This is a genomic window from Parabacteroides sp. AF21-43, assembly GCF_003635435.1.
Taxonomy (GTDB): Bacteria; Bacteroidota; Bacteroidia; order Bacteroidales; family Tannerellaceae; genus Parabacteroides; species Parabacteroides distasonis.
In genome coordinates, this window is the sequence record NZ_QTMG01000010.1 from 71,914 (window position 1) to 158,868 (window position 86,955).

Below are 86,955 nucleotides of genomic sequence, written 5' to 3' on the forward strand. Positions count from 1 at the left end.
GAAAAAAAGTCAAGTATAAAAAACCCATCTTATGCTCATATACAGGAGCGGATAATCCTTCTGCCAAGCAGTTGTCAATAATACGTTGTGTTCCCCGTCCCCAACTCTCGATAAAGCCAGCTTTGTAAAAAACATCCGCTATCAACTTATTATGAGGTCTAGAGGGGTGAGGACGAGACAAGTCCTCAACCGTAATATCGTGCAAACGAGCTTCATTCCCTATCACCAGCTTGTCCTCGTAAACACGTACCTGAATTTCGGAAGAAACAAAATATTCTCGATGGATAATCGAATTCAATAAGGCTTCCCGCAGAGCCTCGTAGGGATAAACCAGTTTCTCACGCCTATGAATCCCCTCATACGATATATAACTTAATAAATATTTCGTTCGCAATATATCCAAAGCCCGATCAACCTGCTGAATCAGGTTCCCCTCGACAATATCGGTTGTCAGTACCTCCGTATCGGTAAGGAACTTTCCTATTTTAATACGAGCTTGTAACACATATCTCTGCACATTCTTTCCAAACAAGACTACAGCGGCTCTCTTGAAACGGCCTCCTACGACCAAATTCAACCGCTCCATCAAAGCCAGCAGATCCGTTTCCTGCTCGATGGAAGGAACCCGGTCTTTAGCCAATAGCTTAAAACGTTCTACCGTATCGGTATCTATGTCCTCCAATGAGAAATCCTCCTCGATCACACTTTCCCATGTCAAACCCATTTTCGCAGCCAAAAACATATTTAGCCGATTCCCTTGTAGCTCGGAAGTAACGCTTCCACTCCGGGTATAATACCGTCCATGCACGGAAATCGGCATGGCAGAAGGTTGGACTTCTATTTCCAAATATTCTTTACCGGCCTTCTCCCTCAAATGGATAAGAGGCATAATACCCGTTTTCTGAGCGATAAAGTTCGGCAGTTTCTCAATCAACTTCTTTGGCTGCTCTATCCCTACAACTTCTCCTTTATCATCGATACCGATATATAATACACCACCCTCCGTATTACAGAAAGCTGATATATAACGGGTATATTCGTCATGCCATGACTCTTTGAATTCGGTATGTTGGTTTTCTTCCATAATCTAAAATTATATCAAACTTTTTTTCTAAATATCCTCCGAACACAAGTATTTAATTTAACTAACAAGGAATATGGTAAACAATTTAAAAACAAATGATAGTTACAATCCAAATTCAATAATCCCCAAGGCAATAAACGTATATACTCCAAAAATGCACTTTTCTTATCATTATCAAAAACAAAGATTACAAATCTTATCTTGTACCAAAGATAAACATAATTATCTAAGTCTTTTATCTGATAAGAGCAGTTTAGCCTCCAAAGCTCTATACCAACATAGTCTTCTTTTATTGCTGGCTGCATATTTTTCTTAACACTCAAATAGCAACTGCTATCTCTTCTATACAATGCTAGGTTTGATTTCGAATAAGCTATTTTATACAAGCAAGCTAATTTAGCCCAAACGATTACATCTTCACCTAAAGAAATGCCCTCAGGGAAACAACCAATAGATAAAATAGCCTTTTTTCGAACAGCCACAGCTGAAGTCCAAATAGGTCCTCTCGCTTTTGAGGCCATCGTAAAATAATTATCTAAAATACCCTCATTCTCTTTAAAAGAATAATAATCAATTGATGCGGGAGTTATCATATTATTCATCTTAAATGAATAAGCTGTACCAAAAATATCACATTCCGGATATTTTTCAACCAAGAAAGCGATAGTTTTTAAATAATCAGGTAACCACTCGTCATCAGCATCAAGAAAGGCAATAATCTCACCTCTAGCTTCTTTAATACCTTGGTTCCTCGCTGCAGAAACACCTTTGTTCTCCTGTTCAATCAATCGAACTGAATTTTTAAACACAGCTTCATTTTCTGAAAGAAAATCCATCAAAACAGATAAACTGTCATCTGTCGAACCATCATTGACTATTAGAATTTCAAAATCAGAAAAGATCTGCTGTTTAACAGACTCCATGGTTCGACAAATCACTGCAGCTTTGTTATAAAGAGGAATCACTATGCTTATCATATTTACATAACGCCTTTATTAGCATAATTAATAGCTTGAGATATTTCCATTATCTTCATATGGTACATCTCATACAATTTACCCCGGTTCTTGATTTCCTGAAATCCCATCAACCCCTTATTCCAAATACGCATTCCTCCAGCTATCATTGACTTAAAACCAGCATTATACCATCCAACTTTCAAGCCACACAACCATGCACGTAAACACAACTCACAATCATCACATTGGAAGGGGGCTAAAGAGAAATCAATATGTCCTAAATGCTCAATGAATAATTTCTTGTTTAACAACATGGGGGCCCGATTTACAGCATGCACAAAATAAAAATCTTTATCTCGTAGTCTATCATCCTTATATAAATCCACATATCCCCACTTTTCCTTATCATCGGTAACGAACTCCAATCCATTCAGACCACCTAGAATAGCCATATCCGGATATTTCTTAAAATAAGATATACCTTTGTCCACCCAGTCCAAATCGGTTATCTCATCATCATCCTGCATTAAGACTATATATTCACCATTTGCGAAACGAATAGTCTTGTCATACATCACGTTCTCATACAAGTCGTTGGCACGCACCAAAAACTCATTACCACGAGTAAGAAACCTCATAAGAGACTTAGTATGTTTGTATTCAGAGCCATCATCTATTACTACGATTTCCGCGTTCGGGTACTCACGTAATTTACTAACAATACGTTTGACTCCCACGCTTTTATTATGAGATTCTATAATAAAGCTAACAAGCGGTTGATTAGTATATCCTTTCGCCAACCAATCCTCATAAGTTTTCTGCTTTCTTTTAAAGGCACGTTTCGCCAATGCCCAATAAACTTTCTCCCAATATAAACGAATATCCATTCTTCCTTAATTTATTATAGAATTTAACTGATTGAATAAAGATGTTATATACTGATCATAACTATGATACATATTATTCTCTTTAAGCAAGACATCCTTAACTCCCTCACAATGCCTTATGCTAAACAAGAGTTTTTCCCCTAACTCAGTATTTGAGTCAGGATCAAACAAGTCACCGTTCCTATGGGGCTTTATCAAACAAGCCGATCCTGCCGCAGAAGAACATAACGTATAGCAACCTGCCAACAAAGCCTCATTAATAACAGTCCCAAAAGGCTCATAGATACTAGGTAACACGAATATCTGAGCTATATTGTAATAAGCGAACAGATCCAGCCCTTCTTGTTTCCCGACAAATTGAACAGAATGCATATATATATATCCCCGTATCTGCCGTTTTAATTCGGCTTGCAACTCACCATCCCCAACTATAAACAACCGAGCTTCCGGACTTTTTCCTATTACATCATGAAATGCTTTTAATAAGAGAGATACATTTTTCACTTCTACCAAACGTCCAACATACAATATAACCTTTTTCCCTATCAGATCATACTTCTTTGTTAAAGATACAGATAAAGGAAGAGCTTGCTTCAAACGCTCACGAAAAATGGCATCAGATTGAATTATAGGGAAATAACAGTATTTCGCCTTGTATTTCAAAGAAGTACCATACCATTCCATGGATTTCGGATCCGCCAAAATTACCGCTGATAGAATATGCAACATCACATAACGCATAATTCGTTTCACCCAACTAGCATTTTGAGCCATTTTCACATTATCATCACAGACCGTAACAATCTTCAGGCGCCAATTAACCAATATCTTAAACAAACATACCAACAACCCAAGCAAGTTATACTCAGAAATGAAAACAACATCAGCCTTATTTTTCCACAATATAGATAAAACATCAAATCGCAAGTTCTTAATACCCAGAAAGCCTGGGCTCAGGTACTTTGGAATAAAAGATAAATATTCTTGAAGTCGCTTTTGATCGAACGTTTGTTCCAACGCGTTGTCAAACTCAAAATAGAACTTTGCATCAAATATCTCATCTATCGAGTTAAAAAAATCAACTCGGTAAGGAGCGATCGCCGGATGGAAAACGATAAGTTTCTTTTTCATATCAAAAAATGTTTTATCTTCGTTGAATGCCAGACCTCCCTATTTGTTTCCAACTTCATCCTCCAATAAGAACGTCTTTCCTTATTGCTTAACAAAAGGAATTGAAAAAGACGAATATAACTTTTCAGCTGGGTAATAGCAAAGATCAATCGGCAGCCAAAAATACCATAAACCTTTCGAAAATAGATGTATTGCCCCTCATATAAAAAATAAAGACGAGATTGCTTTATATAAGAAGCACGTCCCTCCAAGTGCGTAATTTGAGCAGAGGGAACAGAATAAATAGAAAAACCAGCCCGGGTAATACGGTTGCATAATTCCGTCTCTTCATAATTCATGAAAAATTCAGGAGAGAAACCACCGACCTTCAACAATACCGATTTTCGAACCATCAAATCAGCTCCTATAATAGACGCAACAGGAATGGGCTTACCTTCCTTATTGAAATACACTGACCGAGGAAAGGACAAACAAATCGGAGAGATATATAAAATAGATAGAAACTCCCATATAAAAGAGGGGAAACTCCTGCTAAAAGAAGTCGTAGGAAGCCCTCGCTCATCATATAGATTTCCACCACAAGCCCCAACATCAGGGTGCTCTATCAAATACGCATACAATTTATCGATCGCATCATTTCTCAATATGGTATCCGGGTTCAAAAACAAGATACAATCACCTGACGCATATGTCATGCCCAAATTATTCGCACGTCCAAATCCCATGTTTTCATCAGCTTGTACACATATCACTTCCGGATATTGTTTTTGTATTAACTCCAATGAACCATCACCAGAGGCGTTATCTACAACGATAATCTCATAATCAACATCTTCCGTTTTTTCTTTCACCGACTTAATACTATCCAATATTAATCGCGCAGTCTTATAATTCACATAGACGATAGAAATATTCATTTTAACATAGAATTACCATTACAACTTTCGCAAATATTTTCGTATGCGCAAGTGCTTCTTACACAAATAGTACATATAATAAAAAAATCCCAAGCCATTTAGAATCAATCGACCTCTATCTCTTAACATCACTATATCATGTTCTTTAGAGCTAAGGCCATCCATTCTGAAAACAGATACAATATCTTTCAAATATACAAATTTGAATCGTTTAGCAAACAAATTAATATTATATGCATAGTCTGAGAAGAGCCTATATTTCAAGTCATAAGAATAATTTTTATAAGCGGCCTTAGGATAAAAAATAGATTGATGGCAGATATTAGTACTACAAATCGTATAAGCAGAATATGGACCACCATAAATATACGATCGCCTTTGCGTCGGATCAACAAATAAAGCATCGCCATAATAAACAGCCTTCGGATCTCGTACACTCCTCATAGCATTCTCCACCGTAAACTCAGCCACAAATTTATCTCCCGCATTCATGAATATCAAAAAATCTCCCGTAGCCATGGACAATGCTTTATTCATCGCATCATAAACGCCATGGTCTTTCTCTACTAATAGCTTGGATATACGTTCTTTATAAGTTTTGACAATATCAATTGTCCCATCAGTGCTATCACCATCAATCAATATATACTCTATCAAAGGATAAGTTTGTGACAATACACTCTCAATCGTACCTTGAATCTCTTTCTTTGCGTTTAAAGAAACAGTGACAATACTTACTTTGAACATTCTATTTATTTTTTTATCAAATCAAAAATAGCACAGCCGAAATGACAACCACAGTTTGCCTCTATTAACTCTTGCGTCAACTTCACTTCTTTATGGAAAGAATTACTATCATCCACATATGAGAAAGTACGAATGTCGAAAAATGGGGTAATCATTTCCAATAAAAACTTCAATGAAAACACACGATGCGCATGAAACTCTATGCGCTGTTCTCCCATAGGTACCGAAAAATAGAACCGTCCCCCCGTATCTAGCAAGTTTGTGATATTCTTAAAACCGATAAAATAACCATCATAACAAATTGGATCTCCATAGCGTCCTAAACCAAAATGTTCCAACGCATGTAAGCAAGATACAGAATCAACGGGTCCAAGCTGCAGACCACCTGCCCGCATTAAATCTGCTTGGTGGAAAACTACATTTGGAATATTATCCTGCATTGGCCTTATATCAAGGACCTCTATTTCCCGAAATGATGCAACATGAGCAACAAAACCATCTATACGACTTCCAATATCCACATGACGATTAGGGTTATTATTCTTTACACAATTCGCCACATACAAGTCTTGAAAAAAATAATGGAAACTTAGAGAGCCGGCATTTTCTTCTTGATCGCTATAGCAAGGATACAAACATGTAACCGGGAACAATTCAGAAATATCCGAATATTGAGATTTTAATACCTTTAAATCTGCTTTTAATCTTTTGTATTTATTAAAAGACATTCGCCCTGACATCAAGGTAACCCCTAAATACAAATAAGAATAAAAATTAATCTTATTCTTACAAACACTTAATATCTTTCTCACGTTCATACTTTTCATATTCTAAAAACAAAATTTCTAAGACTCTTTATTCCTCAAAAAGGACAAGCTTTCTTTCAATATAGCGCAATTAGCCAACCACAATAGCGTTATATATATACTCCCCATCAACAAGACCCTCCCGATAAACAATAAATAAACAGAATGGATAGCAGCAGTCAACAACCAAGCACTCCCCAAGGACAAAGCCGTGATTACCGCATATGGAAACACATCAAACACAATGTCTTTCAGGCTAATTCCAATAAGCTTATAGGCTTGATAATGCCAATAGAACAGGCTTACAACATAAGTCGAAATATAAGCCTTTATCATGGTCTCAATTCCTAAGGGGGATGTAAAATAAAGAAGTAACAATTGAATAACTCCTTGGCTAACATTCCCTAGCAGATAAATATTTGATTTACCATATGAGATCAACAATTGTGTATATAATAGCCAAATGGGCAAAATCGTTCCTAGTAAACAAAACAATTGTAAGAAAGAGACACTTGGCATCCATTTTTCCCCAATTGTGATTAAAATAAACTCTTTAGCGACAAACGCCAAACCGATCATACAAGGAAAAGACAAAAAAACCGCAAACCGAACCATTTTCCGGAAAATATAGCATTGTCTCTGTCTCTCCTCTCGTACCTGCACCAATACTGGCTGAGCTACTGAATTGACCATACCACAAAGAATAGTATTTCCCATCAACATCCATTTATAGCCTTGAGAATAATATCCAACCCAAGTTGCGTTAAACAGCCTTCCTAATAAAACAGAGAAAAAATTATTATTGATTTGTTGGAAAATATTCGTAAGAAATATTTTTACACTAAAAGAGAACATATCTCTTAATGGACGAAAATCGAACTCTAAGGAAGGACGCCAAGGCGCTATCACACATTTTAACACAGAGCTGACACTAACATACACGACGCTTTGAAAGACCAAAGCCCAATAAGCCCACCCTTTTAAGGCAAAAACAATACCAATCAAACCAGATAGAACGAGTGCCGTAATATCAATCTTAGCTTGTTCCTTGACCATCAACTTTTTAAACATCACAGTAAAAGCGACAGTCCCGATCCCAGAGAAAAAGAAACCAACGAACAATACCCTTGACAAAGAAATCAGTTCCGAACGATTGTAAAAACGAGCAATTAAAGGAGCACTGAAGAATAAAACCACATACAAGAGGAGGCCAACAAAACAAGAAAACCAAAATACAGCATTATAATCTTTATGTGTGACATCCTGTTTATTAGTTAAAGCCACCGTAAACCCACTATTTATAATCGTATTAGCAATTCCTGTAAATATCGCCAACATCCCTACCAACCCATAATCCTCCGCATTAAGAATCCGAGCCAGATAAATACCAAACAACATCCCCAGCAACTGCTGCACCCCATTGCTGACCCCTCCCCAGAAGAGCCCTTTCGCTGTCTTATCTTTTAGTGATTGTTCTGCCATTTGATATTTACGGTAAAAGTGCCACAAAGATAAACATTTACTCTTGGGTAACGGGCAAAACCCGGAAGCTTTTCATACTTTATGTATAAAATAACAAATAGTACGTATGGAAATATGAATTAGTATCAATAGAAAACACCAATTAGTATCAATAGAAATCCGGATTTCTATTGATACTAATTAAAAAGTCTCGCACCTACTAGATATAATAAACTAATAATCAGAAATATACAAAACAGGCCCATTCTAATATAGCTTATTGTACATTTTTACATTTTACTAGTCTTGCGAACTAAAGGATGCGAAACAGGCACTCGTAGACTAATAGGCACATACACGGACATTGACAGACATAAACCGACACTGGCCGATTTGCCTCATACGGCTTACGATACCTTTGTCATGTTTTAGAAAACAAGGTAATTCATTTAATCATCTTTTAAAATTTAGAAATTATGGCAGTAAAGTACAGATTGATCGAGAGAAAGAACTTGGGTAACGACAAGACAGAAACACCCAAGAAACAGTATGCGCAAGTGGTCTATGGGGATCTCGTAGAGTTCGAGACTTTCCTTGAGGAAGTGGCAGATGGAAGTGGAGTAGGCTCCGCCCAAGTCAAGGCGGTACTCGACCGTATCAATATCGTGTTGAAACGAAATCTCTCGCAAGGGCGCAGGGTGAATGTAGGCGAATTGGGTAATTTCCGTTTTGGGGTAGGCTCTACGGGAGCCCCTACCACCGAGGAATTTACCACCAGTTTGATCAAAGAACCTAAAGTTGTCTTTAGCCCCGGAAAGGCCTTGAGAATAGCTAAGAAACTCACTAATTTCGAGAAAAAGGAACTCTCCGAACCGCAAAGCGGGGGTAGCCAAGACAGCGAAAGCCCTGACGAGATCTAAAATCTCAATCTCTATTCGCGGTGGATTTATGCTTTCAATACGTAAATCCACCGTATTGTTTCCAATATAAAACAAAAAGCAAGCGGATGCGTTCCTACATCTTAAACGTATGATGATTATCACCCGAGACGAGAAACGAACCATCCAAGTCCAAGAGAGAACGATCGAGGTAGTCCCTATCTGGGAATGGATTCTCAAGCCTTCCCCGCATAAATCCTCCGTATAATATCCACCACCTTCATACCTTCCAAGACGTTGGTCGTTATGATCTCGCCGGGGGCGCCGGAAAGGACATTGACCACGTTACGGATCACGAAGTTGTGGTTTTGGGCGGAGCCTTTGTAAGGGCCATAATCATTGCCGGGGTTGGTAGGGGCCAATTCCGGCATTTCATACCCCTTGATATGGCAATATTCTACCTCATTCATATATTGACCGCCGATTTTCACGCTGCCATTCTCAGCCACGATCAGCATGCTGCTTTCCAGATTCTTGTCCCATACCGCCGTAGAGTAGCTCAAACTACCCATTCCACCGTTCACGAAATTAAAATTCACGAAACCGGAATCCTCAAAGGCGGTCAGTTTCTCGTGGTTGAAGTCGGCGAAACGGGTCTGGATATTACAGATATCCCCGAATAACCAGTACATAATGTCGATGAAATGGGAGAATTGGGTGAATAAGGTACCACCATCCAAGGCAGCGTCGCCATGCCATCCTCCGGGTTTATAGTAGCGTTCGTCACGGTTCCAGTAGCAATTCAGCTGCACCATATAAATCTGGCCTAATTTTCCGGACTCAACCATCTCCTTGATCCAGACCGAAGGCGGGGAATATCGGTTTTGCATCACGCAAAATACCTGCTTACGGAATCTCAGCGAGGTATAAACCACTTTCTCGGCATCCGCCAAGGTCAAGGCCATAGGCTTTTCTATGACCACATGATGTCCGCTTTCTATCGCTTGGATCGCCATCTCGGCATGTAAACCGTTGGGTGTACAAATATTCACCACATCTATATCCAATCCCAAACGGAATAGTTCATCTATATTCCGGGCGAAAGGGACTGCGTAAGCCTCGATCCCCAGCTCCTCTTTCGGACGGATATCACACAAAGCGACCAACTCTGCCCCTTCATCCCGGGTAATCATCTCGGCATGACGCTTACCTATATGACCACAGCCGATCACGGCGAAACGTATCTTCTTATTCATAAAACACTCTTTATAGATTCTATAATATAAGCCTGCTCCTCTTCTGTCATCTCCGTATGAATCGGCAAGGATAATACGGATCGGCTCAAGCGAGAAGCGACATTCAAATCCCCGGAAATCCGGCATCGACCCCTCATCACCTCCTGCTCCTGCAAAGGCAATGGATAATAAATCATAGAAGGAATACCTCGTTCTTTTAACGCTGCTTGTACTTGATCCCTCTTTTCTACAGCTAGCTGTACCGTATATTGATGATAGACATGCGATGAAAAGACTGATTTTAGCGGTTTGCGTACAGTTTTCAATCCGGAAAAGGCAGCATCGTATCTAGCAGCCACTTTACAACGAGCGGCGGCAAATTCATCCAAATACCGAAGCTTAACATCTAAGACAGCGGCCTGCAAGGTATCCAAACGGGAGTTGCAGCCCACCAAAGAATGATGATATTTCATCTTTTGCCCATGATTGGCGATCATTCGCAGGCGTTCGGCCAATCGCACGTCGGAAGTAAACATCGCCCCACCATCTCCATAACAAGCCAACGGTTTCGAGGGGAAGAAAGAGGTCGTACCTATAGAGGCGATCGTACCGGCTTTCTTTACCGTTCCATCCGAGAAGGTATAATTAGCACCGATGGATTGGGCATTATCCTCGATCACATATAAATTATGGCGGCCAGCGATACTCAAGATCGATTCCATATCACAACACTGGCCAAAAAGATGAACCGCGATAATAGCTCTCGTCTTTTCAGACAGGGCATCTTCTATCTTTTCCGGGTCTATATTGAATGTACCGGGATCTACATCCACTAATACCGGCACTAGGCCAAGAGCCAAAGCGACCTCAGCCGCAGCGATATACGTAAAAGCAGGAACGATCACCTCATCGCCCGGATGTAAGTCGAATGCCATCAAGGAGATTTGCAAAGCATCCGTACCGTTGCCGCACGGGATCGCATAAGGAATACCTAAATAATCTGATAAATGGTTACAAAATCCCTTCACCTGAGGGCCATTGATAAAGGCGCAAGCATTTATCACCGTTTGCATGGCAGGATCGATCTCACTACGCAAACGTTCATACTGCTTCCGCAGATCTACCATCTGTATCTGTTTCTCAAGCATCTTATCCATTCAAAAAATAGGGCTATCCCGTCGTTAAAACGGAATAGCCCCCTCATTATTGCGTTTATCTTATTATTTCACCTCGCTACCCGGTTTCACCTCTTTCTCCGGGGTGATAACGGCCAGCTTTCCATCGAAATTCTCGGCGGAGAGAATCATACCCTCGGAAACAATACCTTTCAGCTTACGGGGAGCTAAGTTAGCGATGAAGCAAACTTGCTTGCCTACCAATTCCTCGGGTTTATAATGCTGGGCGATGCCCGATACGATCGTGCGTTTCTCCAGACCATCGTCTATACGGAACTGAAGCAGCTTATCCGCTTTCGGAACTTTCGTGCATTCCAGCACCGTACCCACACGGATATCCAGTTTCATGAAATCATCGAACTCAATATTCTCACGGATCGGTTTCGCCTTATAATTCGCTTCCTCATTCGCTTTCTTCGTATCCAATAATTTCTGCACTTGGGCCTCGATCACACTATCCTCTATCTTCTCGAACAACAACTCTGCCTTGCCCAATTGATGACCGGCCTCCAATAGATCCGTAGCACCTAGGCGATTCCATCCCAACGGCTCTACATTCAGCATCTTATTCAGTTTCTCCATGCTAAACGGCAAGAACGGCTCAAAAGCGATCGCCAGATTAGCCGTAATCTGCAAAGCGATATTCATGATCGTAGCGACACGAGGCATATCCGTCTTCGCCAACTTCCAAGGCTCCATATCAGCGAGATACTTATTTCCGATACGGGCTAGGTTCATCGCCTCTTTCTGAGCGTCACGGAAGTGGTAGGTATCCAACAGGCGTTCCACGTTCTCTTTCACATCCGCAAAATCCTTCAAGGTCTGACGATCATAATCCGTCAACTCACCTGCCGCCGGCACCTTACCCTCGAAATACTTATCCGTAAGGACTAATGCACGGTTCACGAAATTCCCTAAGATAGCGACCAACTCGTTATTATTACGAGCCTGAAAATCTTTCCATGTGAAATCATTATCCTTTGTCTCCGGTGCGTTGGCCGTCAAGACATAGCGCAACACGTCTTGCTTGCCCGGCATATCCACCAGATACTCGTTCAACCAAACCGCCCAGTTGCGGGAAGTAGAGATCTTGTCGCCCTCCAAGTTCAAGAACTCGTTGGCGGGGACATTCTCCGGCAAGTTATAAGAACCTTCCGCTTTCAGCATGGAAGGGAACACGATACAATGGAACACGATATTATCTTTACCGATGAAATGGACCATTTTAGTCTCCGGATCCTTCCACCAAGTCTCCCAGCTATCCGGCAGTAACTCCTTCGTATTAGAGATATAACCAATCGGAGCGTCGAACCATACATACAGCACCTTTCCTTCCGCCCCTTCTACGGGAACAGGGATACCCCAATCCAAATCACGACTCACCGCACGGGGTTGCAGACCCATATCCAGCCAACTCTTACACTGCCCGTAGACGTTCGGCTTCCATTCCTTATGATCCTCCAAGATCCATTTACGCAAGAATGGCTCCCACTTATCCAAAGGCAGATACCAATGCTTCGTCTCACGCATCACCGGCTTGCTGCCACTGATAGCGGATTTCGGATCGATCAAATCCGTCGGGCTAAGGGAAGTACCGCAAGCCTCACACTGATCGCCATACGCTTTCTCGTTTCCGCAATGCGGACAAGTACCCGTAATATAGCGGTCGGCCAAGAATTGCTTCGCCTCCTCATCGTAGTATTGCTCGCTTGTTTTCTCGATGAATTCGCCTTTATCATACAATGTACGGAAAAAATCCGAGGCCATCTGATGATGCGTAGCGGAAGTAGTACGTGAATAGATATCAAACGTGATACCGAACTCCTCGAACGATTTCTTGATAATACCGTGGTAACGATCCACCACATCCTGCGGTGTGATCCCCTCTTTCTTCGCTCTCAACGTAATGGGTACCCCATGCTCGTCCGAACCACCAATCATCAACACTTCCTCTCCCTTCAAACGAAGGTAACGGGCATAAATATCAGCAGGCACATACACCCCGGCCAAGTGTCCGATATGCACCGGTCCGTTCGCATACGGCAACGCCGTAGTAATCAGCGTTCTCTTAAAATGTTTTTCCATACCTTGTGTTCTCTTTTTGAGGGGCAAAGGTACGGAATAATTTGGTTAGACGAAAAAGAATAATTTCCTTTGTGAGTGAGTTTCCTCTTAATGAGGCTAGGAACTTTACCTCTAATAATAAATATATGGGAAGAAGACATAAAAACAAGGTATAAAAAAAGAGCTTACCGCTATTGGACATAAGGCGGAAGCTCTTGACATCATCGAAAAAGGTAATTTCTTCGACAAAAAGAAGATTATTATAATAAAGATCGAAGATAAGATTTACACGGCGGCTATTACGACTTCCGAGAAAGGGACTTTAATCTCATTTATTTAAATTTAAATTGAGAATATACATTTAAGCATTGAAAGATTGCACCCATCCTTCAATGCCCAAACATTCCGATTAGTCATAAGGATTGATAATCTCCGTGGAAGTCTTTTCATCGACTAGCGTACCATCCACCATAATTCCGATCGAGATTTTTGACTTGGATTCATCATCCAGTTTCACCGTAAGATGATAGCTATGCGAAGGCTCCAAAGTCAAAACGTTCGAATAGGTATGAGGTTCCTTCTCGCCGGGCAAGGTGAGACTGATGGTATATTGCAAGGCCCTCCCCGCCGCACCTACGTTGAAATAGGCGGTCTTGTAGCTATAGTTGTTCTTGTTGAAGGTAAAGCTACGGCTCGACGCGTCGGCGGCGTACAGGGTGATAGCGTAATCCGAGAGGTTTTTCTTGATAAAATCGCTGAACTCGACATTTACCGAGGAGTTTGCCAAGGCACATTTCAGCGTTACTTCCGTTGGCTCCACGGGTTTGACAGTAAACGAGGTATCTTTTGCCAGACGAGCTTGCCCCCAACCGCTATTGGTACGCTCTGCCTCACTCTCCGTGCAACTCTCTGCCGTAAGGAGATAGCCGGAGCCAGCGCTACAAGTGATTGGAGCACCGGCGATATCGCCATATTTACGGGAGGAGAAAACCACCGTCTCGCCACGGGAAAGGCTCACGTTGAAATCCTTTACATCAAAGCCGGACAAGGCACGGGTAACAATCTCGATTTTCGAGGTATCGACTACGGATAGCCAAATTTCGCCCTGCTCTTCAGTGAGTACCGTTTCCTCCTCGCTCGTGCAAGCGGAGAACGAGAAAAAGCATAGGACAGATAATAGGTATAGGATTCGCTTATTCATAATCATAATTCAATGTTACATTATCTATTTTAAGGACACTACCGACTACACGATCTTGATTGTAAGGACTAGTGGAGTATCCTCCTTCAACTTGCCGCATATTACCAATATCTGTATTTGTGCCAGATTGGAAAAAGATTCCAATATAAGCAGCCTTTGTAGTTGACTGTGTATAGGTAAAATTTAACGTTTCTTTCTTATAAACATCTTGAGTCATAGAATTAAATTCCTGAGTAGTCGCTATTTCCACATTATTGCTATCATATATTTTCGCATAAGCGATACACTGATCAGTAGAAGGTAGAGGAGCATATTTGTAATCAAAAGAAATACTCTTTGGACGTGCGGTATGCGCAATTCCTAACGAATAGGAATCACTATTTTTATCAAATGTCCCCGTAAATAAATACCCAACATACGCCGTTCCATTATCACGAGTATAAGAATAAACACTTGCTCGCTTCCAGCTACCACTTACATTACTATTATAAAAAGCCAATGTTGAAATCTCTGCCGCTTTTTCGCCATCTTTTTTATCTGTTGTAGACCAAGTTCCCGAACACCAGCGCCATCTTACACCATAACCTGATCCTTTATTCGAACCGAAAAGACCTCCTGAGTTAGCATTCTCAGCCCCATTCGTTGTCTTTTCATTACGGGTATTCCAGTTTGTACAATAATCGCAATACATATCCGCATCCCAAGTTCCATTACCACTATGCAATTTCGTGCTACTCCACGCTTCCATATCCCCATTCGCTATCACTTGTGCGCTCTCCGTCGTCACCGTTTGAGTATTGCTGCTTAATACGCCTCCGAAGCGGGAGCGGATCGTATAGTTTTTGGATGGCTCCAAACCTTTGATTACATAGCGGCCATCAGAGGTCTTGTCCGAGGGGATCCAAGTCTCTCCATTATCGGCAGAAGCCTCGTACACAACATTGGCGATCACCTTATCGGCCATGTCAGCCTTATGAGCAGTCATGTTATCGGCTGTCATAGGCGTGATGTAGATGAACTTGCTCCATACATCGCCATCGCTTTGCGCAGGAAGGGTGAAGGCTGGAAGATCCGGATCGCATTGAACGATATAGCGTGTACGTCTCACTAAATCACTATAACTCCATGTATGCGTAACCGTCTCGCCTAATTTATTCTGGCCGGCAAGGATCAAGTTATAGGTCTTACCCTTACCCCCTGAGACGAAGAAGTCCTCACCGTTTGTCAATGTCTGTGAAGGCGTAACTCCCGAGCCGCCAGTCTCAGAGACAGTCAAGGTATAGAAATTATATTGTTCCACCAATTGATCCGCCATCTGAGGACGAATAACAGCACTCGCCAAAAAAGCCGTAAGGGAAACCGATTTCACCTCGCCCTCCACGATCGTTACCTTATCACTCTCGCCATAGAAATAAGGGACAGCGGACATGCCCGCCTCCCCGCCATAAGCCGCTTTTACTCGGTACTCGCCCACAGGCAGGAAACAGCCCGCCTCCACGCCCGGCGGCAGGGTCTTCACGGTCTCACCCGTAGCGGCACAGACGATCGTTATCGTAAAATCTGAGACGGTGGGAATCACGCCTTCCGCCAGCGAAGCCTTCGTCTGTACGTCGCTGACAGCAGATTCCACCTCGATCCCCGTGAGGAGCAAACGTCCCTCCCCCTTGCCACCATTACGGTCGATAACCTCATCGGCGCAACCCGCCACCATCCAGCAAAGGGTGGCCAAGGTCATTATCTGTCGTATCATCTTTCTCATATCCTATATCAATGCTTTTTATTCATAAACCAATTCCATCTCGTCTATCCAAAGGGTACTGCCTTCCCCCCCGATGAAGTAATCACCGTACTTGCTAGCCGCCGCCACGATGACGATATATTTGGGCGTACGATTCGTCGCACGATATTCCAAGGGTATCTCAACCTGCTTATAGCTCGTGGTAGACTGTCCGCTGATGAACTCGCCATAGGCGATGATATTACGGTCGTTCTTGTCGAAGACCTGCCGGACAGAGGGCTTGGTACGGATCTCGTAAGGTTCCGGCTTATCCGAGAGGGCGATATATATCTGGCAAGAGTCCGGACGGCCCCGAAGGTTTTCCAGACTGCCCACATCCTGCCCGATACGATTGATCGTGGTAGAGGTATATTTATATTGGAACTTGAGGGAGGTAGGGAATGAGGTGAACGGACGGCCCAATTGCAGCACGCCATTCGTGCCGTCCAACGCGAAATCGCCCGTGAAGATATTCCCGGCCCCCAGCTTGATCACGGCGTCCTTGGATTCCAGCAAGGCAGCTTTCCCTGACACGCTCTCGGTCGTAGGCGTCGTCAGATTACCGATGAAAGCCGCCGCACCCGGGTTGCCGGTTCCCCAGAAGGAGGTTCCACCCGAAGGCCACGGATTCCATTGCTTGCCGTCTTGCGACCAATCCTCGAAACCGCCATTTGTCAAAGCGATCTCACCGGCAGTGGTAAACGAGCCGCTGCCCGTTTGCGCATTGTCTACGCTGATGCGATAATCATAGGCTGTACCGCCCCGCAGCCCGCCGATCGTAGCGCTGAAAGAGGCACCCGAGGTCTTCACGTCTGCCGCCGTGCTCCACGCGGAAGCCGTCTGTTCCTTATATTCCACCACCGGGGTCTTGCCGCTTTGCACAGAGCCGGTAAGCGTGGCTTTCGTCACCATGGGGAAGACGCTCGACGAGGTAGAGGCACCGCCCTCGCTTTGCTCTATCACCACTTTCCATTCCTGCCATACCTCCTCGCCGGCACGAGCCGCATAAAAAGTCTGCGGATAGGTAAAGTCGCGCACGGTAGTAGGATCGGGCGTGACACGTCCATAGGCCCCACCAAGGTTAAGCGTACGAATTTTGATGTTGGAAAGATCCTGATCCGCACTCACGTAGATCACGGCGACACGGCTGACAGGATCTACCAAATGATCCACCATGCCGTCTACGTCTACCGTACGATCCACGATCTGGCGTACGGTAAGTGTCCATGGATTATCTTGGTAGGTACGGACGTTCAGCTCAAGCGGCGTGGAGAGGTCGAGCCGCGTATTGGCCGACAACGAGAGGCTATCAAGCGAGGCAAAATCATGAAAAGGGAATTTCTCCTTATCGTCGCATCGTGCGGAGTCCAGCTCGATCGTCGCGTCGCGCGGATCGAGGATGAGGCGCGTCAGTCTCAGCCGTGACACATCCACGGAGTCGTTCACATAGAGTGTCACGGTGCGAGCCGAGCGATCTATATCCACGCCGGAGGCTACCGTCCCGTCTTCCGAGGCACGCAGGCCCTCAGTCACGATCTCACTGATCGTTCCCTCCACCAGTGGGTAAGGAATATCGTTATCAATAGCGCACGAGGCCAGTCCCAACAAAGTTACCAGACCGGCCGCACGTAAATTCTCTTTAAACATCAATCGTTGAATCTTCATTAAATTATATTTTCTCCATTAAAGATAGAAGGTCATGCCTATGTTGATCGAGAAGAGGTTGATCTTGAAATTGCCGGAGGAGACACGCTGATGCCCCTCCTCTATCTGGTTCGTCTTTTGGTCGATCCACTTGAAATCGAAACCCATCACGCCAACCGATACCTCTACGGCCGACCAGTCGGTGATAAAAGCCGTCATCCCGGGAGCGATACCGATCTGCAGGTTCTGCGCCGTTTGGTAGGAGCCGTCGTAGGTGGCACCCGTACCGGTGGAATTCTTGCCCGTACCGTATCCATAGGTGAGGCGCGCCTCGTTGAACAGGCCGAATATCTTGCTGCGTCCGATAGGCATATAGGTGCGCAAGAAACCGGATACCTCGTACTTATGCTCCAGATAATAGAGGTTGTCGAGGCTGATGTTGAAATCCTCGCCGAGATTCAACTCGAAGTTCTTCAAGTCGAGGTAGTCGCGGTGATAGGCGAAACGCATGCCCGCGGAGATGTTGTTGCGGAAGAAGTAACCCACGTAGGGACTGACACCGAAGTTGTAGCCTTTTCCCTCCACGTTCTTCAAGACGAGGAAGTTCAGATTCCCCTCATCGTGCTCGGAGTAGGAAACAGTTCCTCCCGCCATCCACGTACCTTTCGGGATGAAGACGGTCTCTTGCACTTCTCGGTCGATACGATTCATGGCTCTCTTGCCACGTTGGGCCCAAGTCTCCCCTACGCAAAGGGCGCAGAGGAGGGCCAGACAGATTAGTTTATTTATTCTCATTTTTCCTATTCTAGTCATATTTCATCGGGAGATTCGGAATCCCCTCCCCCACCGGGCTCCGGCGTGCCGGGTTCGGCGGGTCCAGAGGGCGTGCCCTTGGAACGTTGCTTGTAGGCGGTTCGTACCTGGGCGAAAAGATGAGTCGCGTCACGAACAAATACGCGCGCCTCTTCCGAGGGTTGCAACAGGCTGGAGGCATTGGCCAGTGCGCACATATCGTCCAGCAGGTCTTGCGCCTCGGAGGACAGCTCCTTGGAGGTCACATTCTCTGTGCGTACCGATCTCGATTTGTCGCGTAGGGCGGCCAGCTCGGCATAGCGATCGTTGAGCCGTCGTAGCTCGGCGATGTAAGGTGCCAGTTGCAGAGTGACTACCGAGTCGGCGAACTCGGGCTTCGCTAGGTCGATAAGCAGGCCATTGATCACCTCCGTCTCCTGCGCTGTGGGCAGGTTGGCGAAGTCGCGGTAACCGCGCAAGGCGGGTTCCATCCGTTGGGCGGCGGTACGCTCGGCGGCAAGGGGCAGCTTGGCGTAATCGAGCACGCGGCGGACTATGTAGTTACCCGCCGTATCCCGATCGGCCTCCACTTGCTGCATTTCCGGGGTCTCCTCCGAGGAGGAGGCTTGCATCGTCAGTTCGGTCAGCTCATCGATAATGCCATTCATACGTGTCACCTGTCCGGCGGAAATGTTTAGCGCGGGCACTCCGCTATCGGCTAGCAACGAGATCTCGTCCGGCGATTCGGAATCGGAGCCGCTCGGCATCAGTTTCATGTAGCGTTTCAACAGACTTAGCTTCTCGGCCTTGTTCAAGTTACCTAACGACATCGGAGGAATCAATGTGAATGTACCCATAATTCGATTTTTTTTGAAGGTTATTATTCGTTTGTACCCGTTCGAAGGGTCGAAAAGCCCATTCCGGTTTCCAAAAATGGATTTTGAGGAGTCGAGAGCCGTTTTCCCGCTTCAGGAGGTGGATCTCGAGACCTCGAAATGTATTTTCTTGTCCCGGGAAAGCATCTCGAGCCCCCGAAAGGCATTTACCGGTCTTAGGAAATGGATTTCGAGGGGTCGAAACGGGTTTCGCGAATATAGGGAATTATTCCCAGATAGTAGGCGTTCCGTCATAAATGAGGGAAAGATCGTCTACATATAGGGTGCTTCCCGCACCTCCGGTCATGTAATCGCCGTATTTACTGGATGAGCAAACCACGATGATATGGGTGGGCTGATCCGTCAGGTTCTTATATTTCAACGGGATGTTGAACTCTACGTAGCCATCGCCCTCCGTAGCCGCCCCGGAAGGGAGCTCGCCGTAGGCGATGATGTTTTCATCATTCTTAAAATCGATGAAAGTACTTTGATTGCCATTATCAATCGTATAGGTCTTTTTCGCCAAAGCGATATAAATAGCGCACTGGTCGAGTGTCTGATCTTTTACAATAGTTACGCCTGCTGGAACATTCTTTACTAGATTTATCACATTAGACGTATATTTATAAAAACCTTTCAGCGCAATAGGCCGAGCGGTAAAGGATTGACCAAAATTGACGGTCGCAGTCTGAGTCCATATATTTGTTGAACCAAATGATCCCGTGTACAAACTGGCTGCGGCAAATATTCCCCCCATCAAATCCACCTTACCAGACTCCAGTTTAGCAGCCTTACCTCCTTGCGTATGAACAAAATCCGTGACGGCTTGTGTCGGGGTCAAACCACCCATCTTCGCGCCCTCGTTACTTGTATCCCAAAATTTGGAATCCGTGGCAGCATTAGGTGAGCTACCATCCCAGCCATCCAGGGATCCATTTTGTAAAGCAATCTCCGCCGCCGTAGTAAATTCTCCCGTAGCGACACTAATCTCTCCGTCTGTCAACCGATATTCGTAAGCCGTGGTGGAAGTCAATCCCGTCAAGGTAGCCGAGGCGGAAGAGGCCACCGTATTAACCGTGGTCGCCACATCCATCCAAGTATCCGTATTCTTTGGACGATACTGGAACTTCAAGGATGAAAGCTCACCGGAATCAAGCGTTATGTCAGTAGCCGTCAGATAAGCGAGCTGGCTCCACGGGTTCGCGGACAAGGTAGCGCCGCTCTTTGCGTTCGGATCGATCGTGAAGTCGTATGTGTACTGGTTCATCGTAGGATCTATCGTTACGGTTACATTTCCTGTGCCGGTAGCCTGATTCTTAAAGTTCAAGATATAATGATCTTTCGCACTGACCTCCGAGATTTTTTGCTCCTTGGAGTTCGTTTTTCCGGCAGCGGTAGTGACCGTATAGGCCACCGTTAAGTCGGAAACCGGGAAATAGGCCACACTCGTACCTTTCGGGGCGAAATCCACCGGAGTGATCGAAGCGGTAGCGCTCTTCACCTGCACCTTGATAGAACCGTTGCCCAGTTTGTCCAAGAAAGCCTGCTCGAAAGCCACCGTCACCTTCACGTTCGCCAAGGAGCAAACCAAATTGGCTGTCGCTGTCTTGCCTTTCTCGATCGTCACCGTCGTCTTGCCCGTGTAATAGGCACGATCCGCTCCGGCATTGCCGTCCCATCCGTTGGAAACGGCCTCGATGGTATATTCTCCCTGTTTCAAGGAAATCTCTTTGCCGGACAACTCCGTATGGTCGTTCGTCTCATACTTGGTCACACCGGCGGCGTTCTTTATCACCACACGCATCTGCTTGGAATTGTACGTAGCGTCAGCCTTCGTGTTCACCTCCGCGCTTTGCTCCAAGGTCACACGCAAGTAGCCTTCGCTTCCCTGTGTGCTCAATTCATCACCTTGACAAGAATAGAAGAAAATACCGGTTAAAAGCAATAATATAAATTGATATGTTTGTCTCATACTTCTATTCCTCCTTTTACTTTACTATGATAGATAAAACGGTCTCGTCATTAACATTTCCATCATTATCTTCTAGACGGATCTTAAAGACATGGCCATTAGCAGAAGTTGTCGTTTGATAAATACTTACCGCTTGAAAGAATTCGCCTAAGGGGAATTGGTAAGAAGTAGCGCCAGCAGCAGGAGCTTTCAGATTAGGAGCGATCATCTTTATTAATGTCATTACCGGACTGCTATCAGTCGCACCGACAAACTCTACTCCCTTGCTAAAATCACAACCTTTCTCTATTAATTGTGGATCACTGATTACCGAGTCAAAGCCTGAATTACCTGCTTCTATAACCACTTTCATACTTTTCAGTCCGCTCTCACTCGTAATAGTGGCTATTGCCTCCGCTTTTTTATCCGTATCATCCGGTAGCGTATAAGTAGTTAGAGGTATTGAAACTTTTATAGCGGAAGGATCACTCGGATCCACCGGACCCTCCGGCTCATCGCCGCCATCGTCCACCACCGGCACATCTACGGAATCCGTCAGCCCATTCCACGTCACCTCAGCAGAGATCTCGATACCCTGCAAACCATTCGGATTTTCCGGATCATAAGTGCCCGGCTTCATCGTGATGGCCAACGCGTCGCCACCCAGCCAGTCGGAGCTCTCGGCCGAGGCGGGCTTCGTGATCACACGGCTCTCGCGTATATCCTTATTATCCTTATTCTTTCCCACGAAAGAGACTGTTATCTCCTTTACGCCCTCATCTAGCATCCAATAGAAAGCGGAGGGTTGCGCAAAAGCCTCCGTTCCAGAGTAGGTAAGCACCTTGCTCCGCGTACCGGCCTTCACCGTGATCGACCAGCTAGTAAAGGAAGTCTGCATTTCCGTGGAATAAACAAGCTGTATCTTCGTATTTTCCATCTTACAAGTAACGGTGACATCGGTAGCCTCACCTTTCTTCACGGCGAAAGAGGTGCTTCCACCATAGTAAGGATCTGTCTCTGTCGGACCGCCCGGCTTATGGGCATACATCGTGTAGCTGTCTACCGGAAGTTCCACGGAGGCATTCGTAGGATCGTAAGTAAGGGTTTTGTAAACGCCCGTGCTGTTACTGATCTCCACGATATATCCCGTGGCGCTCACCGATGGGATAGACTCTGGAGTTCCGGGGTTAGCATCGGCCTTGGTCTGCACGTCGTTGTTCTTCGCGTCTACAGCTACCCCAAGATTCAGCAAGCCCATCTCGGAGGAGCCATCCTCTTTCCCGAGGATCTCGTTCTTCATCTCGCAGGAAGCCAGCCCCATTACTAGAAGGCAACCTGCCATTATCGTATATTTTATATTCATCATTAAATTCGTTCTACTGGTTTTACATCCTAATAACTATTAGAGCCAATCGGAAGGGATCTCGATATCGATAGGCTTATCGTTCGTGGAATCATCGAAAGTAATCGTGATGCCTACCTTGCCGGTGGTATCCTCTACTTTCGGGTTGACAGTGATTGTCCACATGCTGCCCCACTTCATCTCGCGGGTCAAGGTATTGACCTCGGCCTTCGTTCCATCTGCCTTCTTGGTAAACTGGAAAGTCGCCGTCACGTTCTCCCCGGCCTCGGCCAGCTTCACGTAAAGAGGATCCGTATCTCCCTTCGGCCAGATGATCGGACCGTTCTCACCTGCCGCTTGGGTAGAGAAATGAACGGCGTAATCAGAGAAATAAGTAGCCATCGTATCGCCAAATTTCACGACCAGCTTTCCGCAGGCCGGCTTACAAGCCACATTTACAGCCGCTACCTTATCGCTATTCACGTCGAATCGGCTAGAGCCATACATATAGATACCGTTACGGGTGGAGGCATTCACGTTAAACTCTTCCCCATCAGAAGCTACTACCGTGTAAGAGCCGTTGCTCAACTCGATCAAACCTGTGGGCCTTTCCGAGTATTTCCACTCACAGCCCGATACCACATGGCCTTGCGCATCCAAGATTTTCACCTTGTAATCCGCAAGGGGACGATCCGTCAGGTATGTACTCTCATCGACAGCTTTTGTCTTCGTATCAAAGACCGTCTCGGCGGCAAGGTCTAGTATTACCGCACCTTTTCCGCCCATAGCCTGCGAGCCTCCCTCCTCGGAGGAGCAAGCGCTCAACATTAGGCCTCCCGCCAAGGCACAGACCATTTTTACTAATAAAGTCCTCAATTTTCTCATGCAAAAATTTATTGATTTCTGTTTTTTTAATTTACCTAATAAAAAGTGTACAAAAGAACGACTTCGTTAGGAATCTCACAAGGTCAATTTTTATTATTACCTATTCTTTTTTTTAGATTCCATTTTATACAACAACAAGAACAGAGCGTCTTACGATTATCTTCTGTCCTGTTTTTATTCTTCATTATTCTATTTATTAGATTGAGTCCAAATAAAAATATCCTCAAAAAAACGTATATTTGCCATCAAAATTACGTAAGAATATGGAAAATGACATCCCTAAAATAGACCTGCCACAAGATTGGGTAATAGGAAAACTCTCGGAGAAAGACATTGGATTGCTGAATTTATACGCTAATTATCCTTGTCGACTAAAAGCGGGAATATTCGTGTTATGCCTAAGGGGAGAAGTGGAAGCATCTATAAATCTGACGCAATTTAAAGTAGAGGCCGGGAGTTTTATTACGATTCTGCCGGGTACGATTTTCCAGATTCATAGAATGGATAGAGATCTGCAAATTTATTTCATGGGATTCTCGTCTGATTTCATCAATCAAGCGAATATCAATAAATCGGTCATGGATATGCACTATGCCATAAAAGATAGTCCTGTTTTCAAACTAAAAGAAGAAGCCCAATCATTATTGAGAGATTATTTCGAATTGTTGATCAAGACATATCAGTTTTGTGTCTCGCAATTAAACAGGAGTCTCATCAACCACCTGTTTTCCGGAATATTAATGGGAGTCAGCATCATGTATAAAGATAAGACAACAGACACGTCCAATCTCTCTAAAGCCGAAATTATCAGCAAGAACTTCACTCAATTAGTCATGCAAAACTATACCATGCAACGATCCGTTGCATGGTATGCCAAGCGGCTTGGCATCACACAAGCGCATCTAAGCAGCATTATCAAACAAACTACCGGAAAAACTTGCATAGAGATCATAACCTCCATGGTAATCATGGACGCTAAAGCTCAACTGAAATCAACGAACCTTTCCATCCACGACATAGCCTATACGCTAAATTTCACGAATATGTCTTTTTTTGGAAAGTATTTCAAGCGGTATGTGGGCATGAGCCCACAGGAGTATAGAAATAGTTAGTCGATACTCACATTCCCCAATTCTCCCTATCCAAACTCCTATACTGTATCGCCTCCGCCAAATGCCGGACTTCGATATGTTCCGAATTATCCAAGTCGGCTATCGTGCGGGAGACTTTCAGGATACGGTCATAGGCACGGGCGGAGAGGCAGAGACGTTGCATGGCGGTTTTGAGGATGGAGAGGCCGGAAGCGTCGGGAACGGCGTACTGATGGAGTAGCTTGGAGTTCATCTGGGCATTACAATAAATACCCTCATAAGCGGCAAAACGCCTTTCCTGGATCGCACGGGCTTTTATGACCCGCTCACGGATAGCGATACTAGGCTCTGAGGGCTGTTGCTCGGATATCTTCTCGAAAGGGACAGGGACAATCTCTATCTGGATATCGATACGGTCCAATAAAGGGCCGGAAATGCGGTTCATATATTTCTGGACGGCTCCGGGAGAACAGAGGCAAGGACGGTCCGGATGGTTGTAGTAGCCGCAGGGACAAGGATTCATGGAGGCCACAAGCATAAAGCCGGCCGGATATTCCACCGTGAAACGGGCACGGGAGATATTGATCACTCGATCTTCCAATGGCTGCCGCATGACTTCCAAGACACTCCTGTTAAATTCCGGCAACTCATCCAAAAAAAGGACACCATTATGAGCCAAGCTGATCTCTCCCGGCTGCGGGAAAGTGCCCCCTCCTACCATGGCGACATTAGAGATCGTATGATGGGGAGAGCGAAAAGGACGTTGTACCATCAAGGAGGTGCCACCTCCTATCTTACCGGCTACGGAATGGATTTTAGTTGTTTCCAAGGACTCATGCAAGGTAAAAGGGGGCAAGATCGTGGGGAGACGCTTCGCCAACATGGACTTGCCACTTCCGGGAGGGCCTACCATGATCAGATTATGCCCGCCGGCGGCGGCCACCTCCATCGCACGCTTCACGTTCTCTTGTCCCCGGACATCGGAGAAATCGCAATCAAACAATTGCTGGCGGTCGTAAAACTCCTTACGGGTATCAATAACCGTAGGTCGCAATGTAGGTTTCCCCTCCATAAACTCCAGCACCTCTTTGATATTCGAAGCTCCATACACTTCCAGATCGTTCACCACCGCAGCCTCACAAGCGTTTTGCTTGGGTAAGATAAAGCCCTTAAAGCCTTCTTCCCTAGCCTTGATAGCGATAGGCAATGCCCCTTTTATCGATTGGAGGCTCCCATCCATAGAAAGCTCGCCCATCAATACGAATTTGGATAAGTTGGATGAATCTATCTGCTCTGCCGCCGCCAGAATACCGATCGCCAAAGGCAGATCATAAGAAGACCCTTCCTTACGGATATCTGCGGGGGCCATATTAATAACGATACGATTGCGGGGGAATTTATAACCACATACTTGAAGAGCCGAGATAATGCGTTCATGGCTCTCACGAACAGCCACGTCCGGAAGACCGACTAAAAAGAATTGGATACCTTTGGAACAGTTCACTTCTACGGTAACGACCGTAGCGGAAATCCCCTGCACGGCAGCGGCATAAGATTTTACTAACATAGTTAAGAATTTTGAGTTACTAATTACAAATTAAAACCGGAACCTCCTGTTTTCAATCGCTCAGTCTTCGAACAAGTTCTCCAGTGTTTGCTTGATCTCGATTCCATTCTCTGTTTTCATCAAGATCTTATGATCCTCATCTATCAAGAAACAGCGTGGCAATACGCTTACGTTATACAGATCTATCAACATAGCCGCTTGTCCGGCCGAATCTGTTACCAGATTCCACGCTATACTATCTTTCTTCAGTACATCCCGGACATTATCCGGATTATCGTCCAAGCTAACCAAAAGAATATCCAACTGATCTTTCGGATATTTCATCGCTACCTTATCCAGATATAGATCCTCTGTCTGGCACATATCACACCAAGGAGCGGTAAATGTCAGCAATAAATATTTCTGCGGGAAAGAATCCAAACTTACCGTATTCCCATAAATATTCCTTACGGAGAAATCTGGGGCTTCCGCACCCAAAGCCGTACGTTTCGCACGGGCGCTATATTGCTCCAGCTCCTTCACCAGATAAAAGTCTTTCAACCTTGGATTCAACAACGCCAACAACTCATCAATTTTACGAGTATCATCGGGATCTGAGAAAAAAGATTGAATCAAGACAACGGATGCCTCTTCATTCGGGTTCTCTTTCACATACCGGATCGCTTCCTCGCTCAATTGCATATTAACATTCGCCAAACGAGCGGCGATATCCGTCTCCTCGATCGTATCGTTCAAATCCTTGCTATTTAAAGAATTTGATAAATTTGTCAATTCCGTCAATAAAGGAGCGATTTTTTTCTTAAAAGCGGTCAACTTATCATTTGTCCGTCCCCCCTTTACCTGCAATAGCAATGGAGAGTTAGCGTCACCCGTGATTTTTACGGTTTCTCCCGGTTCCAGATAAGCCGTAACCCAATGCTCTTTATCCGCAAAGAAGATAGTCACACAATGGAAACCCGCTTCATTTTGATCGATCTGGAACTGCCCGGGTTTCGTACAAGCCACTGTATCAACCACTTTATAATTATCCTTCTCAAATACAGCATATACGGTTTGATCTTCCAGATTAGAAAGTTCCCCTTCAATCCGATAGACATAATCCTTGCCACAAGATGACAAACAAATTATAAAGCCAATAATAAGTGTCAGTTTTTTTATCATTACTCCTTTTTAAGCTCTTCTTATAACAGATAATCCGGTCTAAAGATAGGAATATTTTTTAAAACTACTTCACATTTATAATAAAATTAACGCAGTTATCATAAAAAAAGCGCAGAATTAGTAATTCCACGCTTTTTTATAAAGATATTTTTAAACCTTGACCTTTTTTGATCAAGGTTTTTTAAGCAATTATAACTGAGGACCAGCAGCAACCAATGCCTTACCAGCTTCGTTGCCTGTGAACTTAGCGAAGTTCTTCTGGAAGCGAGCAGCCAAATCCTTCGCTTTCTCATCCCATTGAGCAGGATCAGCATAGGTATCGCGAGGATCTAAGATCTTCGGATCTACGCCCGGTAATGCAGTCGGAACCTCGAAGTCGAAATACGGGATCTTCTTTGTCGGAGCCTCGTTGATAGAACCATCAAGGATAGCGTCGATGATACCTCTTGTATCTTTGATAGAGATACGTTTGCCGCTACCGTTCCAACCTGTGTTCACCAAGTAAGCCTTAGCGCCAGTCATTTCCATCTTCTTAACCAACTCTTCGCCGTATTTTGTCGGGTGCAATGACAAGAAAGCAGCACCGAAACAAGCGGAGAATGTAGGAGTCGGTTCCGTGATACCACGCTCTGTACCTGCTAATTTAGCGGTAAATCCAGACAAGAAGTAGTATTGAGTTTGCTCCGGAGTCAAGATAGATACTGGAGGCAATACACCGAATGCGTCAGCAGACAAGAAGATAACTTGTTTTGCGTGCGGGCCTTTAGAAACCGGCTTAACGATGTTCTCGATGTGATAGATCGGATAAGAAACACGAGTGTTCTCTGTAACTGACTTATCAGCGAAATCGATCTTACCATCAGCGGCAACTGTTACGTTCTCAAGAAGAGCGTCACGTTTGATAGCGTTGTAGATATCCGGCTCGCTCTCTTTATCCAAGTTGATAACCTTAGCGTAGCAACCACCCTCGTAGTTGAATACACCTTCGTTATCCCATCCGTGCTCATCGTCACCGATCAACAAACGTTTCGGGTCCGTAGACAAAGTAGTCTTACCAGTACCAGACAAACCGAAGAAGATAGCTGAGCTCTTGCCCTCTTTATCCGTGTTAGCGGAGCAGTGCATAGAAGCGATACCACGCAACGGGTTCAAGTAGTTCATGATAGAGAAGATACCCTTCTTCATCTCACCACCGTACCAAGTATTCAAGATAACTTGCTCTTTAGTCTTCAAGTTGAAAACAGTAGCGGTCTCAGAGTTCAAGCCTAATTCTTTGTAGTTGTCAACTTTAGCCTTAGCAGCGTTGAAAGAAACGAAATCAGGTTCGCCGTAGTTAGCCAATTCCTCAGCTGTCGGACGGATGAACATATTAGTTACGAAGTGAGCTTGCCAAGCAACCTCCATGATGAAACGTACTTTCAAACGAGTAGCCTCGTTAGCGCCACAGAATGTATCGACAACGAACAAACGTTTGCCAGACAATTCTTTTACGGCTTTAGCCTTCAAGTCTGCCCAAGCAGCCTCAGAACAAGGCTTGTTATCATTCTTATATTCATCAGAAGTCCACCATACAGAATCTTCGCTGGCTTCATTCTTTACGAAAAATTTATCTTTAGGAGAACGACCTGTATAAATACCAGTCATCACGTTTACAGCACCTAGCTCAGTTACCTGGCCTTTCTCGAAGCCTTCCAAACTCGGTTTAGTTTCTTCTGCGAACAGAACATCATAAGACGGATTGTGAACGATTTCTTTCACATCAACAATTCCGTACTTGCTTAAATCTAAATTAGCCATCTTGAATTTAATTTAAATGATTGACTTTATATAACTTTTCTCTCTACTCTAGTTCGATACGGTGAGGCTTTCCGACCTTTTGGAGCTTGCTGCGACTCCACCTTGTTAACCGCGGTACAAAAGTAATATTTTTTTTTATCGTACACAGCTTATTAAGGAAATTTTTCAGTAATAATTACTCTTTTCCATGCAATTAACAAAACCCTTAGTCTATTTGTAATATGGAGTTTACAAATCATATACTTTTAGCTAGCATCTCAACTATTTCCGAAGTCGTCATCATAGGTATTCGCTTTTATTGTGACTGAAACAAAGATATATACTTTTTTCCACACAAACAAATCCAGCGTATAAATATAAGAAAGGCGCAGGATAAATATCTTGCGCCTTCTCTTATATCCGATCAGAAATATATTACTTTACCTCCCAAATCTCACCTTTCATCAAAAGGTCGTGTAATTTACGTGTAGGATTCTTCGCTTGTACCTCCTCGATTTGCTGGTGGACAGCCTCATCATAGGTCGGTCCCTCCACATCTCGTATTACGCCTAATGCGATTGGCATATCACCGCTCATCATGGCAAGCATCATATGCAAGGTGTTATCCTTCTCATGGGCGTCGTGTACCAATACGTCATCCATCGTATAACCATCTTGTCCGATCGTTACGGATTTCAGTTTTAGGCCGTCTAGCACAAGGCCTTTATCCATGTTAGCGCCGTAAACCATTTTCTCGCCATGGCGAAGGAAAATCGTACGATCCGCACGGTATGCCTTATCAACGATCCCCTTATGGATACCATCATTAAAGATCACGCAGTTTACCAACACTTCCGTAACGGAAGCGCCTTTATGACGGGCGGAAGCCGTCAATACCTCGGTCGTATTCTTCAAATCCACATCGATCGAGCGGGCGAAGAAATTACCACGGGCACCCAATGCCAACTCAGCCGGCACAAACGGATCTTCCACCGTTCCATACGGAGAGCTCTTGGATACGAAACCACGGTCGGATGTCGGGGAATACTGCCCCTTCGTCAAACCATAGATCTTATTGTTGAAAAGAACGATATTCAAGTCGATATTACGACGGACAGCGTGGATAAAATGATTACCGCCGATAGCCAAGCAGTCGCCATCACCCGTAATCAACCATACGCTCAAGTCCGGGCGAGCCGTCTTTACGCCGGTAGCGATAGCCGCTCCACGACCATGGATCGTATGGAAGCCATACGTATTCATATAATAAGGTAAGCGGGAAGAACAGCCGATACCTGAGATAACTGCCATATTGTGAGGAGCCACTCCTACCTCGGCCATAGCCTTATGCAGGCAATTCAGTACCGCATGGTCGCCACAACCCGGGCACCAACGTACGTACTGGTCGCTTTTATAATCTTTCGGTTGAAATTTAGTTTCTTCTGTTGTCATCTTTTAAGCCTCCAATATTTTAGTGAATTCCTCAACTAATCTCGCAACGACAAAAGGTTGTCCCTTTACACGATTGAAGCGATACGGGTTAAATCCGGGTACCTTTCCACGTAAATAGTTAGCGAACTGGCCGTTATTTTGCTCAGCCACCACCACTTTCTTATACTTAGAAAGAACCTCAGCCGTATTCTTAGGCAGCGGGTTGATAAACTTGAAGTGAGCGAAAGCCACCTTCTTGCCATTCTCCTGCATCGTCTCCATCGCCTCGTAAAGGTGTCCGTAGGTTCCACCCCAACCAACGATCAATAAATCAGCGTCCTCATCTCCGATCACTTCCAGTTCGGGGATATAGTCGGCGATCTTATCGATCTTAGCCTGACGGGTCGTCACCATCTTCTGGTGGTTAGCCGGATCGGTAGAGATAGCGCTCGTCTCGTAGTCTTTCTCCAGACCGCCCAGACGATGAGCGAAACCTTCCGTTCCCGGAATCGCCCAGTAACGAACCAAGCTTTCCTTGTTACGACGATACGCCTTCCAAACTTTCTCGTCTTGATAATTAGCTACGTAATTCGGCTTAATCTCCGGATATTTATCCATTTCCGGAATTCTCCAAGCGGAAGAACCGTTAGCGATAAAGGCATCGGTCAACAAGATAACCGGAGTCATATGCTCCACGGCCAACTTACCCGCCCAAAATGCGGCATCAAAACAATCAGTCGGCGTAGAGGCCGCTATTACCACGGCAGGGCTCTCACCATTACGGCCATACAGAGCCTGCATCAAGTCCGTTTGCTCGCTCTTCGTCGGCAAGCCCGTAGAAGGACCGCCACGCTGAACATCGATAATCACCAAAGGCAACTCGGCGATTACAGCCAAACCGATCGCCTCGCTCTTCAAGGCAAGACCCGGTCCGGAAGTAGACGTAGCCGCCAAGCAACCGGCGAAACTAGCTCCGATAGAAGTACAGATACCGGCGATCTCATCCTCGGCCTGAACCGTGATAACGCCTAAATCCTTACGTTTAGATAATTCATGTAAAATATCAGTAGCCGGAGTGATCGGGTAACTACCCAAGAACAACTGCAAACCAGCTTTCTCGGCAGCGGCTATCAAACCATAGGAAGTAGCCTTATTACCATTCACGTCCGTATAGAATCCGGGCTCGGCTTTCTTACTCTCGATACGATACGTAGAAACCGAGGCATGGATATTATTACCATAATTATAACCGTCCGTCAAAGCCTTGATATTAGCTTGGGCGATAACCGGTTTCTTAGCGAACTTATTCTGCAACATGTGCATAGCCTCCTCCAGCGGACGCTCGAACAACCAGCAAACAAGTCCTAAGGCGAACATATTCTTACAGCGAAGAGCCGATTTATTGTCCAAGCCAAACTCAACCAATCCGTCTTTTACCATCGTAGAGATCGGAGCGGCAACAACCTGCACGCCAGTCAATCCCAGCTCAGTAAACGGATCATCGGTCGTAAACAAGGCCTTATCCAAATCACTTTTCTTGAAAGAGTCCGTGTCGATTAAAACAATCGCATTGGGTTTTAGGTGTTTTACGTTCACCTTTAGTGCGGCGGGATTCATGGCCACCAATACGTCGGCCTTATCACCGGGTGTGAAGATTTTGCGCGATCCCAAGTGCACTTGGAATCCAGATACACCACTTAGTGTTCCTTGTGGAGCACGTACTTCTGCCGGATAGTCTGGGAATGTAGAAATCTCGTTCCCGAAAACCGCGGACAGGTTTGAAAAGATTGTACCGGTTAACTGCATGCCATCTCCCGAGTCTCCCGAGAAACGAATTACAACCTTCTCCAGCGTCTTAACTTTTGTCTGTTCTGCCATAATATACTTTATTAGCTTTATCGCTTATTGGTATTTAGATCGTCCGCAAAGTAAAGCATAAACTTTGCGAGTTCAAAACTTTTCCGCATCAAAAAGCAGAGAGGTATAGATCAAGATTATTAGATGATAGATTAAAATGATTAGACACATAACTATTCACTGTCTTCCCGTAATACATATATACTCCCGCCCTAAAGCCCTTATCCGATTTGATCATTCCTTGCACGGAACCGGCGTCGCCCAACGACAATAATAAAGGCACGAATATATTACTATAAGCCATCGAGGTAGTACGAGCCACCCGGTTGCTGATATTCAGTTTACAATAATGTAATACCCCATATTGCTCGAACACCGCGGGATCTTCCCTCGACAAGCAACAAGTCGTCTCAAAGCAACCGCCTTGGCTTACCCTCAGATCGATCACCAAAGCTCCCTTTTTCATCGTACGCACCAAGTCCGTAGCGATAATATAGCGATGTCTCGTATTAATATAACGCATCGCCCCGATCACCACGTCAGCGCTACGAAACGCGTTATGCAGCACATTCGGATGGAACGTGGAAGTAAAAAGCCCTTGCCCCAAGACCTGTTGTATTATACGCAATTTATTGATATCATCATCGAATACTTTCACGGATGCTCCCAAGGCCAATGCGGCACGCGCGGCCACGGTCCCGGCGTTTCCGGCCCCGATGATCACCACTTCCGTAGGGGATACGCCCGGGATACCGCCTAATAAGATCCCTTTACCTCCTTGGGTATTGCTCAACAGCTCGGAAGCGATCGTTATGGAAGCCGCCCCCTCGATCTCGGAAGTGACATTCAGCACCGGGAAACGATTATATTCATCCGCCATCAACTCATAAGAGATAGCGGTAATCCGTTTCGCCATCATCAACTCGAAAGCCTCTTGAGCGAATAAATTAAACTGCACCAATGAGAAAACGGTCGTGCGAGGTCTCATAAGTGCGATTTCCACCGGCAACGGAGGCAATATCTTCAAGATCAGATCCGCTTGGAAAACTTCTGCGGGCGTATCGACGATCTCCGCCCCCGCCTCCGAGAAATGATTATCGGAATAGTTGATACCTAATCCGGCGCCACTTTCCACCAGCACCCGGTGACCGCAATCGGTCAGCATATCCACCGCCTCCGGAGTTAACGGCAAACGTTTTTCCGCCTCGCATCGTTCACGAGGAATACCGATGAGCAAACGGTTATTCACCTTGCTGATCTCTTTCAATAATTCCTGCGGGATATAGGCCCCCTGTGCCTGCCGGCCGTCGTTCGCTTCCATATGCTATAGGATTTTCATTAACGCGTTCGATATGTCATGTACATCAGATTCTGTTAACATCTTCTCGGCATCAAACGTTATGGACGCCTTCGTATAAAACGGATTCCTTTTCTCCAGACTCTCGGCGATAAACGCCCTCAGTTCCTCCCCGGAACGTCCTTTCAACACCGGACGGGTATGTTTGCACAACTCCAGACGCTTCGCCAGCTCCTCGACTGACACCTTCAAGTAAACCGTCGTGCCAGAAGCGTTCATAAACTCCATGTTATCGAAAAAGCAAGGAGCGCCTCCTCCCGTGGAGATCAGCACGTCCTCAAACTCAGCGACCTCGTGAAGCATATTCCGTTCTATCTCTCGGAAAGCCTCCTCCCCTCTCTCGGCGAATATCTGCGAAACGGCCTTATGATAACGCCCTTCGATATAGTAATCAAGATCTATGAACGAAAGACCGGCGAGCTTGGCAAGCTCTTTTCCCACCGTTGTCTTGCCCGCTCCCATATATCCGACCAAAAAAACACGTTTCATACGTTATTATAATAGTTTTCGCAAATGTAAACTTTTTCCGGGAACTCCATCTTCTTTATTCCTAAGAATCAATAAAAAAATCATAGGCCAATGGCTTTTACTGCCTGGGTCGCACGATCCACTACCAATAAAGTATGACGAGCACCGGCTATTTTCTCGGGATAGACCATCGAATCTGTAAAGTCCTGCAATAATTTTCCGTTCTTAGGGCTGATCTCCCATAGCTCCGACCGTTTATCATCGACACGAAGCGTAACAAACAAACGATCCCCTACAAACGCTATCGACTGGGGAGACTTTTCAAATCCCAATGTCACCAGATACGGCGCAAAGCCCGTGTCCCCTGCCCGAATGTCCGCAGGATCGAATAAATAGATTATATTTTTATTCTGGGCCGTCACATATAAAAAGCCATCATTTCGTGCCGCTACTGCATAAGTACCCATTGCCTCTTGTAAATTTACGCTACGGCTATATATAGGTACCCGAGCAGCGGAACCGGGCTGTACATCTTGCTCCAAGACAACTACCAGTTTCCGTTTATCCCGGATAAAGACAGCCCCTTGACTAGCCGTCACATCAAACGCATGAACGGTCTGATAACCACCCTCACCCCAAGTACCCGTACCGATACAAGTAATGAACTCATACGTTTCCGCATCAAACACATCCGTACGGCTTCCCGTATTCGTGACATATATTTTCCCATACGAGCGAGTCACGCCGTTTGGCTCCCCCGCAAAGGTCTCTTTCTTATCTCCGTTCATCCACTCAACCATACTTTTCACATGACGCACATTACCGGAAGATACATCAAAGACCTCCAAACTATAATGTCCCGGAGCGTCATTTGCTACATATAGCGTATTCCCATAAAGATGGACCGCTTTCGGATGAAAAGTTTCCACAGTGGCACCGGGAATATCCAAGACAGAAAGTGTAAATGAGAGAGGAGAACCCTCATCACCAGCCCTATCCGTCTCCATCGGAGCAAGCCCAAGCCCGCCATCTATGGCATCCAATTCCGGATCATCGATAATGTATTTCGAGGAAGTATACACGTTTTTATTCTCTACCAGATTCTTATTCCTCCGGGTATGCAAGAAACGGCGGGAATAAACCGGTAAATTCTTGCTCACGGAAAGCTGTGAGTAAACCTTCATACAAATTGTAGGGAAACCGCCTTCCGCCGGATAGTACGTCATATTCCCACTATGCCCATACCCCAAGCAGTGTGCCAGCTCATGATACGGCGTGTCAGAACCATTGGCATCGTCGGCATAATGGGTCAGATAGACATATTCACCTAGCCCAAAGGTATTTCCTCCACCCAGACCGACAACATTCACCACGCGTCCATAACACAACCCGCCATGATTCGTGATCTGTTTCTTCAACACATCTATATCCACGATTTGCTCGTTATTTATCAGCTTGCCACGCCACTTCTCCAGTTCCTCATCAAAAAGCGAGGAAGAAAACATCGCGGCCATATTCAAGGAAAGGGCAACCGCCTCACGAGCCAGATGTGGCCTAAAGTTGCCCCAGTTCGAACCGGAATATTTACCAAACCAAATATCCCACTTAGGTTTCACGTTTATCATTCCTTGATAGACCGGATCTCCACATTCAACCCGCAAACTTATATTCTCGGCCACGATATCCGGATGGGCATCTATGGTAACCTCCTCGCCGGAACGTGTATAATAAACCTTCGCCCGTTCTAGAAAAGGCAACTTCATTTTAAACTCCTGAAAAGGTAAAACCGTAGTAAACTCCGCAAACCGTACCTCATCCTCATAACCCTCAACCGTAGCCCAGACAATCACATTATGGATAGCTCTAGGAGAATAGAAACGAAGCATCAACTCCTTCTGCCCGGTAACTGACACCTGCAAAGGCTCATTCACCTTGAATTTTCGCTTTGACGAATCGAAAAGAACCTCGTCCGGTTCCTCATCCTGAAAGATGTAAGAAGTATTCGACGAATCATAATCCTCCTCCGCCATCCGTATCAAACCATATTTACTCGTTCCTCCACTATTACCCACATCATCTTCATCCGAACATCCGAGAACAAGAAAGCCTCCCATTACAAACAGAATGACACGAATGATCGTGTATCTCAACATTTCATTCATAAATAATCTCTTACCAGTTTTGGACGCAAAAATAGTATTTTTATTTAACTCGCATAAAAGTCACCGTTTTTATGTAATTTTGCCCCGTAGACAGATGTAGATTCGATGATGAAATTTATAGATAAGTTCAATACAATCATCCATAAGCCATTTTTCAGCAAATATAGTACCTTAATGGGGCTATGGGCATTGCTGGGGGTTATCGCATGGATTACCAAGTATTTCCCCGGGAAATATAACAACTTCTCCATCTTCAGGCAATCCTTTTGGCATACGTTGAATGAGTTACCGCTCTATGCCGCCTATCCGGAAGAATACAACGATATTTTTCACTACGGGCCGGTATTTAGCTTGGTAGTGGCTCCGTTCGCCATTACACCGTTATGGTTAGGACTGCTTACTTGGTCAGTGGCGCAAAGCCTTTTCTTATTCTGGGCGGTCAAGATGCTACCGGGGATCAAGCGGGAACGTATCTTTATCTATTGGTTCTGTGCCCACGAGTTGCTTACCTCGCTTTTCATGTCGCAATTTAATATCAGTATCGCCGCTATCATTGTCCTCGCCTACGCATTGATAGAGAAAGAGAAAGACGTATGGGCCGCTTTCGTGATCATGTTGGGTACCTTTACTAAATTGTATGGGATCACGGGATTGGCGTTCTTCTTTTTCTCTCGCCATAAGATGAAGTTCAGCCTATCTTGCGTAGGATGGGCGGTCGTCATGGTCGTAGCCCCGATGATATTGTCCGGGCCGGATTATATAATGTCCCAATATACCGGTTGGTTCGAGGACTTATCCGGAAAAAATTCGGAGAACTTATTCGCGCTCATGCAGAACATTTCCTTCTTGGGAATGGTTCGTAAGATATCGGGATCGGTCAGTTACTCGGACATTTATCTGATAATAGGGGGATTAATAGTATTCGGCCTGCCTTATCTACGCATCAGTCAATATAAATATGAGGCTTTCCGGAAAACGTTATTGGCCTCGGTGTTGATGTTTGTCGTACTGTTCAGCACGGGTAGCGAGTCCAGTACCTATATCATAGCGTTTATCGGAGTCGCTATTTGGTATACGGCTGTACCGTGGAAACGTTCGACATTGGATATTGTCTTGATGGTCTTCGCCTTTATATTGACCAGCATGTCTCCGTCCGATCTTTTCCCGAAATACATACGAGTGCATTATGTATACCCGTATGCGTTAAAAGCGTTGCCTTGTATGCTGATCTGGCTAAAGCTGACATTTGAGATGTGTACGAGGAATTATAATCCGGTAAAGGTATAAATAGAATGAACGCACGAGCAGACATAGATTTGGTATTACCTTGTTACAACCCGCCTTCGGGCTGGGAGGAACGAGTAGCCACCCATTTCCGCGAAGTGGAGCGATTATTCAGCCGGGTACGTTTCCACCTTTTTATTGTCAGTGATGGTTCGAGACGGGGATACGAGCCGGAAACGATCGACCGCCTCCGGCAATTGATACCGGATGTCTGCGTCGTGGACTATAAGCCCAACCGGGGAAAAGGATATGCCTTACGAGAGGCGGTAAAGCGATGTACCTCTCCTTACATTATTTATACAGACTACGATTTTCCATATACAAACGACTCATTCGGCAGGATGGTCGAGGCGTTGCTAGGAGGAGCGGACGTAGTCGTGGCTACCCGCGGCAAAAGTTATCAGGATAATCTACCTCCTTTCCGGCAAATGTTATCCAAACTGTCCCACATATGCAATACATGGGTCTTGCGGATCAAGATCAAGGATACGCAAGGGGGCATGAAGGGATTCAGCCAAGCGGGACAGGCGATATTCCTGACGACCCGTATCAATAGCTTCCTATTCGATACGGAATTTATCTATAAGGCAAGTCGCCGGAAAGAGATAAACCTACAGACGATCAACGCGAACATCAAAGAAGGACTGGCGGTATCCAATATGGGATTCAAGGTCCTGCGGCGGGAAGCGTTGAACTTCTTATCCATCTTATTTCATAGAGATTAATTGACATACATGATATTACTTAGTTTTGATATCGAGGAGTTTGACGCTCCATTGGAACACGGCGTGGAATTGCCGTTCGAGGAACAAATGCGTACTTCCGTAGAAGGAACCCGGAAGATACTGGCATGTCTGGCCCGTCACCGGGTAAAAGCGACTTTCTTTTGCACGGCGAACTTCGCCCTTCACGCAAAGGATTTGATCTTGGACATCCAAAAGGGTGGACATGAGATCGCTTCGCATGGTTTTTATCACTCGTCGTTCGAGACCGCCGATCTACGCAAGTCCAAAGAGGCATTGGAGGAACTGACCGGACAACCGGTGAACGGTTTCCGTATGGCCCGCATGATGCCCGTCGAAGAAGAAGAGATACATAAGGCCGGTTACTTATACAACTCGTCCTTGAACCCGACTTGTATTCCCGGCCGTTATAACCATCTGGGACAACCCCGCACCTATTTCATGAAAGATGGCGTATTGCAACTGCCCGCCTCGGTGACCCCGATCGTCCGTTTCCCCTTATTTTGGCTGGCTTACCATAACCTTCCGGCCACCTTGTACCGTAAGTTAGCGCTTTGGACTTGGAAAGAGGACGGTTATTTCCTGACCTATTTCCATCCGTGGGAGTTCACCCCCTTAAGTGATCGGAAAGAGCTAAAGTTACCGTTTATCATGACCAACCATTCCGGTTGCGGTATGGAAAGAAGGCTGGACGCCTTGATCCGTTTTTTCAAGGATAAAAGAGCGCCGTTCGGTACCTATACGCAATTCTCACAAGAAATCTTGAGTAAGAGTCATGGCCAAGAATAAGTTTTATGTCGTATGGAAAGGGTTGAACCCGGGAATCTATGATAACTGGGCGGAATGCAAGGCACAGGTAGACGGACAAGAGGGAGCCAAATATAAATCCTTCGAGAACCGGGAGGAAGCCGCCAAAGCCTTCGAGGCCGGCTATACCCATTACCTAAAGACCGCCTCTTCCCCGAAAGCCGTGGCCCGTCTCGCGCCGGAAGCCCCGATCGGGAACCCCATCAATGAGAGTCTTGCCGTAGACGCCGCCTGTAGCGGTAATCCCGGGGATATGGAGTACAGAGGCGTTTATACCGCTACCGGGCAAGAGATCTTCCATATCGGCCCGCTGAAGGAGGGCACGAACAATGTCGGGGAATTCCTCGCCTTAGTACACGGCCTCGCCTTGCTACAGCAAAAGGGAAGCGACCTGCCGATCTATTCGGATAGCCGCAACGCCATCAGCTGGGTCAAGAAAAAGAAATGCAAAACCTTATTAGCACGTAAACCGATCAACGAACCTATCTTCGACCTCATCGAGCGGGCCGAGAAATGGTTGAACACCCATACCTATACCACCCAGATCCTCAAATGGGAAACATCCGTATGGGGGGAGATCCCGGCGGATTTCGGAAGGAAATGAGGTAAAGGTAATTAAAATTATATCGTATATTTGCCCAATATATCGAATTCAAGCCTATGAAGATCGCTTTCGACGCAAAACGGATTACGCATAACGCTACCGGACTGGGTAATTATAGCCGGTTCGTAGTGAATAGTTTGTCCACTTCTTTCCCGGAGCATATCTATCAACTCTATACGCCGGGCAAAGGCAAAGAGGCGTTACGGAAACGGATCGAGGAGCGTCCAAGTGTCTCATTCCATTATCCGGAAGGCAGGTTCGATAAACTATTTCCGTCTTTATGGCGTACCTCCGGTCTAACGGCTACGCTTCGAAAAGAGCACGTAGATCTGTTCCATGGCTTGAGTAATGAGATTCCTATGAATCTAAAACAGAACGGAATCCCAGCGGTCGTAACGATACATGACTTGATCTTCTTGCGTTACCCGCAGCTTTATAAACCGATCGATCGTTCCATCTATACCTACAAATTCAAGCAAGCTTGTTTACGATCGGACAAGATCATAGCGATCAGCAGGCAGACGATGCGAGACATCCGGGACTTCTTCCACATTCCGGAAAGTAAGATCGAGGTTGTTTACCAAGGTTGTGACCCGATATTCGGGCAAGCGGTTCAAGAAGACGTGAAATCGTCCGTACGCGAGAAATATCAGATAAACGGACCTTATATATTATATGTAGGGAGCATCGAGGAACGGAAGAATTTATTGCTTCTGGTAAAAGCCCTGAAAGCCCTGAAAGAAGATATCTCCGTGATCGCTATCGGTAAGCATACGCCTTATACGGATACGGTAGAGACCTATATCCGGGAAAACAACCTGTCCGGTCGCATCCGTATCTTGACCCATATACCTTTTAACGAATTAGCCGCTTTCTATCAGATGGCGACCTTATTTGTATATCCCTCGTTTTTCGAAGGATTCGGTATCCCGATATTAGAAGCCCAGCTTGCCGGTATTCCGGTGATAGCGGCTACCGGTTCTTGTCTGGAAGAGGCGGGCGGATCGTCCGCTCTATATACCGATCCGAGAAATGAGCAAGAACTGCGCGGCTTGATAGAGTCCGTATTGAACGAGCCGAAGCTGGCCGAATCCATGCGTTCCGGCGGACGAGAGAATATACGGCGATTCATGCCCGACGTATTAGCGGCTCATTTCATGCGAGTATACGAGAATATCTCACGATCTTAGCAAATCCATTTTATCCATACACAATGAATATACTTTTAGTCTATAAAGAAGCCGACATAGCGACCTACAAAATGCTGGAAGGATTGTCCAAGCTTGAGGACTTCAACATCTATATCGCTTCCCCCCAATCGTATACCGACAAAAAGATCTATGGGAATTGTACACCCTTGGATCTGCCGGTCATTACCTCGAAGTTCAACTGGAACGTTATTCGTGCCCTGCGCGAAATCATCAAGACTTATCGGATCGACCTTATCTACTCACCGAGTAGTTCCGGTTTATCAAACGCTCTATTCGCCTCCATAGGCACACGGGCGAAGAATATCGCATACCGAGGTACGCAGGCTAAATTGAAGCGGTTCGATCCGACCTATTATCTAGGCATATTAAATCCCGCCGTGGAGCATGTCGTATGCGAGACCAAAGATATCGAGGAATATCTCTCCCGATTCATCGCACGAAAAAGACTAACAACCAGCACAAAGCCATTTGATATCGATTGGATCAAGGAGGCAGTCCGTACGCCCAAACAAGCAGACGATATTCCGGACGACGCCTTTCGTTGCATCTATATCGGAGCGACGAAGAACAGGCCGTTCAAAGGCTTAACCGATTTGATTCATGCGTTTATCTTATTGGATGATCCACGGGTACATCTTACAATCGTGGGAGAATATGGGGAAAATGATTTCCAATTAGCCCAACAGTCGAAGGTAAGCGCACAAATTCATTTTCTGGGACAGCGTTCCGACGCCATCTCTTTTCTGGTCACGTCCCAGTTGTTTATACTTCCCTCGCACCGGGATGCCTCCCCAAGAGTCGTGCGGGAGGCTATGGCTTGTTCCGTTCCTTGTATCGTAACAGACATACCGGGAGCAAGAGACTTAATCATAGACGGAGTCACCGGATTGTTAGTGCCGCCTTCTTCTCCTCAAAAAATGGCGGCGTCTATCCGCTCGCTTATCGATAACCCGGAGCGATTGGAAGCGTTCGCCAAGGCCTCACGTGAGCATATCATCCAAGATTTCAGCGTAAAGGCTTATACAGACGGCTTCGCCACGTTATTCAGGTCGATCAAGAAAGCATAGATTATTTACAGATTCAGAAACAACGGATATAAGCTAATGAATAGCTATCATAAAGATGGTCCTTCATTCCATGTTTATATTGGAAGGACAGGATATTTTTCTTAAGCTCATAATTTAGCTTTGTCCGTAGAATCATCGGCTTATCTCCATTATCCCGATATCCCCGGAAACCGGCATAATTACAATCCAACGAGAACCCCCGATAGGTCCCTAACACACCTGCCCCATAACAGAAAGCGTCGTTCTGACGATTAACGACATCGTTAGTCATCCAACAATAAAAACCCGCTAAAGCTTGCACACGGATCGAAGCGTTTACATCTTTCCGCTTCCACAACGTACGTCCCAGATTGGCGTCGAACCAATAAGAGGCCGCATCCGTATAACGAGCGTCGCACAAGCGTCCGCCACTGGCGGTTTTCAGGTTGGCGCTTACCACGATATCCATCCATTTCTCGCTCCGGAGGGCTTGGAAATAAAAATTAAAGATCACGTCGCCCCGGCAAACAATCGGGGATTTCAATTCTACCGCATAACGCTCATCCCGCACTTCCGGCGACATCTCATACCATTCTTGGAATACCCAACTGACATTCACCCCTACACGTCCCTTTACGACAGGAATGTACAAACGGGTAAAGATATCTTTCGTCTGATCGCCTCGCGTCTTATGATATTCCCCCCGAAGCTCCACTTCCCAACGGCTGGACAGGCTTCCTCCTACCAACTCGGGAATCGGAAAGGCATTTGGCCCGAAATAACGGGGCGAGTAAGTCAGATACTCTACCTTTTCCCACCATTCTAACGCCTTAACCGGAGATACATAGGCCAAAAGACAACTAACAACTAAACAGAACCGGAGTATTTGTATTTTCATAAAAGTCTATAATTCAAATTCAATCTCATGCTTCAACGCATATTTCTTCCAGAAACGATTTCGATAGTATAATATCCAACGAAGGCATTCCGCTTTATCAAAATGCCGGCTCTCGGCATAGGTCTCTGCCATTAAACGAAAAGCGGCTTCCCGTCCCCACAAACGGGAGAAATTCGCGCATCCTCGTTTCAGCGAGACAGGCCCGAAGTGCATCCGGTTTATATCGATCAAGGAGAACTTAACCCCTTCCTCCGTACGATCGTACAATACATTTCCGGGAGAGAAATCGGCATGATAAACCTCCGCCTCATGCAACTTTGCCATATAAGTACCTAACGCACGGAAAATATCCTCGTTCTCCTCTACCGGACGCTGTCCGACTTTATACAATGTCTTATAGCTGGATTGCAGACTGATAAAATAACTATATCCCAAAAACCCTTTCTTCCTAAAAAGGATATAAGCGATCGGGGCAGGAGTCTCAAACCCCTTGGCGACTAAACGCAGAGCATACTCATAGGCTCGCACAGCCTTGGGCCGACGAAAAAAACGATAAATAATACGGTTTATCAAGAGGGGGACTCTATATCGCTTGACATTCAGTTCCACACCATCTACCTCAAAAACCTTGATCTCATTCCTCGCCTTATAAATCGTTTTTCCCTCTTCTGAAAATATACGAGGTACACGCCTTACAAAATCCTCGAATCTCCCGTACGCCGGGTTAATGACCTCCTTCATCCGAAACCATTTCATTTAAAGAGGTTAATACCTTGTTTATGATTAGATCCGGATTGAGCTGTTTCATACACGCCCAATCCTTCTGCAGGCAGGGCTTTTGGCCGAATACGGAACAAGGACGGCAAGGTAAGTCCAACTGGATACAATCTTCCGGATCCTGATGATATCCGTAAAATCCGGCATAGGGATGGGTAGCGCCCCAAACGGAAAGCACCCGTGTACCGACCAAGGAAGCGAAATGCATATTGGCGGAATCCATGCAAATCAACAGATCCAACCGGCTGATCAAGGCCAGTTCCTGATCCAAGGAATACTTGCCCGCCACGCTTTTTACCCGGGGATACTCAAAAGCCCATTGATCCAAGAGCGCCTCCTCGTAGCCACGACCACCGAACAGGAAGATGGTAAAATCCTCTCGATCGGAAAGCTCGGCCATGACCAGCTCCATCTCCCCGGTCGGATAAATCTTTCCCCGGTGCTTGGCGAAGGGGGCGATACCGATCCATTTGCCCGTCTTCGTTCCCGCAAGGGGTTCCAAGGCGGATAAATCAGGGGTCGAGGTCTCATAAAGCGAGGTGAACGATTCCGTATAATGAAGTCCGGCGTTACGGAACACATCCGCATAACGTTCGATCACCGGGCGAAGTTGTTTAAATCGTTTATGCTTCGCGTCGGTCAACCGGGCACGATCTTTCCGGGCCTTATCCACGACAAACACCCGTCTGCCGTTCAAGCGGAACAGCGTACGGATAATCATGGTTCGCAACACATCGTGCAAATCCAGCACCATATCGAAATCGTATTTCACCAAGGCAGAGGCAAAACGAAGCAATCCCGCCAACGTTTTCTCCGTGCTCTTCGTATTGATACCGATCACGTTCACGTTCTTCGGGCGGTTGATAAAAACCGGGATCAAGAACGCTTGCGTCAACACGGTAAACGAGTCCGTAGGATTCGCCTTGGCTGCGGAATAGATAACGGGAACGGTCATCGCCACATCCCCGATAGCCGAAAGTCGTATTACTAATATATTTGCCATTATTTCTTACCGTACAACACAGGATTCAAGGCCGGGTCGTTGTACATCTTCATTTGCTTGTAGACCTTCATGTATTTCTTACCGTCACGGATATCGGATAGCAATTGATCCAAAGCCATCGACAAATCCTTCTTCTGCTCCATCAGCACCGCCAGTTTCTGCTCACAACGAGCCTTATGCTCGGCAGTAGCATCCGGACGGTTTGCCTCCTCACGCATATGATAGATCTTAAGCGTAAGGATCGACAGACGATCGATCGCCCAAGCCGGGCTTTCCGTATTGATCGTAGCGTCCGGCAATACTTTCACGTTCTTGTATTTATCCAGAAAGAAACTATCGATCAACTCTACCAAATCCGTACGATCTTGATTCGACTTGTCGATGCGGCGTTTGATAGCCAGCGCTTCCACCGGGTCGATCTCCGGATTCCGGATAATGTCCTCCAAATGCCATTGGACGGCATCGATCCAGTTCTTAAGATAAAGATAAAACTCGATGCTCTTTACCGCATAGGGATTATGCACTGTAGCATCTACATTGTCAGTTACATGATAAGCCTCCGTAGCTTGCTCAAAAATGCGGAAACATTGTTCGCTGAAGTTCATATATGATTCATTTTCTTTCTGTGAATACTTTGTGGGACAAAGATAATGCTTACGGATCAGAAACCCAATTCTACCGGATAAATTCTATCCTCTTAGCATATATCCTTTCTTCGGCAAGGATACGATGCCGGTAGACGGATCGTTATGAAGCGCTTTACGGAGATAGGTGACCTGCACATTCAAGGCCAGGGAGTTGGCGTATGAGCTAGTTCCCCAGACGGTTTCCAACAGAAGGTCACGATCCACCGCCAGATTCAGGTTTGTCGCCAGGATTCGCAGAAGATCCGCTTGGCGGGAAGTGATCAATACCTTGTTATTGCCCGTACGGATCTCATTCGTGGTATAGTTGAAGGTCGTGTTTCCGAAATGGAAGCTCTCCTCCTGCACGTTTTCATGGACACCGATCTCAAAACGGTCCTTGATACGGGCGATCAGCTCTTCCGGATAGAAGGGTTTCGCCAAGTAATCGTTTCCGCGCAAGCTAAAACCTTTCAAACGGTCGTTCTTATCGGAACGGTCGGAAAGGAAAAAGATCAAGACATGGCGGTCTTGCTCACGGATCTTTTCCGCTACCTCGAAACCGTTTAGGCCGGGCATGTTGATATCCAGCAAGACCAGATCCGGTTTCACGACCGGGAATTGCTTCAAAGCCATGGTACCATTGCCGGTATAAGTCACCTCATACCCCTCCCGTTCCAAGAATCGCTTCAAGACGAGGGAATACTTAAAGTCATCGTCAGCGAAAAGTATTTTCAATGTCGATTTCATAAAGCTGCAGTCGGTAGATTTATAGTAATTCGAGTGCCTTCACCTAATTCACTTCGCAGGGATACTGAACCATGATGCGCCTCTACTATTTGGCGAACGTAGCTCAATCCCAACCCAATACCCGGAATTTGCTTATCCGGCAGATGAGACGAACGGTAAAAGTTCTCGAATACCTTTCGCCGCTCATCCGGAGCGATACCGAAGCCATTATCCGAAACGGTCAATCCCACCCCTTGCTGATTCCAAAGCACTACGATTTCGATATTCACTTCCTCTCCCGAATATTTGATAGCGTTCTCTATCAAGTTAGACAAGACATTCGCCACATGTACCGGATCGGCTGTCAGATCCGGCATATCCGGGGGAAAGGCCGTCGAGAAAGAGACTTTTTTCCCGGCAGGGATATTGGTTAGGCGCACCACCTTCTCCACCAACTCACGGAGATTAAAAGCGGAAGGTCTTAAGAGCGTCTCCGTCTCGCTCTTAGGGTACCAAACCCAGCAACAAGCCGTACATGCCGGACAAACGCTTCGTTTTGAGATGGAGCCGCAGGTATTCAGCCTAAAGGAGGTGGAAATCCATCCGGGACGTGTCTGGGGGCGGCAAGATACGATCAATTATGATATCACCCGCTTTCTCTCCCCAAAGGATCAATCCATCAAGGACGTATTACGGAAACTTCCGGGTATCGATATCGATGATCTGGGGAAGATCTCTTACAACGGGAAAGAGATCCGTAATTTCTATGTGGAGGGACTGGATCTCACCAACGGGAAATACAAGCAAATCAGCGAGAACCTGCGAGCCGATGCCGTACAGAACATACAAGTGATGGAGAACCACCAACCGATCCGTGTGTTACAGAGAAAGATCAAGACCGAAGACGTAGCGTTGAACCTCAAGCTGAGACCGGAATTCCGGGATCGCTGGTTGATCAATGCCGAAGGCGGTCTCGGCGCATCCCCGTTCTTATGGAAAGGAGCCGCTGACGCCTTGCAGATCAGCCGCAGCAGCCAATCCGCTTATCTATATAAAGGGAATAATACCGGGCAGGATGTATCGGGCGAGCAAAATACGCTTACCGAATCACCCGAATCCCGTTTATCCGAGCCCAAGGTTCCCCAATTTCTGCTACAGCCCTCATTCTCCGCCCCGCTAAAGAAAGAGCGCTGGCTGTTCAACCATATACACAGCCTATCCGCAAATCGCCTATATAAACTGAACGAGAACACCCAACTCCGTATAAACGCCGGTTATATCCACGACCTGCGAACACAGGAAAGGGGGAGTGAGACGACTTATTACCAATCCGAGGACACGATTCATCTAACGGAGCAAAGCGATAGCCGCATTCGCTCGGATCAAGCCAACCTCAATATCGGAGTGGAAAACAACTCGCAGGAAAGGTATCTCAAGAACCAGTTCTCAGCCACCGGAGATTGGCAATCCAGCCTTTCCCATATAACCGGAAACACAATTTCCACCGGCCGTACAACATTGGACCAACGCATCAAAACCCCGAACCTCAACTTGCGTAATAATTTACGGAGCCTGTGGAGCTTGGACAAATACACGTTGGAAGTCCAGTCTTTGCTCCGTTACCACAGCAACGCGGCCGATCTTCGCTTGGATAACCACCCTTATCCAATGAGCTTACGCGACTTTTATACCGATAATTCCTTTTCATTCCTGAAAAAGAGCGGTCCCCTCACCCAGCGATATACGGTGGGCATAAACGGGGAGATCAGCAATATCAAGAAAAGCCTGCAAACTTATCTCTCACCCGATTACCAATGGAATACCTATAAATGGACCCTATCCCTCAGCTCCCCACTCAGATGGACCGGATATACAGGGGTCGGTTTCTCCCGCATCTCGGTTAATCCGTCCCTGTCTATTATCTACAAACTGAATTACGCATGGCGTTTCACGGTACACGCCTCCTATAAGGAAAGATATGGAGAGATGACCGACTTATACGACCGGCCTTATCAAACGGATTACCGGAATAGCGTCTGGAATTGCGGAATCCTCCCGGTTTACAGACAACAGCTTTATTCCGTTTATGGGGAATACAAGAGTACGGCACGGGAATTCTTCGCCACGGTAAACCTGACACACAACCGGGAGTGGTACAATCGTATATACGAGCAACGTATAGAGAACGGGCAGGTACAACGAGTCTCCTTACCGCTGTCCAACCACGGTTCCGGCTATACCGTCAAAAGCACGCTATCCAAAGGCTTTTACGATCTAGGGCTAAAGACCTCGCTCATGGCGCTCCTCAATATCAGCAAGGCCGAGCAAATCAGCGGGGGACAAAGGCTTCCTTATCAATATCGCCTCATGCGCCTAGAGCCCAAAGTGATCTGGACTCCCAACCGCCATTGGGAAACCAGTTACCAAACCGATATCCGGTACGGAGGAAGTAAAATAGGAGAACGTACCCGTTTGGCGCCCTTATGGAACGTCATCCAACAAGTACAACTCTCCTACATTTTCTCACCCATAGAGGCAAGTCTTTCCGTAGATCATTACCACAATGACGTGAATGAAGACCAATCCGTCAACGCCGTTTTCGCGGACTTCTCGGTCTCATGGAAATCCGGGCGTTGGCAAATCACCGCCACGGCGACAAACCTGTTCGACAAACGTACCTACGCATACACACGATACGCATCGTTGGAAAGCTATACCTCATGGGTACGTATCCGTCCCCGGGAGTTTCTGGTAGCGATCCGCTACCGTTTATAATTATTAGGTCGTTTAGGGGATACTATTGTGAAAAATCAACTAATTTTGCGTCTTGATAAATAAGCGGCTTTATGAATAATGATAAGATCGTCACACCCAGCTTTTGCTATATACTAGCGGCGAATTTCCTGCTTTTTTTCGCTTTCTATCTAATCCTGCCGATCTTGCCTTTTTATCTGAAGGAAGAATTCATGATCGGGAAGTCTATGATCGGGTTTATCTTGTCGTGCTATACGCTAGCGGCGCTCTGTATCCGTCCGTTCGCCGGATATTTGCTGGATACTTTCGCCCGCCGTCCCTTATATCTGGTGGCTTATTTCATTTTCACCACCATATTTGGCGGATACATGGTAGCCACGGCACTTACCCTCTTTATCGCCTTACGCGTCGTACACGGTTTCGCCTTCGGCATGGTGACGGTGGCCGGAAATACGATACTGATCGATATCTTGCCCTCCTCCCGCCGTGGGGAAGGTATTGGCTATTACGGCCTAGCCAATAACATCGCCATGAGTTTCGGACCGATGATCGGTCTGTTCATGCAAGGGAACTTCACATACGACGTGATCTTTTCCTGCTCGTTGCTATCCGGAAGCCTTGGTTTTATCATGGCCTATATGGTCAAGACTCCTTATAAGCAACCGGTCAAACGAGAACCGATCTCCCTAGACCGCTTTTTCTTGGTGAAGGGAACTTGGGCGGGTATCTCCCTATTATTGCTCTCCATTCCTTATGGTATGACTACCACTTATGTAGCGATGTACGCCGCTGAGATCGGGATCAGCGTAAACTCCGGACTTTATTTCACCTTTATGGCCATGGGACTAGCCGTCTCCCGCCTGTTCTCCGGACGGCAAGTGGATAAAGGACGGATCACGCTTGTTATCTCCCTCGGGATGTATTTGGCGGCGGCCACATTCTTTCTTCTCGCGGCGCTCAAGGAGTTGATGCATTGGAATCCGGTATTTTCCTCTTATCTCTACATAGGTATAGCCCTCTCGCAAGGCGTGGCATTCGGAACCATGTTCCCTGCTTTCAACACGCTTTTCGTGAATCTGGCACCCAATAACCAGCGGGGTACAGCCACTTCTACATATCTAACTAGTTGGGATGTAGGTATCGGTATCGGGTTGATGGCCGGGGGCAGCATCGCACAAGAGCTAGGTGGCTTCAACTACGCCTACCTGTCCGGCGCTTGCCTTACGGTATTGTCTACGTTTTTCTTTTTGTTCAAGGCAGGGCCGCATTTCAATCGGCACAAGCTGAGATAAGTACTGCACGGCTCTTCCATTAATCTATCCGTTCTTAGTTAAGCCGAGAAGCTTTAATTCCATACAATAAGCCTACTCATGAACTGCGCACGTAAGAAGCTAAGAATCAGCGTCAAAAAAACACGAGAATCTTTCTGTCAAAACACGTACATGTTTTTTCAAAAAGTCGTACGTGTTTTGGATGAAACTCGTACGTGTTTTCCCGAATCTTTCGGCTGAGAACAAAAGCGCATATAGAAATCGACAAGAAGCCATCATCACTTGTATATCCCCTGTTTTTTACTTAATATCGCGTAACGATAATCAAGCTGATAAGATGAAAATAATAGCAGATAACACGGTTCCTTACCTAAAAGGGATCTTGGAGCCAATAGCGGACGTATCCTACCTTGACTCCAAAGAGTTTACACCCACTAACATAAAAGACGCGGATGCCTTGATCGTACGTAGCATAGATAAATGTACACGCGAGCTATTGGAAGGTAGCCGGGTTCGCCTCATCACGACAGCCACGATCGGGTACGACCATATCGATATCCATTATTGCGAGAAGACAGGGATCACGTGGAAGAACGCCCCGGGTTGCAACGCCGCTTCCGTGGGGCAATATGTATTATCCTCTTTGGTAGCCGTCGCCCTCCGCAAAGGAGAGAGACTAGCAGGGAAGACTATCGGTATCGTTGGCGTAGGCCATGTAGGGAGTATCGTGGAGATGCTATGCGAGGCCATGGGGATGCGTGTGCTTCGCAATGACCCGCCCCGTGCCGAGCAGGAAGGTGAGGATGGATTCGTATCCTTGGACACGATCGCGAAAGAGGCGGATATCATAACCTTGCATGTGCCGCTGACCAAGGAGGGACGCTTCGCCACCCGCCATCTAGCCGATCATGCCTTTTTCGACCAGCTGGAACGGAAGCCTTGGTTTATCAACAGTTGCAGAGGTGCCGTACATGATACGCAGGCCTTATTGCAGGCCAAACGAACCGGCAAGGTCAGCGAACTGATCATCGATTGCTGGGAGAACGAACCGGATATCGACCGGGAATTACTGTCGGAAGCCACGATCGCCACTCCTCATATAGCCGGTTTCTCCGCTGACGGGAAGGCGAACGGGACACGAATGTGCCTAGAGAATATAGGATGCTTTTTCGGTATCCGTATCGAAAAGATCAAGGAAGTCATTCCGCCTGCCCCAACCAACCCATTCATCGACTTGGGACAATTCAAGGAGCACCGGGTGGAAGGAGCCATCTTGAGAAGTTTCAACCCAGAAGTAATCGACCAAGCACTAAGAGCGAATCCTCATCATTTCGAGCGATTTAGGGCAGCGTATGACCATCCCCGTGAGTTCCATGCTTACCAAGCGATCAAAGCTGACCCGGAAGAATTCGCCGTACTCCAGAAACTAGGTTTTCAAGTAGGCTAATGACAAAAAAGCCTTACAGTAAACTTTCGATCACATGAGGATAATGCGCATACTCCAGGGCATGCACTTTCGAGGCTACCTCCTCCGGCGTATCCGAAGGTAATACCGGACAAGAAGCCTGGAAGATGATAGCGCCCTCATCATAATGCTCATTAATATAATGTATAGTAATACCCGACTCCCGCTCACCAGCCTTCACGACCGCCTCATGCACATGCATGCCATACATCCCCTTGCCGCCATATTTAGGGAGTAACGCGGGATGGATGTTCACGATCTTACCGGGAAAAGCCTGAAGAATCACGTCTGAGATCTTATTCATAAAACCGGCCAACACGATAAGGCAGACATCATATTCCGCCAACTTTTCCAAGATCGGCACACCAGCAATAAATTCCTCCCGTGAAAACACGAAAGAAGGCACTCCCAACTTGTTTACCCGCCCATGCACGCCAACATTACGATTATTTGATAAAACAACCGCAACATTAACGTTTTCACTGTTAGCAAAATATCGGGCGATGTTCTCGGCATTCGTACCAGATCCGGAAGCAAAAATCGCTATGTTTTTCATATTTTTAGATGTTTAAATGCACAAGAAAAGAAAAAATGTGCAGTTTTCCGCATTTTTAGCTTATTAAATTTGCTTTGTAACATAAAAAATTCTTTTCTTTGCACTGCAAATTTAAAAAGTATATTCGTATTTATTAATCTAAATTGAAAAAGTTATGTCTGAAGTTGCTGAAAGAGTAAAAGCTATCATCGTTGACAAGTTAAGTGTTGAAGAAACAGAAGTTACAAACGAAGCAAGCTTTACTAACGATTTAGGAGCAGACTCTCTTGACACTGTAGAATTGATTATGGAATTCGAAAAAGAATTCGGTATCTCAATTCCTGACGATCAAGCAGAAAAGATTACAACTGTAGGTGACGCTATCGCTTACATCGAGGCTAACGCGAAGTAATCAATCCTTTTAACTAAAGGTATGGAATTAAAAAGAGTTGTAGTAACAGGTCTTGGAGCTATTACTCCTCTTGGTAATACCCTCCCCGAAACATGGGAAGGTATTATCAATGGAAAAAGTGGCGCTGGACCTATTACTCAGTTTGATGCATCCAAATTCAAGACACAATTTGCATGCGAAGTTAAAGGCTTCGATCCGTTGAAAGTTATGGATCGTAAGGAAGCCCGCAAGTGTGATCGTTATAGCTTATTCGCGATCGACGCAGCGAAACAAGCGATCGAGGACGCGGCAATGGACTTGGATAAAGAAGATAAGAACCGTATCGGCGTTATTTTCGCTTCAGGTATCGGTGGTATCAAGACATTTGACGAGGAAGTATTGAGTTATGCGAAGATCAAGGATACGATCGGTCCGAAGTTTAACCCGTTCTTCATCCCGAAAATGATCTCGGATATCGCAGCTGGACATATTTCCATGCTTTATGGATTCCACGGCCCGAACTTTGCGACCGTCTCAGCTTGTGCATCTTCTACAAACGCTATCAGTGACGCATTCAATTATATCCGTTTAGGCAAGGCTAACGTCATCATCACCGGTGGAGCGGAAGCTGCTGTTTCTGAATCGGGTGTAGGTGGATTCAACTCCATGAATGCGTTATCGACACGTAATGATTCTCCCGAGACCGCATCTCGCCCGTTCAGCGCTAGCCGTGACGGATTCGTGATGGGTGAAGGTGGAGCTTGCTTGGTATTGGAAGAAATGGAGCACGCATTGGCTCGTGGCGCTAAAATATATTGCGAGATCGCTGGAACCGGAATGTCTGCCGATGCTTATCACTTGACCGCTTCTCATCCGGATGGTTTAGGAGCGAAGCTGGTTATGCGCAACGCATTGGAAGACGCGGGAATGACTCCGGAAGATATTGATTACATCAATGTTCATGGAACATCGACTCCCGTAGGCGATATCTCAGAGGTTAAGGCGATCAAAGATGTGTTCGGAGAACATGCTTATCAACTGAATATCAGTTCTACAAAGTCAATGACCGGTCACTTGCTTGGTGCTGCCGGAGCGGTAGAGGCGATCCTGTGTATTATGGCTATAAACGATGGTATTATCCCGCCGACCATTAACCATGCGGAAGGCGACGATGATCCTGAAATAGATTATAAACTGAATTTCACATTCAATAAGGCTCAAAAGAGAGAAGTGAAAGCCGCTTTATCGAATACGTTTGGTTTCGGTGGACACAACGCTTGCGCCATTGTTAAAAAATTCGTGAAATAACGTGTTTAGAAAGCTATACAAACAGCTACATAAAAGAATAAGGCTCCTGCATAATAAAGGTAGGGAGCCTTATTTGTCTTTATCAAAGATTCTAGGTTTTTATCCGGATAATCTCCAGATTTACGAGCAGGCCTTGTTGCATAAATCATCATCAGTAGAGACGGGTGATGGTAAATGGCTTAACAATGAGCGTCTTGAATTTTTAGGAGATGGCATTTTGGATGCGGCGGTCGCCGATATTGTCTATAAGCGCTACCCGAATAAGCGGGAAGGCTTTTTGACAAACACACGCTCCAAGATCGTACAACGGGAAACGATGAATAAGGTCGCCGTACAACTCGGCCTCGATCAAATGGTAGTCTATTCAACCAAGATAAACTCTCATAACAATCATATGTATGGTAATGCGCTCGAGGCTTTGATCGGCGCTATTTATCTGGATCAAGGTTATGACGTTTGTTATAAGTTTATCCGTGACGTGATGATAGAAAAGTATATCGATGTAGATACACTCGTCCGGAAAGAGATAAATTTCAAGTCAAACTTGATTGAATGGAGCCAAAAGAACAAAATATCGATCTCGTTCGATCTAATAGAGTCTTTTACGGATCATGATGGAAATCCTGTATTCCAAAGCGCGATTAAATTGCTCGGCGAGCAAATTGGCATAGGTATCGGTTACTCCAAAAAAGAATCCCAGCAAGCGGCTTCTAAAATGGCGGTCAAAAGATTGCGGACAGACAAAGAACTCCAGCAACGTATCTCTGCCACAAAGAAAAAGAAGACGGGTGAACTAACCGATGAAAAAGAGTTTTCTGACCTCCCAGAGGAAGAAACTGTATGATAAATAGCAGAACTTGGGTATATCGTTTGATATACCCAAGTTCTTAGTTCTATAAGAATAAGCTCATATAAAGTTGTATGTATGAAAAAACAGTACAGTAAATTTCTCCGAATATTAATAACCAGCATATTATATATCGGCTATTTCTCGATTTCAAGTTCGTTGGCGCAGATCAGCGAAGGAGGACTCCCCCCCAGCTTTCAATTCGCAGGTTCACTTCGAAGTGAAAAGCTAGCAGAACAAGTTCCAGTGAATTTCAGTGTGGAAGACCTCAAGGCGGTCGATGCGTGGAGGGTCAGCCAAGGCGCTCCGTTGCGTGTAGCCAAGTCGATTCCAACCAGCTTCGACATCGCCGATAGCGGCGATTGGATTTCACTACCCGACGGTAGCCAAATATGGCAACTTCACCTTCAAGCGAAAGGAGCGATCGCCTTGATCCTGTATTACTCCGATTTTTATATACCCAAAGGTGCCCGGTTATACCTGTATAACGCAGCGAAAACCCAAGTATTGGGTGCCTATACGCATCGTACGCATCCTGAAAACGGACCGTTCGCAACCCAAGCCGTAGCAGGCGATGAGGTGATCCTCGAATATGTACCGGCACCATCCGGCGAGACACCTCGACTACGCATCCGGGAGGTCGGTTACGGGTATAATCATCTTGAAGCGATCATGCCTGAAGTACAGGAAGCGCCGGGAGCTGGCTTTTCAGAAGCTTGCGAAGTGAATATCAATTGCGAGGAGGGAGCCGATTGGCAGGAGCAAAAGAAGGGGGTGATACAAATGATTCAATACATCCGTAATAAAGAGGGAGAAGGAGGAAGCTATATTTGTACGGCTTCTCTGGTAAATAATACGGCCCGTGACAAAAAGCCTTATGTATTATCCGCCTTCCATTGTTCGCAAGATATACTGGGCGAACAGACGGTTACTCCCGAGGAATTAGCGGTCTGGTTGTTTTATTTCCACCAAGAACATGTGGGCTGCGATAATGAGTCACCCATTTATCCGATAAAAACCATGGTAGGATGTACACGGAAAGCCTCCACCCCTGTCGAAAACGGTTCCGACGGACTGTTGCTGTTGCTTAACGACGAGATCCCCGACGATTATAATGTATTCTTTAACGGATGGGATCGTTCAAATATGCTTTCACTCTCGGGCGTAGGCATCCATCATCCTTCCGGCGATTATATGAAAATCTCCACCTATGGAAATTATCCGACAGAATCGATTACATGGCGTAATAGTGATGTTGGGAAAACCGGGGCCACGAACGCTCATTGGAACGCAACTTTCGATGCCACGCTAAACGGACACGGGGTGACCGAGGGAGGTTCTTCCGGCTCGCCTTTATTTAATAGCAAAGGCTTGATTATAGGTACGCTGAGCGGTGGAAGCTCCAGTTGCGAACTGCCCGAAGGATTGAATTTATACGGTAAATTGTATTATCACTGGAATAAATACAGTGATAATGATACAGCCCGAATGGATGTCTGGCTAGATCCACTCGGAACGGGCGTCACCTCGTTGCAGGGAATGACGCAGGATGGGAAAACGCTCGGAAACGAGTATGAAGGTCCGACTGATTTGAAATACAAACAGATCTCCACGGGTGAGATTCAACTGACATGGAATGCCCCAGTCCTCGAAAAAATAGCTGGTTGGGGATCACAAGATCGTTATCAACAGTTCGGTCTCGGAGGAGATCCATTCTATTTCGCTCAGAAATGGGATACGAAAGATCTACAACCGGTGCATAAAAAAACGATCCGGAAGGTTAATTTCTATCCACAGGAAGGGGTCACTTATGGAGTCTATATCAAACAGGGAAACCGGGAGTATGAAGAGAGTTTCACTCAACTGAAATCAGGTAAAATAAATTCGGTCACACTTAAAACACCATTCGTAATCGACGCGAAGCAGGATTTACTGGTAGCCATTCATGTGATAAGCTATGCCAATAACACATACCCGGCATGCTCCGATGAAGGCCCCGCAGTCGACGGAAAAGGGAATTTATATTCTTTGGACGGAAAAAAATGGGAAACATTCTCAGATGATGAGCTAGATGCCAATGTTGTGTTATCGATCGTAATAAGCGCGGAAGAAGGTGAGCTCCCCTCGAGTTCCGTATTCTCCACGAGCACTTTCTCGGAGAAACCGCAACCCATGAGAACGGGCCGATTATCATTCCGGAAACTGGCTATCGCCTCTGATGCGCAAGAAGCAGAGTTGATCACGGCTTTTCCGGAGCTGACCGGTTATAAGGTATATCAAGATACCCGGGAACTGACGACATTACCTGTTTCTCAACGGAATTATACGGTGAAAAATCTGACAACAAGTACCCCTCTGCTCCAAGTAACGGCACTTTATGGTACCGATGAGAGCGCCCCGGTTACGGTAATTCCGGAAACGAGCGTAGGTAACGAACTGAAGCCAACAGGCGAAGAAGTAGATATTCAACCACGTATCTTCTCGAATGAAGTACAGATCCAGAATTATCAACAACTGAAATCGCTTGAGATCTACAGGGCCGATGGAAAGTTGATACGTAGCGTCCCGCAACCGGGAAGCAGTCTCAGCACGGGTGATTTTGCCACTGGAATGTATATCTTCCGCTTGACTACCGAAAAGGGAAGCCAAACCGTTCAAGGTATTAAGAAATAAACGGCCGCCTACTAGTATAAAGTAAAAAAGGTTGTGCGTTCTCTGACACACAACCTTTTTTATTTTATTTCCCGAATGTTACCCCCATCCGTTTTCCTTGTACGATCAAATCATGATCCGGTGTCACTAATTTTAGTTTTCCCGCTACTTCTAACAAGGGAATGGATTCTACCCTATCTCCTTTCATACAAACCATACGTCCGAATTCACCATTAGCGATCAGTTCCGTGGCATGGCCTCCCAAGCGAGTCGCAAGGTTACGGTCGAACGGAGAGGGGTTTCCACCCCGTTGGGTGTATCCCAATACGGTATCCCGGGTCTCGATACCCGTTCCCGCCTCGATAGCCCGGGTGATATAATCAGAAGGACGCTTTTTATCCGGAGTCTCGATACCCTCGGCTACTACAACGATGGAATAAGGTTTGCCCCTGCGAGCCCGATCCAAGATCGCCTCGTTCACCTTATCGATATCGTATCCCAATTCCGGAAGTAAGATCACGTCGGCACCTCCAGCCATCCCGGCATACAAGGCGATCCATCCGGCATGATGGCCCATCACCTCCACGACCATCACCCGCTTATGTGAACTAGCCGTAGAATGAAGACGGTCTATAGATTCCGTGGCGATATTCACGGCGGTATTAAAACCGAACGTAATATCCGTACCCCATATGTCATTATCGATTGTCTTGGGAACGCCTATCACGTTCAATCCGATCTGAGATAACAGATTGGCCGTCTTCTGCGTACCGTTTCCTCCGATACAAACCAAGCAGTCCAGCCCCAGCTCCTCATAATTTTTCTTAATGATCTCCGGCTTTTCCGAATCTCCCGAGGCCAAGAGCTTACGGAAAGGCTTCTCTCTGGACGTTCCTAAAATGGTTCCCCCTAAATTTAATATGCCGGATAAGCTCCGTTCATCGAAAACTTGGACGTCTTTATTCAAAAGACCTATAAAACCGCTATGAATACCTATCACTTCCATGCCGTAATGCATGATAGCGGTCTTGCCAACACCACGGATCGTAGCGTTGATACCGGGGCAATCGCCACCCGATGAGAGAATCCCTATTTTCATCGTAACGTTAATTTAGTACCTAGCAAAGATATAAATAAAAAGAGAATGCCTACATTTGCACTCGAACAAATAAAAAGAGCATGGATATTTTAACACAGACGATTTCGCTCCTTTTCCGCCATCGACAAACGGAGATCGGACGATTTGGGCAGGATATAGACCATATCCAGCGCAAACAGCTGCATGCTCTGCTTTCGACGGCACGCAAGACGGAATGGGGACTCAAATATGATTATAAAAGCATTCGCTCTTATTCTGACTTCTGCCAACGTCTTCCCTTACAGACTTATGACGAGATAAAGCCGTATGTCACCCGAATGATAAACGGAGAAAGGAATATTCTCTGGCCTTCGGTGGTGCGGTGGTACGCTAAGAGTAGCGGGACCACGAACGACAAAAGTAAATTCCTGCCCGTCACCCCCGAGATATTAAAGGGTTGCCACTATAAAGGCGGCTTTGATTGCGTAGCCATTTATCTGCGGAACAACCCGGAAAGCCGTTTCTTCTCCAAGAAAGGCTTGATATTGGGCGGTAGCCATAGCCCTTCCCCGCTAAACTCCGAGGCTCATCAAGGCGACTTATCCGCCGTATTACTTCAAAATCTCAATCCGCTCGTCAATTTAATACGCGTCCCCAAGAAACCCATTATCCTAATGGATGAATGGGAAAGCAAGATCAAGGCGATCGTGGAGAACACTTGGAATAAGGATGTAAACAGCCTATCCGGTGTTCCTTCTTGGATGTTGGTATTGATCAAGGCCGTATTGAAAAAAACGGGTAGGGAATATCTTACGGACGTATGGCCTAATCTGGAGGTCTTCTTCCATGGGGGAATCAGTTTCGAGCCTTACCGGGAGCAATATAAAACCTTGATTCCATCGAATAAGATGCATTATATGGAGACCTATAACGCATCCGAGGGCTTCTTCGGGCTGCAAGACGATCCGACAGACCCCAGTTTGCTTATGATGCCGGATTACGGTATTTTCTATGAGTTCATCCCGATGAACGAGGTGGGTAGCGCCCATCCGACCGTGTTACCGCTGGAATCGGTAGAGACCGGGAAAAACTACGCGATGGTAATCACGACCTCGGGAGGATTATGGCGCTATCAGATCGGGGATACGGTACGTTTCACCTCGTTATTCCCTCATAAATTCGTTATCTCCGGACGTACCAAGCACTTTATCAACGCCTTCGGCGAGGAGCTAATGGTGGATAACGCCGATAAGGCGATCGCCATGACTTGCCTACGAACCGGGGCGAAAGTAAAAGAATATACCGCCGCCCCACTCTTTATGCTGGATAAGGCAAAAGGACGGCACCAATGGTTTATCGAGTTTGACAAGAAACCGGAATCTCTCGATGAATTCGCCACTTTATTAGATCAGAACTTACAAAAGCTGAACTCGGACTATGAGGCGAAGCGGTATAAAGAGATCTCCCTTCAACCGCTGGAAATCGTTATCGCCCACGACGGTGCTTTCTATGAATGGCTCAAGCAGAAAGGCAAATTAGGCGGGCAGCACAAGATCCCACGCCTCAGCAACGACCGCACGCATATAGAGGAGCTTTTGCGCATTAACCAGTCTCTATAAGCCGGTATGCGCTTTATTCATAAGACGCATTAAAATTGATAAGTCAGATAGAATCCCGCCATATTCGAACTGAATACCGGAGCGGCCACGATCGGGCAGTTCTTCACATTTCGATTGATCCGCCGGGCGATAGCGTTACGAATCGGGAAATAGATCAGATACGATAACTCTACCGACAAGATCCCGAAACCTGCGCCGGCTACTACATCCGCCACCCAATGCCTGTTATTGTATAAGCGGGAACCCGCCACGAACGCCGCTATCGCATAACCCGAGTAAGCGAGTATAGGTGAGCTATCCTTAAATTCCTTATAAGCCATATGCGCCCCTAAGAAAGCATTCGAGGTATGTCCGGAAGGAAACGAATAAGGCGCCCCGTCCGGGCGAGGCTCGTTTACCCAGTTCTTCAGCCCATGCACCATCAATCCGTTCATCCCTTCCGCTAAAGCGACCAAGCAAAGTTGGTCCACCCAGTTATGCTTCTCTGTTCCCATAAGGTCGCAGACAAATACCCAACCCAGCATTCCCCACTCCAAGTAATTGTCGATATGGATTTGCTTCACGGAATCTTTCCGGGAAAACAGGTGAAAGTCATTCATCCCGTCGATCGCCGTGCCTACGGCTCCCACCGTTATCAATGAGGCCGGAAGAATCAAGCTTTTCGGGTTAAACTTATAGGCGACGACAGGCATTCTCTCCTTGACAGGGGCTTGAGAACGTACGTTTAACGTATCGAGATCACCAACGCCCGCGAACGCAATGTTTACGAAGCCTATCAAAAGGCTTACCAAGACGATTAATTTCCTATATATCATATCCGTTATTTTCCTCTAAGACATCCCTCTCCCGGATAAACCCTTCATCAAAATAGTTGTTCTCTATTTTCGAATGGATCACCCGCTGGAAATAGAAACGATGGTTATTCCAATGGAAGGCCGGGTATTCCTTATTTTGTTTGACAATATTATTCGTGAAGACCAACCCGTCCACGGACTTGGCGTATACCAATGGCCTATCGAACGTAATAAACTCGTTCGCGTCGATCACGATATCACTATGGAAATATTTCCTTTGCGACGCTAAATCCGGGATTTCGGGATAAATAGAGATAATAGCGTTCGTAAATTGGAACATATTCGTCAAGGAGTTGATGAACTTATTCTTACGGATCAACACGTTCCGGCAAGCGCCGGTCTCGAACCAACCATTGCAATCACCGCACAGCAGGATCGCCGTCCCCGAGGTATGATCGAAAACATTATTCTCTACGACCGTTTGCCGAGGCGTGCTGAACAAGGAACCGCGGGCACGGTTATTCCGGATCACGTTATCCGAGAATAGGACCGTCGGCGTCCACTCCAGATTCTCTATGCCGAAGCCGCTTCCCTCATGGATCGAAGGATTCACCGTATTCTCAAACCGGATCTCGAACTCCTTCGCCCCTCGGTAATCCGGTTGATCAACTGCCTTGATAGCGGTAATCCGGTTTCTCGCCCCTATCAATTCCATGGTGCTCGAATGGATGAACTGCACGGAATCCCCTACCCTTCCCCATTCGAAACCATACGATTGCGGGTGCATATACCGGCCTACCAAGGTAGAGTCATTCACTCGTCTCACCACTTTCAGGTAAGTTCCATGCACATTGATAGCGTCGTCCATCATCCCTTCGTACAAGCCATTCTTGGAGATGATCGTTCCCTTGCAGGTCGAGAAATGGGTAGCGTCCGCCTGTGTCGTGAAATACCGCGGATCGTCCGCCCCTTTCAAGCAAACGGAGAAACCATCCAGCGTGATATTCTCGCTCACTTGCGCCAAGAGGCCCATTCCCTCGGCATAATGAACCTTGATATTCTCCAGAGTCGTATTCACGTCATGATACAGGAAGACACCGGGAGCCGGACGTTCCCAAGAACGCATGGCGATCACCGTACCGGGCACCAAACGGTTGTCTTTCCAACGGGGAGACTTTATCAGCCTTGGAGAAACCTCGATCAAGCCCCGCACGCCTACCGGGATATCGCTTGTATTATACACCAAATGACGTGTATCTCCCTCGAAGGCGATACCGGAACCGGGAGTCAACTCCCAGCCTTCTCCCTTCGCTACAAACACGCTATCCCGTATCTCATAGCGTACCCATGGAGCCACCTCGAAGGTGATCCCGCCTTTCAGCGTATCGTTCTCCACCACTTTTACCTGTGAAATCTGAGGATGCTTGAAGTCTATACTGAAATTCTTCAAGACACAATTCCTCGAATCCAGCAAAGAGACCGGCAACATCCTGCCGTGGAAGATTAACTCCGAGCCTTGCCCGTCGAACACCATATTCTTCATCCCCTCGAAAGGCAAACCTACTTTCTTCGGATTCATTTGATCATGATTCGAGATGAAATAGACACGCTCCGCCGCGCTATCGGGATAAAACTCATAGCGGCCCTTAGGCAAGGTCACCACAATTGTCTGGTTTTCCTCGCATTTCTCCCGTATCTGCTCCAATGCCCTCGCCATAGCGGGCGCATTATCCACATTCTCGACCGGGGATAAACCATAAGCCGACAAATCATACCTCCGTTCCGTAGAACAAGCGCTTCCAAACAGGGAATAAAGCAGGACAACTGCCCCCCATAGATACCATTTCATAGAAAATCAATTAAATATATCCGCGAAGGTATGTATTTTACAGGGTAAGCGCACTAAAAACAGACAATAACTTTCCGTCTCATGAATCCTATCACGAATCTCCTATAATAGCAGCCTGAGTTTTCTCCTAATAAAACAAAAGTTTCCTCAGTAAGAAACTTTTGTTTCCCTATATAGAAACGAAAGTTTTTCCTTGAAGAAACTAAAGTTTTCCGTATAAGAAATTTAGAAAAACTGCAATAGGCTGATAATCAATTAAAGTACAAAAAGAAACAGCTACCCTTTCCATTCTCGGATTCTACCGAGATATGGCCGCCATGCAAGGTGATTATTTGCTTACAGATGCTTAAACCGATACCCGAGCCGGAGGGCTTGGTGGTAAAGAAAGGTACAAAAACCCGGTCGATAACCTCGGGTAAGACACCGATACCGTTGTCTCGCACGGTAAAGACGAGTTCGTTTCCCTCCCGCTGAGCCGCCACGATAATCTCGGGGTTTGGCTTTTCCGCACAAGCCTCACAAGCATTCTTCAGTAAGTTCAAGAAGACCTGCTCCATCTGCGCCCGATCCGCGAACCATTCCAGAGGCTCGTCCGGCAAGCGGAAACGGATAGAAGGCTCAGGGCACAAACGCCTTAAATCCGAAAAGAAATCTTTCACTAAGATACGGGTCTTTACCGGAGAGGCGATCCGGGTCAATCTCCGGTAATTCTCAACGAAATCCAGCAACCCTTTACTCCGGCGATGGATGACATTCACCCCATGCTGGATATACGAACGATTCCGGACATCATCCGGATCTGCTTTACAACGTTTACTCAAGGTCTCGGACAACGAGATAACGGGTGTGATGGAGTTCATGATCTCGTGCGTCAAGACACGGATCAATTTCTGCCAAGCCTCCATCTCATTCCGCTCCAAGGTAGAATGGATGTTCTTCAAGCTGACGATCCAACGCTCGCAACCTCGCAAGTCGATACGAGTGGCATCGATCGCCCAATCTTGCGGAACGGATGGTTTTCCGTAACGCACCACCGTCTTCCCCGCCTTGATAGCCTCCAAGAACTCATTGGGTAACCGACACCTCGTATCCAGCAACGCGTCGGCGGCCCGGTTCTTCCATTCAATAGCCCCTTCCCTGTCAGTAACGAGTACGGCAGTGTCCACCTTATTCAACAGACTCTCAAAATACTGCCGCCTTACCTCCTCGTCCATCAATCGGCCACGCAAAGATCGCAGGGCCTCGGACAAATCGTCCGCCAACTCCCGCATCACCTTATCCTCATAAGGTGAACGAACGATCTGGATCAAGTCTTGCTGCCGCAAGCAATCCACCACATAACGCCAATACTTCACCTGCCGCATCTGTATGAAATAAAGATGAATCGAGAAATACAAGATCGCGATCCCGCAAAAAGTAGGACAAAAGATAATCTCCTCATGCACGCAATAGAACAGGACTCCCGTAGACAAGACGATGCCTACGATGTGCGAGATGACCGTGAACGCATACGATCTCATAAGCCGAACTTCTCTATTTTACGATACAAGGAAAAACGGGTGATACCCAATAGCTCGGCGGCATAGCTCATATTGCCATTGCTTTGCCGCAAGGCGCGCTCAATGATTTTCCGCTCGGCTTGCTCTAGATTCAAATCAGGGTCCGGTTCCTTCTTTCGCTCGTACGAGGCCGTATAGAGAGGGAAATCATCCGGTCTCAGTACCGTGCCCTCGTTCAAGATCACGGCTCGCTCCAAAACATGCTGCAACTCCCGGACATTACCGGGCCAAGGGTATTTCATCAGCTTACTCCCCGTCTCCCGGCTCAACCCTTTGATCGTTTTCTTGTATTTCCGGCTATACAGCCTCTGGAAATGATCGGCCAGCATCAAGATATCCTCTCCCCGCTCACGCAGCGGTGGTATGGCTATCTCTATGGTATTGATCCGATAGAGCAAGTCTTGCCGGAAACTCCCCTCGCTCACCAGCTGACGCAGATTGGCGTTGGTGGCGCAGATCAAACGGACATCGATCGAGATCGGTTCCACCGCTCCCAAACGGGTGATATGACGTTTCTCTATAGCTGTCAGCAATTTAGATTGCATCGGCAAAGATAGATTCCCGATCTCGTCCAGAAAGAGCGTACCGCCGGAAGCCATCTCCATACGTCCCGGCTTGGATCTTCGGGCATCCGTGAAGGCACCTTTCTCATAGCCGAACAACTCACTCTCAAATAATTGTTCCGGGATGCTTCCCAAATCGATCGTCACGAAAGCATCGTCACGCCGGGGCGAGTAATGCCTCAACAAACGAGCCACCAAATCCTTTCCCGTACCGCTCTCGCCGGTAATCAATATATTCGCGTCGGTCTCCACAAGTTTGTAGATCGTGTCTTTTACCTTCAGCATAGCCGGCGACTCACCTATCAATTCCGGCAATGTGTCGTCCTCCTTCATGGCTTTCATTTGCTCTCGCAAACGTCCTACCTCCTTACGGGAATGGCTCAATCGAATGCCCGACGAGAGGGTAGCCAGTAACTTCTCCGTTTCCCACGGCTTGGAGATGAAATCGGTAGCTCCTACCTTAATGGCCTTGACCGCCTTCTCTATATCCGAATAGGCCGTCATGAAGATCACGACCGCTTGCGGATCGATCTCCAAGATTTGTCCCAAATACTCAAAACCCTCCTGCCCGCTCACGGCATCCCGATGGAAATTCATATCCAGCAAGACCACGTCCGGTTGAAACGTCCGCATGAAATACTCGATGCGTGCCGGTTGTGTCGTTACCTTCACCTTTTGCATGTACGGCTCCAACAGTAAGTTCAATGCGAACAACACATCCTTATTATCGTCGATGATCAATATTTTCCCCTTTTCTTCCATACGGACAAAGATAAAGGGAATAAAGACAGCTTGTACGTGCATTATCGCACAAAAAATGTACGCTATCGCACTACATGAAGAAATACAGATTTTTCTATGATTCTATTTTCTAATACGTTACATTTATGGCATAATATTTGAGTCGGATTCAGCGAAATTGAGTCATCAGCGATATCATCAAAAAACGGAATTGCCATGTTAATACATTACTGTGTCATTGCCTTCAAAAACATCTGGAAGTATAAAGTCAGCGCCTCCATCAGTATCCTAGGGCTGGCTTTCGCCCTCGTCTGTTTCGTGCCCATACTCTATTGGATGGATCATGAGACCACTTACGATTCTTTCTACAAGGATTCCGAATCCATCTACCGTGTCTATAGCGCCGAGAAACAATCCGGTAAAGTGAACAAAGGAGCCTCGAAAGGTATCGAGAATAGCTTACGAGAGCAAGTCCCAGCTATCGAAGCCTCCACCACGCTTATGCTTTCAACCGAAAACTGCCGTACCCAAGCGACTCCTTATATCCAAATGAATATGCTTTATACGGACAGCACGTTCCTAGAGGTATTCCCGCAAACTTTTGTTTGTGGAGAAATGAATCATCCGCTACAAATCGTAAACAACATGATCTTGAGCGAACGTACGGCGGTCCGTCTATTTGGCGACGCGGAAAAGGCGATCGGGCAACCGATACACACCTTGATGAGAGCCTCCTTACCTCCCTACATCGTCACGGCTGTGGTGAAAGACCCATCACCCCATACCAATCTACCGTTCGACGCGATCATCAACCATAACATGATACAGCATTTCTCCCAGTTACCTCCAGAGGCACAATGGAGCTTCTTCGTGATGGACTTATACGTGAAACTCCATCCAAGCTCAGACCCAAAAGCCTTCGCCAATCAACTAAAAGAGCTACCTGAACGTATCGGGGTGAACAAGGAGATCGAGTTGCGAACACTCCCCATCCGTGAGATCCGGCATCATCTGAATGAAGATACACCCTTCACCTTAAATTTCATCGGCTTGTTTGTCGTATCTGGTGCCCTATTATTGTTTGCCGCCCTCTTCAATTTCTTGAATTCCTATATGGATCTCTTTCGGCAACGTGTGCGGGAATGGCGTTTACGGACGGTCAACGGCGCAACGAGAAAGCAATTGATCGAACAAATGTCTGTCGAACTAGGCTGTTCCGTACTTGCATCCTTGTTGGTAGCCTTGATCTTCATAGTCCAAGTCAAGCCGCTTTTCGCCCGATGGCTGGAGATTGATTTGGAGATGGGCCGGTTCCTGTTTCTTTTCGCAGGGGTAGGTATAGGTACATTTCTCATCCTCCAATGTGCAGGATTAGTATTCTTCGGGCAGTTCAGCCATACGGCAACCACCTCGCTCGTTCCCAAAGAGACAGTCAAACCCCTTTTGTTACGCCGCATGGCCGTGACCTTACAATTGATGATCAGTATCCTGTTCATCGTAGCATCACTGGTTGTCATGGAGCAAATGCGATTCGTAAATCAAAAAGATTTAGGTTTCGATCCAAAAGGCCTTATCCAACTATCCGGCTTCGTAGACGTATCCGGGAAAATAGAATCCACGTTGATGCAAGAGTTAAGTGCCCTGCCGCAAGTCAAAAGTTTCACCGACACGAACTTTAAGCCTCAACATCATGTCGATCCCATGGCGATCTTCACGAATGTGGAATGGGAGGGAAAACCGCTGGACACAAAGGTGGACTTCCACCTCTATGGAACCGATCACCGATTTGGTGAGACCTTCGACCTAAAGATGTTAATGGGCCGGTGGTGGACAGAAGGCAACGAACTTAGTGTCGTGCTCAACGAGTCGGCGGTTCGTGCCATGGGCTTACAAGACCCAGTCGGCAGCATCATCCGTATGCCGTGGTGGTCAGATTTCAGCGTGATCAAAGAATACGAGATCGTCGGTGTCGTCAACGATTTCCATGCGCTATCTTTCCGGGAAAGTATTCATCCGATGCTATTCATTCCTTCGGGTGGACTGGTGAATAATCTGTATATCCGGGTCATACCGGGCGAGGAAGGAAACATCGCCCACCATATCACGGAGCTACTGCCCAAGATAGACCCGACATTAGCGGATACCCGGATCACCCCGATCGGAACGCTTTACGATCAACTGAACCAATCCGAGATCGTCGGGTTGAAGATCTTCTCGTTCCTTGCTTTCGCTTGTTTGCTAATCTCCTTGTTCGGCATCTACGCCGTCGCTACAGCCTCCACGAAACGGCGGCGTAAAGAGATCGCTATCCGGAAAGTAGTAGGCTCGAAAGCCTCCGAGATCATTTTCTTGTTCTTCAAGGAATACATGCGATTAATTGTCATCGCCGGAATCATCGCTTTCCCGATCAGCTATCTCGTCATGAACTACTGGTTGCAAGGCTACGCCTATCGCATCCAAATCCAGATCTGGTGGTTGGTGGGAATATTCATCACCATTACCAGCATGGTTCTAGGTACGATACGTGAACAGGTATGTAAGGCAGCCAATGAGAATCCGTCGGAAGTCATCAAGAGTCAATGAATGCCTATGAAAACTACAGACTATTCACGATCAGCTTGATAATACCAAGGATTTTATGTAAGTTCGCGATTCCTAAATATATAATAGAATATGGAACATCCATTGAATATTTACAACACGCTTACGAGAAAGAAGGAGCAATTCATACCCCTGCACGAGCCGCATGTAGGTATGTACGTATGTGGCCCCACGGTTTATGGTGACGCCCACTTGGGACACGCACGTCCGGCGATCACGTTCGACTTGCTATTCCGTTACCTTACCCACCTAGGATATAAAGTGCGTTATGTACGTAATATAACGGATGTAGGGCATCTGGAGCACGACGCCGATGATGGGGAGGATAAGATCGCCAAGAAGGCACGGCTAGAACAGTTGGAGCCGATGGAAGTGGTTCAATATTACCTCAATCGTTATCATCAAGCGATGGATGCGCTGAACGTACTTCCTCCCAGCATCGAGCCGCACGCTTCCGGACATATTATCGAACAAATCGAGTTAGTCAAGAAGATTCTGGATAACGGCTACGCTTACGAAAGCCAAGGCTCCGTCTATTTCGACGTTGAGAAATATAATAAAGATCATAAATACGGCATCCTCTCGGGTCGCAATATCGAGGATATGTTGAATACGACCCGTGCGTTGGACGGGCAGGACGAGAAGCATAACGCCATCGACTTCGCCCTTTGGAAATGCGCCCAGCCGGAGCATATCATGCGTTGGCCGTCTCCGTGGAGCGACGGCTTCCCCGGTTGGCACTGCGAATGTACCGCTATGGGCAAGAAATACCTCGGGGAGCATTTCGACATCCACGGGGGTGGCATGGACTTGATCTTCCCGCACCATGAATGCGAGATCGCGCAAGCCGTGGCTTCCCAAGGGGATGACATGGTTCATTATTGGATGCACAACAATATGATCACCATCAACGGGCAGAAGATGGGTAAATCATTAGGTAATTTCATCACACTGGAGCAATTCTTCACGGGTGATCATCCCTCCTTGCAACAAGCGTATTCCGCCATGACCATCCGTTTCTTCATCCTGCAAGCGCATTACCGCAGCACGGTTGATTTCAGCAACGAGGCTTTACAGGCTGCCGAGAAGGGCTTGTCACGCTTGATGGAGGCATACGGACATTTGATGAAGTTGAAACCGTCCGCTACCTCTACCGTAGACACGAAAGGTCTTCGTGAGAAATGTTTCGAGGCCATGAATGACGATTTGAACTCACCGATCGTGATTTCTCATCTATTCGATGCCGCCCGTGCGATCAATTCGATAAAAGACGGTAAGGCTACCATAACCGAGGAGGACCTGAAAGAATTACAAGAGGTATTCCACTTGTTCTTGTTCGACATCCTAGGTATGAAAGACGAGGCTTCCGCCAGTGGTAACAGCTATGAGACTTTTGGCAAGGCCGTAGACTTATTATTATCCATCCGCCAGCAAGCCAAGGCGAATAAAGACTGGGCTACCTCCGACAAGATCCGTAACGAATTAATCGCGATGGGATTCGAGATAAAGGATACCAAGGATGGTGCGGAATGGAAACTAAGCAAATAATCCACCAAGCGAATAGTAAGAGGTTATGACAATCCATGAATTTCTTCAAGGCGATAAATTCGCCTTGCTTGCGGGCGTTGAATTATTAGAAACGGGCAACGGTTACGCCAAGGCGCGTATGCTCATCAAGCCCGAACATTTAAATGGTGGAGGCGTATGTCAAGGTGGGGCGATCTTCACGTTGGCGGATCTGGCTTTCGCCGCGGCGACTAATAGCCACGCACGCCTGACATTATCCATTACCTCAAACATCAATTTCTTTAAGGCGGAGAGTAAGGGATATTTATATGCGGAAGCGAAAGAAGCGTTCAGCCATAAGAGACTGGCGAATTGCGAAGTCCGTATCACCAATGAAGCCGGAGAATTAATCGCGACTTTTAATGGTACAGGTTACCGCAAAGACACGGAATTACCCTTCACTCCGTTGGTTTAAAAAAGAAATTCTATAAAAAGCGAAAGCCTTTGGGGTTTGTTCCCAAAGGCTTTCGCTTTTTTATGCTTATACGCAACACATTATAAATCAATCTAAATAAACAATATGTCATAAACAAATTATTCACATGTCATAACCTCTGCCTTTATGAGCCCCCTTTATTATAAAACATCTTTTATATTTGTCTACATCAATGCTACACGATCACGATAACTACCCTATCAATATAAAAAGCTCTCGCCCCAGCTCCGTGATGAGCTGGGTGCGAGAAACACAAGCCTATCTAAAAAGCTTTCATTTCTTCTGCACCACGATACGGCAAGTAAGCGGGGCACGCAGGTTATAGGAGTCTTTATAATAGACCTCGGCCGCCCCGATCTTCAGTTTCGCCCGGATCTTTACCGGGATATGGTTCTCGTCATCACCGATCCAAACCTCCGCCGCTTCCTTGGCTTGGGAAAATGCCTCATCGTAGATATCGATATAGAAATGACGGGTACGGAATTTCGCCTCCTTATGCTCGACGATCTGTTGTCCCGTATAGCGGAAACGAGCGTTCACGAGCTCCCGGCCGATAGCGATCATGAAAGGGAACTCCGCACCATAACTCATCGTCCGCCAATCCAGCGAACGGAGATACATCGTAGCTCCCAGCATATCGAATACACGTCCTTTCGCCATTAGCATCGTGTCGATCTTCGTCTCCTTTAATGTATGGCGATGCGAGTGGATATCGATCCTACCGCTTCCTTGATACTCAAACTGGAGATTATCCACCAGATAGTAGTCTCCCTCGTTCGTGCGCTTCGAGCTGAACAAGAGCCGAGGCTCCTTTGAGTAATGGCAATCCATCGTATCACGCATCCTAAAGACTTTCTCGATCACTCCGGCAGAGCGGAACAACAGGTTATAATGCCATGACGGCGCTCCTTGGTATTCCGATTCTTTCACGGAAAGGGTAGCCAATCCGGCCTTCGACATGATCAGCCCCCATTTGAAATAAAGATCGTAATCCACCCGTTCCCCATGGGATAACGGCAACGTTTGTGCCCGCAAAGACGTAAGACTCGCTACACACAAAAAGAAAACGCATATATACAGTTTAGAAGCGCAAGCCGCCCACACCGCTGTTCCTATTGGACGAAGACTGTGTTCCCTCATTTTTGTAATCTCTTTTCTTTTTCGTTAGCTCTTTCGGTTTATTCTTCGTGATATCGATCGGTTTCTGCCGTTTCATCGGTGTAGCCTTGATATTCCAAGTCTCCTCCACTTGCCAGTTCTGCATGATATTGAACATCTTCGGGCAATAGAAGACAAGCTCCGGCTGCCGTTTATCGGCGTAATTACCGGTATCCCAGACACCGTTATCATTCACGTCTAATACTAAACGGGCATAATATTTATCCGGTTTCAAGTCCATGAAAAGCACGCCGCCATCTTTTACCTTCACCTTACGGATCGGCTGGTCGCTGCTATTCAATAATTCCACGAAAGCGGTAGTATCCGATCCCTCGATATTGATATATAAATGCCCGTACTCATCTTCTTTCTTAATCTTGAATTCCCCGCTATACACATCGTTCCATTTACCATAGGCACTGAATATCGTGGCGGAATCTACTTCCAAACGGAATTCCTCGCCATATTTCCACGGGCGCTTGATGAAGAAATTCAAGGAATTCGTCGTATCCGGGAAGAAATCGAAGTCAACGGCTTCCCAAAGCGTATCCACTTTCTGATCCAGATAAAAATGATCTTTCGTTAACCCCGCTACCGGTTCGCTAAACGTAACAGCGACCGTATCATACAGGTTGATGGAACCGGAAGCGTTTACGTTCATTCCCAGAAACTCGATGGGTTCCGGCTCATCGTCTTTTTTCTTTTTCTTCTTCTCCACAGGACGGCGACGCACGGTAAATTGTACCGTATCGGTCTGCGGACGAAGTATATTCATGGAATCGCTTTTCAGGTAATTCACCTCCACTTGCAGCGTATCTTGCTTCCAGATCAAAGAATCGGTCAACCAGTAATGCACGGCTTTTCCTTCCTCCGCTGTCTGCAAGAAATACCAATTGCTATCCGCCGGGGTGAAATTCAAAGGAACCGGTACCGGAATAGTATCCAAGGAGGTATTGAAACGCAAGGTTAGTATTTTCTCATCCGTACGCTCCGGCTTCAACATATATTGACGCTCTACTTTCTCCTTAAACAGGCGTAACTCGATATTGTCCGGCATAAAATGGGTATAACCGACTGTCATCACCGTATCGATCGTCAAGCTATCTTTCCAAATCGTATCCTGACGGGTCGTCAACTCGAACGCGGGGACGATCAAAGAATCGTAAAAAGCGATCTGCTGCCCGGGCTGACTGTACTTATAGGAGCGCATCACATCCTCCAAGGCATAGATCCGATAGGTTCCGGGGGCCATATTACGAATCGTAAACTCTCCCTTGTCGTTCGTACGGGAAGTACGGACAAATGGGATCGTCGTAAAGGCGGAATCCTCCAGATTCGTATGCACGCCGATCGTAATACCCGGCATAGGCTCCAGATTCTCGGCGTTCAGCAAGACTCCGGACACCTCCATACTGTCGATGGATTCGCCGGTAGAGAACGCGAAGGAATAATTCTCCAATACATTCTTCTCATTATTATCGGAGATCGAATTGGTAAAGTCTATCGTATAGGTCGTATTCTCCTTCAACGTATCCATCAGCTCGATGACCGCCTTCCGGCCGTTCGCCCGGATAACGGGTTGCTCCATTTGGGGTGGAGTGATGATCACGTTCTCGGTAGGCTTATCGATCTGGATCAACTCATCAAAAATAATCTCCACCTTCTTTCCCTTATAGTTTATCTGGTTAGGCAACGGCGTACTGCTTACGAACTTAGGCGGAGCCTCATCATAAGGCCCCCCGTTTGGCGAGGCTATATTCGCGCACGAGTACAGCACGGCCAGCAGAAGTACCCCTATAAAGAACCGTAAACTATTTCTTACGTATTTATCTTCCATTCAATCTTCATATTTCAATTGAGGGACAAAAATAGGGAAAAATCCCGTGAACGATAAGGATATATACGCTAATTAATCTATACAGGCCACCTAAATTAATTGAGTTATCATAAATTATCTTCACCTTATTGTCATTTTTCTCTCCTAAAGAATATCATCGCGGCTCATCCGGAAAAAAACATCAGCTTGTTTTCCCGAAAACACGTACATGTTTTTCGGAAAACACGTACGACTTTTCCAAAAAACATGTACGTGTTTTTTCGAGTCTGGTTATCAATCTCTTACAAAACGGTAATTCACATCGAACTTATTGTAAAATAAAACACCCGAAATAAGGCAGATACCTAATTAAAAACAGTATCTTCGCGATAGATGGAAGTATAACCAAATAAATAGAGCAACTATGTCAGAAGTATCAGGTATCGAATTGGAGAAAGATGCGGCAGGGAACAACAGCTACGTTCGCATCGACTTAAAGAAATATGGGGATATGATCAATCCTATATTGCAACGATTGGGAGTAAACCTATCGGATAGTAACCTTGATGAATTTGAACGAGATTGGAACAAAGGATTGAGCATCGAGGAATTCAGACAATACGCAAAACAAGAACTAAGAAAACATTTCTATGAAAAAAACGCACAAAGAAAATAACACAAAAGTTATTATCCCTAAAGAAATAATCACTTATCTGATGGATTTAGCCGACACCTTATTTGAGAAAGATTATTATTCATACATTGAGTACGCAAACATACTTATCGATGATATCCTCGACTTCATCCACACTTTACCTCATGCGCCACATTATAACCTCTCCCATACAGCTGAAATGAGGTTCAACCGATACGGGAAAGATTTGCAATACGCCTTTTTCAAACGAAAAAGCAGTAAACATACCACATGGTATGTTTTTTTCAACCGGAAAGGTGATCGATATATTATACGTTATATCACCAATAATCATAAAGACGGCAAGTATATAAGAGCTCCTTTTACCGAGGAGGATTAACACTTCGTTTTAGCAACCTGAACCCAATCCGGCAATACAAACACTTTCGCTTCTCGCAATATTCTCGTTTTAACTGGATGAGTGATTGCGTATCACCAGCGTTATGGACTTCGATACCGGATCGAGCGAAAGCGGTTACGATATGATTGCGTTCCGGCGGGATACTCTCCAAGAGGCGGGTCGCACGCAGGCAATACTCAGGAAGTTTATTTCGACCGCCGTAAGCGAATAGCAGAGGGACTACCGTATTTATTAACAGGATATTCAAGGCATTCTCCCCGATCATTTTATCTTTTTGCACCGAGGCGTATTGGAAGTGATAATGATTCTTCCAATAATCCGAGGGTTGGATACGGAAATAATCCTTGATCTCTTTAGGAGAAGAAGCGGACAGGATCATCGAGAACAACGTATCGTACCGATGCCAGATAGCGGACAGTTGCGCCAGCTTCACATGCGGGAAGTTGGTCGGACGGATGCGAAGGCTTTTGAACAAGGAGTCATCCAAAGGCTTGAGGCCGAACTTATGGCGGAGAAACTCATATTCCCGCCTCAGCAGACGGTAGTAATGGCAGGAGCCCTCTTCCGAGAGCATACCCGCTTGTCCGAAAAGCATCGCCTCTACTTGCGACTCGCTAGCCCTTTGCTTTTGGATATATCGCAGGGGGAGGCTTTTCGCCAACCACTCGAAAGCGTCGCTATTCACGCCAAAGCCGAAACTACGGGTCAATAGGATATAGAATACCTCGTTCCAATCCTCTTGGTACTGATCCAGCAGACGGTATATATCCTCTGTCTTTCGTTCCAGCCGCTCACTGAGCAAGGTATCCATCCATGAGGCCAGATGCACGGAGTCCACATCTTGAATCCGCTCGAGGCAGGGGACGGGCACCTCTCTTACCAATAACCAATCGATATTTTTCCGGACAGGTTCCGGAACGGATAATATCAATTGAGGAATAGGCTCACCGTTCATCCGGCAGATAGACGCGTCATTCACACCCGTTACATGCAAGATAACGGAGTCATATGCCTTATCTGAATCATGATGATGCAGCAACCAATCGGAAGCTTTTTCGTGGATCTCCACGCTTCCCGCCCATACCGTGCCGTCGATTTTTACCTTGGCGTTGAAGAAGTCGGGACCGGCGTCGGTGTTTTGTATTCCGGGATCGATAACAGTGATAGGAAGCCCCTCGGTGGTAGTCAATGGAGTACTCGCGTAGAGTTTGTATTTCCAAACATAGTGTAATAAACGTTCCATATTCTTTCAGAGTTAAGATTTTGGATTCAAATGTAATTCATTTTCTGTATATTTGCGACATTAATTGAATTAAAGTATGAAAATTGCACTTATAGGTTACGGGAAAATGGGCAAAACGATCGAGCAGATCGCCATCCAAAGAGGACATCAAATTGTTTCCATCATAGATATCAATAACGCTGAGGATATATATTCAGAAGCGTTCAAGAGTGCCGACGCGGCAATTGAGTTTACTACCCCGGCTACCGCTTTCAATAACTATATGAAATGTTTCGAGGTAGGCGTGCCGGTCGTATCGGGTACTACCGGATGGCTGGACCGTATCGGCGAGATCAAGGAGAAATGCGAGAAAGAGGGCAAAACCTTCTTCTACGCCTCCAACTTCAGCATCGGCGTAAATATCTTCTTCGCCATGAACAAGTATCTGGCGAAAATCATGAACAACTTCCCCTCCTACGACGTTAAGATGACGGAAGTCCACCATATCCACAAGCTGGACGCACCCAGTGGAACGGCTATCACGTTGGCCGAAGGAATCTTGGAAAACATCGATCGTAAAGACCGCTGGACCTTAGAGAACGCCGAGAGCGCGACCGACCTACCAATCCACGCCATCCGTGAGGGTGAGGTTCCGGGTATCCACGAGATCACGTATGAGTCGGACGTGGATACGATCAGTATCAAGCATGATGCCAAGAGCCGTGCCGGATTTGCCTTAGGCGCAGTGGTAGCCGCTGAGTTTACCGCCGGAAAGAAAGGTTTCCTAGGCATGAATGACTTATTCAAATTCTAAACGTATCAGCTAAAAGATGAAGAAGTTCACGAAAAAACAATGGATCAAGTTTAGTATAGCGGCCGTATTATACACGTTGTTCGCTATCTGGATGCAAAACTTATGGTTACTGCTGGGATTAATCGTCCTAGTCGATATATTCTTGACGCACTACATCCCTTGGGGAGCTTGGAAACGGTCTAAGAACCCGACGGTACGCAACGTATTGGAATGGGTGGACGATATCGTATTCGCGCTGGTAGCCGTTTATTTCATCAATTTGTTCGTCTTCCAGAACTATCAGATACCGAGTTCTTCCCTAGAGAAATCCTTGCTGGTAGGAGATTACCTGTTCGTCAGCAAATTAAGTTACGGCCCTCGCGTACCGAACACTCCGATCTCCTTCCCGTTGGTACAAAATACGTTGCCTATCTTAAACTGTAAATCGTATCTGGATTGGCCGGAATGGGGCTACAAACGGGTGAAAGGTTTGGGCCACGTGAAACGTAATGATATCGTAGTGTTCAACTTCCCCGCAGGCGACACGATCGCCGTGAAAGTGCAAAACCCGGATTACTACTCCTTGGTCGAGGAGTACGGACGGGAACGTATCTTATTGGATAAGGCCACGTTCGGCGAGGTTATGTACCGCCCGGTCGACAAACGGGAGAATTACGTGAAGCGTTGTATCGGTATGCCGGGTGATACGCTCCAACTCATAGACAACCAAGTGTACATAGACGGTAAACCCGCCGAGAACCCGAAAGATATGCAGTTCAACTACTTCATCGAAACAGACGGCTCCCCGATCACAGAGGAGCAATTCCGTTTGATGGACGTAAGCAAGGATGACCGTATGCTGGCCTCCAGCGGCGGTTATTACCAAAACCTATTGTCATACCTAGGCTTTACGCCTAATGCGAACGGACAGTACAACCCGGTATATCGCCTGCCGCTCACGAAAAAGGCCTTGGCGATAGCGGAGAAGTTACCTACCGTGAAGAAGGTTATCATCGAGCCGGAGACGTTGGGCGGCCCCACCTATCCGGTCGGATACAATACTGGCTGGACCCGCGATAACTTCGGGCCGCTTTGGATCCCGAAGAAAGGGGCTACCATCCCGTTGGACGAACGTAATCTTGCGTTGTACAGCCGTTGTATCAAGAATTACGAGAACAACACCTTGGAAGTGAAGGACGGCAAGGTCTACATCAACGGCAAGCCCGAGACTTCCTATACGTTTAAATACGATTATTACTGGATGATGGGCGATAACCGCCATAATAGCGCGGATAGCCGCTCATGGGGTTTCGTACCCGAGGATCACATTGTCGGCAAGCCGATCTTGGTTTGGCTATCCTTGGACAAGGATCGCAGCCTGTTCGACGGTGGTATCCGTTGGAACCGCCTGTTCCGTTGGGTTCATCCGGATTAAGAGGTGAAAACTTCGTATTATGACAATCCAACGATTCCTGATAGTTCTCATGAAATGGCTGGCAGCTTTCGCACTAGCCGCGGGGATCGTCATGCTCATACGCCTTTTCTGCATAGAGTCCTATCGCATCTCCACGGACTCTATGGAAGAGGCTTTGCATAAAGGGGATTATATCCTAGTCAATAAAATACCGGGGAAGAATAAGCCCGTCCGGGGCAAGGTCGTGCTTTTTACCAGCCCGCTCTCGCGGGATTCAGCGGATGCTCCCTTATTCATCAGCCGCTGCATCGGTATGCCGGGCGATACGATCCGGGTCAGCATGGACGGATATACGATAAACGGGCATAAAATCCCCCGCTCTCCTCGCTCCCTCTGTTCCTATTTCATAACACTGAGCGCCAAGGAGACGTTCTTGGAGACGTTAGAGAAGTTGGACATCCCACTTAGGGATTTCAGGCAGGAAAGTTTCGGCTGTATGCTCAGCCTCACGGCTTTCGAGGAATATCAATTGAGGGAGGAATTGCCCGACGCCATAAACCGTCATTTTATCGGGGAACAAATGCAAGAATACATGTTGATCGTCCCCCGGAAAGACCGGGCTTACCCGCTGGACGCCGCCTCGCTCACCGCCTGCAAGGAGATCATCATGCGGGAGACGGATGGTAAAGCTTCCTTCCGTGACGGAAAGTTATATCTGGACGGGCGGGAGACTAATTTCTTCTTTTTCCAACAAGACTACTATTGGGTACTGTCCGATAATACCAACGAGGCGGTAGATTCCCGCCATCTCGGTTTCATACCGGCCGACCATATCGTCGGCAACGCTTGGCTCTGCTGGTACAGCCCCGACAAACAACGAATCTTTAAACCCGTTCATTAATCATGCGACCTGTATATATAGCGACCGCCTATCTAGGCCCCATACAACAATATTGTAAGATGCTCCAATACCCGGAGGTCCGTATCGAGACCGCCGAGAATTACGTGAAGCAAACCTATCGTAACCGTTGTTCCATCGCCGCCGCGAACGGCCCACTCTCCCTATCCATCCCCATCGTCAAGCCGGATACCTTGAAATGCCAGACCAAGGACATCCGTATCTCCGACCACGGAAACTGGCGGCACCTACACTGGAACGCTTTGGTATCGGCCTACAATATGAGTCCGTTTTTCGAGTATTATGCCGATGACTTCGCTCCTTTCTACGAAAAGAAATACGAGTTCCTCCTCGACTTCAACGAGGAACTGCGCCGTCTAGTCTGTGACCTGTTGGATATGCAACCCGCAGTCGTCTACACCGACCATTATGAACCGGAGGTAGCCAACGATTTCCGGGAAACGATCCGCCCGAAACACGAAGGGGAAGATCCCGCCTTCCGCCCGGAACCTTATTATCAAGTATTCCGGGAGAAATTCGGATTCCTCCCCAATCTGAGTATTGCTGATTTGCTGTTCAATATGGGCCCCGAAGGACTCGTTACGTTACGGGCATCGATTACCGGATCTCTTTAATCGCTTGTATCAAGGCTTCCATATCTTTCGGGAAGATATCTCCGATATTACCGATACGGAATGTATCCGCATCCGAGATCTTACCCGGATAGATCACGAAGCCTTTCTCCTTTAGCCGCACGTAGAACGAGGCGAAATCGAAATCCGCAGAGGGATATAAGAACGAAGTGATAATAGGTCCTTGCGCGTTATCGGACAGTAACGTCTTAAAGCCCAATCCACGCATACCTTCCACCAATACTCGGTGATTCTCTTGATATCTCTTATAACGAGCCGTGATACCGCCTTCCTCGTTCAATTCCTTCATCGCTTGGTAGAAAGCGTGAACCACGTGCGTCGGAGACGTGAAACGCCATTTGCCTCCCCCTTTCTCCATCGCTTCCCACTGGGCATAGATATCTAAGGAAAGCGAGCGGGCATTCCCCTTCGTCGCCATCAATTTATCTTTTTGGGCGAGGATAAAGCCGAAGCCGGGAACTCCTTGAATACATTTGTTCGCACTACTGACCAAGAAGTCGATACCTAAACCTTTCACGTCGATAGGGACACCGCCAAAGCTGCTCATCGCATCCACGATAAAGGTAATCCCCCGGCCCTTGATCACCTCGGCTACCTCCTCAATCGGATTCAACAAACCGGTCGTGGTCTCGCTATGTACCATTGAGAGATGCGTGATACCGGGATGCTCCTCCAAGGCACGTCGGGCTACCTCGCCGGTTACCAGTTCCGTCTCATGCAAAGAGACCAGTACGTAATTGATATGATAATAATCGGCGATCTGCGCCATACGTTTGCCATAAGCGCCATTAGCGAGGATCAACAATTTATCCTCCGGACGCACGGTGGCCCCGATCGTAGCCTCCACACAATACGTTCCGCTACCTTGCAGCAGGACACTGGTGTACGCATCCCCGTCCAGTCCCGCTATCGCCAGCAAGCCTTTACGGATCGGGGTAACGATACCCTCGTTATAATCCTTATCCCACGTACACCAATCCTGAAGCATGGCCTCACGTACCGTCTGCGACGTACTCAACGGACCCGGTGTCAATAATAAATAGTTTCTCATATGATTGTTTTATTTTATTCGGTTATCAGGCTTGATCCCTGTTGTTAATCTTCTCAATGCAAGCAGGCAGCTCGGCGATCGTATCCAAGACGAAATGAGCCCCCGCCGCCAACATACGCTCACGCACCTCTTTCTTCAGAGATTCCCATTCTTCCGCCGGACGGCTGTTATATTCCTCCTCGCTCACGCCCATCTCGTTGCTACCGGTCACGATACCGACGCTCCATACCTTGGCGTTCACGCCCTCCTTAATATCAGCGATCGTATCTCCTACCTTCACCACTTGATCTACGGAAGGAATCGCCAAATCGATCATATTCTTATAGATCATATACGGAGCGGGGCGACCGGCCGGGACCTCGTTCGGTGTCACCAGATTATCTACCCTATATCCTTTGGCCTCGGCTCCGGGACGGACAATCTCCATCATCTTCGCCGTGTACCCGGTCGTAGAGCCGATCTTTATACCTTGCTCGCGAAGCATCGCCATCGTCTCCAAGACTCCCGGTATCGGAGTGGTGAAATCCTTCAAGGAAGCGAACAAATGTTTCTCGAAACTAGTGTACATCTCATCCACGTCCCTCTTGTTCCAGTCCCTCTTATACAAGGCACGGAACTTCTCGTTCACCTCCGGCATACTCAAGATCGCCTTGATATGATCGATCTTCAAGAGACCCATCGGCTCACGGGCCTGCCGGTAAGTGATATCAATCCCTTTCTCTTCCGAGAATACCTTGAGGAAAGCGTTCAACGGAGCGAAGCATCCATAATCCACGGCCGTACCGGCCCAATCCATAATGACACCTGAAATCTTCTTCATATTCTGTATGTATCGTATTTAATAATTTTCTTGTTTAAGCGATCGTAAGGACATTGTTTTCGGTAGGCTCAAGAGTTGCTATTTCCTCGCAGCCACATAAAGCGGTCTCCTTGCGATAGCGTTGCCGCAAATATACGAAGGAAGCGACAAAAGTGGCACAGCAAAAGATCCCTACATATCCGGCAAGTTGGTTATAAAATACTGCCCAATCCAATCTCGTACCCACGAATTCCTTTAGCACCAATACCAGTATCGTACCCGTGTACCCCAGAAAATCTGTTAAGACAATAAAGAAACCGACGTTTCCCCGTATCTTGAAACAAGCGATGAAGCGATCGAAGAAAATCGTCTGGAAGGTTAAGTAAGCCATATACAGGCAGAGGCTCTGCAAGAAAAGCCATGTCACCGGACTCAATCCCATCCGCTCCTGCCCGAACGACACGAACGCCATGACCATCATGCCCGTAATAATCAAACCGTACAGGACTGAAAGCGCCTTAAAATTATCTTTCACGAGCACCATCAAACCAAAGATCGCCAAGATAGTCAAGGTCACCACGCTATCTATTTGCGTGAACAACCAAGGTGAGTAACCGGACATATCAATGATATTCACCAAGAAGTCCTCCTTGATATCCCGTAACACCACGATCGCTATATTCGCCACGAAAAGCATCGTCAAGAAAGGCATGAAGTTCTTGAAAAGCTCCCAACGCTGCCGCCCGTTCAAGGTCTCCCGCTCCGACTTCAAGGCGATATCCTCCTCCGTAGGTTGTGGAAGCCGGTTTAGCGCATATCCCAACAAGGCTAGCAAAGGCAATGCCACCGCCCCGATCAAAGCCGGCATCCAGAACTCGCTGACCTGCCATATATCCATCACGTACAAGCCGACAGACTTCGCTGTACCGGAACTGATCACCATACTTACGCCCAACAAACTAGCGAGGACATCCGTCATCCTACGTCCTTCTATAAAGCTGAAAATAATCCCCCACATACATCCCAGCGAAAGCCCGTTCAAGAACATCGCCGCTATATTATAAGGAGCCGAGAGCAACCCGAAGAATACCAACGAAAGTTCCGCCATCACCACGGACATCAAGATGAACCGCAAACGCTCTTCCCGCCGCAACTCCGATATCAACTTAATTCCCATGAACTTCGACACCACGTATCCCAATATCTGCACGATCGTGACCGCCACCTTATAGTCCATATTGAATACCTCCAGATCCTCGAAAGCGGCAGCCGTATACGGCTTACGCAACATATATACCAAGGAATAAGAAAGCAAGGCGGCCCCTCCGGCCCATAGGATGAAAAGGAGATCGGAAATCCGTTTCCGGGATGTTTTATTGCTCTGTATCGCAGTGTCCATAATCTTCTGTCGTTTTATTTTCGAAGGCAAAAGTACAGCCGCCATGTTACAGACATATTACTGAACCCATGAATGTATATTATTAATACCCAACTAGGAATCAATAAATTATAAAGAAATATTTATGTAACATTCATGAAACGGAAACGCAACATATGTCCTCTTATTTTGTAAGGTAAATCAAGAATATAAACACATGAACAATCTTCAAGAATTCTACCGAAAGATCGAATATCTACGAAGCAATGGGGTTAAGATGAAAGAGATAGCCGACTGGATCGATATGGCTCCCAGCATATTGTCCTCCCTATATACGACCGTATTGCCGAATTATTTCGAGGGCATCAAGAGTTACCCGCCGGAAGAAGCGCTGGACTCGGCGCTCGCCCTAGTGAATAACGTGTCGAAAAAACGTTTGCTTTCCCATATAGAGGAGATGATCCTTCGCCTAGACCAGATGGAGCTCGCCGAACCGGATAGCCTAAAAGATAATCCTTTCGCCAAGCAATTGATGGAGGAGACACGGCTCTCCGCCTCTAAAATAGAGGCTTTCAAAGGAATCTATACCAGTTACAGCCTTTCTTCCTCCTCGGACTGCCTCAAGATGGAACCCTTCCTACTCTCCCCCTCGGATAATCAAGTCCGTGTAGGGCGGATCAGCGCTTATGGAGAGGCTCAATGGGGATTCGGGATCATGCCCGATCCTCAGAATTTCCATTGCATGCTGAACGAGAACCAAGCGCCCCAATTCACGATGGTAACGATATACCTGCAAATACCATTTTTCAAGAATCCCCGCCAATTACGAGGATTATACATCGGGCAGGATTATAATCGTAACCCGATTGCCCGCCGAATCCTTCTTATCAAGGAATCAGAAAGCACGGAGATCGATGAATTCATGAGCCGGAAAAGCGGACTGATCGATAAAGAAGATTTTACCCCGGAACAACAGGCCTACTATGATTATACTTGCCAAACAGGAGATTTTATCAAGATGTGTACAGTCCCATCCCTGCGGATGGACGAGAGTGATTTAGTCAAAGAAAAGAAGATGCTAACCCTATAAACCAGTAGAGACGGGGCATGCCCCGTCTCCCACCATCCCAATAGAATAGAGACTGATTATTCCTTCTGGAACTTCCTGCTCACCTTCAAAAGGTTCGCCGTAAAAGAAACCACGTTCTGGGCCTCTTGTACCATGTTCAAATAAACCATGCTCACCTTCGTGCTGCCGGACTGCCCTTGGATACGCTTCAACTCCCCTTTCTTCAAGGCGGTAAGTTGGTTCATCAAGGTAATCGACTCAGCGATCAGCTCCTCAAAACCAATATAATCGTTTTTACGGATCATAGTAGCGCAATTTCTCAAGAAGGAGATGATTTGTTCAGATACCTTACCAAAATCATCTTTCTGTACCGGACTCAACGGGCTGAAATTATTATCGATATGATCTTTCATCGGTTCTGCTAAGCGACGGATACTGAATATGATCTCGCTGGCGAAGTCATTTCCTTGATAATAATAAAGCCCCTTCTCCACGGCGATATCGTGATCCAATTGGGTAACGCCAAGCGTACCGACACGTTTCACTTGCTTCAAGTGAATCTTCTTCTCCTCCACGGCAGTCAAGACCTTGCGCAACTCACGGAGGTTCTCATTCATGAATCCATTTACCGCCTTACCGAATACTTCCGCCGTAAAATCCAGATCGGATTGTAATTCCTCACGGCTATGCTCGCGGAACAGTGCCAAAGCCTCACGGGTATCCGTAGCCTTACGAAGTTTAGACACCGTAGAATTCACCTCCTCCTTCAATGCCTCTTTCCGCAATTTAGCCTTATAAGCGAAGTGGCTACGAACCAACGAATAGATCGCCAAACCAATCATAGCGACCAAAGCTGGAATACCTCCCCAATAAATCAAAAGAGCGACGATGAAACAGATCGTAAAAGCAGCCCCTGCCGTAATGAACCAACCACCTATCACGGACAATACGCCTGTGATGCGATATACGGCGCTCTCACGCCCCCAAGCACGGTCTGCCAACGAAGTACCCATAGCGACCATGAAAGCCACATACGTCGTAGATAAAGGCAATTTCAAGGAGGTTCCCAAAGCGATCAGCAATCCGGACAAAACCACGTTCACCGAGGCACGTACCAAGTCGAAGCTAGCCTTGTCATCCATGATCATCTCGCTTTGGTTGAAACGGCTATCAATCCAGTTCTTAACCGGAGTGGGCACGATACTTAATATCGTAGCGGATATATTACTGCAATTCCGTACCAATACCCGTGCGACAGGCGATGTACCGAAAGACTCCTCTCCATCCGATTGACGAGACAGATCCAAGGAAGTCTTCACCACGTTCTGAGCCTTTTTGGAGGTAGCCAAGGCGATTACCATCACGACCCCGGAACCCACCAAGAAATACCAAGGTGTCTGGGCCGGTCCCAACAAGGAGGTCATCAAAAATGTATCCGTGGTAGTGGTCCCTCCCTGCGCCATCAAGTCCATATAAGAGGAATAGCCAGCCAAGGGGACTCCGATAAAGTTCACCAAGTCATTCCCGGCAAAAGCCAACGCCAAGGCAAACGTACCCATCAAAATGACTACCTTGAATACATTCACCTTCAACCAATGCAATACCTGCATCAAGATCGTAAAAAATACCATACATCCCAAAACGATCATCCCCGTATTGGCATACACCATATCCTTGAACTCACCCGTCATAAAAGAACTTGTCTTCAATCCCTTTATCAGCATAAAGTAAATGATGGAAGTGGCCGCTAAACCTCCGAACAGACCAATAAAATATTTAGAGCTTTTCTTATAATTAAACGAGAACAAGATCCGGGACAGATACTGCACGATCACACCAAAGAAAAAAGCGATCGCCACAGAAAGAAAGATACCCAAAATCACGGTAAAAGCCTTTTCGGTATTCAGCAGATCCCCCAATTGCAAAGCGCCTGAAGAACTAGCGATCTTTACCAAAGCGATCGCTACCGTTCCACCCACCAACTCAAACACCATGGAAACCGTTGTCGAGGTCGGCATACCTAACGAGTTAAAAATATCCAGTAGCACCACATCCGTAAGCATAACGGCCGCAAGGATACACATGATCTCCGAGAAATAAAAATGCTGGGGTTGATAAATACCATGCCGGGCGATATCCATCATACCATTGGATAACGCCGCTCCGACAAAGACTCCCACAGCAGCGATAGCGATAATAACTTTAAAGGATGCGGCTCTCGCGCCGATAGCTGAATTCAAGAAATTCACGGCATCATTACTAACACCGACCGATAAATCTACGATGGCCAATACAAACAAAAATATGACCAAGAACAAATAAAATGTTTCCATACTGATTGTTATAATTCTTGCGCAAAGTTCTGAAACAATTATTTCGCATCCGTTACATACATATTACAATGATGTTACAACCTGCGGATTAGATTCAAAAACAACCAGATATGAAATTAGGTTGAAATTAACATCAAGTATTTCTCTTTTAAGAGAGAGATCCACTAAGGGTTTTTATATACATTTGCGACTATATATTTAGAAGGGAAATAAGTTAACAAGATTCTAGTTACTTGGAAAAACACTCCAAAGAAATAATGCAATGGGTCTGTGAAATCGCGCTATCCGATTCTCAAACTGCTTTTAAATCGCTTTATTTAGCCTATTTTCAGAGGCTAATGCGGTTTACATCCCTTTATGTGCCTTCCTCTGTAGAAGCTGAGGAAATTGTCTCTGATACATTTCTAAGTCTTTGGAATAATAGAAAGTCATTACCGGAGATCTCTAACTTCGATTCTTATATCTATGGCATAGCCCGCCACAAAGCCATCAGCCTATACCGGACACAGCATATGGAGAAAGTCCAGATCGATGAGAATACGATCGATTTATTTGCGCATACCGATACTACGCCCGAGGAAGAACTTATTTCCAAAGAATGCATCGATCATTTAAATGAGGCGATCAATACACTCCCGGATAAATGCAAGATGGCTTTTAAACTGATCCGTGAAGATAAGATGAAATATAAGGATGCGGCAAATATCCTAGAAATATCAGTAAAGACATTAGAAGCCCACATCGCCACGGCAGTCCGAAAACTACGGGAATCTCTAGCTAAAGAAATAAACGACTAATCTATCCACGTTCCCTCTTTGTAAAGACGTAGCGTGCCACATCTCTACAACGGCCGGTGTATATACCAAAAAAAGGAGCCAATC

Annotated in this window: 73 protein-coding genes; 27 read left to right on the top strand and 46 right to left on the bottom strand. The window is 46.4% G+C overall.

What is annotated here, in order from left to right; translation table 11 throughout:
• From DWX84_RS09225 to DWX84_RS09260, 8 genes are all read right to left on the bottom strand, one after another.
• The coding region (locus DWX84_RS09225) for an RNA-binding domain-containing protein (RefSeq protein ID WP_122377502.1) at window positions 1-1,084 on the bottom strand (1,084 nt) is incomplete at its 3' end.
• Between the two features lie 14 nt (window positions 1,085-1,098).
• On the bottom strand, window positions 1,099-2,061 hold the full coding sequence (locus tag DWX84_RS09230) for a glycosyltransferase family 2 protein (protein WP_008778789.1): 963 nt from the start codon (window positions 2,059-2,061) through the stop codon (window positions 1,099-1,101).
• Between the two features lie 2 nt (window positions 2,062-2,063).
• The gene (locus tag DWX84_RS09235) at window positions 2,064-2,930 is read right to left on the bottom strand and encodes a glycosyltransferase (RefSeq protein ID WP_005864097.1); all 867 of its coding nucleotides are present in this window, start codon (window positions 2,928-2,930) and stop codon (window positions 2,064-2,066) included.
• Between the two features lie 6 nt (window positions 2,931-2,936).
• The gene (locus DWX84_RS09240; protein WP_005864096.1) at window positions 2,937-4,061 is read right to left on the bottom strand and encodes a glycosyltransferase family 4 protein; all 1,125 of its coding nucleotides are present in this window, start codon (window positions 4,059-4,061) and stop codon (window positions 2,937-2,939) included.
• Window positions 4,058-4,978, bottom strand: a complete 921-nt coding sequence (locus DWX84_RS09245) for a glycosyltransferase family 2 protein (RefSeq protein ID WP_005864095.1) — start codon at window positions 4,976-4,978, stop codon at window positions 4,058-4,060. The genes DWX84_RS09240 and DWX84_RS09245 overlap by 4 nt, the downstream gene beginning before the upstream one ends.
• Window positions 4,979-4,996: 18 nt before the next feature.
• Window positions 4,997-5,725: a glycosyltransferase family 2 protein gene (locus DWX84_RS09250; RefSeq protein ID WP_005864094.1), complete on the bottom strand. Its 729-nt coding sequence runs from the start codon at window positions 5,723-5,725 to the stop codon at window positions 4,997-4,999.
• 5 nt (window positions 5,726-5,730) lie between these two features.
• Entirely contained in the window at window positions 5,731-6,543 is an 813-nt protein-coding gene (locus DWX84_RS09255) for a DUF268 domain-containing protein (protein ID WP_005864093.1), read from the bottom strand.
• Between the two features lie 27 nt (window positions 6,544-6,570).
• Complete coding sequence (locus DWX84_RS09260; protein WP_005864092.1) at window positions 6,571-8,013, bottom strand: lipopolysaccharide biosynthesis protein; 1,443 nt, start codon at window positions 8,011-8,013, stop codon at window positions 6,571-6,573.
• Between the two features lie 455 nt (window positions 8,014-8,468).
• On the opposite strand from DWX84_RS09260, the gene DWX84_RS09265 reads away from it, so the two are divergent.
• Window positions 8,469-8,912, top strand: coding sequence for an HU family DNA-binding protein (locus DWX84_RS09265; RefSeq protein WP_005864090.1), 444 nt, complete (start codon window positions 8,469-8,471; stop codon window positions 8,910-8,912).
• Window positions 8,913-9,106: 194 nt separating this feature from the next.
• Here the strand turns inward: DWX84_RS09265 and DWX84_RS09270 are convergent, their stop codons facing one another.
• From DWX84_RS09270 to DWX84_RS09320, 11 genes are all read right to left on the bottom strand, one after another.
• The gene (locus DWX84_RS09270) at window positions 9,107-10,126 is read right to left on the bottom strand and encodes a Gfo/Idh/MocA family protein (protein ID WP_048928492.1); all 1,020 of its coding nucleotides are present in this window, start codon (window positions 10,124-10,126) and stop codon (window positions 9,107-9,109) included.
• Complete coding sequence (locus tag DWX84_RS09275; protein WP_048928508.1) at window positions 10,123-11,253, bottom strand: DegT/DnrJ/EryC1/StrS aminotransferase family protein; 1,131 nt, start codon at window positions 11,251-11,253, stop codon at window positions 10,123-10,125. The genes DWX84_RS09270 and DWX84_RS09275 overlap by 4 nt, the downstream gene beginning before the upstream one ends.
• Window positions 11,254-11,325: 72 nt before the next feature.
• Complete coding sequence (gene metG, locus DWX84_RS09280; RefSeq protein WP_009018710.1) at window positions 11,326-13,365, bottom strand: methionine--tRNA ligase; 2,040 nt, start codon at window positions 13,363-13,365, stop codon at window positions 11,326-11,328.
• Window positions 13,366-13,753: 388 nt separating this feature from the next.
• Entirely contained in the window at window positions 13,754-14,545 is a 792-nt protein-coding gene (locus DWX84_RS09285; protein ID WP_121961152.1) for a DUF4493 domain-containing protein, read from the bottom strand.
• The gene (locus DWX84_RS09290) at window positions 14,538-16,295 is read right to left on the bottom strand and encodes a DUF4493 domain-containing protein (protein ID WP_233573930.1); all 1,758 of its coding nucleotides are present in this window, start codon (window positions 16,293-16,295) and stop codon (window positions 14,538-14,540) included. Before DWX84_RS09290 ends, DWX84_RS09285 begins: the two co-directional genes overlap by 8 nt.
• Before the next feature lie 27 nt (window positions 16,296-16,322).
• Complete coding sequence (locus tag DWX84_RS09295; RefSeq protein ID WP_005864077.1) at window positions 16,323-17,987, bottom strand: PCMD domain-containing protein; 1,665 nt, start codon at window positions 17,985-17,987, stop codon at window positions 16,323-16,325.
• Between the two features lie 18 nt (window positions 17,988-18,005).
• The gene (locus DWX84_RS09300) at window positions 18,006-18,761 is read right to left on the bottom strand and encodes a hypothetical protein (RefSeq protein WP_005864076.1); all 756 of its coding nucleotides are present in this window, start codon (window positions 18,759-18,761) and stop codon (window positions 18,006-18,008) included.
• A gap of 14 nt (window positions 18,762-18,775) precedes the next feature.
• The gene (locus DWX84_RS09305) at window positions 18,776-19,615 is read right to left on the bottom strand and encodes a DUF6261 family protein (RefSeq protein WP_057326742.1); all 840 of its coding nucleotides are present in this window, start codon (window positions 19,613-19,615) and stop codon (window positions 18,776-18,778) included.
• Between the two features lie 244 nt (window positions 19,616-19,859).
• The gene (locus DWX84_RS09310) at window positions 19,860-21,605 is read right to left on the bottom strand and encodes a DUF4493 domain-containing protein (RefSeq protein ID WP_122377497.1); all 1,746 of its coding nucleotides are present in this window, start codon (window positions 21,603-21,605) and stop codon (window positions 19,860-19,862) included.
• 16 nt (window positions 21,606-21,621) lie between these two features.
• On the bottom strand, window positions 21,622-22,926 hold the full coding sequence (locus tag DWX84_RS09315; protein ID WP_227713691.1) for a DUF4493 domain-containing protein: 1,305 nt from the start codon (window positions 22,924-22,926) through the stop codon (window positions 21,622-21,624).
• Window positions 22,927-22,986: 60 nt separating this feature from the next.
• Window positions 22,987-23,811 (bottom strand): DUF4493 domain-containing protein, encoded by an 825-nt coding sequence (locus tag DWX84_RS09320; RefSeq protein WP_005864068.1) that lies wholly within the window; start codon window positions 23,809-23,811, stop codon window positions 22,987-22,989.
• Between the two features lie 263 nt (window positions 23,812-24,074).
• Between DWX84_RS09320 and DWX84_RS09330 the strand changes: the two genes are divergently transcribed.
• Window positions 24,075-24,923: an AraC family transcriptional regulator gene (locus tag DWX84_RS09330; RefSeq protein WP_005864065.1), complete on the top strand. Its 849-nt coding sequence runs from the start codon at window positions 24,075-24,077 to the stop codon at window positions 24,921-24,923.
• 7 nt (window positions 24,924-24,930) lie between these two features.
• Here the strand turns inward: DWX84_RS09330 and DWX84_RS09335 are convergent, their stop codons facing one another.
• The 8 genes from DWX84_RS09335 to DWX84_RS09370 form a co-directional block, all read right to left on the bottom strand.
• Window positions 24,931-26,469: a YifB family Mg chelatase-like AAA ATPase gene (locus tag DWX84_RS09335; RefSeq protein ID WP_122377498.1), complete on the bottom strand. Its 1,539-nt coding sequence runs from the start codon at window positions 26,467-26,469 to the stop codon at window positions 24,931-24,933.
• A 60-nt stretch (window positions 26,470-26,529) separates the two neighbouring features.
• Entirely contained in the window at window positions 26,530-27,630 is a 1,101-nt protein-coding gene (locus DWX84_RS09340) for a TlpA disulfide reductase family protein (protein ID WP_036633470.1), read from the bottom strand.
• A 189-nt stretch (window positions 27,631-27,819) separates the two neighbouring features.
• Window positions 27,820-29,427, bottom strand: a complete 1,608-nt coding sequence (gene pckA, locus DWX84_RS09345) for a phosphoenolpyruvate carboxykinase (ATP) (RefSeq protein WP_005860732.1) — start codon at window positions 29,425-29,427, stop codon at window positions 27,820-27,822.
• A gap of 414 nt (window positions 29,428-29,841) precedes the next feature.
• Window positions 29,842-30,858 (bottom strand): 2-oxoacid:ferredoxin oxidoreductase subunit beta, encoded by a 1,017-nt coding sequence (locus DWX84_RS09350; RefSeq protein WP_005864059.1) that lies wholly within the window; start codon window positions 30,856-30,858, stop codon window positions 29,842-29,844.
• 3 nt (window positions 30,859-30,861) lie between these two features.
• On the bottom strand, window positions 30,862-32,715 hold the full coding sequence (locus DWX84_RS09355; RefSeq protein WP_048928484.1) for a 2-oxoacid:acceptor oxidoreductase subunit alpha: 1,854 nt from the start codon (window positions 32,713-32,715) through the stop codon (window positions 30,862-30,864).
• A gap of 88 nt (window positions 32,716-32,803) precedes the next feature.
• Complete coding sequence (locus tag DWX84_RS09360; protein WP_005860726.1) at window positions 32,804-34,015, bottom strand: alanine dehydrogenase; 1,212 nt, start codon at window positions 34,013-34,015, stop codon at window positions 32,804-32,806.
• A 3-nt stretch (window positions 34,016-34,018) separates the two neighbouring features.
• Window positions 34,019-34,540: a shikimate kinase gene (locus DWX84_RS09365; RefSeq protein ID WP_005860724.1), complete on the bottom strand. Its 522-nt coding sequence runs from the start codon at window positions 34,538-34,540 to the stop codon at window positions 34,019-34,021.
• 80 nt (window positions 34,541-34,620) lie between these two features.
• On the bottom strand, window positions 34,621-36,672 hold the full coding sequence (locus DWX84_RS09370; protein WP_233573933.1) for a hypothetical protein: 2,052 nt from the start codon (window positions 36,670-36,672) through the stop codon (window positions 34,621-34,623).
• A gap of 114 nt (window positions 36,673-36,786) precedes the next feature.
• Here DWX84_RS09370 and DWX84_RS09375 point away from each other — a divergent pair, with 114 nt between their 5' ends.
• Genes DWX84_RS09375 through DWX84_RS09400 form a run of 6 tightly spaced genes read left to right on the top strand, consistent with a single transcriptional unit; the run spans window position 36,787 to window position 42,397 of the window.
• Entirely contained in the window at window positions 36,787-37,968 is a 1,182-nt protein-coding gene (locus tag DWX84_RS09375; protein ID WP_083434153.1) for a glycosyltransferase family 87 protein, read from the top strand.
• Window positions 37,969-37,973: 5 nt separating this feature from the next.
• The gene (locus DWX84_RS09380; RefSeq protein ID WP_048928482.1) at window positions 37,974-38,690 is read left to right on the top strand and encodes a glycosyltransferase family 2 protein; all 717 of its coding nucleotides are present in this window, start codon (window positions 37,974-37,976) and stop codon (window positions 38,688-38,690) included.
• Between the two features lie 9 nt (window positions 38,691-38,699).
• Entirely contained in the window at window positions 38,700-39,497 is a 798-nt protein-coding gene (locus DWX84_RS09385) for a polysaccharide deacetylase family protein (RefSeq protein WP_048928481.1), read from the top strand.
• Complete coding sequence (locus DWX84_RS09390; protein ID WP_009018726.1) at window positions 39,484-40,119, top strand: viroplasmin family protein; 636 nt, start codon at window positions 39,484-39,486, stop codon at window positions 40,117-40,119. Before DWX84_RS09385 ends, DWX84_RS09390 begins: the two co-directional genes overlap by 14 nt.
• A gap of 56 nt (window positions 40,120-40,175) precedes the next feature.
• Window positions 40,176-41,309, top strand: a complete 1,134-nt coding sequence (locus tag DWX84_RS09395; protein WP_048928480.1) for a glycosyltransferase family 1 protein — start codon at window positions 40,176-40,178, stop codon at window positions 41,307-41,309.
• A gap of 23 nt (window positions 41,310-41,332) precedes the next feature.
• Window positions 41,333-42,397, top strand: coding sequence for a glycosyltransferase (locus tag DWX84_RS09400; RefSeq protein ID WP_005864043.1), 1,065 nt, complete (start codon window positions 41,333-41,335; stop codon window positions 42,395-42,397).
• A 13-nt stretch (window positions 42,398-42,410) separates the two neighbouring features.
• On the opposite strand, the gene DWX84_RS09405 is transcribed toward DWX84_RS09400, so the two are convergent.
• From DWX84_RS09405 to DWX84_RS09430, 6 genes are all read right to left on the bottom strand, one after another.
• Window positions 42,411-43,274, bottom strand: coding sequence for a hypothetical protein (locus tag DWX84_RS09405; protein ID WP_005864041.1), 864 nt, complete (start codon window positions 43,272-43,274; stop codon window positions 42,411-42,413).
• A gap of 6 nt (window positions 43,275-43,280) precedes the next feature.
• A complete protein-coding gene (locus DWX84_RS09410; protein WP_048928479.1) occupies window positions 43,281-44,015 on the bottom strand; it encodes a lipopolysaccharide kinase InaA family protein in 735 nt (244 codons plus the stop codon).
• A complete protein-coding gene (locus DWX84_RS09415) occupies window positions 43,999-45,054 on the bottom strand; it encodes a glycosyltransferase family 9 protein (protein ID WP_122377500.1) in 1,056 nt (351 codons plus the stop codon). The genes DWX84_RS09410 and DWX84_RS09415 overlap by 17 nt, the downstream gene beginning before the upstream one ends.
• A complete protein-coding gene (locus tag DWX84_RS09420; RefSeq protein ID WP_005860709.1) occupies window positions 45,054-45,659 on the bottom strand; it encodes a DUF4254 domain-containing protein in 606 nt (201 codons plus the stop codon). The genes DWX84_RS09415 and DWX84_RS09420 overlap by 1 nt, the downstream gene beginning before the upstream one ends.
• An 84-nt stretch (window positions 45,660-45,743) precedes the next feature.
• Window positions 45,744-46,427, bottom strand: coding sequence for a response regulator transcription factor (locus DWX84_RS09425; RefSeq protein WP_048928477.1), 684 nt, complete (start codon window positions 46,425-46,427; stop codon window positions 45,744-45,746).
• Window positions 46,424-46,858 (bottom strand): sensor histidine kinase KdpD, encoded by a 435-nt coding sequence (locus tag DWX84_RS09430; RefSeq protein WP_232054463.1) that lies wholly within the window; start codon window positions 46,856-46,858, stop codon window positions 46,424-46,426. Before DWX84_RS09430 ends, DWX84_RS09425 begins: the two co-directional genes overlap by 4 nt.
• Between DWX84_RS09430 and DWX84_RS09435 the strand changes: the two genes are divergently transcribed.
• The 3 genes from DWX84_RS09435 (at window position 46,833) to pdxB (ending at window position 51,878) form a co-directional block, all read left to right on the top strand.
• Entirely contained in the window at window positions 46,833-49,181 is a 2,349-nt protein-coding gene (locus DWX84_RS09435) for a TonB-dependent receptor (RefSeq protein WP_233573934.1), read from the top strand. The two genes, DWX84_RS09430 and DWX84_RS09435, sit on opposite strands and share 26 nt — an antisense overlap.
• A gap of 71 nt (window positions 49,182-49,252) precedes the next feature.
• Window positions 49,253-50,452 (top strand): MFS transporter, encoded by a 1,200-nt coding sequence (locus DWX84_RS09440; RefSeq protein WP_048928474.1) that lies wholly within the window; start codon window positions 49,253-49,255, stop codon window positions 50,450-50,452.
• Window positions 50,453-50,768: 316 nt separating this feature from the next.
• Entirely contained in the window at window positions 50,769-51,878 is a 1,110-nt protein-coding gene (pdxB, locus tag DWX84_RS09445) for a 4-phosphoerythronate dehydrogenase PdxB (RefSeq protein WP_048928505.1), read from the top strand.
• 13 nt (window positions 51,879-51,891) lie between these two features.
• Here the strand turns inward: pdxB and DWX84_RS09450 are convergent, their stop codons facing one another.
• Window positions 51,892-52,452: a phosphoribosylglycinamide formyltransferase gene (locus DWX84_RS09450; RefSeq protein WP_005860699.1), complete on the bottom strand. Its 561-nt coding sequence runs from the start codon at window positions 52,450-52,452 to the stop codon at window positions 51,892-51,894.
• A gap of 154 nt (window positions 52,453-52,606) precedes the next feature.
• Between DWX84_RS09450 and DWX84_RS09455 the strand changes: the two genes are divergently transcribed.
• The 4 genes from DWX84_RS09455 (at window position 52,607) to DWX84_RS09470 (ending at window position 57,650) form a co-directional block, all read left to right on the top strand.
• Window positions 52,607-52,843 (top strand): acyl carrier protein, encoded by a 237-nt coding sequence (locus DWX84_RS09455; protein ID WP_005639879.1) that lies wholly within the window; start codon window positions 52,607-52,609, stop codon window positions 52,841-52,843.
• 21 nt (window positions 52,844-52,864) lie between these two features.
• The gene (fabF, locus tag DWX84_RS09460) at window positions 52,865-54,130 is read left to right on the top strand and encodes a beta-ketoacyl-ACP synthase II (RefSeq protein ID WP_048928473.1); all 1,266 of its coding nucleotides are present in this window, start codon (window positions 52,865-52,867) and stop codon (window positions 54,128-54,130) included.
• 1 nt (window position 54,131) lies between these two features.
• Entirely contained in the window at window positions 54,132-54,974 is an 843-nt protein-coding gene (gene rnc / locus DWX84_RS09465; RefSeq protein ID WP_005860695.1) for a ribonuclease III, read from the top strand.
• Between the two features lie 81 nt (window positions 54,975-55,055).
• Window positions 55,056-57,650 (top strand): T9SS type A sorting domain-containing protein, encoded by a 2,595-nt coding sequence (locus tag DWX84_RS09470; protein ID WP_048928472.1) that lies wholly within the window; start codon window positions 55,056-55,058, stop codon window positions 57,648-57,650.
• Window positions 57,651-57,714: 64 nt separating this feature from the next.
• Here the strand turns inward: DWX84_RS09470 and DWX84_RS09475 are convergent, their stop codons facing one another.
• Complete coding sequence (locus tag DWX84_RS09475; RefSeq protein ID WP_005864022.1) at window positions 57,715-58,728, bottom strand: ATP-dependent 6-phosphofructokinase; 1,014 nt, start codon at window positions 58,726-58,728, stop codon at window positions 57,715-57,717.
• A gap of 80 nt (window positions 58,729-58,808) precedes the next feature.
• Between DWX84_RS09475 and DWX84_RS09480 the strand changes: the two genes are divergently transcribed.
• Entirely contained in the window at window positions 58,809-60,326 is a 1,518-nt protein-coding gene (locus tag DWX84_RS09480) for a GH3 auxin-responsive promoter family protein (protein WP_005864020.1), read from the top strand.
• Window positions 60,327-60,355: 29 nt separating this feature from the next.
• On the opposite strand, the gene DWX84_RS09485 is transcribed toward DWX84_RS09480, so the two are convergent.
• From DWX84_RS09485 to DWX84_RS09500, 4 genes are all read right to left on the bottom strand, one after another.
• Entirely contained in the window at window positions 60,356-61,141 is a 786-nt protein-coding gene (locus DWX84_RS09485; RefSeq protein ID WP_048928471.1) for a phosphatase PAP2 family protein, read from the bottom strand.
• Entirely contained in the window at window positions 61,131-62,969 is a 1,839-nt protein-coding gene (locus DWX84_RS09490; protein ID WP_005864016.1) for a right-handed parallel beta-helix repeat-containing protein, read from the bottom strand. Before DWX84_RS09490 ends, DWX84_RS09485 begins: the two co-directional genes overlap by 11 nt.
• Before the next feature lie 251 nt (window positions 62,970-63,220).
• Complete coding sequence (locus DWX84_RS09495) at window positions 63,221-64,489, bottom strand: PAS domain-containing sensor histidine kinase (protein ID WP_048928470.1); 1,269 nt, start codon at window positions 64,487-64,489, stop codon at window positions 63,221-63,223.
• Window positions 64,486-65,853, bottom strand: a complete 1,368-nt coding sequence (locus DWX84_RS09500) for a sigma-54 dependent transcriptional regulator (RefSeq protein WP_044544785.1) — start codon at window positions 65,851-65,853, stop codon at window positions 64,486-64,488. The genes DWX84_RS09495 and DWX84_RS09500 overlap by 4 nt, the downstream gene beginning before the upstream one ends.
• Window positions 65,854-66,048: 195 nt before the next feature.
• Between DWX84_RS09500 and DWX84_RS09505 the strand changes: the two genes are divergently transcribed.
• From DWX84_RS09505 to DWX84_RS09515, 3 genes are all read left to right on the top strand, one after another.
• Window positions 66,049-68,415 (top strand): ABC transporter permease, encoded by a 2,367-nt coding sequence (locus DWX84_RS09505; protein WP_048928468.1) that lies wholly within the window; start codon window positions 66,049-66,051, stop codon window positions 68,413-68,415.
• 90 nt (window positions 68,416-68,505) lie between these two features.
• The gene (gene cysS, locus DWX84_RS09510) at window positions 68,506-69,981 is read left to right on the top strand and encodes a cysteine--tRNA ligase (RefSeq protein WP_048928467.1); all 1,476 of its coding nucleotides are present in this window, start codon (window positions 68,506-68,508) and stop codon (window positions 69,979-69,981) included.
• A 25-nt stretch (window positions 69,982-70,006) separates the two neighbouring features.
• Window positions 70,007-70,414 carry a PaaI family thioesterase gene (locus DWX84_RS09515; protein WP_005864005.1) on the top strand — a complete coding sequence of 136 codons (408 nt, stop codon included), beginning with the start codon at window positions 70,007-70,009 and terminating at the stop codon, window positions 70,412-70,414.
• A gap of 294 nt (window positions 70,415-70,708) precedes the next feature.
• On the opposite strand, the gene DWX84_RS09520 is transcribed toward DWX84_RS09515, so the two are convergent.
• Both DWX84_RS09520 and DWX84_RS09525 read right to left on the bottom strand, forming a co-directional pair.
• On the bottom strand, window positions 70,709-71,575 hold the full coding sequence (locus DWX84_RS09520; RefSeq protein WP_005860674.1) for a DUF3108 domain-containing protein: 867 nt from the start codon (window positions 71,573-71,575) through the stop codon (window positions 70,709-70,711).
• On the bottom strand, window positions 71,517-73,430 hold the full coding sequence (locus tag DWX84_RS09525; RefSeq protein ID WP_008781026.1) for an Ig-like domain-containing protein: 1,914 nt from the start codon (window positions 73,428-73,430) through the stop codon (window positions 71,517-71,519). The genes DWX84_RS09520 and DWX84_RS09525 overlap by 59 nt, the downstream gene beginning before the upstream one ends.
• A gap of 403 nt (window positions 73,431-73,833) precedes the next feature.
• Between DWX84_RS09525 and DWX84_RS09530 the strand changes: the two genes are divergently transcribed.
• Window positions 73,834-74,085 (top strand): hypothetical protein, encoded by a 252-nt coding sequence (locus tag DWX84_RS09530; protein ID WP_005864002.1) that lies wholly within the window; start codon window positions 73,834-73,836, stop codon window positions 74,083-74,085.
• Complete coding sequence (locus tag DWX84_RS09535) at window positions 74,060-74,443, top strand: hypothetical protein (RefSeq protein ID WP_048928466.1); 384 nt, start codon at window positions 74,060-74,062, stop codon at window positions 74,441-74,443. Before DWX84_RS09530 ends, DWX84_RS09535 begins: the two co-directional genes overlap by 26 nt.
• On the opposite strand, the gene DWX84_RS09540 is transcribed toward DWX84_RS09535, so the two are convergent.
• Window positions 74,427-75,707, bottom strand: a complete 1,281-nt coding sequence (locus tag DWX84_RS09540; RefSeq protein ID WP_048928465.1) for a DUF2851 family protein — start codon at window positions 75,705-75,707, stop codon at window positions 74,427-74,429. The genes DWX84_RS09535 and DWX84_RS09540 overlap by 17 nt on opposite strands.
• Before the next feature lie 76 nt (window positions 75,708-75,783).
• Between DWX84_RS09540 and dapB the strand changes: the two genes are divergently transcribed.
• Genes dapB through DWX84_RS09560 form a run of 4 tightly spaced genes read left to right on the top strand, consistent with a single transcriptional unit; the run spans window position 75,784 to window position 79,426 of the window.
• Entirely contained in the window at window positions 75,784-76,500 is a 717-nt protein-coding gene (dapB, locus tag DWX84_RS09545; RefSeq protein WP_048928464.1) for a 4-hydroxy-tetrahydrodipicolinate reductase, read from the top strand.
• A 16-nt stretch (window positions 76,501-76,516) separates the two neighbouring features.
• A complete protein-coding gene (locus DWX84_RS09550) occupies window positions 76,517-77,914 on the top strand; it encodes a S26 family signal peptidase (RefSeq protein WP_048928463.1) in 1,398 nt (465 codons plus the stop codon).
• Window positions 77,915-77,933: 19 nt separating this feature from the next.
• On the top strand, window positions 77,934-78,794 hold the full coding sequence (lepB, locus tag DWX84_RS09555) for a signal peptidase I (RefSeq protein WP_008774293.1): 861 nt from the start codon (window positions 77,934-77,936) through the stop codon (window positions 78,792-78,794).
• 2 nt (window positions 78,795-78,796) lie between these two features.
• Window positions 78,797-79,426: a WbqC family protein gene (locus DWX84_RS09560; RefSeq protein ID WP_048928462.1), complete on the top strand. Its 630-nt coding sequence runs from the start codon at window positions 78,797-78,799 to the stop codon at window positions 79,424-79,426.
• On the opposite strand, the gene phnW is transcribed toward DWX84_RS09560, so the two are convergent.
• Genes phnW through DWX84_RS09575 form a run of 3 tightly spaced genes read right to left on the bottom strand, consistent with a single transcriptional unit; the run spans window position 79,410 to window position 82,693 of the window.
• Window positions 79,410-80,495: a 2-aminoethylphosphonate--pyruvate transaminase gene (gene phnW, locus DWX84_RS09565; RefSeq protein ID WP_005860653.1), complete on the bottom strand. Its 1,086-nt coding sequence runs from the start codon at window positions 80,493-80,495 to the stop codon at window positions 79,410-79,412. The two genes, DWX84_RS09560 and phnW, sit on opposite strands and share 17 nt — an antisense overlap.
• A 25-nt stretch (window positions 80,496-80,520) precedes the next feature.
• Window positions 80,521-81,315 carry a phosphonoacetaldehyde hydrolase gene (gene phnX / locus DWX84_RS09570; RefSeq protein ID WP_005860651.1) on the bottom strand — a complete coding sequence of 265 codons (795 nt, stop codon included), beginning with the start codon at window positions 81,313-81,315 and terminating at the stop codon, window positions 80,521-80,523.
• 34 nt (window positions 81,316-81,349) lie between these two features.
• Window positions 81,350-82,693 (bottom strand): DUF5690 family protein, encoded by a 1,344-nt coding sequence (locus DWX84_RS09575; protein WP_009018755.1) that lies wholly within the window; start codon window positions 82,691-82,693, stop codon window positions 81,350-81,352.
• A 196-nt stretch (window positions 82,694-82,889) separates the two neighbouring features.
• Between DWX84_RS09575 and DWX84_RS09580 the strand changes: the two genes are divergently transcribed.
• Window positions 82,890-83,762: a hypothetical protein gene (locus DWX84_RS09580; RefSeq protein ID WP_009276618.1), complete on the top strand. Its 873-nt coding sequence runs from the start codon at window positions 82,890-82,892 to the stop codon at window positions 83,760-83,762.
• A gap of 56 nt (window positions 83,763-83,818) precedes the next feature.
• Here the strand turns inward: DWX84_RS09580 and DWX84_RS09585 are convergent, their stop codons facing one another.
• Window positions 83,819-86,074, bottom strand: coding sequence for an inorganic phosphate transporter (locus DWX84_RS09585; protein ID WP_044545184.1), 2,256 nt, complete (start codon window positions 86,072-86,074; stop codon window positions 83,819-83,821).
• Window positions 86,075-86,331: 257 nt separating this feature from the next.
• On the opposite strand from DWX84_RS09585, the gene DWX84_RS09590 reads away from it, so the two are divergent.
• Window positions 86,332-86,871: an RNA polymerase sigma-70 factor gene (locus DWX84_RS09590; protein ID WP_005860644.1), complete on the top strand. Its 540-nt coding sequence runs from the start codon at window positions 86,332-86,334 to the stop codon at window positions 86,869-86,871.
• The last annotated feature ends 84 nt before the right edge of the window (window positions 86,872-86,955 follow it).

Bases quoted from the DNA above. Each gene is read 5' to 3' on its own strand.
- DWX84_RS09295 (WP_005864077.1), bottom strand. From the start codon at position 17,987: ATGAAGATTCAACGATTGATGTTTAAAGAGAATTTACGTGCGGCCGGT.
- DWX84_RS09440 (WP_048928474.1), top strand. From the start codon at position 49,253: ATGAATAATGATAAGATCGTCACACCCAGCTTTTGCTATATACTAGCG.
- DWX84_RS09245 (WP_005864095.1), bottom strand. From the start codon at position 4,978: ATGAATATTTCTATCGTCTATGTGAATTATAAGACTGCGCGATTAATA.
- DWX84_RS09365 (WP_005860724.1), bottom strand. From the start codon at position 34,540: ATGAAACGTGTTTTTTTGGTCGGATATATGGGAGCGGGCAAGACAACG.
- DWX84_RS09370 (WP_233573933.1), bottom strand. From the start codon at position 36,672: ATGTTGAGATACACGATCATTCGTGTCATTCTGTTTGTAATGGGAGGC.
- DWX84_RS09290 (WP_233573930.1), bottom strand. From the start codon at position 16,295: ATGATACGACAGATAATGACCTTGGCCACCCTTTGCTGGATGGTGGCG.
- lepB (WP_008774293.1), top strand. From the start codon at position 77,934: ATGACAATCCAACGATTCCTGATAGTTCTCATGAAATGGCTGGCAGCT.
- DWX84_RS09515 (WP_005864005.1), top strand. From the start codon at position 70,007: ATGACAATCCATGAATTTCTTCAAGGCGATAAATTCGCCTTGCTTGCG.
- DWX84_RS09505 (WP_048928468.1), top strand. From the start codon at position 66,049: ATGTTAATACATTACTGTGTCATTGCCTTCAAAAACATCTGGAAGTAT.
- DWX84_RS09480 (WP_005864020.1), top strand. From the start codon at position 58,809: ATGGATATTTTAACACAGACGATTTCGCTCCTTTTCCGCCATCGACAA.
- cysS (WP_048928467.1), top strand. From the start codon at position 68,506: ATGGAACATCCATTGAATATTTACAACACGCTTACGAGAAAGAAGGAG.
- DWX84_RS09415 (WP_122377500.1), bottom strand. From the start codon at position 45,054: ATGGCAAATATATTAGTAATACGACTTTCGGCTATCGGGGATGTGGCG.
- DWX84_RS09540 (WP_048928465.1), bottom strand. From the start codon at position 75,707: ATGGAACGTTTATTACACTATGTTTGGAAATACAAACTCTACGCGAGT.
- DWX84_RS09420 (WP_005860709.1), bottom strand. From the start codon at position 45,659: ATGAACTTCAGCGAACAATGTTTCCGCATTTTTGAGCAAGCTACGGAG.
- DWX84_RS09270 (WP_048928492.1), bottom strand. From the start codon at position 10,126: ATGAATAAGAAGATACGTTTCGCCGTGATCGGCTGTGGTCATATAGGT.
- DWX84_RS09260 (WP_005864092.1), bottom strand. From the start codon at position 8,013: ATGGCAGAACAATCACTAAAAGATAAGACAGCGAAAGGGCTCTTCTGG.
- DWX84_RS09380 (WP_048928482.1), top strand. From the start codon at position 37,974: ATGAACGCACGAGCAGACATAGATTTGGTATTACCTTGTTACAACCCG.
- DWX84_RS09470 (WP_048928472.1), top strand. From the start codon at position 55,056: ATGAAAAAACAGTACAGTAAATTTCTCCGAATATTAATAACCAGCATA.
- DWX84_RS09315 (WP_227713691.1), bottom strand. From the start codon at position 22,926: ATGGCAGGTTGCCTTCTAGTAATGGGGCTGGCTTCCTGCGAGATGAAG.
- DWX84_RS09455 (WP_005639879.1), top strand. From the start codon at position 52,607: ATGTCTGAAGTTGCTGAAAGAGTAAAAGCTATCATCGTTGACAAGTTA.
- DWX84_RS09355 (WP_048928484.1), bottom strand. From the start codon at position 32,715: ATGGCAGAACAGACAAAAGTTAAGACGCTGGAGAAGGTTGTAATTCGT.
- pckA (WP_005860732.1), bottom strand. From the start codon at position 29,427: ATGGCTAATTTAGATTTAAGCAAGTACGGAATTGTTGATGTGAAAGAA.
- DWX84_RS09520 (WP_005860674.1), bottom strand. From the start codon at position 71,575: ATGAGGGAACACAGTCTTCGTCCAATAGGAACAGCGGTGTGGGCGGCT.
- DWX84_RS09265 (WP_005864090.1), top strand. From the start codon at position 8,469: ATGGCAGTAAAGTACAGATTGATCGAGAGAAAGAACTTGGGTAACGAC.
- DWX84_RS09305 (WP_057326742.1), bottom strand. From the start codon at position 19,615: ATGGGTACATTCACATTGATTCCTCCGATGTCGTTAGGTAACTTGAAC.
- DWX84_RS09330 (WP_005864065.1), top strand. From the start codon at position 24,075: ATGGAAAATGACATCCCTAAAATAGACCTGCCACAAGATTGGGTAATA.
- DWX84_RS09390 (WP_009018726.1), top strand. From the start codon at position 39,484: ATGGCCAAGAATAAGTTTTATGTCGTATGGAAAGGGTTGAACCCGGGA.
- DWX84_RS09275 (WP_048928508.1), bottom strand. From the start codon at position 11,253: ATGCTTGAGAAACAGATACAGATGGTAGATCTGCGGAAGCAGTATGAA.
- metG (WP_009018710.1), bottom strand. From the start codon at position 13,365: ATGGAAAAACATTTTAAGAGAACGCTGATTACTACGGCGTTGCCGTAT.
- DWX84_RS09340 (WP_036633470.1), bottom strand. From the start codon at position 27,630: ATGATAAAAAAACTGACACTTATTATTGGCTTTATAATTTGTTTGTCA.
- DWX84_RS09425 (WP_048928477.1), bottom strand. From the start codon at position 46,427: ATGAAATCGACATTGAAAATACTTTTCGCTGACGATGACTTTAAGTAT.
- DWX84_RS09255 (WP_005864093.1), bottom strand. From the start codon at position 6,543: ATGAACGTGAGAAAGATATTAAGTGTTTGTAAGAATAAGATTAATTTT.
- DWX84_RS09235 (WP_005864097.1), bottom strand. From the start codon at position 2,930: ATGGATATTCGTTTATATTGGGAGAAAGTTTATTGGGCATTGGCGAAA.
- DWX84_RS09335 (WP_122377498.1), bottom strand. From the start codon at position 26,469: ATGTTAGTAAAATCTTATGCCGCTGCCGTGCAGGGGATTTCCGCTACG.
- DWX84_RS09250 (WP_005864094.1), bottom strand. From the start codon at position 5,725: ATGTTCAAAGTAAGTATTGTCACTGTTTCTTTAAACGCAAAGAAAGAG.
- DWX84_RS09475 (WP_005864022.1), bottom strand. From the start codon at position 58,728: ATGAAAATAGGGATTCTCTCATCGGGTGGCGATTGCCCCGGTATCAAC.
- DWX84_RS09500 (WP_044544785.1), bottom strand. From the start codon at position 65,853: ATGGAAGAAAAGGGGAAAATATTGATCATCGACGATAATAAGGATGTG.
- DWX84_RS09310 (WP_122377497.1), bottom strand. From the start codon at position 21,605: ATGAGACAAACATATCAATTTATATTATTGCTTTTAACCGGTATTTTC.
- DWX84_RS09575 (WP_009018755.1), bottom strand. From the start codon at position 82,693: ATGGACACTGCGATACAGAGCAATAAAACATCCCGGAAACGGATTTCC.
- DWX84_RS09395 (WP_048928480.1), top strand. From the start codon at position 40,176: ATGAAGATCGCTTTCGACGCAAAACGGATTACGCATAACGCTACCGGA.
- pdxB (WP_048928505.1), top strand. From the start codon at position 50,769: ATGAAAATAATAGCAGATAACACGGTTCCTTACCTAAAAGGGATCTTG.
- DWX84_RS09585 (WP_044545184.1), bottom strand. From the start codon at position 86,074: ATGGAAACATTTTATTTGTTCTTGGTCATATTTTTGTTTGTATTGGCC.
- DWX84_RS09580 (WP_009276618.1), top strand. From the start codon at position 82,890: ATGAACAATCTTCAAGAATTCTACCGAAAGATCGAATATCTACGAAGC.
- phnW (WP_005860653.1), bottom strand. From the start codon at position 80,495: ATGAGAAACTATTTATTATTGACACCGGGTCCGTTGAGTACGTCGCAG.
- dapB (WP_048928464.1), top strand. From the start codon at position 75,784: ATGAAAATTGCACTTATAGGTTACGGGAAAATGGGCAAAACGATCGAG.
- DWX84_RS09525 (WP_008781026.1), bottom strand. From the start codon at position 73,430: ATGGAAGATAAATACGTAAGAAATAGTTTACGGTTCTTTATAGGGGTA.
- DWX84_RS09450 (WP_005860699.1), bottom strand. From the start codon at position 52,452: ATGAAAAACATAGCGATTTTTGCTTCCGGATCTGGTACGAATGCCGAG.
- fabF (WP_048928473.1), top strand. From the start codon at position 52,865: ATGGAATTAAAAAGAGTTGTAGTAACAGGTCTTGGAGCTATTACTCCT.
- phnX (WP_005860651.1), bottom strand. From the start codon at position 81,315: ATGAAGAAGATTTCAGGTGTCATTATGGATTGGGCCGGTACGGCCGTG.
- DWX84_RS09550 (WP_048928463.1), top strand. From the start codon at position 76,517: ATGAAGAAGTTCACGAAAAAACAATGGATCAAGTTTAGTATAGCGGCC.
- DWX84_RS09495 (WP_048928470.1), bottom strand. From the start codon at position 64,489: ATGAGATCGTATGCGTTCACGGTCATCTCGCACATCGTAGGCATCGTC.
- DWX84_RS09405 (WP_005864041.1), bottom strand. From the start codon at position 43,274: ATGAAAATACAAATACTCCGGTTCTGTTTAGTTGTTAGTTGTCTTTTG.
- DWX84_RS09535 (WP_048928466.1), top strand. From the start codon at position 74,060: ATGAAAAAAACGCACAAAGAAAATAACACAAAAGTTATTATCCCTAAA.
- DWX84_RS09230 (WP_008778789.1), bottom strand. From the start codon at position 2,061: ATGATAAGCATAGTGATTCCTCTTTATAACAAAGCTGCAGTGATTTGT.
- DWX84_RS09560 (WP_048928462.1), top strand. From the start codon at position 78,797: ATGCGACCTGTATATATAGCGACCGCCTATCTAGGCCCCATACAACAA.
- DWX84_RS09300 (WP_005864076.1), bottom strand. From the start codon at position 18,761: ATGAGAATAAATAAACTAATCTGTCTGGCCCTCCTCTGCGCCCTTTGC.
- DWX84_RS09360 (WP_005860726.1), bottom strand. From the start codon at position 34,015: ATGGAAGCGAACGACGGCCGGCAGGCACAGGGGGCCTATATCCCGCAG.
- DWX84_RS09530 (WP_005864002.1), top strand. From the start codon at position 73,834: ATGTCAGAAGTATCAGGTATCGAATTGGAGAAAGATGCGGCAGGGAAC.
- DWX84_RS09375 (WP_083434153.1), top strand. From the start codon at position 36,787: ATGATGAAATTTATAGATAAGTTCAATACAATCATCCATAAGCCATTT.
- DWX84_RS09410 (WP_048928479.1), bottom strand. From the start codon at position 44,015: ATGAAGGAGGTCATTAACCCGGCGTACGGGAGATTCGAGGATTTTGTA.
- DWX84_RS09320 (WP_005864068.1), bottom strand. From the start codon at position 23,811: ATGAGAAAATTGAGGACTTTATTAGTAAAAATGGTCTGTGCCTTGGCG.
- DWX84_RS09285 (WP_121961152.1), bottom strand. From the start codon at position 14,545: ATGAATAAGCGAATCCTATACCTATTATCTGTCCTATGCTTTTTCTCG.
- DWX84_RS09400 (WP_005864043.1), top strand. From the start codon at position 41,333: ATGAATATACTTTTAGTCTATAAAGAAGCCGACATAGCGACCTACAAA.
- DWX84_RS09485 (WP_048928471.1), bottom strand. From the start codon at position 61,141: ATGATATATAGGAAATTAATCGTCTTGGTAAGCCTTTTGATAGGCTTC.
- DWX84_RS09590 (WP_005860644.1), top strand. From the start codon at position 86,332: ATGCAATGGGTCTGTGAAATCGCGCTATCCGATTCTCAAACTGCTTTT.
- DWX84_RS09350 (WP_005864059.1), bottom strand. From the start codon at position 30,858: ATGACAACAGAAGAAACTAAATTTCAACCGAAAGATTATAAAAGCGAC.
- DWX84_RS09385 (WP_048928481.1), top strand. From the start codon at position 38,700: ATGATATTACTTAGTTTTGATATCGAGGAGTTTGACGCTCCATTGGAA.
- DWX84_RS09240 (WP_005864096.1), bottom strand. From the start codon at position 4,061: ATGAAAAAGAAACTTATCGTTTTCCATCCGGCGATCGCTCCTTACCGA.
- DWX84_RS09490 (WP_005864016.1), bottom strand. From the start codon at position 62,969: ATGAAATGGTATCTATGGGGGGCAGTTGTCCTGCTTTATTCCCTGTTT.